Origin of the sequence: Pseudomonas sp. PA27(2017) (assembly GCF_001945445.1) — a bacterium.
GTDB lineage: Bacteria > Pseudomonadota > Gammaproteobacteria > Pseudomonadales > Pseudomonadaceae > Aquipseudomonas.
On record NZ_MSXW01000061.1, the window covers coordinates 476,743 to 589,759 of the forward strand.

The 113,017-nt window shown below is 63.9% G+C and carries 100 protein-coding genes, 1 other RNA gene and 2 pseudogenes (1 of these 103 cut by a window edge); 40 read left to right on the plus strand and 63 right to left on the minus strand.

From position 1 onward, the window contains the following. The 15 genes in view from BVH06_RS23780 to BVH06_RS23850 are tightly spaced (at most 53 nt apart) and all read right to left on the minus strand, a layout consistent with a single transcriptional unit that may run on beyond the window. Positions 1–529: the 5' portion of a class I SAM-dependent methyltransferase gene (locus BVH06_RS23780; RefSeq protein WP_075928612.1), read on the minus strand. The gene continues 194 nt to the left of window position 1, outside the view; only the first 529 of its 723 coding nucleotides appear in the window; the start codon lies at positions 527–529; its stop codon lies beyond the left edge, outside the window. 10 nt (positions 530–539) lie between these two features. Next, complete coding sequence (locus BVH06_RS23785) at positions 540–1,784, minus strand: NAD(P)/FAD-dependent oxidoreductase (RefSeq protein WP_075935683.1); 1,245 nt, start codon at positions 1,782–1,784, stop codon at positions 540–542. Then, the gene (locus BVH06_RS23790) at positions 1,771–2,919 is read right to left on the minus strand and encodes a sodium:proton antiporter (RefSeq protein WP_075928614.1); all 1,149 of its coding nucleotides are present in this window, start codon (positions 2,917–2,919) and stop codon (positions 1,771–1,773) included. The genes BVH06_RS23785 and BVH06_RS23790 overlap by 14 nt, the downstream gene beginning before the upstream one ends. Beyond that, positions 2,916–5,249 carry an MMPL family transporter gene (locus BVH06_RS23795; RefSeq protein WP_075935684.1) on the minus strand — a complete coding sequence of 778 codons (2,334 nt, stop codon included), beginning with the start codon at positions 5,247–5,249 and terminating at the stop codon, positions 2,916–2,918. Before BVH06_RS23795 ends, BVH06_RS23790 begins: the two co-directional genes overlap by 4 nt. After that, a complete protein-coding gene (locus BVH06_RS23800; protein ID WP_075935685.1) occupies positions 5,239–5,847 on the minus strand; it encodes an outer membrane lipoprotein carrier protein LolA in 609 nt (202 codons plus the stop codon). Before BVH06_RS23800 ends, BVH06_RS23795 begins: the two co-directional genes overlap by 11 nt. Further along, positions 5,844–6,269 (minus strand): thioesterase family protein, encoded by a 426-nt coding sequence (locus BVH06_RS23805; RefSeq protein WP_075928617.1) that lies wholly within the window; start codon positions 6,267–6,269, stop codon positions 5,844–5,846. The genes BVH06_RS23800 and BVH06_RS23805 overlap by 4 nt, the downstream gene beginning before the upstream one ends. Before the next feature lie 53 nt (positions 6,270–6,322). Beyond that, a complete protein-coding gene (gene hutH, locus BVH06_RS23810; RefSeq protein WP_075928618.1) occupies positions 6,323–7,864 on the minus strand; it encodes a histidine ammonia-lyase in 1,542 nt (513 codons plus the stop codon). Next, positions 7,845–8,780: a glycosyl transferase gene (locus BVH06_RS23815; RefSeq protein WP_075928619.1), complete on the minus strand. Its 936-nt coding sequence runs from the start codon at positions 8,778–8,780 to the stop codon at positions 7,845–7,847. Before BVH06_RS23815 ends, hutH begins: the two co-directional genes overlap by 20 nt. Beyond that, positions 8,780–9,523 (minus strand): glycosyltransferase family 2 protein, encoded by a 744-nt coding sequence (locus BVH06_RS23820; protein ID WP_075935686.1) that lies wholly within the window; start codon positions 9,521–9,523, stop codon positions 8,780–8,782. The genes BVH06_RS23815 and BVH06_RS23820 overlap by 1 nt, the downstream gene beginning before the upstream one ends. Then, the gene (locus tag BVH06_RS23825) at positions 9,520–11,178 is read right to left on the minus strand and encodes an acyl-CoA synthetase family protein (RefSeq protein WP_075935687.1); all 1,659 of its coding nucleotides are present in this window, start codon (positions 11,176–11,178) and stop codon (positions 9,520–9,522) included. The genes BVH06_RS23820 and BVH06_RS23825 overlap by 4 nt, the downstream gene beginning before the upstream one ends. Beyond that, positions 11,175–11,720 carry a hypothetical protein gene (locus BVH06_RS23830; protein ID WP_075935688.1) on the minus strand — a complete coding sequence of 182 codons (546 nt, stop codon included), beginning with the start codon at positions 11,718–11,720 and terminating at the stop codon, positions 11,175–11,177. Before BVH06_RS23830 ends, BVH06_RS23825 begins: the two co-directional genes overlap by 4 nt. Beyond that, complete coding sequence (locus tag BVH06_RS23835) at positions 11,717–11,974, minus strand: acyl carrier protein (protein ID WP_075929110.1); 258 nt, start codon at positions 11,972–11,974, stop codon at positions 11,717–11,719. The genes BVH06_RS23830 and BVH06_RS23835 overlap by 4 nt, the downstream gene beginning before the upstream one ends. A gap of 11 nt (positions 11,975–11,985) precedes the next feature. After that, positions 11,986–12,246 carry a phosphopantetheine-binding protein gene (locus BVH06_RS23840; RefSeq protein ID WP_075928623.1) on the minus strand — a complete coding sequence of 87 codons (261 nt, stop codon included), beginning with the start codon at positions 12,244–12,246 and terminating at the stop codon, positions 11,986–11,988. Continuing rightward, positions 12,227–13,036: a 1-acyl-sn-glycerol-3-phosphate acyltransferase gene (locus BVH06_RS23845; protein ID WP_177345404.1), complete on the minus strand. Its 810-nt coding sequence runs from the start codon at positions 13,034–13,036 to the stop codon at positions 12,227–12,229. Before BVH06_RS23845 ends, BVH06_RS23840 begins: the two co-directional genes overlap by 20 nt. Further along, the gene (locus BVH06_RS23850; RefSeq protein WP_075928624.1) at positions 13,009–13,722 is read right to left on the minus strand and encodes a beta-ketoacyl synthase chain length factor; all 714 of its coding nucleotides are present in this window, start codon (positions 13,720–13,722) and stop codon (positions 13,009–13,011) included. Before BVH06_RS23850 ends, BVH06_RS23845 begins: the two co-directional genes overlap by 28 nt. A 235-nt stretch (positions 13,723–13,957) precedes the next feature. On the opposite strand from BVH06_RS23850, the gene BVH06_RS23855 reads away from it, so the two are divergent. Then, on the plus strand, positions 13,958–14,728 hold the full coding sequence (locus BVH06_RS23855; RefSeq protein ID WP_075935689.1) for a ParA family protein: 771 nt from the start codon (positions 13,958–13,960) through the stop codon (positions 14,726–14,728). Between the two features lie 96 nt (positions 14,729–14,824). Here BVH06_RS23855 and BVH06_RS23860 read toward each other — a convergent pair whose 3' ends face one another. Next, on the minus strand, positions 14,825–15,622 hold the full coding sequence (locus BVH06_RS23860) for a universal stress protein (protein WP_075935690.1): 798 nt from the start codon (positions 15,620–15,622) through the stop codon (positions 14,825–14,827). Between the two features lie 113 nt (positions 15,623–15,735). After that, positions 15,736–16,170: a thioredoxin TrxC gene (trxC, locus tag BVH06_RS23865; protein ID WP_075935691.1), complete on the minus strand. Its 435-nt coding sequence runs from the start codon at positions 16,168–16,170 to the stop codon at positions 15,736–15,738. 144 nt (positions 16,171–16,314) lie between these two features. Between trxC and BVH06_RS23870 the strand changes: the two genes are divergently transcribed. Continuing rightward, positions 16,315–17,769, plus strand: a complete 1,455-nt coding sequence (locus BVH06_RS23870) for a carboxylesterase (protein WP_075935692.1) — start codon at positions 16,315–16,317, stop codon at positions 17,767–17,769. A gap of 88 nt (positions 17,770–17,857) precedes the next feature. Here BVH06_RS23870 and BVH06_RS23875 read toward each other — a convergent pair whose 3' ends face one another. Beyond that, complete coding sequence (locus tag BVH06_RS23875) at positions 17,858–19,594, minus strand: BCCT family transporter (RefSeq protein ID WP_075935693.1); 1,737 nt, start codon at positions 19,592–19,594, stop codon at positions 17,858–17,860. 231 nt (positions 19,595–19,825) lie between these two features. Continuing rightward, the gene (locus tag BVH06_RS23880; RefSeq protein ID WP_075935694.1) at positions 19,826–22,027 is read right to left on the minus strand and encodes an OsmC domain/YcaO domain-containing protein; all 2,202 of its coding nucleotides are present in this window, start codon (positions 22,025–22,027) and stop codon (positions 19,826–19,828) included. Positions 22,028–22,206: 179 nt separating this feature from the next. Here BVH06_RS23880 and BVH06_RS23885 point away from each other — a divergent pair, with 179 nt between their 5' ends. After that, positions 22,207–22,452 carry a type II toxin-antitoxin system CcdA family antitoxin gene (locus tag BVH06_RS23885; protein WP_075935695.1) on the plus strand — a complete coding sequence of 82 codons (246 nt, stop codon included), beginning with the start codon at positions 22,207–22,209 and terminating at the stop codon, positions 22,450–22,452. After that, on the plus strand, positions 22,452–22,769 hold the full coding sequence (locus tag BVH06_RS23890) for a CcdB family protein (protein ID WP_075935696.1): 318 nt from the start codon (positions 22,452–22,454) through the stop codon (positions 22,767–22,769). Before BVH06_RS23885 ends, BVH06_RS23890 begins: the two co-directional genes overlap by 1 nt. Positions 22,770–22,877: 108 nt before the next feature. Here the strand turns inward: BVH06_RS23890 and BVH06_RS23895 are convergent, their stop codons facing one another. From BVH06_RS23895 to BVH06_RS23950, 15 genes are all read right to left on the minus strand, one after another. Continuing rightward, entirely contained in the window at positions 22,878–23,336 is a 459-nt protein-coding gene (locus BVH06_RS23895; RefSeq protein ID WP_075935697.1) for a hypothetical protein, read from the minus strand. Positions 23,337–23,396: 60 nt separating this feature from the next. Continuing rightward, positions 23,397–23,810 carry a GFA family protein gene (locus tag BVH06_RS23900; protein ID WP_075935698.1) on the minus strand — a complete coding sequence of 138 codons (414 nt, stop codon included), beginning with the start codon at positions 23,808–23,810 and terminating at the stop codon, positions 23,397–23,399. A 226-nt stretch (positions 23,811–24,036) separates the two neighbouring features. Then, entirely contained in the window at positions 24,037–24,363 is a 327-nt protein-coding gene (locus BVH06_RS23905) for a barstar family protein (RefSeq protein ID WP_075935699.1), read from the minus strand. A gap of 105 nt (positions 24,364–24,468) precedes the next feature. Next, a complete protein-coding gene (locus BVH06_RS26410) occupies positions 24,469–24,825 on the minus strand; it encodes a nucleotidyltransferase domain-containing protein (RefSeq protein WP_371915316.1) in 357 nt (118 codons plus the stop codon). After that, positions 24,770–25,072 carry a hypothetical protein gene (locus BVH06_RS23910; RefSeq protein WP_075935700.1) on the minus strand — a complete coding sequence of 101 codons (303 nt, stop codon included), beginning with the start codon at positions 25,070–25,072 and terminating at the stop codon, positions 24,770–24,772. Before BVH06_RS23910 ends, BVH06_RS26410 begins: the two co-directional genes overlap by 56 nt. Before the next feature lie 696 nt (positions 25,073–25,768). Continuing rightward, positions 25,769–26,035 (minus strand): DUF4337 domain-containing protein, encoded by a 267-nt coding sequence (locus BVH06_RS25605; protein WP_139315719.1) that lies wholly within the window; start codon positions 26,033–26,035, stop codon positions 25,769–25,771. An 86-nt stretch (positions 26,036–26,121) separates the two neighbouring features. Next, the gene (locus tag BVH06_RS25610) at positions 26,122–26,961 is read right to left on the minus strand and encodes a hypothetical protein (protein WP_139315720.1); all 840 of its coding nucleotides are present in this window, start codon (positions 26,959–26,961) and stop codon (positions 26,122–26,124) included. A gap of 99 nt (positions 26,962–27,060) precedes the next feature. After that, on the minus strand, positions 27,061–27,777 hold the full coding sequence (locus BVH06_RS25615; RefSeq protein ID WP_139315721.1) for a hypothetical protein: 717 nt from the start codon (positions 27,775–27,777) through the stop codon (positions 27,061–27,063). A gap of 75 nt (positions 27,778–27,852) precedes the next feature. Then, complete coding sequence (locus BVH06_RS25620; protein WP_139315722.1) at positions 27,853–28,260, minus strand: hypothetical protein; 408 nt, start codon at positions 28,258–28,260, stop codon at positions 27,853–27,855. A gap of 360 nt (positions 28,261–28,620) precedes the next feature. Then, a complete protein-coding gene (locus BVH06_RS23925) occupies positions 28,621–29,232 on the minus strand; it encodes a hypothetical protein (protein WP_139315723.1) in 612 nt (203 codons plus the stop codon). A 433-nt stretch (positions 29,233–29,665) separates the two neighbouring features. After that, a complete protein-coding gene (locus BVH06_RS23930) occupies positions 29,666–30,175 on the minus strand; it encodes a CbrC family protein (RefSeq protein ID WP_075935704.1) in 510 nt (169 codons plus the stop codon). 10 nt (positions 30,176–30,185) lie between these two features. Then, positions 30,186–31,649 (minus strand): protein adenylyltransferase SelO, encoded by a 1,464-nt coding sequence (selO, locus tag BVH06_RS23935; protein ID WP_075935705.1) that lies wholly within the window; start codon positions 31,647–31,649, stop codon positions 30,186–30,188. Further along, positions 31,646–34,993, minus strand: coding sequence for a mechanosensitive channel MscK (gene mscK / locus BVH06_RS23940; RefSeq protein WP_371915317.1), 3,348 nt, complete (start codon positions 34,991–34,993; stop codon positions 31,646–31,648). Before mscK ends, selO begins: the two co-directional genes overlap by 4 nt. 136 nt (positions 34,994–35,129) lie before the next feature. Then, complete coding sequence (locus BVH06_RS23945) at positions 35,130–36,872, minus strand: potassium/proton antiporter (protein ID WP_075928640.1); 1,743 nt, start codon at positions 36,870–36,872, stop codon at positions 35,130–35,132. Between the two features lie 152 nt (positions 36,873–37,024). Further along, complete coding sequence (locus tag BVH06_RS23950) at positions 37,025–37,996, minus strand: AraC family transcriptional regulator (protein WP_075935707.1); 972 nt, start codon at positions 37,994–37,996, stop codon at positions 37,025–37,027. A gap of 349 nt (positions 37,997–38,345) precedes the next feature. Between BVH06_RS23950 and BVH06_RS23955 the strand changes: the two genes are divergently transcribed. After that, positions 38,346–40,571, plus strand: coding sequence for a TonB-dependent siderophore receptor (locus BVH06_RS23955; protein ID WP_075928642.1), 2,226 nt, complete (start codon positions 38,346–38,348; stop codon positions 40,569–40,571). Between the two features lie 75 nt (positions 40,572–40,646). Next, on the plus strand, positions 40,647–40,937 hold the full coding sequence (locus BVH06_RS23960) for a DUF2218 domain-containing protein (RefSeq protein WP_075935708.1): 291 nt from the start codon (positions 40,647–40,649) through the stop codon (positions 40,935–40,937). 14 nt (positions 40,938–40,951) lie between these two features. Here the strand turns inward: BVH06_RS23960 and ppx are convergent, their stop codons facing one another. Beyond that, on the minus strand, positions 40,952–42,457 hold the full coding sequence (gene ppx / locus BVH06_RS23965) for an exopolyphosphatase (protein WP_075928644.1): 1,506 nt from the start codon (positions 42,455–42,457) through the stop codon (positions 40,952–40,954). Positions 42,458–42,711: 254 nt separating this feature from the next. Between ppx and trxA the strand changes: the two genes are divergently transcribed. From trxA to BVH06_RS23985, 4 genes are all read left to right on the plus strand, one after another. Next, positions 42,712–43,038 carry a thioredoxin TrxA gene (trxA, locus tag BVH06_RS23970; protein WP_013789608.1) on the plus strand — a complete coding sequence of 109 codons (327 nt, stop codon included), beginning with the start codon at positions 42,712–42,714 and terminating at the stop codon, positions 43,036–43,038. 240 nt (positions 43,039–43,278) lie between these two features. Next, positions 43,279–44,538, plus strand: coding sequence for a transcription termination factor Rho (rho, locus tag BVH06_RS23975; protein WP_075928645.1), 1,260 nt, complete (start codon positions 43,279–43,281; stop codon positions 44,536–44,538). Positions 44,539–44,794: 256 nt separating this feature from the next. Next, the gene (gene ubiD, locus BVH06_RS23980; RefSeq protein ID WP_075935709.1) at positions 44,795–46,261 is read left to right on the plus strand and encodes a 4-hydroxy-3-polyprenylbenzoate decarboxylase; all 1,467 of its coding nucleotides are present in this window, start codon (positions 44,795–44,797) and stop codon (positions 46,259–46,261) included. Continuing rightward, complete coding sequence (locus BVH06_RS23985) at positions 46,261–47,229, plus strand: CDP-6-deoxy-delta-3,4-glucoseen reductase (RefSeq protein WP_075935711.1); 969 nt, start codon at positions 46,261–46,263, stop codon at positions 47,227–47,229. The genes ubiD and BVH06_RS23985 overlap by 1 nt, the downstream gene beginning before the upstream one ends. 45 nt (positions 47,230–47,274) lie before the next feature. Here BVH06_RS23985 and BVH06_RS23990 read toward each other — a convergent pair whose 3' ends face one another. After that, positions 47,275–48,255 (minus strand): NADPH:quinone oxidoreductase family protein, encoded by a 981-nt coding sequence (locus BVH06_RS23990; protein ID WP_075935712.1) that lies wholly within the window; start codon positions 48,253–48,255, stop codon positions 47,275–47,277. A gap of 149 nt (positions 48,256–48,404) precedes the next feature. On the opposite strand from BVH06_RS23990, the gene BVH06_RS23995 reads away from it, so the two are divergent. Further along, entirely contained in the window at positions 48,405–48,824 is a 420-nt protein-coding gene (locus BVH06_RS23995) for a flagellar basal body-associated protein FliL (protein WP_075935713.1), read from the plus strand. Here BVH06_RS23995 and BVH06_RS24000 read toward each other — a convergent pair whose 3' ends face one another. Further along, complete coding sequence (locus BVH06_RS24000) at positions 48,825–49,274, minus strand: EVE domain-containing protein (protein ID WP_075935714.1); 450 nt, start codon at positions 49,272–49,274, stop codon at positions 48,825–48,827. A gap of 68 nt (positions 49,275–49,342) precedes the next feature. Between BVH06_RS24000 and BVH06_RS26115 the strand changes: the two genes are divergently transcribed. After that, positions 49,343–49,474 carry a hypothetical protein gene (locus BVH06_RS26115; protein ID WP_256575261.1) on the plus strand — a complete coding sequence of 44 codons (132 nt, stop codon included), beginning with the start codon at positions 49,343–49,345 and terminating at the stop codon, positions 49,472–49,474. A 10-nt stretch (positions 49,475–49,484) separates the two neighbouring features. On the opposite strand, the gene BVH06_RS24005 is transcribed toward BVH06_RS26115, so the two are convergent. The 4 genes from BVH06_RS24005 to BVH06_RS24020 all read right to left on the minus strand — a co-directional run bounded on the left by BVH06_RS24005 (position 49,485) and on the right by BVH06_RS24020 (position 50,915). After that, entirely contained in the window at positions 49,485–50,081 is a 597-nt protein-coding gene (locus BVH06_RS24005; RefSeq protein ID WP_075935715.1) for a 5-formyltetrahydrofolate cyclo-ligase, read from the minus strand. A gap of 103 nt (positions 50,082–50,184) precedes the next feature. Further along, positions 50,185–50,364, minus strand: a non-coding RNA gene (ssrS, locus tag BVH06_RS24010) — 6S RNA. A 33-nt stretch (positions 50,365–50,397) separates the two neighbouring features. After that, on the minus strand, positions 50,398–50,709 hold the full coding sequence (locus BVH06_RS24015; RefSeq protein WP_075928651.1) for a cell division protein ZapA: 312 nt from the start codon (positions 50,707–50,709) through the stop codon (positions 50,398–50,400). Next, positions 50,706–50,915: a TIGR02449 family protein gene (locus BVH06_RS24020; RefSeq protein WP_075935716.1), complete on the minus strand. Its 210-nt coding sequence runs from the start codon at positions 50,913–50,915 to the stop codon at positions 50,706–50,708. The genes BVH06_RS24015 and BVH06_RS24020 overlap by 4 nt, the downstream gene beginning before the upstream one ends. A gap of 144 nt (positions 50,916–51,059) precedes the next feature. Here BVH06_RS24020 and BVH06_RS24025 point away from each other — a divergent pair, with 144 nt between their 5' ends. The 9 genes from BVH06_RS24025 to gcvH all read left to right on the plus strand — a co-directional run bounded on the left by BVH06_RS24025 (position 51,060) and on the right by gcvH (position 60,474). Further along, positions 51,060–51,614, plus strand: a complete 555-nt coding sequence (locus BVH06_RS24025; RefSeq protein WP_075935717.1) for a YecA family protein — start codon at positions 51,060–51,062, stop codon at positions 51,612–51,614. 34 nt (positions 51,615–51,648) lie between these two features. Beyond that, positions 51,649–52,983, plus strand: coding sequence for a Xaa-Pro aminopeptidase (pepP, locus tag BVH06_RS24030; protein ID WP_075935718.1), 1,335 nt, complete (start codon positions 51,649–51,651; stop codon positions 52,981–52,983). A 4-nt stretch (positions 52,984–52,987) separates the two neighbouring features. Then, positions 52,988–54,178 (plus strand): 2-octaprenyl-6-methoxyphenyl hydroxylase, encoded by a 1,191-nt coding sequence (gene ubiH, locus BVH06_RS24035; RefSeq protein WP_075935719.1) that lies wholly within the window; start codon positions 52,988–52,990, stop codon positions 54,176–54,178. After that, entirely contained in the window at positions 54,175–54,657 is a 483-nt protein-coding gene (locus BVH06_RS24040) for a DUF4442 domain-containing protein (RefSeq protein WP_075928655.1), read from the plus strand. The genes ubiH and BVH06_RS24040 overlap by 4 nt, the downstream gene beginning before the upstream one ends. 13 nt (positions 54,658–54,670) lie before the next feature. Continuing rightward, on the plus strand, positions 54,671–55,888 hold the full coding sequence (locus tag BVH06_RS24045) for a 2-octaprenyl-3-methyl-6-methoxy-1,4-benzoquinol hydroxylase (RefSeq protein ID WP_075935792.1): 1,218 nt from the start codon (positions 54,671–54,673) through the stop codon (positions 55,886–55,888). 94 nt (positions 55,889–55,982) lie between these two features. Next, positions 55,983–56,984, plus strand: a complete 1,002-nt coding sequence (locus tag BVH06_RS24050; protein WP_075928656.1) for an extracellular solute-binding protein — start codon at positions 55,983–55,985, stop codon at positions 56,982–56,984. 169 nt (positions 56,985–57,153) lie between these two features. Beyond that, the gene (locus BVH06_RS24055) at positions 57,154–58,707 is read left to right on the plus strand and encodes an ABC transporter permease (protein ID WP_371915318.1); all 1,554 of its coding nucleotides are present in this window, start codon (positions 57,154–57,156) and stop codon (positions 58,705–58,707) included. Positions 58,708–58,914: 207 nt separating this feature from the next. Beyond that, positions 58,915–60,009, plus strand: coding sequence for a glycine cleavage system aminomethyltransferase GcvT (gene gcvT / locus BVH06_RS24060; RefSeq protein ID WP_075928658.1), 1,095 nt, complete (start codon positions 58,915–58,917; stop codon positions 60,007–60,009). An 81-nt stretch (positions 60,010–60,090) separates the two neighbouring features. After that, positions 60,091–60,474 (plus strand): glycine cleavage system protein GcvH, encoded by a 384-nt coding sequence (gcvH, locus tag BVH06_RS24065; protein WP_075928659.1) that lies wholly within the window; start codon positions 60,091–60,093, stop codon positions 60,472–60,474. Positions 60,475–60,706: 232 nt separating this feature from the next. Here gcvH and BVH06_RS24070 read toward each other — a convergent pair whose 3' ends face one another. The 6 genes and pseudogenes from BVH06_RS24070 to BVH06_RS24090 form a co-directional block, all read right to left on the minus strand. Next, positions 60,707–61,009, minus strand: a complete 303-nt coding sequence (locus BVH06_RS24070; protein WP_013789627.1) for a DUF2388 domain-containing protein — start codon at positions 61,007–61,009, stop codon at positions 60,707–60,709. 86 nt (positions 61,010–61,095) lie between these two features. After that, a complete protein-coding gene (locus BVH06_RS26415) occupies positions 61,096–61,959 on the minus strand; it encodes a methyl-accepting chemotaxis protein (RefSeq protein ID WP_371915319.1) in 864 nt (287 codons plus the stop codon). Beyond that, positions 61,951–62,703 (minus strand): annotated as a pseudogene (locus tag BVH06_RS26420) (HAMP domain-containing protein); the annotation flags it as partial. The gene BVH06_RS26415 and the pseudogene BVH06_RS26420, both read right to left, overlap by 9 nt. A gap of 51 nt (positions 62,704–62,754) precedes the next feature. Beyond that, entirely contained in the window at positions 62,755–64,539 is a 1,785-nt protein-coding gene (locus tag BVH06_RS24080; protein ID WP_075935721.1) for a GspE/PulE family protein, read from the minus strand. A gap of 100 nt (positions 64,540–64,639) precedes the next feature. Beyond that, positions 64,640–65,371, minus strand: coding sequence for a DUF502 domain-containing protein (locus BVH06_RS24085; protein WP_075928663.1), 732 nt, complete (start codon positions 65,369–65,371; stop codon positions 64,640–64,642). Positions 65,372–65,426: 55 nt separating this feature from the next. After that, positions 65,427–66,797 (minus strand): inorganic triphosphatase, encoded by a 1,371-nt coding sequence (locus BVH06_RS24090; RefSeq protein WP_075935722.1) that lies wholly within the window; start codon positions 66,795–66,797, stop codon positions 65,427–65,429. Between the two features lie 299 nt (positions 66,798–67,096). Here BVH06_RS24090 and BVH06_RS24095 point away from each other — a divergent pair, with 299 nt between their 5' ends. The 5 genes from BVH06_RS24095 (at position 67,097) to BVH06_RS24115 (ending at position 73,273) form a co-directional block, all read left to right on the plus strand. Next, on the plus strand, positions 67,097–67,777 hold the full coding sequence (locus tag BVH06_RS24095; RefSeq protein ID WP_075935723.1) for a TIGR00153 family protein: 681 nt from the start codon (positions 67,097–67,099) through the stop codon (positions 67,775–67,777). Positions 67,778–67,815: 38 nt separating this feature from the next. Further along, a complete protein-coding gene (locus tag BVH06_RS24100) occupies positions 67,816–69,081 on the plus strand; it encodes an inorganic phosphate transporter (protein ID WP_075928666.1) in 1,266 nt (421 codons plus the stop codon). Positions 69,082–69,307: 226 nt separating this feature from the next. Beyond that, the gene (gene argE / locus BVH06_RS24105; protein WP_075928667.1) at positions 69,308–70,456 is read left to right on the plus strand and encodes an acetylornithine deacetylase; all 1,149 of its coding nucleotides are present in this window, start codon (positions 69,308–69,310) and stop codon (positions 70,454–70,456) included. 118 nt (positions 70,457–70,574) lie between these two features. After that, positions 70,575–71,873 carry an amino-acid N-acetyltransferase gene (gene argA, locus BVH06_RS24110; protein WP_075935724.1) on the plus strand — a complete coding sequence of 433 codons (1,299 nt, stop codon included), beginning with the start codon at positions 70,575–70,577 and terminating at the stop codon, positions 71,871–71,873. Between the two features lie 164 nt (positions 71,874–72,037). Further along, a complete protein-coding gene (locus BVH06_RS24115) occupies positions 72,038–73,273 on the plus strand; it encodes a M20/M25/M40 family metallo-hydrolase (protein WP_075935725.1) in 1,236 nt (411 codons plus the stop codon). 200 nt (positions 73,274–73,473) lie between these two features. On the opposite strand, the gene trmA is transcribed toward BVH06_RS24115, so the two are convergent. Together trmA and BVH06_RS24125 are read right to left on the minus strand one after the other, a co-directional pair. Further along, positions 73,474–74,568: a tRNA (uridine(54)-C5)-methyltransferase TrmA gene (trmA, locus tag BVH06_RS24120; RefSeq protein WP_075935726.1), complete on the minus strand. Its 1,095-nt coding sequence runs from the start codon at positions 74,566–74,568 to the stop codon at positions 73,474–73,476. A gap of 235 nt (positions 74,569–74,803) precedes the next feature. After that, positions 74,804–76,093: an NCS2 family permease gene (locus BVH06_RS24125; RefSeq protein WP_075935727.1), complete on the minus strand. Its 1,290-nt coding sequence runs from the start codon at positions 76,091–76,093 to the stop codon at positions 74,804–74,806. Between the two features lie 258 nt (positions 76,094–76,351). Between BVH06_RS24125 and BVH06_RS24130 the strand changes: the two genes are divergently transcribed. The 3 genes from BVH06_RS24130 to BVH06_RS24140 are packed head-to-tail and all read left to right on the plus strand — an operon-like array spanning position 76,352 to position 81,314. After that, positions 76,352–78,043, plus strand: coding sequence for a molecular chaperone HscC (locus tag BVH06_RS24130; RefSeq protein WP_075935728.1), 1,692 nt, complete (start codon positions 76,352–76,354; stop codon positions 78,041–78,043). A 5-nt stretch (positions 78,044–78,048) separates the two neighbouring features. After that, positions 78,049–79,572 carry a J domain-containing protein gene (locus BVH06_RS25855; RefSeq protein WP_177345405.1) on the plus strand — a complete coding sequence of 508 codons (1,524 nt, stop codon included), beginning with the start codon at positions 78,049–78,051 and terminating at the stop codon, positions 79,570–79,572. After that, positions 79,569–81,314, plus strand: a complete 1,746-nt coding sequence (locus BVH06_RS24140; RefSeq protein WP_139315724.1) for a J domain-containing protein — start codon at positions 79,569–79,571, stop codon at positions 81,312–81,314. The genes BVH06_RS25855 and BVH06_RS24140 overlap by 4 nt, the downstream gene beginning before the upstream one ends. A gap of 3 nt (positions 81,315–81,317) precedes the next feature. On the opposite strand, the gene BVH06_RS24145 is transcribed toward BVH06_RS24140, so the two are convergent. The 6 genes from BVH06_RS24145 to BVH06_RS24170 form a co-directional block, all read right to left on the minus strand. Next, entirely contained in the window at positions 81,318–82,556 is a 1,239-nt protein-coding gene (locus tag BVH06_RS24145) for an MFS transporter (RefSeq protein ID WP_075935733.1), read from the minus strand. 360 nt (positions 82,557–82,916) lie between these two features. Continuing rightward, on the minus strand, positions 82,917–83,210 hold the full coding sequence (locus BVH06_RS24150) for a hypothetical protein (protein ID WP_073262661.1): 294 nt from the start codon (positions 83,208–83,210) through the stop codon (positions 82,917–82,919). Positions 83,211–83,320: 110 nt separating this feature from the next. After that, the gene (locus BVH06_RS24155; protein WP_083652176.1) at positions 83,321–85,450 is read right to left on the minus strand and encodes an ATP-binding protein; all 2,130 of its coding nucleotides are present in this window, start codon (positions 85,448–85,450) and stop codon (positions 83,321–83,323) included. 68 nt (positions 85,451–85,518) lie between these two features. Further along, on the minus strand, positions 85,519–87,909 hold the full coding sequence (locus tag BVH06_RS24160; protein ID WP_075935735.1) for a response regulator: 2,391 nt from the start codon (positions 87,907–87,909) through the stop codon (positions 85,519–85,521). Positions 87,910–87,970: 61 nt separating this feature from the next. Further along, positions 87,971–88,453, minus strand: coding sequence for a response regulator (locus BVH06_RS24165; protein WP_075928677.1), 483 nt, complete (start codon positions 88,451–88,453; stop codon positions 87,971–87,973). A gap of 16 nt (positions 88,454–88,469) precedes the next feature. Continuing rightward, a complete protein-coding gene (locus BVH06_RS24170) occupies positions 88,470–90,728 on the minus strand; it encodes an ATP-binding protein (RefSeq protein ID WP_075935794.1) in 2,259 nt (752 codons plus the stop codon). Positions 90,729–91,021: 293 nt separating this feature from the next. On the opposite strand from BVH06_RS24170, the gene BVH06_RS24175 reads away from it, so the two are divergent. Further along, positions 91,022–91,957 carry an SdiA-regulated domain-containing protein gene (locus BVH06_RS24175; protein WP_075935736.1) on the plus strand — a complete coding sequence of 312 codons (936 nt, stop codon included), beginning with the start codon at positions 91,022–91,024 and terminating at the stop codon, positions 91,955–91,957. Between the two features lie 253 nt (positions 91,958–92,210). Here BVH06_RS24175 and BVH06_RS24180 read toward each other — a convergent pair whose 3' ends face one another. From BVH06_RS24180 to BVH06_RS24200, 5 genes are all read right to left on the minus strand, one after another. Then, entirely contained in the window at positions 92,211–92,774 is a 564-nt protein-coding gene (locus BVH06_RS24180; protein ID WP_075935737.1) for a DUF4136 domain-containing protein, read from the minus strand. A gap of 32 nt (positions 92,775–92,806) precedes the next feature. Then, positions 92,807–93,424 carry a DUF4136 domain-containing protein gene (locus BVH06_RS24185; RefSeq protein ID WP_075935738.1) on the minus strand — a complete coding sequence of 206 codons (618 nt, stop codon included), beginning with the start codon at positions 93,422–93,424 and terminating at the stop codon, positions 92,807–92,809. 25 nt (positions 93,425–93,449) lie between these two features. Beyond that, positions 93,450–94,199, minus strand: coding sequence for a methyltransferase domain-containing protein (locus BVH06_RS24190; protein WP_075928681.1), 750 nt, complete (start codon positions 94,197–94,199; stop codon positions 93,450–93,452). Continuing rightward, a complete protein-coding gene (locus BVH06_RS24195; RefSeq protein WP_075935739.1) occupies positions 94,199–94,501 on the minus strand; it encodes a MazG-like family protein in 303 nt (100 codons plus the stop codon). The genes BVH06_RS24190 and BVH06_RS24195 overlap by 1 nt, the downstream gene beginning before the upstream one ends. Positions 94,502–94,569: 68 nt before the next feature. Continuing rightward, positions 94,570–95,421, minus strand: a complete 852-nt coding sequence (locus BVH06_RS24200; protein ID WP_075928683.1) for a MaoC family dehydratase — start codon at positions 95,419–95,421, stop codon at positions 94,570–94,572. A 277-nt stretch (positions 95,422–95,698) separates the two neighbouring features. Between BVH06_RS24200 and BVH06_RS24205 the strand changes: the two are divergent. Further along, positions 95,699–96,028: pseudogene (locus tag BVH06_RS24205) on the plus strand (helix-turn-helix transcriptional regulator); the annotation flags it as partial. Here BVH06_RS24205 and BVH06_RS24210 read toward each other — a convergent pair. Then, positions 96,029–97,381 carry a 3-oxoacyl-ACP reductase gene (locus BVH06_RS24210; protein WP_075935740.1) on the minus strand — a complete coding sequence of 451 codons (1,353 nt, stop codon included), beginning with the start codon at positions 97,379–97,381 and terminating at the stop codon, positions 96,029–96,031. 148 nt (positions 97,382–97,529) lie between these two features. Here BVH06_RS24210 and BVH06_RS24215 point away from each other — a divergent pair, with 148 nt between their 5' ends. Then, positions 97,530–98,807: an acetyl-CoA C-acetyltransferase gene (locus BVH06_RS24215; protein ID WP_075935741.1), complete on the plus strand. Its 1,278-nt coding sequence runs from the start codon at positions 97,530–97,532 to the stop codon at positions 98,805–98,807. Positions 98,808–98,901: 94 nt separating this feature from the next. Here BVH06_RS24215 and ada read toward each other — a convergent pair whose 3' ends face one another. After that, positions 98,902–99,942, minus strand: a complete 1,041-nt coding sequence (gene ada / locus BVH06_RS24220) for a bifunctional DNA-binding transcriptional regulator/O6-methylguanine-DNA methyltransferase Ada (RefSeq protein WP_075935742.1) — start codon at positions 99,940–99,942, stop codon at positions 98,902–98,904. A gap of 172 nt (positions 99,943–100,114) precedes the next feature. Here ada and BVH06_RS24225 point away from each other — a divergent pair, with 172 nt between their 5' ends. From BVH06_RS24225 to BVH06_RS24265, 8 genes are all read left to right on the plus strand, one after another. Next, positions 100,115–101,002, plus strand: coding sequence for a PA4780 family RIO1-like protein kinase (locus BVH06_RS24225; RefSeq protein ID WP_075928687.1), 888 nt, complete (start codon positions 100,115–100,117; stop codon positions 101,000–101,002). Positions 101,003–101,979: 977 nt separating this feature from the next. After that, entirely contained in the window at positions 101,980–104,538 is a 2,559-nt protein-coding gene (nirB, locus tag BVH06_RS24235) for a nitrite reductase large subunit NirB (RefSeq protein ID WP_075935744.1), read from the plus strand. Then, the gene (gene nirD / locus BVH06_RS24240) at positions 104,538–104,918 is read left to right on the plus strand and encodes a nitrite reductase small subunit NirD (RefSeq protein WP_027908788.1); all 381 of its coding nucleotides are present in this window, start codon (positions 104,538–104,540) and stop codon (positions 104,916–104,918) included. Before nirB ends, nirD begins: the two co-directional genes overlap by 1 nt. 58 nt (positions 104,919–104,976) lie before the next feature. Beyond that, positions 104,977–105,789: a formate/nitrite transporter family protein gene (locus tag BVH06_RS24245; RefSeq protein ID WP_075928690.1), complete on the plus strand. Its 813-nt coding sequence runs from the start codon at positions 104,977–104,979 to the stop codon at positions 105,787–105,789. A 1-nt stretch (position 105,790) separates the two neighbouring features. Continuing rightward, entirely contained in the window at positions 105,791–107,542 is a 1,752-nt protein-coding gene (locus BVH06_RS24250; RefSeq protein ID WP_075935745.1) for a bifunctional protein-serine/threonine kinase/phosphatase, read from the plus strand. A gap of 214 nt (positions 107,543–107,756) precedes the next feature. After that, positions 107,757–108,515, plus strand: a complete 759-nt coding sequence (locus tag BVH06_RS24255) for a TerC family protein (RefSeq protein WP_075935795.1) — start codon at positions 107,757–107,759, stop codon at positions 108,513–108,515. A 276-nt stretch (positions 108,516–108,791) separates the two neighbouring features. Beyond that, entirely contained in the window at positions 108,792–110,882 is a 2,091-nt protein-coding gene (locus BVH06_RS24260; RefSeq protein WP_075935746.1) for a bifunctional diguanylate cyclase/phosphodiesterase, read from the plus strand. A gap of 223 nt (positions 110,883–111,105) precedes the next feature. Further along, the gene (locus BVH06_RS24265) at positions 111,106–111,864 is read left to right on the plus strand and encodes a type IV pili methyl-accepting chemotaxis transducer N-terminal domain-containing protein (protein ID WP_256562682.1); all 759 of its coding nucleotides are present in this window, start codon (positions 111,106–111,108) and stop codon (positions 111,862–111,864) included. A gap of 47 nt (positions 111,865–111,911) precedes the next feature. On the opposite strand, the gene BVH06_RS24270 is transcribed toward BVH06_RS24265, so the two are convergent. Further along, entirely contained in the window at positions 111,912–112,859 is a 948-nt protein-coding gene (locus BVH06_RS24270; RefSeq protein ID WP_075928693.1) for an AraC family transcriptional regulator, read from the minus strand. Positions 112,860–113,017 lie beyond the last annotated feature (158 nt).

Below are 113,017 nucleotides of genomic sequence, written 5' to 3' on the forward strand. Positions count from 1 at the left end.
CAGCGGCGCTCTTCTGCACCTCCATGGGGTGGCGGAACAGCCAGCGGATCACCCAGGTGTCGATGTAGTACTTGGTCGACTCGGCGAACAGCAGCAGGCCGCCGGGCTTGAGCACGCGCCAGAACTCGGCCAGCGCCTGCTCCTGCTCGACCAGATGATGAAAGGTCTGATGGCAGAAGAGCATGTCCACGCTGGCATCGGGCAACTGGATCGCCGCGCAGTCGCTGGCGATCAGTTGCACGTCGAGGCCCAGGCGCTGAGCTTCGGCGCGCGAGCAGTCGAGGCTGTGCGGGTCGGCGTCCAGGCCGATGATCCGCGCCGGCGCGAAGGCACGTTGCAGCAGCGAGAACGACTTGCCCTGGCCGCAGCCGGCATCCAGCACCACCGGTGCGACGGGCAGCGGGCCGTCGATCAGCCCGCGCAGGTCGTCGACGGCCACGCGCAGCACATGGTGCTGCCACACGTGGCTGCGCAGGAACCAGAAACCGAAACCGGTCTCCTCGACGTAGGTGGACGCGGCGCGATCCATCGCAATCTCCTTAGGCACTGGCGCACAACTCGGCAAGCACCCGCAGGCGACGGCGAGGTTCGGCCACATAGGGGTTGCGCGCGTCCCACGCATAACCGGCGAGGATGGAGCTGATCATGGCGCGGATCTCGGGCGAGGCATTGGGGTAGTAGATGACGTCCTGGAAGCTGCCGTCGTACCAGCCCTCGACATACACGCGGAAGGTGTCGACGCCGCGTTTGAGCGGAATCGCGAAGTCTTGTTCCCAATCCACGGTTTCGCCGCTCAGCTGGCGATGCAGCAGGTTGGCGGCCATGCTCGCCGAACGCATGGCGATGGTCACGCCCGAGCTGAATACCGGGTCGAGGAACTCGGCAGCGTTGCCCAGCAGCGCGAAGCCCTTGCCGTGCAGGGCCTTGACGTTGGCCGAGTAGCCCTTGATCTCGCGCACCGGGGTGTCCCACACGGCATTGCCCAGCACCTTGGCCAGGCTTGGCGTTTCGGCGACGAACTGCTTGAGCGCGGCGTCCATGTCCTCGGGGTAGCCGTCGAAGCGCTCGGCCAGGCCGACCACGCCGAGGGAGCAACGGCCATTGCTGAACGGAATGGTCCAGAACCACACGTCGCGCAGGCTGGCGTGGGTGGTGATGAGGATCTTCTCGCGGTCGAAGCCTGGGTGGTCGATGCGGTCTTCGATATGGGTGAACAGCGCCTTGCGCATCGGCAGGTTGGACGGCAGTTCGAGGTCGAGCAGGCGCGGCAGCAAGCGGCCGTAGCCGCTGGCGTCGAGCACGAAGGTGCAGCGCACCTGGTACTCGTGGCCGTCGGTCAGGCGGCGTACCGACAGCAACGGCTGCTCGCCGCTGAAGTCCACGGCGACGATTTCCTCTTCGTAGCGGATGGTCACGCCCTGGCGCTCGGCTTCGTCGGCCAGCACCTTGTCGAAATCGGCGCGCTGCACCTGGTAGGTCGAGCCGAAGCTTTTGGTGAAGGTCTCGCGGAAATCGAAGTCGGTGTAGCGATCACCCCAGGCGAAGGCGGCGCCGTGCTTGGTCTGGAAGCCCGCCGCCCGCACCGCGTCGATCATCCCGGCTTCCTCGACGAAGTCCAGGCAGTGCGACAGCAGGCTCTCGCCGATCGAGAAGCGCGGGAAGCGCTGGCGTTCGAGGATCAGCACCTCGTGGCCCTTGCGCTTGAGGATGGCGGCGGCAATCGCGCCGGCCGGGCCGGCACCGGCTACGACGATCTGATGCTGTTGGACTTCAGGAGACTTCATAGCGGCTCTTTGCCTCGAGTTTGGTTGATCTGCGCAGGGTCGCCGGCAGCAAGGTGCACAGCAGCCCCATGAGCATCAGGGCGAAATACAGTTGGGTGCTGATGATCTGCTGATGTAGCAGCAGGTTGAGAAAGACGATCTCCGTCAGGCCGCGAGTATTGAGCAGAATGCTCTCGCGCCATTTGCTCTGGCTCAGCTCCAGGCCACCTGCCGCCCACGAAAGCCCCAGCCAGCTACCGGCGAGTTTGCTGATCGCTGGCAATGCAAGCAGCGCGATGAATTGCGTGGCAGTGAAACCGAAGTCTGCGGCCAGGCCGTGCCAGTCGATCTGCAGCAGGCCGTAGGCAAGAATCAGCGGCACGGCGAGCCAGGTCTGCAGCGCCGTGAAGGCCTTGGCCGGCAGCGGCAAGCGCAGCGGTAAACGCAGAGCGGCAGCCAGCAGCAGGTAGGCGATACCGAACACCAGCACGTTGTAGCCCAGTTGCTGGAGGAGCAGCAGCAGGCCAAGAAACAGACTGCCGTTGAGCACGGCGTGGCGCAGACCGAGCAAGCGCAGCACCAGCGGGCTGGCCGCTGCCAGCAGCGGCCACAGCAGGCTGCTGGGGTCGCGGCTGCCCTGGGCGAGGGCGAAGATCGACCAGCACAGCAAGTCCATGAGAATCGCCGCCTGCATCAGCGTGCGGGTGCGCGCAGCGGGGTAGGCGAGATCCTGCAGATACAGAAACAGCACCGGAATCGCCGTCAGCGCGAACAGCAGGCCGATGGCGATGGATGTCAGGCTGTCCAGCGGTGGCAGCAGCCACAGCGCGCAGACCAGGCCGCAGAAGAACGGTACGAAGAAGCTCGGCAGGGCGATCTTCAGGCTGGCCGCCTGTAGGTCGAGGTCGATCACGTCGCTGAGAATATGCGCCAGCAGCAGGCTGAAGGCGATGCCATAGAGCGGCTTGAGCCAAGCCGGGGCGAGCAGTTGCTCGGCGCCGACGCCCAGCGGCGTGCTCCAGTACAGCAGCAACGGCAGGGCGAAGGTACCCAGCAGCAATTGACTGACGATGGCGATCAGACCCAGGCGTTTGCCCAACCAGGTGGTCAGGGCGAACAGGCCGATCAGCGCGAGCCAGCAAAGGGCGATCGTCATCCCTTCACCTCATGCTGTTGCGTGCCGGCCCACGGCGAGAGCAGGAAGCAGAACATCAGGCCCAGGCTGATGGCCAGGCCGAAGTTGGCGATGGCGGGCGTCTGGCTGATCAGCAGCAGGCCGAACGACAGCCAGCTGGAGACCGCCGATAGCAGCGTGCCGAGTAGGCTGACCGCCGGCCCGCCGATGTTCTCGCGCATCAGGATGGCGTAATCGACGCCGATGGCGGTGATCAGCAGCAAACCGAACAGGCTGAACAGCGTCAGCGGCTGTCCCAGCCAACCCAGGCAGGCCAAAGCCGCCAGCGCAGCCAGCAGCGGCAGGCAGACCACCCGCAAGGCGCCGCCGAGGCCGAACGGAATGCACAACAGCAGCACGATGGCCAGGCAGGAGATCAGCTTGAGTTCGGCGGCGCTGACCTGGGTGGCGGCGAACAGGCCGTTCAGCTCGCCCAGACGGTCGACCAGTTGCACACCGTCCAGGCCATCGGCGGCGCCTTGCAGCACGGCGCTGTCGGTCTGCCCCTGCAGGCTGACGATGGCGGCCACACCCTGTTCGTCACGGCCCAGCCACAGCGCCCGCCAGGGCTCGGCCAGCGGGCTCGCCAGGGCCTGCTCCAGGCTTGCCTGAGGTTGTGCCAGTAATTGCTGCAGCTCGGCCTGTAAGGTTTCGGCGGGAATGCCCAGCGCCAGGAGCGGCTGCCAGTGGGCGGGCAGCGCACGCAGCGCTTCGCGGGATGCCTGCAATTGGTCGGCGGGGGCGAGCAGTTGATTAAGAGACAGGTAGCTGCGCAGTTGGCCGCTGCTGGCGAGCGCGTCGAGCCGCGCGCCGAGCGTCTGCTGGCGCTGCAGCAACTGTGCTTCGTCGTTGGCGCGCACCAGGAAGAACTGGCTGGTGGGCTGCTGCCCGGTGAGTTCGACGATGCGTTGCGACTGGGCGAACAGCGCGGGGTCCTTGCCCAGCCACTGACGCAGGTCGTTCTGGCTGTGCAACTGCCAGATGCCGGCGGCGCAGAACGCCAGGAACAGCGCCAGCAGCCAGTAGGTGCCGCTGCCCTGGCGCAGGCGACCGTGCCAGCTGATCGCCTGGGTCGCGACGGCCAGCAGGCGTGGCGCCGGGCGCAGGCGCATGCCGTTCAGCCAGGCAGGCAACAGGCACACGGAGCACAGGTAGGCGCCGATCAGTCCGGCTGCGGAGAACGCGGCGATCTGGGTGAGCGCCGGAAACGGCGTGAAAGCCAGCGCCAGGTAGCCGATCAGGTTGGTGCCCAGGCTCAGGCTCAGGCCCGGCAGGGTGCTGCGTAGCGCGCTCCAGCTGCGCCATTCGGCGTGGCCCCAGCTCTTGCTCAGGTAGTGCAGCGGGTAGTCGGCGGCCACCCCGATCAGGCTGGCGCCGAGCACCAGGGTCAGGGCGTTGATCTGCCCGAAGATCAGCACGCAGGCGGCGCAACCGGCCACCAGCGCCACGCCGATGGGCAGCAGGCTGAGCAGCACCCGCGGGCGGCGGAAGCCGATCAGCAACAGCAACAGGGTGCCGAGGCTGGCCGCGCCGCCGATCAGGGTCATCTCGCTCATGGCCTTGTTCTGGCCGGCGGCGGCATACAGCGCGCCGCCAGTGGCGAGCAGCTGGCCGCCATCGGCCTCGACGGTCTGGCGGGCCGCGTCGATGCCCTGGGCGATGACCAGTGGCGCCTGCATGTCGAAGGCGTCGCCACGGCTGCGCAGGTGCAGCACGGCCCAGCTCATGCCGGGCTCGTTGACCAGCAAGGTGCCGCTGGCCAGGTCCGGCTGCACCCGGCCGCCGAAATTGAGTGCCTGCTGGGCGCGGGCGCCCAGGCCGAGCCAGTCCTGCTCCGGCGGCAGCAGGCTGAACGAGGCGAAGGGGTCGAACAGCGCTGCGGCGCGTTGCTCGATGAAGGCGTCCGGTCGCTCGATCAGCAACTGGCGGTCGACGGCAGGCAGCAGGTTCAGGCGGCTTTCGCGCAGGTGCTGGCGCAGGGCATCGAGGTCGCTGTCGAGCTGCCAGCGCACTTGCTCGAAATGGCCGCTGGCCTGCCATTGGCGACCCAGTTCGGCCGCCAGGGCAACCGCGCGCTCGCGCTGCGGGTGGCCGACCAGCACCAGCAGGTCGTGCTGAATCGGCTCCTGCATGCGTGCCTCGGCCTGTTGCAGGCGTGCGTCGCCGGCGCCGCTGGGCAGCAGGGCGAGCATGCTGGCCGCTACCGGCGGGCCGTTGCGCCATTGCCAGGCGGTCAGCGCCAATAGCGCCACCAGCAGCACGGCGAACAGCCGCGGCAGGCTGCGTTCGATCAGGGTGTGCTCAGCGCGCAAAATCGCTGCGCTCCTGTTCGCTCAGGGCGTCGCCGGCAATGCTGGCGGGCATGCGCAGCAAGGTGCGGTCACCCTGGGTTTCGTGCAGTTCGATGCGCTCGACCAGTTCGCCACCGCCGATGTCGATACGGCTGAACACCTGCTTGAGCAGCAGCGAGGTCGGCGTCAGGGTCAGGGTCCAGGCCTTGGCGTCGCCACTGAGCTGCAGCTCGAAATTGCGCGCCAGGCCGCTGTGGTTGCCCTTGAGCACGTCGAGAAACAGCTTGCTCTGCTGGGCCGCCACGTCACGCCCGGGTTGCATCTGCCAACCGTCGGCGGTGCGCTTGGCGATGCCGTTGGCGTCGATGCGGTAATCCTGCTTGAGCGGTTTTTCCAGCTTCCACAACAGGCCGGCGTCGGCGGCCAGCACGAAGGTGCCGCTGCTGGTCAGCGGTTGCGGCAGGGCGCGCAGGTGCTTTTCCTGCACGAACGGGCCGCGCACCACGGGGTGTTGCGACAGTTGCTGGCTCAGTTGATCCAGGGTCAGTGGTTCGGCCTGGCTGTTCAACGCGGTGAGCAGCAGGCCGAATAGTAGGTAGAAACGCGCCAGGGCTTTCATCCAATCACCCGCTGCACGGCATCGATGAAGACCTTGGGCGAGGCCAGCTGCATTTCGCGGCTGGCGATCTCCACCGCGACCTGCACGCTGCTGCCGCGGGTCATGCGTTCGCCGGTGGCGGTGTCGCTGATCAGGTAGTGGATCTTCAGGCGGTTCTCCCATTCCACCAGATCGGCGCACACGCTGATGCGCTGGCCGAAGGTGGCACCGCGGATGTAACGCAATTGCAGGTCGATCACTGGCCAGGCGTAGCCGCTGTCGCGCATCTGCGGGTAGCCGTGGTCGAGCTTGTCGAGCAGGGCGCAGCGGGCCTGCTCGAAGTATTTGACGTAGTGGCCGTGCCAGACGATTTCCATCATGTCCACGTCGAAGAACGGCACGAGGATTTCCACCTCGGCCTGCAGAACGCCTTTAGCGCGCATGGAGAGCGTCCTCGAGAGCGATGGCTATCTCTGTGGGAGCGGCACGAAGCGAATTACGCATACAGGCTCCAGTGCTGTGCACGGATACGTTGCAGGCACAGGCGCAGTTCGCCTTCCAGGGCGCGATCCTCGATCAGCGGCGCGAAGTCCTCGCTCAGCTGCCCGTGCATATCGGCCAGGGCCGCGGGCAGTACGGTGGCTTCGGCGCGCTGGCGCAGCCAGACGCCCTGGTTGGCGGCGATCAGTGTGGCGGCCGCGACCTGCTCGGCCAGCTCCAGGCTGCGCAGGGCGTCGCGAGCGGCGATGGTGCCCATGCTCACCTTGTCCTGGTTGTGGCATTCGGTGGAGCGCGAGAACACGCTGGCCGGCAGTGTGTTCTTCAGGGCTTCGGCAGTCCAGGCGCTGGCGCCGATCTGCACGGCCTTGAAGCCGTGGTTGATCATCGCGGTTTCCACGGGGGCGCCGGACAGGTTGCTCGGCAGGCCGTGGTTGTAGCGGGTGTCGACCAGCAGGGCGAGTTGGCGGTCGAGCAGGTCGGCGAGGTTGCCGATGAGGTTCTTCAGGCTGTCCATGGCGAAGGCGATATGCCCGCCGTAGAAGTGCCCGCCGTGCAGGACGCGTTCCTCATCGGGGTCGATGAGCGGGTTGTCGTTGGCGCTGTTCAGTTCGTTCTCGATGAACTGGCGCAGCAGCCCCAGGCTGTCGGCCAGCACGCCGAGCACGTGGGGCGCGCAGCGGATCGAGTAGCGATCCTGCAGGCGATGCAGCGGCGCGGTCGGAGCGTCGATGGCCAGGTCCTGACGGATCCACGCGGCGACTTGGTTCTGGCCCGGGTGCGGCTTGGCGGCGAACAGGCGCTCGTCGAAGTGCTCCGGGTTGCCCTGCAGGGCGATCACGTTCAGCGCGGTGATGCGCGTGGCCAGCTTGAGCAGGTAATCGGCACGGGAATAGGCCTGGCAGGCCAGGGCGGTCATCACCGCGGTGCCGTTCATCAGCGCCAGGGCTTCCTTGGGGCGCAGCACCAGCGGCGTCCAGCCCAGTTCGGCGTGTACGTCAGCGGCGCTGCGGCGCTCGCCGCGATACATGACTTCACGCTCGCCACACAGGGTCGCGGCGATGTAGGACAGCGGCGTCAGGTCGCCGCTGGCGCCCACCGAACCTTCTTCCGGGATCAGCGGCAGCACATCGAATTCGATGAATGCCTGCAGGCGCTCGAGCAGTTCCAGGCGCACGCCGGACATGCCCTGGCACAGCGACTGCAAACGCGCGGCCAGTACCGCGCGGGTGGCCGGCGCGTCGAGCAGCTTGCCCAGGCCGCAGCCATGGAAAGTGTACAGATGGCGCGGCAAGGCCTCGACCTGATGCAGCGGCACGGCCACCACGCAGGAGTCGCCGTAGCCGGTGGTGATGCCGTAGATCATGCCTTCACGGTCTAGCAGGCTGTCGACGAAACGCGCACCGCGGGCGATGCGGTCGCGCCATGCGGGGCTCTCGTCCAGCGCGCCGCGCGCGGTGCGCTGGGCCAGGCTGACGATCTGTTCGAGACGCAGTGGCTGCGCGCCGAAGGTCACGGTTTCAGGCTGCTGTGTTGTCATGGTCGTTCCAGAACGGATAGAAGTTGAACCACTGCTGCGGGGCTTGCAGGCAGCGTCCGGCTAGGTGATCGGCATAGCGTTGCGCCCAACCCTGGATCACCGCTTCGCGCTCGCTGCGTTTCCAGCGCACGGCATCGGTGAAGGGTTGCAGCATGACCTGATAGCGGCCGTCGATCTTCAGGCAGTCGATCAGGTTGACCGGGCATTGCAGCAGCCCGGCCAGTAACCAGGGGCCTTGGGGCAGGGGCGCCGAGTGGCCGAGAAAATTCACGTCGACGGTGCGTTCACCGTGGAGCGGCACGCGGTCGCCGGCGATCGCCAGCCACTCACCGCGCTCCAGATATTCGGCCAGGCGCATCATCACTGCCGGGTCCAGCTCGCTGACCTGAATCAGCCGCAGGTTGTTGGCGCCACTTTCCTTGAGCAGGCGATTGAACTGCTCGGCATGACGGGTATGCACCAGCACGTTCATGCGCACCTGGGCGCTCAACTCGGCCAGGGCGCGGCACACTTCGAGATTGCCGAGGTGGGCGCCGACCAGCAGTTGCCCGCGGGTGCCGCTCATCTGCCCGTGCAGGCCGTGTGGGTCGATTAGGTCGACGTCGCTCAGGTGCAGGCGGCCGCTCCACACGTCGAGCTTGTCGAGCAGGCTGTCGGCAAAGGCCATGAACTGGGCGAACACCGAGCGGCGGGTCGGGCGCAGCCCAGGCCGCCCGCTCCAGCTCGCCAGGTTCTGCTGGTACTGGCCGATGGCACGCCGCGCCTTGGCGCCGAACAGAAAGAAGTAGGCGACGATCAGGTACAGCAACGGGCTCAGCGCCCGGCGGCCCAGGTAACGGGATGCCAGGGCGGTGAATTTCATCGCCGCGAAGCTGCCACGCTCGCGCTGGCCGGCCCAGTGCCTGCTCTGATCCATCAGCGCCACCGCCGGTAGAGCAGCACGGGCGCACGGCAGAGCATGCCGAAGAACAGTCTGGCGTGCATTTTCGAGATCAGCACGTTGTCCTGCCAGAGCCGGAAGTGCGAGACGCCGTCCTCAGGGTAGTGCACCCGGGTCGGCAGCCAACGCATCGGTTGCCCGCGCCATGACAGGCGCACGAGGATCTCCGAGTCGAAATCCATGCGCTTGCCCAGTTTCGCCGAGTCGATCAGCGCCACGCTGGCGGCCAGTGGGTAGACCCGAAAGCCGCACATGGAGTCGCGAATCTCCAGCGACAGGCTGTTGATCCACACCCACACGTGGGTCAGGTAGCGGGCGTACAAGCGGCCTTTGGGGACGCTGGCGTCGTACTGCGGGTAGCCGCAGACGATGGCGTCGGGGTGGGCGCGGGATTCGTCGAGAAAGGCGTGTACCGACTGCAGATCGTGCTGGCCGTCGGCGTCCACCTGCAGGGCATGGGTGAAACCCAGGCGCTGGGCTTCACGCAGGCCGGCCATCACCGCGCCGCCCTTGCCCTGGTTCTCCGCCAGGCGCAGCAGGTGGGTGTCGGTCTCGCCGGCCAGGCGGTCGATCACCGCGGCGCAACTCGGGCCGGAGGCGTCGTCGACCAGCAGGCATGGCAAGCCGGCGGCCAGTAAGCTGGCGACCACGCCGGGCAGCGGCCCTTCGTGGTTGTACACCGGGATCAGCGCACAGGGGCGGTGTTGCGCGGTAGTCATGGCGCCGCCTTGAGCAGGATGCGCCCGGACGAGCAGTTGGCTTCGCCGCTGCGGAAGGTGAAGTACAGTTTGTCGCGTTCGGCATCGAAGCGCAGGGTCAGTTGCAGGCGGTCGCCGGGGCGCACCAACTGCTGGAACTTGAGCACTTCCATGCCGCCGAACAGCGGCGGCAGTTCGGTAATCAGCTCGCGAGCCAGTTGCTGGGCCCAGTCGATCTGCACCACACCGGGCAGCACGGGAGTGCCGGGAAAGTGCCCGCTGAAGTGGGCCAGATCCAGCGGCACGTCCAGCTCCAGATGCCACTCGCCGTTTTCTTCACGGGCGCTGGCCGGCTCTACGCGGGTCGGGCGGGCGGCTGCCAGCAGCTCATTGACCTGTGCCTGGCCGAGCTTGCCCTGGCTGCTGTACGGCAGATGCGCCATCAAGCGCCAGCGGCGTGGCAGGGCGATGGCTTCGCAGTGGCCGGCCAGGTGACGGCGCAGGCCTTCGGTGAGGTGGCGGCGGCCCTGGTTGCGCAGTACGTGCAAGCCTTCGGGTGACAGGGCCACCAGAGCGCCGAGAAAGGCGCGGCCCTGCTGCAGCACGCCCAGGCGCGCCTCGCTGACCCAGTTGTGCTGGGCCAGGGCCTGTTCGAGCAGGGGCAGGGAGATACGTTTTTCTTCGAGTTTGACGATACGGTCCAGACGCGCGCCGAGGGTGAAGCGCCCGTCAGCGTCGATCTGCACAGCGTCGGCCATCTGCTCCCAGTGCCCGAGCGGTAGATAGGGCGAACTCAGGCGCAGAGCGCCTTCTTCGTTGACGTCGAGCTGCACATCGGCGAACGGCTGCCAGTGCTCACCGCCCTGGCGCCAGGCGATGCCGCCAGTTTCCGAGCTGCCATAGATTTCCGTCGGCCACTGGCCCAGGCGCTGCTGTACCGAGGCGGCGGCCTCGGCCGGCAGTGCGCCGCCGGAGGAAAACACCTGGCGCACGCGGCTCAGTGCCGGCCAGTCCAGGTTGTCGCCCATGCGCTTGAGCAGCGCCGGGCTGGTGATCCAGGCGAAGGCCGGGTAGGGCAGGCTGGCCAGTTGCAGGTCTTCAGGGAACGGCAGTGCTTTGGGCAGAAATACCCGTCCGGCGCACAGTGGCCAAAGCACGCGGAACAGCAGGCCGTAGATGTGCTGGGCAGCCACGCTGCCGATGATCAGCGCATCGCCGAGGCGCTCGCCCCACAGCGCTTCCAGCGCCTGCACTTCGTTGGCCAGTTGGCCGAGGCTCTTGTCGATCAGCTTGGGTTCACCGCTGGAGCCGGAGGTGCACAGGGTCAGGCGACAGCGCTCGCGATCCAGCGCTCTGGCCTCGCGCGGCGTTGCGATCATCGAATCGTCGAGCTGCTCGACCCACAGGTCGACCTGGGCGCCCAGGCGCTGGCGGGTCTGCGGCTGCGCATCGGCGGGCAGCAGCACGTGGATGTCGGCTTGCCAGGCGGCGAACAGGGCGATGGCCAGCTCGGAAGCATCCTGCAGGTGCAGGGCGACGCGCTGCACGCCGGCCGCCTGCCAGTGAGCGGCCAGGCTCAGGGCGCGCAGGCAGAGCTCGGCATGGTCGAACTCGGGCGTCACCTGGCGGCTGGCATCGGGGGCCAGCAGCAGGTCTTCGAGGTTCAGCCAGCTCATGCGGTTCTCCTTACACGTTGACGTACCAACCATTCGCCGGCGAATAGCAGGCCCATCAGGAGGTAGGAAATCAGCCCGGTGTACAGCGTCCACCAGGACAGCGGTGCCCACACGTTCAGCGCCACCACCAGCAAGCCGTTGGTGAGCATGAACGCGGCCCACACTTCGGTGACGCGGCGGGTATAACGCACCGCCACCGGTGGCAGCTCGGGTTCGCGCAGGCGGGCCAGGCGCTCGGCCATCGGCATGCCGATCTTCAGGCTGCTGGCGAACAGCAGGCCGAGCAGCACGCTGACCAGCACCGGATACCAGCGCAGCAGTGCCGGCTCATCGGCCAGTACCAGCAACAGGCAGAACACCAGCACCGCACCGGTCATGCGCCGGCTGTTGCGGTCACCCGAGTTGCTGAGCAACCGCGCCAGCCACAGGCCGCCGAGCAGGGCGGCGAATAGCGTTGGCGACAGGTGGCCGGCGCCGAAATACACGGCGAACGGGTAGGCCACGCTGACCAGCGCGACCAGCAGGCCGAGCAGACGGCTCATAGCGGTTGCGCGTTGACCATCTGATACACCGCCTCGACCACGTCGCCGACGGTGCGCACCGATTTGAACGCTTCGGCGGCAATCTTCTTGCCGGTCTGGCGCTTGATGTGATCGATCAGGTCGACGGCGTCGATGCTGTCGATTTCCAGGTCTTCGTACAGGTTGGCGTCCAGGCTGATGCGCTCGGGGCTCAGTTCGAACAGCTCCACCAGGGCGTCGCGCAAGGTGTCGAAGATTTCCTCACGGGTTTGCATGCTCATCGTCCTCAGGCTGCCTGGCGGCTGGCAACGAAGGCTGCCAGGCTGGCCACGTTGGCGAAATGGGTGCGGGTGTCCTTGGCTTCGGCGTCGATCTTGATGCCGAAACGCTTCTGGATGGCCAGGCCGAGCTCCAGGGCATCGACCGAGTCCAGGCCCAGGCCTTCACCGAACAGGGTCATGTCGTCGTCGATGTCCTGCGCGGTGACGTCCTCGAGGCCGAGGGAGTCGATGATCAGGTTTTTGATCTCAAGCTGTAGAGCGCTCATCTTTGGCGAGCTCCTGTATGAAATGCTGATGCAGATGATCGTTGAGTTTGCGCGACGCGACCGGCGCCGCGCCCATGGCGGCGAAGTGCGCCGGGTCGATGTCTTCGCCGACGCGCAGGCGGATGTGGAAGCGCCGCGCGGGAATGCGGTACCAGGGCTCGGCCTTGGTCAGAGTGGTGGGCGATACGCTGATTACCACTGGAGTGATGATTCGCGCGCCGCGCAGGGCGATGGCCGCGGCGCCACGGTGAAACTCCGGTGCATGGCCGGGCGTGGTGCGCGTGCCTTCCGGGAAGATCACCAGGGTCTGGCCCTGCTGCAGTGCGCCGGCGGCTTCGTCGAGCATGTCCATGCTGCCGCTGTTGCTGATGTAGCCGGCCGAACGGATCGGCCCGCGCATGCAGGGGTTGTCCCACAGGCTTTGCTTGACCACGCAGTTGGTGTCGCGGGTGAAGGCGATGGTCACCACCACATCGATCAGCGAGGGATGGTTGGCGATGATCATCTGCCCCGGGCGGCCCAGGCGCTCGGCACCCTCGACCTCATAGGTGAGCACGCCGCTGCGATACATGAATTCGACGAAGGTGCGAAAGGTCAGGCTGACCACGCGCCGTGCGCGGCGCTGGTGGGCGGCGGCATCGCCAGGCAGCAGCGACAGCACCGGGAACACCAGAATGCGCAGCAGCACGCCGCCGATGCCGAACAGCGTGAAGCTGGCCGCCGTGGCGATCAGCCGCCACCAGTAGGGCGGGCTGTAGGGTTTCACAGGCTTTTGCGTGACCAGGTCCATTGGCGCTCTTTCCAGGTGTGTTGGAGGGCTGCGCTGTGCAGGCACAGGCCCTGGATCAGGCTCAGCGGGTGCGGCCAGGCGCTGCGCGAGCCTGGCGCGTTGTTCAGCTCCAAACTCCAGTCGTCACCGGGCTTGAGCAGCAGAGCCAGCGCATAGGGGAACGGCACGTCATCGATGAACGGCGCGTAGGGCTCTGGCTGGGCTTCCTCGCCGATCACCAGCAGCACGGCCGGCGCACCCTCGTCCAGAAAGCTCAGGGCCTCGAGCATGGCCATTTCCAGGCCGTCGCCTTCGCCGGCCAGAGCGGTCATCTCGCTAGTGTCGCCACGCATGATCGACCATTGGCCGATGATCGCGTTGTGCACGGAAAGGCTGAACTGTGTCGGCGACAGCGGTTCTTTAACTGCAAGGTCCTTTAGGATCGCCAGGTTGCGCGGCGTTTCGCCATGCCGCGAAACGAACACGAGGGGCAGCGCCGAGTGGCCTTCGGCCAATGGCCAGGCAACCTGGAACACCATGCGTGCCAGGCGGCTCAGACGGCGGCGTTGCAGGGCAGGCAGAAAGCCGACGTCGGGCTGCTGTCCGCCATCGGGCAGGCGTTCGGGCGCCTTGCTCCAGGCGAGCCAGTCATCCGTACTGTCCAGGCCAGGAGCCCAGGCACGCCATTGATCTATCCTGAAATGCATTTCTAGATGAAACTCTGCTTGGCCCGCCGGGCATTTCCTTGTCTGTACGACTGTCCTGTGCGACAAGAGCCTTGTCGATGGGGGAGCGATGCTGCGCGGGCATTATCCGGGGGATGGCAAGACCCCGCAAACATTAAGTAGCGATTTTCTGATGGATGACGCGTTTCGCTTGTCACGTATGACTGTCACGAGGTTTTGCCTAGTATCAATGTACTAGTGGAGAAGGGAGATTCGAATGAGGCGCGTGGTATTCAACCAGAAAGGTGGCGTGGGCAAATCCAGCATTGCCTGCAATCTCGCTGCGGTCAGTGCATCGCAAGGGTACCGAACGCTGCTGGTCGATCTCGATGCTCAGGCCAATTCATCCCATTACCTGACCGGGCTGACGGGTGATGACATTCCCATGGGCATCGCCGATTTCTTCAAGCAGACGCTGTCCAGCGGGCCGTTCGCCAAGAAGGGCAAGGTGGATATCTACGAGACGCCCTTCGAGAACCTGCACGTAATCACCGCCACGCCCGAGCTGGCCGAGCTGCAACCCAAGCTCGAGCAGAAACACAAGATCAACAAGCTACGCAAACTGCTCGAGGAATTGTCCGAGGACTATGAGCAGATCTACCTGGATACGCCGCCTGCGCTGAATTTCTATACGGTATCTGCATTGATCGCAGCTGATCGCGTACTGATTCCCTTCGATTGCGACACCTTTTCGCGCAATGCCCTGTACGGTCTGCTGCGCGAGATCGACGAGTTGAAGGAAGACCACAACGAAGCGCTGCAGGTCGAGGGCATCGTGGTCAATCAGTTCCAGCCCCGCGCCTCGCTGCCGCAGCAACTGCTCGACGAGCTGGTGGGCGAAGGCCTGCCGGTGCTGCCGGTGAACCTGATGAGTTCGGTGAAGATGCGCGAATCCCACCAGGCCTGCATGCCGCTGATCTACCTCGACCCGCGCCACAAGCTGACCCAACAGTACGTCGAGTTGCACAACCTGCTGCAGCGCAGCTGATCCAAGCATCCCTGGGTATCGCTGCGCTCAACCGCAGGCTAGGGCCTTATCCCTTCCGTAGCCCGGTGTTGAGCGCAGCGATACCCGGGTTCGTGACTAGCGCACCACGAACACGTCGCACGGCGCCTTGTGCAGGAAGTGCTGGGCCAGGCTGCCGAGTAGCGCCTGGCTCAGCGCGCCGCGACCATGGCTGCCAAGTACCAGCAGGTCGCTGCAGCGGGCCCTGAGCTGCTCCTGCAGGCAGCGCAGGATGCCGCCCTGATGCACGGCGTGGCTGATCGTCGGGCCGGCCGCCGGCAGTTTCTGCGCTTCGTCCGTCAACAGTTGGTCGATCAGTGCCTGCTGAATCTGCAACTGGTTGTCGACCTGTTCGCGGCTGCCCTTGTCCGGCTCGAACACGTGAACGGCGTGCAGCTCGGCGCTTTGCGGGAGTAGCTCGTGGGCGCCGGCCAGGGCGCTGCAGGCGCACAGCGAGAAGTCTATGGCCGCCACCGCCTGCCGATAGGGGCCTGAACTCGGGTGGGCGACCAGTAACAGTGGCACTGGGCAGTTGCGGGCAATGCGATCCAGGCTGGTGCCGGAAAAGAACTCGTGGCGTTCCAGATGCCCGCCCAGCACCAGCAGGTCGTAGTCGCTTTCCTGCAAATGCTGCAGCACCACTTCCGAAGGCTTGCCACTGCGCAAGTGCAGGGCGCTGCCCGGTGGCGCGTATTGGCTGATGCTGGCGTCCAGCACCTGTCGCGACTGGTCGTGGGCCTGCTCGCTCGCGGCGGGGTCGAGTACGTGCAACACGCTCAGACGCGCGCCGTGCTGCTGCGCCAGTTGCGCCGCCCGGCGCAACGCCAGGTCGGCCGTGCCCCGCAGGTCATGGGCGATCAGAATGTGCTTGAACATGGCGCCTCCTGCCGTGTTGTTACCGGGCTTTACGCCACGATCATCCTTCCTTGGATTAGTCGGCTTTTTGACCGGTGGCAAGGTCAGGTGTCAGCCGGCTCGCTGCGGCTCACTCAAACGCCCTGGGCGTTCAGCCAGGCGAGCAGTTGCGGCAGGGGCAGGGCGCCGCTTTGCCTGGCGACTTCCCGGCCGTCGCGAAACAGGATCAGGCTGGGAATCGAGCGGATGCCCAGCTGCGCAGACAACTGCGGATTGGCTTCGCTGTCCAGCTTGCCCAGGCGGCAGCGGGTACGCAGTTCGCCAGCCGCCTGGGTGAAGGTCGGCGCGAAGCTGCGGCACGGGCCGCACCAAGCGGCCCAGACATCGACCAGCAGCGGCAGGTCGCCCTTGAGCTGGCTGGCGAAGTTGCCCTGGTCGAGTTCGAACGGTGCGCCCGGCAAAACCTCGGTTTTGCAGTGGCCGCAGCGCGGTGCTTCGCCCAGGCGCGCCACGGGAATGCGGTTGAGGCTGCTGCAACTGGGGCAGGGGATGATCGCTGAGTCACTCATGACGGGCTCCGAATGCAAGGATGTCGGCCCGAAGCCTATGGACTATGGCGCGCCATCGCAAGGTACGCACAATGGCGGACGGTGCCGGCGTTTTTGCCGGGCGGGGGTTATGATGAGTCGTTTGCGGCGGCCCGGGAGGCGAGCATGAAGGCGGTGAAAAGAGGGCTGCGCCTGGGCGGCCTGGTGGTGGCGGTGATCGCGCTGACGTTCTTCGGTCTGCGTATCTACGACGCCCACAACAAACCGGATCTAGGCGCCTGGCACACCTTCGTGCCGCGGGAGCTGAGCGCCGACGAGCTCGATGCCGCCAGCTGGCAGGATTATCTACTCGCCGAACAGGCCCTGTTCGCAGCACTACCCGGCAATGTCTACCAGCGCCTGGACGATGCCGAGCGAGTGCCGGACAACCGCTATTTCGCCGACAGCCCGCTCAACGCCTCGCGTTTCGAGTGGGACTGGAACCGTTCCTACGTGCTCGAGCCCGAGGGCAAGCCCAAAGGTGCTGCGGTGATGTTGCACGGGCTGACCGACTCGCCCTACAGTCTGCGGCACATCGCCCGGCTGTATCGCGATGCCGGTTTCGTGGTGGTCGGGCTGCGCCTGCCCGGGCATGGCACCACGCCCGGGGCGCTGACCCGCGTGACCTGGCAGGACTGGCTCGCTGCGACCCGCCTGGCAGTACGCGAAGCGGCACGACTGACCGCGCCGGGCGACGAGTTGCAACTGGTCGGCTATTCGGCCGGAGGCGGCCTGGCGCTCAAGTACGCCCTCGATGCCCTGGGCAACGAGGAGCTGGCCCGCCCGACACGCCTGACGCTGATTTCGCCGATGATCGGTGTGGCCGGCTACGCCCGTTTCGCCGGGCTGGCCGGCTTGCCGGCGGTGTTCCCGGCATTCGCCAAGGCGGCCTGGCTGGATGTGCTGCCCGAGTACAACCCATTCAAATACAACTCCTTCGCCCTCAATGCGGCGCGGCAGTCGTACCTGTTCACCGCCGCGCTGCAGGAACAGATCGCCGTGCTCGCCGGGCGCAATGCCCTGAGCGAGCTGGCGCCGGTGCTCACTTTCCAGTCGCTGGTCGATTACACCGTGAGCACCCCGGCCGTGGTCGATTCTCTGTATGCACAGCTGCCAGCCAACGGCAGCGAGCTGGTGCTGTTCGACCTCAACCGTTTCGTCGATTTCGGGCCGCTGCTGGGCGCCCATGCCAAGTCGCCAGAGGACCTGCTGCCGGCTGCGCCGCGGCGCTATCGCACCACGCTGATCGGCAATGTGTCACCCGACACCCTGGATGCTGCCGCGCGGACCCTCGAGGCTGGCGCCACCGAGGAGCAGCTCAGGCCCATCGGCCTGGCCTTCCCGCGTGAGGTGTTCTCGCTGTCACACGTCGCCCTGCCATTTCCGCTGAGCGATTCGCTGTATGGGCTGCAGCCTGACGAGCCGGAGGATTACGGCGTGCACCTCGGCGCGCTGTCGGTGCGTGGCGAGCGCGGTGTGCTGCTGGTGAGCATGGAGGCGCTGCAGCGGGTGACCTCGAACCCGTTCTATCCCTACATGATCGAGCGGCTGCGCGAGCATGGGGGATTGCGGGCGTATTAGCTGATTTATGGAGAAATGCGCTCCCACAATTACAGCGTTAACCTCGTCTCCCGCATTCAGCCATTTATCTGTGTCCTAGAGCGGGGTATCAGGCGTTCGGCTGCTCCTCGGCCGCATCACCCTTGTCCTTCTTTTCCTTGACCACGAAATAGAACTCTTCGCCGTGCTTCACCGCGCCGTAGAGCACGGCCTTTTCGATCAGCTCGCTGCCGCGCAGGTCGCGCAGCATCATCGGGTCCTTGCGCAGGTCGCGGTACAGGGCGATGCAGAGCAGGGCCATCACCACCACGAAGGGCAGCGCCACCACGATGGTCAGGTTCTGCAGGCCGGTGAGGGCCGCGCCCGGATCGCTCGGGTCGCCGATGGCCAGCATGATCGCGGCCACCGCGCCGGTCAGCGCACCCCAGAAGATCATGGTGCCGCGCGAGGGCTCGGTGGTGCCGTGTTCGGACAGCGTGCCCATCACCAGCGACGCCGCGTCGGCGCCGGAGACGAAGAAGATGCCCACCAGGATCATCACCAGCACCGAGCTGATGGAGATGAACGGGTAGCTTTCCAGCAGCTCGTACAGGGCTATGTTGCTGTCTACCGCGCCGTTGGTCAGGGTGAACACGCCTTCGCGCAGCGCGTCGATGCCGGCGCCGCCGAAGATCACGAACCACACCAGGCTGACCAGGCTCGGCACCAGCAGCACGCCGGTTACGAACTGGCGAATGGTGCGGCCGCGGCTGATGCGGGCGATGAACATGCCCACGAACGGCGTCCAGGAAATCCACCAGGCCCAGTAGAACACGGTCCAGCTGGACAGCCAGCTGTCCATGCTGTCGCCGCCGCTGGCGTTGGTGCGCGCCATCATTTCCGGAAGCATGTTGATGTAGTCGCCCAGGGAGGTCGGCAGCAGGTTGAGCATCAGCAGGGTCGGGCCGGCGACGAACACGAAAGCGGCCAGCAGCAGGGCCAGCACCATGTTGGTGTTGGACAGCCACTGGATGCCCTTGTCGATGCCCGACACCGCCGAAGCCACGAAGGCGACGGTCAGCAGGGTGATCAGGCCGATGTAGAACAGCTTGCCGGGTTCCTCGACCCAGCCGTTGTACTCCAGCCCACCGGCGATCTGCAGGGCACCAAGGCCCAGCGAAGCGGCCGAGCCGAACAGCGTGGCGAAGATCGCCATCATGTCGATGGCGCGGCCGATCGGGCCGTTGGCGTGCTCGCCCATCAGCGGCCTGAAGGCTGCCGAGATCAGCTGCGAGCGGCCGCGGCGAAAGGTGCCGTAGGCGATCGCCAGGCCGACGATGGCGTACATCGCCCAGGGATGCAGGCTCCAGTGGAACAGCGTGGTCGCCATGGCCACCTGCATGGCGGCGTTGGTCTGCGCCTCGGCGGTGCCCGGCGGCGGGCTGACGTAATGGGACAGCGGCTCGGCCACGCCAAAGAACATCAGGCCGATGCCCATGCCGGCGCTGAACATCATGGCGATCCATGAGGTGGTGCGAAATTCCGGCTCTTCGCCGTCTTTGCCGAGGGGGATCTTGCCGTAGCGACTGGCCGCCAGCCACAGTACGAAGACCACGAAGATGGTCGAGGTGAGCACGAAGAACCAGCCGAAATTGACGATGACCCAGCTCTGCGCCGTGGCGGCGCTCTTCGCCAGGCTGGCCTGGTTGAGAAAGCCCCAGGCCACGAAGGCCAGGGCCAGCAGGCTGGTGAAACCGAACACGATCCAGTCCAGCTTGCCTTCCAGGTAACGGTCTCGCCTGGCTTCCTCCGTCTGTGACGGGTCGGTGATACCAAGCTCCGGTGTTTCATCGCCTTGGGTTGCCATGGCTGCTGAGTGCCCTCTATGGGTTCTTGTTGGTCTCGTCACGCAAGTTGAGGCATGCCCTGGCCTGTCGCGCTTGCACGGTGCGCGCGAGTTCGCGTGGACGATGATGCGTACCCACCACTCGCCGCCCCTGTCTGTTAACGCCCCGCGCCGTTCTTGTAACGACCTTTTGCTGTCGCAAAAACGAAGAAAGCACCCGAAGGTGCTTTCCCGTTGACGCTTGTGGCTGGCTTATCGACTGGCCAGGCCGGCGGCTCTGGCGCGGGCGGCGTGCAGTTTCTTGTAGCTGTCGATCAGGCGCAGGTGCTTGTCCAGGCCCTCCAGCTGCATGCTGGTCGGTGTCAGGCCATGGAAGCGCACGCTGCCGTCTACCGAGCCGATCACCGCGTCCATGCGCTCGTTGCCGAACATGCGCCGCAGGTTGTGCTCGAAGTTGGCCAGCTCCAGCTCGTCGTCCAGCTGGATCTCCAGCACGGCATTCACTGCCTGATAGAACAGGCCGCGTTCGACGGTGTTGTCGTTGTATTGCAGGAAGGCTTCGACCAGTTCCTTGGCGTCGTCGTACTTGCTCAGCGCCAGGTTGATCAACAGCTTCAGCTCGAGAATGGTCAACTGGCCCCACACCGTGTTGTCGTCGAATTCGACGCCGATCAACGTGGTGATGTCGGTGTAGTCGTCGACCTCGGTGTTGTTCAGGTTACGCAGCAGCGACTTCAGTTCGCGGTCGCTCAGGGCGTGCAGATTGAGGATGTCCTTGCGGAACAGCAGGGCCTTGTTGGTGTTGTCCCAGACCAGGTCCTCGACCGGGTAGATCTCCGAGTAGCCCGGCACCAGGATGCGGCAGGCGTTGGCGCCGAGCTCATCGAAGGTGGCCACGTAGACTTCCTTGCCCATGTCTTCGAAGATGCCGAACAGGGTCGCGGCTTCCTGTTCATTGGAATCTGCACCCTGGCCGGAGAAATCCCACTCGACGAATTCGAAGTCCGGCGTGGCGCCGAAGAAGCGCCACGACACCACGCCGCTGGAATCGATGAAATGTTCGACGAAGTTGTTCGGCTCGGTCAGCGCCAGGCTGTCGAAGGTCGGTTGCGGCAGGTCGTTGAGGCCCTCGAAGCTGCGGCCCTGGAGCAGTTCGGTGAGGCTGCGCTCCAGCGCCACTTCCAGGCTCGGATGGGCGCCGAAGGAAGCGAACACGCCGCCGGTGCGCGGGTTCATCAGGGTCACGCACATCACCGGAAATTCACCGCCGAGAGAGGCATCCTTGACCAGCACCGGGAAGCCTTGCTCCTCCAAGCCCTGAATGCCGGCAACGATGCTCGGGTACTTGGCCAGCACGTCCTGCGGCACGTCCGGCAGGCACAGCTCGCCTTCGAGAATCTCGCGTTTCACCGCCCGCTCGAAAATCTCCGACAGACACTGCACCTGGGCTTCGGCCAGGGTATTGCCAGCGCTCATGCCGTTGGACAGGTACAGGTTCTCGATCAGGTTGGACGGGAAATACACCGTCTCGCCATCGCGCTGGCGCACGAAGGGCAGCGAGCAGATGCCGCGCAGGGTGTTGCCCGAGTTGGTGTCGTACAGGTGCGAGCCGCGCAGCTCGCCATCCGGGTTGTAGATCGCCAGGCAGTGCTCGTCGAGAATCTCCTCGGGCAGCGCGTCTTTCGGGCCCGGCTTGAACCAGCGCTCGTTGGGGTAGTGGACGAACTCGGCAGTGGCGATGTCCTCGCCCCAGAACTGGTCGTTGTAGAAGAAGTTGCAGTTCAGCCGCTCGATGAACTCGCCCAGCGCCGAGGCCAGGGCGCTTTCCTTGGTCGCGCCCTTGCCGTTGGTGAAACACAGGTTCGACTGGGCATCGCGAATGTGCAGGGACCAGACGTTGGGCACGATATTGCGCCAGGAGGCGATCTCGATCTTCATGCCCAGGTCCGCGAGCAGGCCCGACATATTGGCGATGGTCTGCTCCAGCGGCAGATCCTTGCCCGGGATATGGGTGGTGGTATCGGTCACCGGCATCAGCAGCGCCTGGGCATCGGCGTCGAGGTTTTCCACCTCCTCGATGATGAACTCGGGGCCCTGCTGCACCACCTTTTTCACGGTGCAGCGGTCGATGGAGCGCAGAATCCCCAGGCGATCCTTCTCGGAAATGTCCGCCGGCAGCTCGACCTGGATCTTGAAGATCTGTGCGTAGCGGTTTTCCGGGTCGACGATGTTGTTCTGCGACAGGCGGATGTTCTCGGTGGGGATGTCCCGCGTCTGGCAGTACAGCTTTACGAAGTACGCCGCGCACAGCGCCGAGGAGGACAGGAAATAGTCGAACGGCCCCGGCGCCGAGCCGTCGCCCTTGTAGCGGATCGGCTGATCGGCGATCACCGTGAAGTCATCGAACTTGGCTTCGAGGCGAAGGTTGTCGAGAAAATTGACCTTGATTTCCATGGGGCGGCACCGGCAAGCAAAACGAATGGCCGGCATTATCCGGGTTTTGGCCAGGAAGTCTCGTGCGGGGCCTGGATGGCGGCTGAGTGGTGGCCGCTTGGCCGAATGCCTTGAAAAGCCGCTTTACCGAGAATGTTTGTGCGCATAGATTATGCGCATTGCTCGGCAAGGAAATTCTCATGCTGCCTTCATACGATCTCAATGCCCCGAAACGAGCGGCCAACCTTCGCATCAATGAAGATCTGCTCAACAAAGCCAAGTCCCTCGATATCAACCTCTCCGCCACGCTGGAGAAAGCATTGGCCCAGGCGCTGAAGGAAAAGCAACGTGAGCAATGGCTGGCAGACAACCGTCAGGCCATCACTGCTTACAATGAGCATGTAGAGTCCAATGGCGTGTTCAGTGACGAATTGCGGAGCTTCTGATGGCGCAGTTTGCCGTTTATGAAAACACCAATCCTGCCACCAGCGCCGCCGTGCCCTTGCTGCTCGATGTACAGAGCAACCTGCTCGCCGAACTCGGCACGCGGGTCGTGGTGCCGCTCTACGCGGCGAGCACTCTGCAGGGAAAACTGCTGAAAACCCTCACGCCACGATTTGAAATCGAGGGTGAGCCCTACGTGATGATGACGCCGCAAATGGCCGGTATTGCCAACAAACAGCTGGGGCCCATGGTGGTGGATTTAACTGCGCGGCGTGACGAAATCATCGCGGCGCTCGATCTGCTCATCACTGGCATCTGAGCGAAGTGCGCGATGTAGAAGCCGTGTGGGCTGAGGCCTCGATCCGCGTGACCAGGTGGTTCACGGTGAACCACGGATTACGCCACCGGCCAATCCATCGGCTGATCGTCAGCCCTGCTTGAGTACCGCCGGCTCGGCCAACGGTGCCTGCCATAGCTGCACAAGGTAGTGATCCTCTCCCTCGAGCCCGTCCTCGGAAAGCGTATCGGCGCCGGAAATGGACAGCCGCACCCGGTAAGTGCCCGGAGCCAGGGCGAAGCGCGCCGCGTCCGGGAAATAATCCGTACAGCCAGCGACCACCAGGGTGCCGCTGCGTGCGTCGAGCGATCCCTCGACGACATGATCGAAGCCGGCAGTATCCGAGGCCGGCGGCTCCTCCAGCATTTCAAGCGTCACGCCAACCTGCATATTGCGCAGCGTACCGAAGCCCACCACGCCATCGGCCACGGTTAGCATCCGTTCGACGGCTTCGGGGCTCCAGGCTTGGGACAGGTCGCCAGAGGCCGTTTTGTCCTGCAGATAGAACTGGTAGTAGTCGGCGAACAGGGTGAGTTGATGGCAGTGCATGGCATTGACCTACTGGGCGATGGATGAAACAGCTGGGTGGACAGGTGTTCGGGCGCGGACTCAGCGCTGACGATCGTTGCGCGGCGCCTTCTCCAGCGCTGACAGGTCCTGCACCCAAGGCAGCGCCGCTTCGCACCACTTCTGCCAGGTAGGGCGCAACTGCCGCGACTCGGCCAGCACGCCTACGCGCAAGCCATAGGTGGTCGGGTTGTCGGCGTCATAAGTGAACAACTGCGAACCACAGTCGCCGCAAAACGCCTGCGCCCGCCGCGAACCGCTCTCTGCCACCTTCACATACACCTTGGGCGTGCCCCGCAGCAGCGAAAACGTACCGGGCAGCGCCGGCGTCGACACCCGAAACGCCGTGCCGGTGAGCTTCTGGCAATCATGGCAATGGCACACGCTGGTGAGTTGCGGGTCCGTTTCCGCGACGAAGGCAATGGCATCGCAGTGGCAGCTACCGTGGACTTTCATGGTGGTTACCTGGGCTGGGCAAAAGTGTTGATTGAGTCGGTATTATCAGATTGATTGCTTCCGGGAAGCGCAATCAATGACTCTGACCCTATCGATTTTGACCCTATCGATTTTTCATACAGAGCTGTGCGGATCATTTTCGAGCTCTTGTATTTTGGTCGTTCCGGTATACCAGCGGGAGATAGCTTTAAGCGTGGGGATGGCTCTAATGCCTGAGTTAGGCGGTTTACGCGTATAAAGCAAGCGCCAATACAGGCTCCTCACCAGCTTCGATACGTCGCCAGTTTACAAACGCCGCGCACTCAACGAGCGCTTCGAGCAACTCCGGGCACCGCGACTTTAGCCCTGCTGCATGGTCAACGACCAAGGGAAGGCATTGCCCTGGAGCAACGTGCACCATTGTCATTCCTGAATCCGGATCATCCAAATAGGTCAAACAGTCAATCCACGCATCCATGTTGCGCCCGTAAAACTCAGGGAAGCCAAATGCCGAAGCAAACACTGCGTGGAATGAGTTCTTGTCTGTGATCTCGTTGGCATCAATTCGCAACATGGCTCTTACGTCACCTAGCGTTTGGTTAAGGGGCGGGCTTTAGCCAGTCCCAGTGAGCGCAGCGAACGGTTTGAACCACTAGTTAGAGCTGCGCAGGTGTTCATGCTAAATAAAACGTATGCCACGTAGCGTGGCTCTTGAGTAGAAATCACTGTTATTTGATTTCTCGGTGGCACTTATTGTTAAGAAGTGTGTAGGTTTATCGAGAGACTTTATAGATTCTGCCTCGATCGATTGTCGCAGCTCCAGCATTGCTTGTGACTCACTATTAATGTAGACAACTAAAATATCTATGTCATTTGCATTCGTAGGATTGTGTACGTACGAGCCGTACAGCCATGCCTCAAGCACGAAGGGCCTTGATATTCTTATAGCAAGCCATTGTAGTAATGTGTCATGACTCGAATTACATCTCATCAAGTTTATGCCCGAATGCTCCGAATTTATGTACTTCAACTTCATTTCTACGTGCGTGGTCAATTGCGCTTTGGGCTATATTGTCCCAATTGTTATATATAATAAAATTTGCTTTTGGTGCTTGAATTGCTTCTTGGATTTCCGTCTCGCCAATTATGTATTGGTCGGACATGTAAATGAGAAATGATGAACCGTTGGGGAGGAGTATCTCTGCTTTTTTTGCGGTAATCATGTTGAATGAAGAAATTCTTTTCTCCATTTTGTAGCGCATGAGTGAATTGATTAGTGCCATTATTTACTTCTCTTTTGGATAAGTCCATATACGGATGATAGGTCGTCGCGTATCGATGTCCTTGAACGCCTCACGCTTGAAAGAATATCTCGGGGGAATGGGAAGAGAGAGTATGCTTCGTAGGCACCTTGTTTGAAAACGTTATAAGCATGCGCGTGCGTTATGAATTCAAGGTATAGCGACTCATCATCATCGCTCGTAAGAAAGTGAAGGTTTTCTTGAATTATTTCACATGCGCGCAAGTTGTTTGGCACAACTACTTCATTAGATAGTTTCTGCCAGACCTCAGCTGTTTCCTCGTCATTGAATTTGCCACTTCTTCGTGCTTTTGACAGAGGGCCTATTCGCTCGAAAATGTTTTTGTTTGCGGAGAGTAGTGTGTACAAAGGGTCGTAAAAATTAGTCAGTTGCTTTAGTTTGTATTCTCGGCTTTCCTTACCAATGTTTGTTGTTTCTGTTAGTCTGCTTGATAGTTTTGACTGTGAGCGTGAAGATATTACTGAGACAATCAGACTAACAATAGAAACTAATGCAGCCAATGTCGCTGCGACCAAAGTGGCCCATCCCTTGTCCATATTTGCGGCTAATACTGATATTCCCATTTTGGTCATGGCTCTAACGTTTGGTTAAGGGGCGCGCTTTAGCCCGTCCCAGTGAGCGAAGCGAACGGTTTGAACCAGTTGTTAGGGGCGCTGGTTAATCACCCTTGCTCTTTAGGTAAGCCTCTTTTGCCTTGTTTCGTATTTGTTCTTTTTCAGATTCTGCTTGGGGTTGATATTTTTGAATTTTCTTGGCTTCTCTGATTGTTATTTCCGGATTTCGCTTTAGTGCTTGAGACCAGCCGCGCTCAAAAACATCATGCTCTAGGGAGCCAGGAGGATAAGGATTCTCATACTTTCCTTTGTTTATGAAGTAATCTTTCTTTCCTTCTTGGTATGCAGGATGGTCATGAGTGCTGTTCATGATTTTCACCTAACGATTGGTTAAGGGGCGGGCTTTAGCCCGTACCAGCGAGTGGAGCGAGCGATTTGAACTAATTGTTATGTGTGTTACCCGATCGCCCATATGTCAATGTCGCTTTTGGTGATTCTTGGGTTTCTATATAAATATTCGCCAGGTATTGAGTGTTCAGTCTCGTTATATTTGAATAGAAAATTTGTATTCCCTATTAATTTTCCTTCCTCATTTACAAAGCGATTAAGGAGGTGGTCTTTTAAATCTTCGAAGCTGGTGATTTCTTTTGATCGCATATCTACCGTATATCTCATAATGGACGCATGAATATCAATTGCGCCCTCTGAGTCTGCAGATTCTATAATGGATTGATTAGGCTCGGGGAAAGCTGATTTATATGAAGATAAAATTAGTGACTTCTCATATAGGCATAGCTGTTTTTTATTTTTTAAATTTTTGCTTAGCAGTGCGGCTAGGCTGTTTATATGATGCATCGAGCTTAGATCGAGAGATAATTCATTTTCGATAATTACTATTTTCTTTCCGCACTCAGATATTGATCCTTTTTGGTGCAGTAGCTTGTTTCTTATTTTTGATAGGTTTTCATATATTGCTACTGTGAGTCGTGAAATTAGATCGTTGCCTGATTTTTCGTCAAGTATCTTTAGTTTTGTTTTAAAAGGCTCGTCACTTAGTCCGAGATTTAATGATATTGTCACGTCTAGATAGTCAAAAACCAAGGGCATTATTGTTAGATGCTCTAGGGGAGAAAGAGCTATGGGTTCGGGCATTCCAGTAATAAGTGAGTGTCTTGATTCAGCTCCGTTGTTCGTCCATGTTTGAAGTTGGTGCGGAGTCAAGTAATGCCAAAAGCCATATCGAGCGAGGAGATTCCCAATAAATTTTTGTTTGACCAATAAAAAATCTTTATCCATGCGCATATTCCTTCAATAGTCAACATAGCGTTTGGTTAAGGGGCGGGCTTTAGCCCGTCCCAGCGAGCGGAGTGAGCGATTTAAACCAGTTGTTAGGTTCTACCATAAACGCCACCATTGCTTTTTTTTGCAAGTTGCTTTGTTCTGCGTTGGAGGCTCGGGCGGGGGATGCTTCTGTTCAATTGCCCGATGCCAGTACCAATTGTTCTTTCCCAAATATGCCGCATCTAAAGCTCTGGATGATCCTAGGCGGGCTTGATGATTTAGCTCGCCGAAGGGTAAAGAATAAAAGTCATGTGCAGGGTATGCCGGAAAGTATTCATTAAAAAACGATAAATGCTTAATTAGCTCTATTGAGCCAGAAGGATCGCGTAAACATTTTGCGAATTTTTCAGCTTCTTCCAATGGATCATTCATAAAGAAAACATCTATCGGGTTAAGCACTAAGTATGGCAGGGGAAGGTCTACGAGACCTCTACAGGCATAATCCCAATAGCCTTCTCCTAGGAGCAAGTCGCCAGTTAGCTCTTGAAATATGTGAAGGCTTTCCTGAAGATTTTTTTGCGCAGTAGAAACTTCAATCCATGGAAGTTCGAAAATCAATGGTTCAGGTTGGAAGCCATTGTCATGAGGTTCAAGTGGAATACTGACTTTGTTCAGCTCTGCCCTTCTAAAACAACAAAGCCAAGGAACAGGAATTCTATTAGATGCATCAGCAATTTCAACGAATTCAATGCCCCGCTTTAAACTATTCAAATGATTCCAAGGATTGGCGTCTGGTGTTGCTGTGTTCCAGATATAAGATCGATTTGCCATTTGCAACCTAACGTTTGGTTAAGGGGCGGGCTTTAGCCCGTCCCAGAGAGCGAAGCGAATGGTTTGAACCGTTTGTTAGGGAATAGGCCATATTTGACTATTGCTAGTAATAACAGTGGCACCACTCTGGCTTTCTTCCAATATGTTCGATGGTATGTCGGAGATTCTGTGAGTCGTAACGTAAATATCTTCTAGGGCGTCATCAAAGAATATAAGGTTAAATCTTTGCATTGTTTCGAAGGCAAATATTCGGAAAGAATTACCATAAACAGGCCGTTCAATGCCTATGCAGAAAATCCCCTCCTGCTCAGTTCCTACAAGATTAGCTACATCAGCTATTTCGTCAGGAGGGAACGTGACCTCATACCCGCCATCCCCTTTGCCGATCACTCCATAATTAGAAAGGAAATTTATAACTTTTTCAAATGGAAGTGGTATTTCCGCGCCTTGTTCAAATTTCTGAAGAAACACAGTGGTACTCATGTGTTTTCCCTAACGATTAAGCTAAGGGGCCGGCTTCGCCGGCCCCAGCGAACGGAGTGGGCGCTTTGAGCGCATTGTTAGGTATGATTAACACTCATCTCTGAGCCTGTCTTGCGCAGCACGCAAAGTTTCGGCGTAGTTAGCATCAAATGGGACTGATAAGTGCTTTTCGAAAAGGCAGCATAGGTTCCAAAGCGCTCGCTGCTCCGATTGATCTTCGATAGTTAATTCATCGGTACTGCTGAATCGCTGCAAGAATTCAAATAGGACAAGTGCTTCGTCAGCTGTGAGAGGAATTAGCACGCTGTCAGATTGCTGGTGGCTCATGATGAATGCCTAACGTTTGGTTAAGGGGCGGCTTTAGCCCATCCCAGTGAGCGAAGCGAACGATTTGAACCAGTTGTATATGGCACCGGCATGGAAGCGACTGTGCAGACGACATATCTCATCGACAATTGGCTGCGCTTCAAATTTATGGCCGAGTATTTCGAATATTGCTGTGTCAACGTAGAAGGCTCTAAATAGGTGTACTGGCACGCCTTGGCTATTGATGGAGCCGCCCACGTATGCCGGTATAACATGGCCAACAATTGGCTTGCTATTTAGGTATGTATCGAGATTCTCATCGAAATGCTCTAGTTTGTTTCTTAGATTTCTATCGCGCAGAGGGCTTTCATCGGAAAGCTCTAGGAGCTTCTTTAACTCTAGCCCCCGATTGGCGTGCAAGTTTTCTTTACCTGCTTTAGATGGCCAAGCATATCTAGATATAGCGGCTGCGTGTACGAATATATTTTGAAGATGGTTCAAAATTGCGTCTTGTAGCTCCCCACCTATTTCGTAATTTCCATCTGCCTCGTTTGTCATTGAAGCAAAGTCAGCGAGAAAATCAATGGAGAGCATGGCGGCTTCGCAATGAAACCTGATGCATTGCATATAAAACGCTATCGCTGGTGGCCAAATTCCTTCTGGCATGAAGGATTTCCTCATCTTTTCTGTGACATATAACAGTGATTAGATGGAGTTCTTCATTAATGCGTTATGGCGGAATTCCGCATAACGCCCCTGCCTCATTAACGATGCAGGCTGAATTTCCATAAAAACAATAAGTTGATATGTGCATATGCAGTGCCCGCGTATTCGCGCGACTTGTGTTCTGTGCAGTATTTTTGCCCAGCGGTTTAGGATGCGAAATCGGTGCGGTGGGGCGAAGAGGGGCGAGGTGCACTGCAAGTTCCTTTTGGCAATGGTTTACGCGTACGGGTATCCACCCGCAGAGGGTTTTGACGATAAGAGGTTGCCCGACAAACGGCAAGTGCTTGCCGAGCAATATGCTGCACGTTGCGTTGCGGGACGGTGCAGGCATGCTGGCGGATTACGACTTCGGCTAATACGCTCTATGTAGCTGTCAGTTGGCGTCCCAGGTGCAGTGTTTGGTGCCGTTGCTGGTGAACAGGTAGACAGTCACGTCGCCGCCCTGGCGGTGATGGGTCAGGCGCTTCGTCGGGAGAGTTTCCCAGAGCCAGTCCAGGTCGGAGCCTGGGTAGCGGTCGCCGAAGGATGCGATGAATTCGGCCTTGTCGATGAAGTCTTCCCGGGAAGCGAAGCGCTCGAAGACGCAGAAACGGCCGTCGATCCGTGGCCAGACACGGTCTTGCCAGGTCGGTAGTGCCGGTGTGGCGTAGACGATGATGTCTATCTCTTCCTGCGAACCTTCCATGGCGTCATTGGTTTCGATCCCCAGTGCCTTGAGTTTGCCGGCAGCCAGGCAGGTGTCGCAGATACAGTCGATCGTCTCGCGGCCGTAGAAGCCTCCAGCCGAGAACCACAGCCCAGGCGCGCTGCACAGCGAGCAGGGCGCGGCTTCGGCGAGGCGATAGGCGAAGTTGTCGGGGTCTCTGAAGTAGGGAAAGAGCATTAGCACGACCTCACGATGAACAGCTGATCTCCAGATGCTTGCCCCAATCCGGCGGACGCTGTGCGTAGCGTTCTTTGCCGGCTTGCTCCTCGAAAGGGCGGCTCAGCACTTCGTGCAGTTCCCGTACGGGCCCATAGTCGCCCTGTTCGGCAGCAGCGATGGCTTCCTGGGCCAGGTAGTTGCGTAGCACGTAGAGCGGGTTGACCGCGTTCATGCGCGCCTGTCGTTCGGCTGGTTCGAAGCCTTCGCGCTCCACGCGGGCCCGGTAATCGGCGGCCCAGGCGTCGAAGCCGTTGAGGTCGACGAAGTCGTTGCGCACCACTTTTAGCGCCTCGGCTGGCGCCTGGTCACCCAGGTGGCGGAAGAACAGCGAGTAGTCGGTGGCCTTGCCGGCCTGCATCTGGGTCAGCAGGCGCTGGATCAGCTCGTCGTCGCCATCTTCAGCGCTGGTGAAGCCCAGGCGTTTGCGCATCAGGTCGTGATAATGGGCCTGGTAAATCGGCAGGAACAGATCGAGGGTTTCGCGCAGGGTGTCGACCTCCACCAGGGGCGTCAGCGCCTGGGCGAGGGCCGAGAGGTTCCAGTGGGCGATGGGCACCTGGTTGCTGAAGCTGTAGCGGCCGGTGTCGTCGGAGTGGTTGCAGATGTGCTTGGCGTCGAAGTCGTCGAGAAAGGCGTAGGGGCCGAAGTCGAAGGTGATGCCGAGAATCGACATGTTGTCGGTGTTCATCACCCCGTGGCAGAAACCATAGGCTTGCCACCAGGCGACCATTTCCGCGGTGCGTTTCAGCACGGCGTTGAGCAGGGCCGCATAAGGCTGCGGCTGCTCGAGGCATGCCGGGTAATGATGTTCGATCACGTAATCGGCAAGCTGCTTGAGCTGCTCGTGCTGGCGCGTGTAGTAGAAGTATTCGAAGTGGCCGAAGCGCACGTGGCTGCGCGCCAGGCGCACCAGCATGGCGGCGGTTTCCTGCTTCTCGCGCCACACCGGTGTGTTCGATCCCGTCACGCACAGGGCTCGCGAGCTGGGAATGCCGAGGGCATGCAGCGCTTCGCTGGCGAGAAACTCGCGAATCGACGAGCGCAGTACGGCGCGGCCATCGCCCATGCGCGAGTAGGGCGTCATGCCGGCGCCCTTGAGGTGCAGGTCCCAGTGTTCGCCGGCATCGTTGAGCACTTCGCCGAGCAGCAGGCCGCGGCCATCGCCGAGGCGCGGCGAGTAGCCGCCGAACTGGTGACCGGAATAGACCATGGCGCGCGGCTCGGCGTCGCTCCACAGCTGGTTGCCGGAGAACAGTTCGGCGAACACCTCGCGCTGCGCCTCGCGCGGGTCAAGGTCGAGCAGGGCCAGGGCGCTTTCGCTGGCTACCACCAGGCGCGGCTCGGCGATGGGCTCGGGCAGTATGTGCGTTGAAAACCCGTCACCCAGGCCGGCGAAGCGATTGTCGAAGGTCAGGGTGTCGAGGGTTTTCACGGTTTGGCCTCGTCTTTTTTCTCGGCGTGCTCGGCGCTCGCCAGTTGCTCGTCGTCGAGCTTGAGCGTGTCGTGGGGCGCGGCGGCGCGGCTGAGCACGATGTCCATCTTCGGTGTGCTGGACAGGTTGATGTCATTGTCGGCGAACAACTGGTCGATGCGGCGGTTGAGCTCATCGGTCGCGGTACCGCGGTCGCCCAATTCCTTGACGTAGAACTTCAGCTCGTGGGTCAGGCCATCCGGTGCGTACAGGCTGAGCTGGGCCGTCGGTGCCGGGTCGCGCATCACTCGGGAGTTTTCCTGGGCTGCCTGCAGCAGCAAGGTGCGCACCTTCTCCAGGTCGGCGCCGCGGTTGACCTTGAAGGTCAGCACGATGCGGGTCACGGTATCGGTCAGGGTCCAGTTGATCAACTGGCTGGTGACGAAGGTCTTGTTCGGCACGATCACTTCCTTGCGATCACTGTCGATGATGTGCGTGGCGCGAATATGGATACGCTTCACCGTGCCGGTCACGCCGCCGATGGTCACCAAGTCGCCGATGCGTACCGGGCGCTCGAACAGGATGATCAGGCCGGAGATGAAGTTGGCGAAGATCTCCTGCATGCCGAAACCGATACCCACCGACAGGGCGGCGACCAGCCATTGCAGTTTGTTCCAGCTCACCCCCAGGGTCGACAGGGTGACCACGATGCCGGTGCCGAAGATCACGTACGACAGCAGCGTGGTGGTGGCGTAGGCGCTGCCTTGGGCCAGGCGCAGGCGTGACAACACCAGCACTTCCAGCAGGCCCGGCAGGTTGCGCCCGAGGGCCATGGTGATGGCGGCGATGATCAGCGCGTACAGGGCGTCGAGCAGGCTGATCGGGATCAGCGACGCGGCGCTGCCCGCCACGGTGCTGCTGTTGTATTCGTACAGGGTGATGTTGTCGAGGTAGGCGAACACCGAGATCAGGTCGGCCCACACCCAGTACATCGCTGCGATGAAGCTGCCTAAAAGGGTCAGGCGGATCAGGCGCAGGGACTGCTGGTTGACCTGCTCGATGTCCAGGCGGGGGGTTTCCAGCTGGATTTCGGTACCTTCACCGTCCTCGGTGGTCTGCGCTTCGCGCTTGGCAGTGGCGCGCTGGTAGGCCAGGCGCCGCGCGGCGACCGCCAGGCCGCGCACGAACACCGCTTCGACCACCAGCCAGATCAGCAGCAGGTAAAGAGTGTCGATAAGCCGGTCGCTGAGCTTCAGGGCGGTGTAGTAGTAGCCGAAGCACACTGCCAGGAACAGGCCCAGCGGCAGCATGCTGAACAGCACGCCGATGAACATGCGGAAAGTCGAGGCGTTCTCCCGGGCCGGGCCGCGCAGCAGCAGTTTCTGCAGCAGCCAGATCATCAGGCCGTAGCAGGTCAGTACCACGGCGATGCCGATGACGTCGTCGGACAGGCTCGATGGCTGGTGCTCGGCGACGGTGACCACTGCCACCAGCGCCATCACCACCACGCCCAGCCAGCGGATCTGCCGGTGCAGGTAGGCGACGTGGGCGCGCGCCCAGTGGAAGTGCAACTCGGCCACGCCGCCCGGCGTGAAGATGCGGTACACGGTGTAGAACACCAGCCAGGCCTGGGCCATGCCGAGGAAGGCCGAGCCGAGGTTGACGTTCAGGCCGCGGGCGTCCATCTGCAGGGCGAAGCCGCACAGCGCCAGCAGCAGCGTGCCGGGCAGGGCGAGCAGCACGTTGAGGAGAATCGCCACCGGCGTGTGCAGCTGGCTGTCGCGCTTGAAGTGGCCGATGTCCTTGTGCAGGTCGGTGAGCTTCTGGCTCAGGTAGCGGCGCTTGTAGAGCAGCAGGCCCATCACCAGCAGCAACGGCAGGAACAAAAGCGGCCGCTCGATCAGGCCGGCACCGAGCTGGCTGATGTTGTCGAGCCAGGGCAGGTCGGATATCTGCCGCTGCAGCTGGGCTGGCGCGGTCTTGAACCAGTCGAGGTTGAGCGGGTTGTTGCTGGGGATCCAGAACATCTGCTCATCGAGGGTCGCGCGCAAGGCGGTGGCGGTGTCCTGCAACTGCTTCTGGTTGAGCTGCAGGGTGATCGATTCGTTGAGCAGTGCATTGAGTTCACGGTTCAGCCGGTCGTGCAGAGCACGACGGGTGTCGATCAGGTCCAGCAGCGATTCGCGCAGCTCCGGCGTCACGCTTTCCGGCGGCTGGGTGGCCAACTGTTTATCGACGTAGGCGCCTGGGTTGGAAATCTGCTCGCGCTGCTGGTTGAGCTCGAACTGATAGAGGCGGATGTCGGCGATCTCGTCGGCCAGCCCGCTGTCGAGCTTGAGCTTGGGCAGCGACTGCTTCTGCTTGTAGAGGATCTTGGACAGCAGCAGGCTGCCCTGCAGCACGCTGATCTGCTCGTCGAGGGCCTGGTCGGTCTGGTTCAGGGTGTCGAGCTGCTGCTGGGTGCGCAGGTTCAGCTGGGTCAGCTCGTTGAGACGATCGGTGCCGCGCAGCAGGTAGTCGGACAGCTTGAGGTTCAGCGCACTCTCGCGTGACAGCAGGGTGTCGGAGCCGCCGACCTTCTGCGCCTCCATGGATTGTTCGGCGACGGTGCGTTCGGACTGGTCGCGGCGCTTTTCATTGATCAGGTTCTGCAGGTCCTGCAGCTCGACGTCCAGGCGCTTGATGCGCTCGTCGAGCAGGTCGCGCTGGGCGCTGCCCAGATCCTGCAGCACGCTGTTGCCGGCCATTTCCTGGCGGCGCAGTTGCGTCAGGGTGCCTAGCTGGCCCAGTTCGGCCTTGAGCTGGTTGACGCGCTCGGCGCTCAGCGCCTTGCCGTCCTCGCGGCCGTTCTTGAGCAGGGTGTTGATCTGCTGGGCACGGGTCTGGTTGCCGCTGATCTCGGCCTGGGCTCGCTCCGGGCGCGTCTGTGCGGTGATGATCAGGGTGTTGGCGTCGTTGATCTGCTTCTGCCAATCGCTGAGCTGGGCGCTGCGCTCGCTGAGAATCTGCTCCAGCTGGGCCACGCCAGTGTTGGCGTAGCGTTGGGCGACGGGCACCACATTGCTGGCCTTGAGCTTCTCCAGTTCGCGGTGGGCGTCCTGGGTCTGGCGTGGCGCCAGGGTCAGCTGTTTCTCCAGGGCGGCGAGCTTCTGCTGGCTATCGGCCTGGGCATTGAGCGCATCCAGGGTCTTTTCCAGCGTCTGGCGCACCTGGGTCTGCTCCGGCTCGACCAGTTTGCGGTCGGCCAGGGTGTCCAGGCTGCGCTGCACGTCGGCGGCGGTCGGGTTGGCGTCGGCCCAGGCGGGCGAATTGGCCAGGCACAGGCCTAGCAGGAAAACGGCAAGCAAACGACGGAAAGAGTGCATGGTCATGATCGCGGGGGTGGAGTCCTGCTGAGTCTACAGACTGGTGAGAAGACCTGCGCGGCGATCTGTCACGAGCTGCCGCGCATCAGCCCCACCGGCTCGGTAGGGCGCTGCAAGGCGCGCTATTGGGCGGCTGTCAGAACGACAGGCCAGGGCCCGGGCGGACGCCTTCGGGGAATCTGACGCCGACCTTGCGGATCTTGTTCCCGTCCATCTCGGCAACCGTCCAGGTCAGGCCCTGCCACTCGACCTGATCGCCAACCACCGGCCCGCCGCCGATCTGCTGGTTGATGAAGCGGCCCAGGGTCAGCGCAGGGTCCACGTCGTTGGTGGCCAGGCCGTAGAGTGCGGCGATAGCACCCAATTGGGCATCGCCTTCGAGCACGAAGTCACCGAAGAAGCGCAGGTCCATGCCACGTTGCGGCGCCTGGCTGAACAGCTTGCCGAGGGCCGGCAGGTCATGCTCGTGGCCGATCACGCAGAGCATGTCGCCGGCCTCCAGCACCGTGCTGCCGGAAGGGTGCAACAACTGATGATTGCGAAACAACGCGGCGACGCGGGTGGAATCCGGCATCTTCAGGTCGCGCAGCGGCGCGCCGATGCACCACTTTTCCGCGCCCAGGCGATAGACGAACAGCTCCCACTGGCTGGTCGGGTGCACTTCCAGGCCGGCGCGGGAGATCGGCACGGGGTCGGGTGGTACCGTTACCTTGAGCACCTTGGCGACCCACGGCAGGCTGGCGCCCTGCAGCAGCAGTGATACCAGCACGATGAAGAACGCCAGGTTGAAATACAGCTGGGCATGGGGCAGCCCGGCCATCATCGGGAACACGGCGAGAATGATCGGTACCGCGCCGCGCAGGCCGACCCAGGCGATGAACACCTTCTCCTTGGTATGGAAGGCGCGAAACGGAATCAGCCCGACCAGCACCGACAGCGGCCGCGCGAAGAGGATCATCCACAGCGCCAGGCCCAGTGCAGGCAAGGCGATGGGCAGCAGGTCGTGGGGTGTGACCAGCAGGCCGAGTACCAGGAACATGCCGATCTGCGCCAGCCAGGCCATGCCGTCGAGCATGTGCAGGATGCCGTGGCGCGAGCGAATCGGCCGGTTGCCCAGCACCAGGCCGCACAGATAAACGGCCAGGAAACCGCTGCCATGCAGGGCGTTGGTCAGGGCGAACACCAGCAGACCGCCACTGACCACCAGCAGCGGGTACAGGCCATGGGCCAGGTGCAGGCGGTTGATGATCTTCAACAGCAGCCAGCCGCCGCCCAGGCCCAGTACCGAACCGATGCCGAATTCCTGCACCAGATGGCCGAGGAAACTCAGGTGGAATTCGCCCTGGCCCTTGGCGAGCATGTCGATCAACGTGACGGTGAGAAACACCGCCATCGGGTCGTTGCTACCGGATTCGATCTCCAGAGTGGCGCTGACACGCTCGTTGAGGCCCTTGCCGCCGAGCAGCGAGAACACTGCAGCCGCATCGGTGGAACCGACGATGGCGCCGATCAAAAGACCCTGCATCAGGCTCAGGCCGAACAGCCAGGCGGCGGCCATACCGGTGAGCACCGTAGTGATCAATACGCCGACCGTGGCGAGCGACAGGGCCGGCCACAACGCCACCCGGAAACTGCCGACCCGGGTGCGCACGCCGCCGTCGAGCAGGATCACCGCCAACGCCAGGTTGCCCACCAGGTAGGCGGTCGGGTAGTTGTTGAAGATGATGCCGCCGCCATCGACGCCTGCGACCATGCCGACGGCGAGAATGATGACCAGAATCGGGATGCCGAGGCGCGAGGACAGCGAGCTGACCATGATGCTCGCGCCGACCATGAGGGCGCCGACGAGCAGGAGGCTGTTGATGGTGCTGGCATCCAAGGCGGCAAGACTCCACGGGCAAAAAAAGCGAGCCCGATTCTAGCCTGCACGTCTGCGCCGCTGTCAAAAATAGTTACAAAGCCCGTCAGGTCCGCGCAGTGCGCGGCTTGGCGGGCCGCCACCGGCCTCGCTCGAGGTACCGAAACGGGTTTTCAGAGCTTGGTGCGCACCTGCCTGGGCGTCAGGCCGAACTGGCGCTTGAATGCCGTGGCGAAGTTGGCGGCGCTGCCATAGCCCGCTCGCCAGGCGGCCTCGGTGACACTGATGCCCTCGCGTTCGAGGGCTTCGCGGGCCTGTTTGAGCTTGCGCACGCGCTGGTACTCGAACAGCGTCATGCCCTGGCTGGCCTGGAACTGGCGTTGCAGGCTGTTGATGTTGATACCGGCCTCGCGGGCGATGGCATCGGTATTCCAGTCATCGGCCTGGCCGCTGTCGAGCAGTTCCAGCACGCGGCGGATGCGCTGGTGTTCATGGGGGCGCAGGCCCTGCAGTGGCTGCGTGCCCTGCTGGCTGATCATCGCCAGGGCTTCGCTGGCGATCTCCAGGCTGCGGCTTTCCAGGTATAGGTTCTCCAGCAGCGGGTTGTAGCCCGGCGGGTTGAGGATCTGCTCGGCCAGGGTGCGCAGTCGCGCCGAGGGTTGCCAGCGCAGCATGGCCAGGTGCTGGCGGCTGAAGCGATCGATCGCCGCGCATTCGTTCTGGCCATCCAGGCCGCCGGCCTCCAGCCACTGCGGGGAGAGGCTGATCACCAGCTTGCGGATGTGGCTGCCGCGCCGTGCCTGGCGCGAGAACAGCACCGGTTCGGCCAGCGACATCGCGATGCCTTCACCGCGCCCGTGCTCGCCGCCGAAGCGCACTGCGCGGTCGTCGTAGCGCACGTCGCTGTGGCCGTCGAGAAACAGCACGAAGTTCAGCCGCGGCTCGATCTGCAATTGCGTGCTGAAGGTGCTCAGCTCAAGGCAGTCGCTGCAATGCAGCGACAGGCCTGAGCGCAAGTGCAGCCAGCGCAGCTTGCCGCGAAACAGATTGGCTTTTGAGGACTCATTGTCGATCAGGCGCAAGTGCGGGCCCAGGTCAGGGCCGATCTGCCGGATCAGTTCCTGAGGATGAAGGACGGTGTTCATGATCGAGGCCTCGCGGCTGGCGTGACGGCTGAGGTGGGCGTGGGTTCGGCGAGCGGTAACAGCAGCACGAAGAAGGGCTGGCGCGAGTCCGAGTACCCGCTTGTGGCGGGCCAGGTGCCGATCACGAACCATGGATGGATTCGACTGCACCCTGATCGGAAACGCCTGGGAAGCCTAACGCTGGCCACCGTCTAAATGCAAATCATTCCTAAGCGTAAGTGCCTGGCGGTTTGATCTGGCGCAAACATCTTCATTGTTTGCGCAAACCTTTCGGTCGCACTGACATGGAAAAATCCGCTTATGCAAATACGAATCGATTGCGTATTTATTTTTGGGGAGGAAGCAGTTCATGAATGCAGGTCACGGGGTTTGGGCGCTCAATCGGCTGGCACTGGCCGTTTTGCTGGCGGGCAGCGCGGTTGCGGGGGTTCAGGCCGAGCAGCTCGATCAGGCTGTGGAGCTCGAGGAAACGCGGGTCATGGCCACGGCCCAGGAAGAGCTCAAGCAGGCGCCCGGGGTTTCGGTCATCAGTGCCGAGGACATCCGCAAGGCGCCGCCGGCCAATGACCTGGCCGACATCATTCGCAAGCAGCCCGGCGTCAACCTGACCGGTAACAGCGGATCTGGTGCACGCGGCAACAACCGGCAGATCGATATCCGCGGCATGGGACCGGAGAACACCCTGATTCTGGTGGACGGCAAGCCGATCAGCTCGCGCAACGCGGTACGCTATGGCTGGCGCGGCGACCGTGACACCCGCGGCGATACCAACTGGGTGCCGGCCGAGCAGGTCGAGCGCATCGAGGTGCTGCGCGGCCCGGCGGCGGCGCGCTATGGCAGCGGCGCAGCGGGCGGGGTGATCAACATCATCACCAGGAAGGCCGACCTGGAGCACCACGGTAACCTCAGCCTGTATGCCAATGCGCCGCAACACAGCGAGGAGGGTGCCACGCGGCGCTTCAATTTCGGCCTCAGCGGGCCGCTGGCCGAGAACCTGTCGTACCGCCTCTACGGCAACCTGAACAAGACCGACGCCGACGACGAGGACATCAACAGCGGCCATACCATCGACCCCACCGCGCGCGCCACCGCGGGTCGCGAAGGCGTGCGCAACAAGGACGTCAACGGCCTCTTGTCCTGGCGCCTGAACGACGAACAGAGCCTCGACTTCGAGGCTGGCTTCAGCCGCCAGGGCAACATCTACGCCGGCGACAGCATGAACAACAGTGCCTCGGCGGCGCTGGCCGGTTTTCGTTCGCCCTGGCTGGGCCGCGAAACCAATGTGGTCTACCGCGAGAACTACGCCGTCACCCACCACGGCGACTGGGAATTCGGCACCACCCTGAACTACCTGCAGTACGAAAAGACCCGCAATCGCCGCTTGCAGGAAGGCCTGGCCGGCGGGCCGGAAGGCAATATCAACGGCAGTCTGTTCGGCACCATCGAGCTGCAGAGCACCACGGCCCACAGCGAGATCAACTTGCCGCTTTCCGGCGCGCTGGAGCAGGTGCTGACGCTCGGCGCCGAGTGGAGCGAGCAGCGCATGGACGATCCGTTCTCCAATACCCAGACCACCACCGAGGCGGGCTCGGTGCCCGGCATCGGCGGCAGTTCGCGGCCCACCGATTCGTCGGCGCGCATCGCCTCGGTATTCATCGAGGACAACATCGAGCTGCGGCCCGGCACCACCCTGACGCCGGGCCTGCGCTTCGACCGCCACAGCGTGGTGGGCGGCAACTGGAGCCCATCGCTCAACCTGTCCCACGAACTCACCAGAGAACTGGTGCTCAAGGCCGGCATCGCCCGTGCCTACAAGGCGCCCAACCTGTTCCAACTCAACCCCAATTACCTGCTCTACAGCCGCGGGCAGGGCTGCTGGGGCGCCGGTGGCAGCTGCTACCTGCAGGGCAACGACGGCCTGGACGCCGAAACCAGCATCAACAAGGAGCTGGGCATCGAGTTCAAACGTGATGGCTGGGTGGCCGGCATCACCTGGTTCCGCAACGACTACCGCAACAAGATCGAGGCCGGCAGAACCGCGGTCGGCAGCGCCACCGGTGGCAGCAATGCTGGCTATGCCAACGCCGACATCTTCCGCTGGGAGAACGTGCCCAGGGCGGTCGTCGAAGGCCTGGAAGGCACCCTCAACGTGCCGCTCAGTCCGGCGTTGGACTGGAGCACCAACTTCACCTACATGCTGCAGTCGACCAACAAGCAGACCGGCGAGCCGCTGTCGATCATCCCCGAGTTCACCGTTAACTCGACGCTCGATTGGCAGGTCAGCGAGCCCCTCGCACTGCAGGCGACAGTGACCTGGTACGGCCGGCAGACGCCTGGCAAGTACGACTATCAGGGCAACCTGCTGAGCGGCGATGCGCGCCGGGAAATATCACCCTACGCTCTGGCCGGCTTGAGCGGTACCTACCGGCTGGGCGACGGCTGGAGTGTCGGGGCGGGCATCAACAACCTGTTCGACAAGCGCCTGTATCGCGAAGGCAATGCCGTGCAGGCCGGCGCCTACACCTACAACGAGCCGGGGCGCACTTTCTACACCAGCCTGAGCTACGACTTCTGAGCCGCGCGGCGCGGGCCACGCGTTGCCCGCGCCGTTCCCGCGACACCCATAAGAAATGAACCGTGAGAGCCCTGCATGATCCGTTTTCAAGGCGCCGTGGCCACCGCCTCGGCCACGCTGTACATGACCAAGCTGTGCAAGCATTTTCGCCACAAGATCGCTGTCGAGTTCGACGAGCACCAGGCCTGGGCGGATTTTCCGTTCGGGTCGTGCCGGATGTATGCCGATGCCCAGGGCCTGCGCTTCGCCTGCGAAGCGCCGCATGAACACGCCGCGGCACGCATCCGCGCGGTACTCGACGATCACCTGCCGCGGTTCGCTCGCCAGGAGGGGCTGGTTATCGAATGGCAGCCCTCAGGCGCCTGATCCAGGCACCGCCGTCAGCTGACGGTCAGGGTCATGTCGATGCGCTTGAGCCACTCGGCTTCGCTTTCGAAATCCGCCTGGGTCAGCGGGTTGGCGGCCAGCCAGCCCCGGGGGAACTCGATGGCCAGGCTGGAGGGGCCGACCTTCAGGTGCACGCTGGGCATGTTCTGACTGCCACGAATGTGGTGGAACAGGATGGCAAAGCGCAGCAACACGCACAGGCGCACCAACTTGACGCCCTCGGCGCCGAATTCGGTGAGCTTTTCCTTGGGAATGTTGCGGCGGTGGCCGCGCACCAGCAGGGCGAGCATCTGCTGATCCTGGCGCGAAAAGCCAGCCAGGTCGGAGTGTTCGATCAGGTAGGCGCCGTGCTTGTGGTACTGATAGTGGGCGATGTCCAGGCCGACTTCGTGAACCTTGGCGGCCCAGCTGAGCAGTTCGCGGTGCCAGTCGTCGGTCAGCTCCCAGTCCTTGGCGACCTTGTCCAAGGCCGACAACGCCTTGGCTTCAACCCGGGCGGCCTGCTCCTGATCGACGTGATAACGCTCCATGAATGCCGAGAGGGTGCGTTCGCGCACGTCTTCATGCTGATGACGGCCGAGCAGGTCGTAGAGCACGCCTTCGCGCAGTGCGCCTTCGGAATGGCTCATGCGATTCAGCTCGCAAGCATCGAAGATGGCTTCGAGAATCGCCAGGCCGGCCGGGAAGATCGGCCGGCGATCGGGCTTCACGCCCTCCAGGTCCAGGCGCTCGACATCGCCGAACTTGAACACCTTGCGCTTGAGCCAGGCCAGGCCTTCGGCGGTGACTTCACCGTTGTTGCTCAGCCCCGCGGACTGGATCGCCAGGCCGATGGCCTTGATGGTGCCCGAGGCGCCGACCGCATCTTGCCAGCCGAGGCGGGTCAGGCCGTGCTCGATGCCCATTATCTCCAGGCGCGCGGCGGTGTAGGCCTGGGCATAGCGGGCGGGGGTGATCTTGCCGTCCTTGAAATAGCGCTGGGTGTAGCTGACGCAGCCCATCTGCAGGCTTTCGCGCAGCAGCGGCTCGAAGCGCTGGCCGATGATGAATTCGGTACTGCCACCGCCGATATCGGCGACCAGGCGCTTGCCCGGCGTGTCGGCGATCGAATGGGACACGCCCAGGTAGATGAGGCGCGCTTCTTCGCGACCGGAGATCACTTCCACCTGATGGCCCAGCAGCGCTTCGGCCCGGCGGATGAACTCGGCGCGGTTGCGCGCCTCGCGCAGAGCGTTGGTGCCGACGATGCGCACCGCGCCCTGGGGCAGGCTGTTGGTCAGTTGGGCGAAGCGGCTCAGGCAATCGAGGCCGCGTTGCATGGCCTCTTCGCTGAGCTGGCGCTGTTCGTCGATGCCCGCCGCCAGCTGTACCTTGTCACCGAGCCGTTCGAGGATACGGATCTCGCCATGGTCGGCCTTGGCCAGCACCATGTGAAAGCTGTTGGAACCCAGGTCGATGGCGGCGACCAGCGGGAAGGACTCGGAATGGGTTTGCGGCATGATCAGTCAATCTCGATGCAGAACCCCGCCATCGTGCCACGATAGGCCGCGCACGCCAACGGATACGCACGTTGCAGGCATTGCGCCAGCTGCCTGCGGCGGTCGCGCGCGCGCGTCATCGGCGGGCTCGCCCATTGGCCGTGTCGATAGCCTCTATGGCTACGCTCAATGGCGGGCGCCTTCCTGTGTCACGCGAGCCGGGCTATCATGGCCGCCACTTTTATCGTTATTGCGTGCCAACACGGAGACTTCCCATGAGTGAATTCATCACCAATGTAAGCGATGCCAGCTTCGATCAGGACGTCATCCAGGCAGACGGGCCGGTGCTGGTCGACTATTGGGCCGAGTGGTGTGGTCCGTGCAAGATGATCGCTCCGGTGCTGGACGAGATCTCCAAGGAGTACCAGGGCAAGCTGAAGGTCTGCAAACTGAACATCGACGAGAACCAGGACACTCCGCCAAAGTACGGCGTGCGTGGCATCCCGACCCTGATGCTGTTCAAGAACGGCAGCGTCGAAGCCACCAAGGTCGGCGCCCTGTCCAAGTCGCAACTGGCTGCCTTCATCGACGCCAACCTGTAAGCGTCGCCGAAAAGCCCCGTAGACAACGGGGCTTTTTTCTGCCTGGAGGCTAGACGCCTTCGCAAAGCCGATGTTACATTCGGGGCCGTCGCTTTTCCTAAGTGACCCCCTGCACGCCGCTGCCGACGCATTCCTAATCGAACATTCGACAATAAAGCGGGCGCCTGTCGCCTCCTCGCGGTGCGGCCTCTCAAGCTCAATGCTTACCATTCCCTCCTCTTATAAATACGTCATTCCTATATGAATCTGACTGAACTCAAGCAAAAGCCGATTACCGAACTGCTGGAAATGGCCGAGCAGATGGGCATCGAGAACATGGCCCGCTCGCGCAAGCAGGACGTGATCTTCTCGTTGTTGAAGAAACATGCCAAAGGCGGTGAAGAAATTTCCGGTGACGGCGTGCTGGAGATTCTCCAGGACGGTTTCGGCTTTTTGCGCAGCGCAGACGCCTCCTATCTCGCCGGCCCCGATGACATCTACGTCTCGCCGAGCCAGATCCGCCGCTTCAACCTGCGTACCGGTGACACCATCGTCGGCAAGATCCGCCCGCCGAAAGAAGGCGAGCGTTATTTCGCCCTGCTCAAAGTCGACAGCATCAATTTCGACCGTCCGGAAAACGCCAAGAACAAGATTCTGTTCGAGAACCTGACGCCGCTGTTCCCCAACAAGCGCCTGACCATGGAAGCCGGCAACGGCTCCACCGAGGACATCACCGGCCGCGTGATCGACCTCTGCGCGCCGATCGGCAAGGGCCAGCGCGGCCTGATCGTCGCCCCGCCGAAAGCGGGCAAGACCATCATGTTGCAGAACATCGCCTCGAACATCACCCGTAACAACCCCGAGTGCCACCTGATCGTTCTGCTGATCGACGAGCGCCCGGAAGAAGTGACCGAAATGCAGCGCACCGTGCGCGGCGAAGTGGTCGCCTCCACCTTCGACGAGCCGCCGACCCGCCACGTGCAGGTTGCCGAGATGGTCATCGAGAAGGCCAAGCGCCTGGTCGAGCACAAGAAGGATGTGGTCATCCTGCTCGACTCCATCACCCGTCTGGCCCGCGCTTACAACACCGTGATCCCGAGCTCCGGCAAGGTGCTCACCGGTGGTGTCGACGCCCACGCTCTGGAGAAGCCGAAGCGTTTCTTCGGCGCCGCGCGTAACATCGAAGAAGGCGGCTCGCTGACCATCATCGCCACCGCGCTGGTCGAAACCGGCTCGAAGATGGACGAAGTGATCTACGAAGAATTCAAGGGTACCGGCAACATGGAGCTGCCCCTGGATCGTCGTATCGCCGAGAAGCGCGTATTCCCGGCCATCAACATCAACCGCGCCGGTACCCGCCGCGAAGAGTTGCTGACCGCAGAAGACGAGCTGCAGCGCATGTGGATCCTGCGCAAGCTGCTGCACCCGATGGATGAGATCGCCGCCATCGAGTTCCTGATCGACAAGCTCAAGGCCACAAAAACCAACGACGAGTTCTTCATGTCCATGAAGCGCAAGTAAGCGGATCTACTGCGCGAATGCCATGCTTCGTTGAAAACCGGCTCAAAATGCTCATGTACAAAAGTACACTCCGCTTTTTCGCCGGTTTTCGTGGGGGCGCCTAGCCCTCGCCTGACCTTCGCTCGCTACGATCCAGCATTTACTGGTGGCACAAAAAGCCGGGGAAACCCGGCTTTTGTCTGTCTGTAGTATCGACTGTTCTGCAAGTCCGACTTCGGCGCTAAACTTTGCGCCCCGATTCAAGTGAGGTTCCAGCATGCAGTATCGCGATCTGCGCGACTTTATCCGCGGCCTGGAAGCGCGCGGCGAGCTCAAGCGCATCAAGGCGCCGGTATCGCCTATCCTGGAGATGACCGAAGTGTGCGACCGCACTCTGCGCAAGGGCGGCCCGGCACTGCTGTTCGAGAACCCCACCGGCCACAGCGTTCCGGTACTCGGCAACCTGTTCGGCACGCCCAAGCGCGTGGCGCTGGGCATGGGCGCTGAAGACGTTTCCGAGCTGCGCGAAATTGGCAAGCTGCTGGCCTTTCTCAAGGAGCCCGAGCCGCCGAAGGGGCTCAAGGATGCCTGGAGCAAGCTGCCGATCTTCAAGAAGGTCATCAGCATGGCGCCCAAGGTGCTCAAGGACGCGCCGTGCCATGAAGTGATCGAGGAGGGCGACGACGTCGACCTGAGCAAGTTGCCCATTCAGCACTGCTGGCCCGGCGACGTGGCGCCGCTGATCACCTGGGGCCTGACCATCACCAAGGGGCCGAACAAGGAGCGTCAGAACCTCGGTATCTATCGCCAGCAGGTGATCGGCCGCAACAAGGTGATCATGCGCTGGCTCAGCCACCGCGGCGGCGCGCTGGATTACCGCGAGTGGTGCCAGAAGCATCCGGGCAAACCCTATCCGGTGTGCGTGGCCCTGGGTGCGGACCCGGCGACCATCCTAGGCGCCGTCACGCCAGTGCCCGACACCCTGTCCGAATACGCCTTCGCCGGCCTGCTGCGTGGTCATCGCACCGAGCTGGTCAAGGCCATCGGTAACGACCTGCAAGTTCCGGCCAGCGCCGAGATCGTTCTCGAGGGTGTGATCCATCCGGGCGAAACCGCGCCAGAAGGCCCGTACGGCGATCACACCGGTTATTACAACGAGGTCGACACCTTCCCGGTGTTCACCGTCGAGCGCATCACCCGTCGTCGTGATCCGATCTATCACAGCACCTACACCGGCCGGCCGCCAGACGAGCCAGCGATTCTTGGCGTGGCGCTGAACGAAGTGTTCGTGCCGATCCTGCAGAAGCAGTTCCCGGAGATCACCGACTTCTACCTGCCGCCGGAGGGTTGTTCCTACCGCATGGCGGTGGTGACCATGAAGAAGCAGTACCCAGGGCACGCCAAGCGCGTGATGCTGGGCGTGTGGTCGTTCCTGCGCCAGTTCATGTACACCAAGTTCGTGATCGTCACCGACGACGACATCAATGCCCGCGACTGGAACGACGTGATCTGGGCCATCACCACGCGCATGGACCCCAAGCGCGATACGGTGATGATCGAGAATACGCCGATCGACTATCTGGATTTCGCCTCGCCGATCTCCGGCCTGGGTTCGAAGATGGGCCTGGATGCCACTCACAAGTGGCCGGGTGAAACCAATCGTGAGTGGGGCCGCGCCATCGTCAAGGACGAGGCGGTCACCAAGCGGGTCGATGAAATGTGGAGCCAGTTGGGAATCGATTGATGAAGGTCACCCTGCAACCCTCCGGCGCAGTGCTCGAAGTCGAAGCCGGCGAAGCCATCCTCGATGCAGCTCGGCGCCTGGGCTACACCTGCCCGCAAAGCTGCCGCAACGGCAATTGTCATGTGTGCGCCGCGCTGCTGATCGAAGGTCGCGTTCGCCAGAACGGCGCCGAACTGGACCATGGCGAGCTGTACGCCTGCATCGCCGAGCCGCTGGAAGACTGCGTGCTGCACTGGGACGGCGTGCTGCTGCCCGGCGAACTGCCGGTACGCAGCCTGGGTTGCCAGGTGGTGGACTGCATCGAGGCTGGCGGCGATGTGTGGCGCGTGCTGCTGCGGGCGCCGGCCGGCAAGCCGCCGCGCTACCACGCCGGCCAGTACCTGTTGATCGAACGCCAGGATGGCGAGAAGTCGGCTTTTTCCCTGGCCTCGGCGCCGCAGCAGGGCCGTGACCTGGAGCTGCATATTCTAGGGCGCGAAGCGAGTGCATTGAACCTGCTGCAGCAGCTGCGCGAGCAGGGCACGGCGCGGGTGCAGTTGCCATTCGGCGACGCCCACCTGGCCGAGCTGCCAGACGGGCCGCTGCTGCTGATCGCCGCGGGTACCGGGATGGCGCAGATGCACAGCCTGATCGAAGAGTGCCGCTCGCGTGGCTTCCAGCACCCGGTGCACCTGTACTGGGGCGCGCGGCGTCCCGAAGATTTTTATCAACTGCCCCATTGGGACGAGTGGCAGGCATTGCCCAACCTGTCTCTGCATCAGGTGGTCAGCGACCAGTGCGCCTGGCAGGGCCGCTGCGGCCTGTTGCACGAGGCGGTTCGAGAGGACTTCACGGATCTGCGTGCGCTGCACGTCTACGCCAGCGGTTCGCCGAGCATGGTCTACGCCACCCTCGACGCCTTGGTCGAGTCCGGCATGGATGCCCATCAGATGCGCGCCGACGTATTCGCCTACGCGCCGCGGGACTGAACGAAGCAAGCCGCCCTCGGGCGGCTTGCTGTTTTCAGTGCCCCGTCAGCGAACGGTCACCACCAGCTTGCCGACGGCCTTGCGCTGGCCGAGGGCGTCGATCGCCTCGCCGCCGCGCTCCAGCGGGAAGGTCTGCGACACCAGCGGCTTGAGTTTGCCCTCGGCATGCCAGGCGAACAGCTGCCGGAAGTTGTCGGCGTTGTCCGCCGGCTGGCGCTGGGCAAAGGAGCCCCAGAACACGCCGACCAGGGCAGCGCCCTTGAGTAGCGGCAGGTTGGCTGGCAGCGTCGGGATGCCACCGCCGGCGGCGAAGCCGACGACCAGGAAGCGGCCATTCCAGGCCATACAGCGAAACGCCTCCTCGAACAGCGGTCCACCGACTGGATCGTAGATCACGTCGACGCCCTGGCCGTTGGTGAGCTTTTTCACTTCGTCCTTGAGGCTCTGCTCGCTGTAGTCGATCAGCTCGTCGGCGCCAGCGTTGCGCGCCACTTCCAGCTTCTCTGCACTACTGGCTGCGGCGATCACCCGTGCGCCCATGGCCTTGCCGATTTCCACCGCCGCCAGGCCGACACCGCCGGCGGCGCCCAGCACCAGCAGGGTTTCACCCGGCTTGAGGCCTGCGCGCTGCCTGAGTGCGTGCATCGAAGTGCCGTAGGTCATGCCGAAGGCGGCCGCCGTGGTCAGGTCCATGCTCGCGGGCACCGGCAGCACGTTGTAAGCGGGAGCGGCTACCTGTTCGGCAAAGCCGCCCCAGCCGGTCAGGGCCATCACCCGGTCGCCTGCCTTCAGGTTCGCGACCTTGTCGCCCACCGTGCTGACTACGCCGGCTACTTCGCCACCGGGCGAGAACGGGAAGGGTGGCTTGAACTGGTATTTGCCCTCGATGATCAGCGTATCCGGGAAATTCACGCCAGCGGCCTGCACCTCGATCAATACCTCGTTGCCTTTCGGGCTTGGGCTGTCGACGGCCTCCAGTACCAGCGTCTCGGCAGGGCCGAAGGCTTTGCAGAGCAGTGCTTTCATGGTGGTTTACCTCGAGGGGAGTCGCCCTGCAGTTTAGGTAAGCGGGCCTTACGGTCAACGAGCATGGCCTCGTCTGATAACCCGCCATAAGCATTGGGGTCTGCGCCAGGCGTTGCTATGCTTGCGGGCAACCCAACGGAGATCGCCCTGTGAAAACCCTCATCACGCTTCTGCTTGCCTGCGCACTGTCGATCCCGGCGTTCGCCAATGAAGAAAAGAAGGAAGGCGAGGGCGAGGGCGCCGCACCGCAGGTGATCTATCACAGCCTGACGCCGGCGCTGGTCGGCAACTTCGGTGTCGGGCCCAAGCTCAAGTACTACAAGGCCGACGTGGCGCTGCGCGTCACCGGCGCCGATGCCGAAGCCAAGGTCACCCACCACGAGCCGCTGATTCGCAACCAACTGGTGATGCTGTTCTCCCAGCAGACCGAAGAGAACCTGGCCACCCCCGATGCCAAGGAAAAGCTGCGCCAGGAAGCCCTCAAGCAGGTCCAGCAGGTGCTCACCGACGAGGAAGGCCAGCCGCTGGTCGAGGATCTGCTGTTCAACAACCTGATCCTGCAGGGCTGATCACTTCAGCAACAGAATTGCCGTCCACTGCGCCTCGGTGACGGGCATCACTGACAGGCGGCTGCCTTTTTGCACCAGCGCGAGTTCCGCCAGCGCCGCCTGCGCCTTCAGTTCGGCGAGCGGGATGACCTGCTTGAACGCCTCCACGAAACTCACGTCGATGGCCGTCCACGGATTCTTCTCGGTGCTGGCTTTGGCGTCGAAGTAATGGCTCTGCGGATCCAGCGCAGCGGGATCCGGGTAGGGTGCCCCGTCGATCCGGGCGATGCCGGCAACTCCCGGTTGCGGGCAACTGGAGTGATAGAACAGGAATTGATCGCCCGCCTGCATGCTGCGGATGAAGTTGCGCGCCTGGTAGTTGCGCACGCCATCCCAACGCGTCTTGGCCAGGCGCTGCAGGTCATGGATGGACAATTCGTCGGGTTCGGATTTCATCAGCCAATAGGGCATGAACTTTGCTCTCTGAGTCGGTGCGCTGCAGGTGCTGCGTGACGGGGGATTCGGTAGGGAGTGGTGATATGCGGCGCAAGCCTGATCTGTTGTGGATGCTGGTACTGGTATTCGGCCTTGGCATGGTGACCACGGGCTACACGCAAAGCCAGTGGCAGCAGGGTAAACCGGTTACTGAGGCGGTTCGAGCCGAGCGTTAAGCGCGGCGTGTTAATACCAGCCGCCATCGGTCACGGTGGCATCCAGTGGTACGTCCCAGTTGGCCATGCTCAGCCGATCCACCTGCTGGCAGCCGTGGGCCAGCCCGAGCAGGGTCGGTTTGTGCCAATTTTTGCGCCGTGCGCGATACGCCAGGCTGCGATCGTAGAAGCCGCCGCCCATGCCGAGGCGACCGCCGTGCTGGTCGAAGCCCACCAGGGGCAGCAGGATCAGATCGAGCGTCCAGATCTTGCGCTGGCGCTTGCCGTTGCGGCGGGGTTCGGGGATGCCGAAGCGATTGGCAGCGAGCTTTTCGTGCGCGTCCAGGCGCTGGAACACCATGCTGGTGCGTGGCCAGGATTTCAGCACCGGCAGGAACACCTGCTTACCGCGCGCATGGGCGGCTCTGATCAGCAGGTGCGGGTCGATTTCCCCGTCATTGGCCAGGTACAGGGCGACGCTGCGCGTGCGGCGAAAGATCGGATGCTGGGCCAGCTGGCGATACAGCGCCGCCGCCGCCTTGCGTTGCGCAGCCCTTGGCAGCTCGCGCCGCGTCTTGCGCAGCGTGCGGCGCAGCTGGGCGCGGGTCAGGTTGCTGGCTTCGATCATGGGCCGGTCCCCTTGTTGTTACCACTGCGCCTCGCATCCATCAGCGCTCGCCACCAACAAAAAGCCCGCTGCTGGCCTGGGCCAGCAGCGGGCTGCAAATTTGTGACTCCCCAGCATGCCGCTGTCGGTTTAGCCCTTGAACCCGAAAGTTCAAGGTGGAGGTTGCAGGAAACCTTAAGGCTTTCCGTCAAGCGGACATGCACACCGGCCTCAACTGACAACCCCCGGGGTTGTGCGTATCGGCTCAGGGACATCAACCAACTGGCGCACACTCCAGGGAGCTGTGGCCAGTATAACGCAAAAGGACGACCGTTGGTCAGGCGCCACGGCCATCGGTTTCGTCGAGTGCGTTGTCGACACGGCCGAGCAGGTCGCGCACGTGGTCGCGGGTGACGGTGGCCTGCTTGTCGAGGTTCTGCTGCTTGTGCAGCAGATCATGGGTGATGTTCAGGGCTGCCATCACCGCGACGCGGTCTGCGCCGATGACTTTGCCGCCGCTGCGGATCTCCCGCATCTTGCCGTCTAGGTAGCGGGCGGCGCTTTGCAGGTTGCTACGCTCATCGGCGGGGCAGGCGATGCAATATTCTTTGTCCAGAATCTGAACGGTGACGGTATTCGATTGGGTCATGAGTCCTGCTCCAGGGCTTTGAGGCGCGAAATCATCGATTCGACCTTGTGCCGAGCCATTTCGTTCTTTTCGATCAGATGAGCGCGTTCTTCGCGCCATGCCTGCTCGCTTTCCAGCAAGAGACGGTTTTGTGCCTTGAGTCGCTCGACGCGCTGGATCAGCAGTTCCAGCTTTGCCGTCAGGGCGTTTAGATCGGCGTCTTCCATTGGCTCTCGCTTTGGCAGGGTGTGCGCAGTGTATAGATCCAGCGGCTCGCCGGTGCAAACCGGCCGATGGTTTTGGCGCGTGCGCCAGTGCTAGGATAGAAAGCCTCCATTCTAGTGATTGCGCCCCTTGGCGCCTAGTGATCGATGCCGACTTCCAGTTCTCCCTACGCTGCATTCGCTGCCCTGCTCGCCAGTGGTGGTTCCTCCGTTTCACCTGCCGAATTGCACGGCCTGCTGCTGGGTCGCAGTTGCGCTGGCGCGGGCTTCGAGGCCGGCCCCTGGCTGGTCGACGCCACCGAACTGCTCGGTGTCGAGCCGCCGGAAAACGTACGCCAGGCGTTGATTGGCCTGCAGGAAATGGTGCGCGGCGAGCTGACCGGTGACGACGTCACCGTGGTTCTGCTGCTGCCCTCCGACGAAGCCCCCCTGGCCGAGCGTGCTGCGGCGCTGGGCCAGTGGTGTCAGGGCTTTCTCGGTGGCTTCGGGCTGACAGTCGGCGACGCTGCGTTGAGCGCCGAGGCCATGGAAGTGCTGCAGGATTTGTCCGCCATCGCCCAGGTGCAGAATGCGCTGGACGAGTCCGAGGACGGCGAGAACGATTACATGGAAGTCATGGAGTACCTGCGCGTCGCGCCGCTGCTGCTGTTCAGCGAGTGCGCCAAGCCGGCTGCCCAGGCGCCCAAGCCTTCGCTGCACTGATCGCGCCCTTCACCGACCGGAATCGAGCCTGCCCATGACCAGCATCTCCAAAGCGGAATACGCCCGCCGTCGCAAGGCGCTGATGGCGCAGATGGAACCGAACAGCATCGCCATCCTGCCGGCGGCGCCGGTGTTCATTCGCAACCGCGACGTCGAGCACATCTACCGCCAGGACAGCGATTTCCAGTACCTGTCCGGCTTTCCCGAGCCCGAGGCGGTGATCGCCCTGATTCCCGGCCGTGAGCATGGCGAGTACGTGTTGTTCTGCCGTGAGCGCGATCCCGACCGCGAGTTGTGGGACGGTTTGCGCGCCGGTCAGGAAGGGGCGATCAGCCGCTATGGCGCGGACGATGCCTTTCCCATCGGTGATATCGACGACATCCTGCCAGGCCTGATCGAGGGCCGTGAGCGCGTCTATTACGCGGTGGGCACCAACCCGGAGTTCGACCGGCACCTGATGGAGTGGGTCAACGTGATCCGCTCCAAGGCGCGCCAGGGCGCGTCGCCGCCCAAGGAGTTCGTCGCCCTCAACCACTTCCTCCACGACCTGCGCCTGTACAAGTCGGCCGGCGAGGTGAAGGTGATGCGCGAAGCGGCGCAGATTTCCGCCCGCGCCCATATCAAGGCCATGCAGGCCAGCCGTGCCGGGCTCTACGAATATCACCTGGAAGCGGAGCTCGATTACGAATTCCGCAAGGGCGGTTCGAAGATGCCGGCCTACGGCTCCATCGTCGCGGCGGGCAAGAATGCCTGCATCCTGCACTACCGCGAGAACGACGCCCTGCTCAAGGACGGCGATCTGGTGCTGATCGATGCCGGTTGCGAGATCGACTGCTACGCCAGTGACATTACCCGCACCTTCCCGGTCAGCGGTACGTTCACGCCCGAGCAGAAGGCCATCTACGAGATCGTGCTGGCCGCCAATATGGAAGCCTTCAGGTTCATCGCTCCCGGCCGCCATTGGAACGAGGCCCACGAGGCCACGGTGCGGGTCATCACCAGAGGTCTGGTCGATCTCGGTTTGCTGGACGGCGACGTCGACGAGTTGATCGCGGCCGAGGCCTACAAGCCGTTCTACATGCACCGCGCCGGCCACTGGCTGGGCATGGACGTGCACGATGTCGGCGAATACAAGGTCGGCGGCGAATGGCGCGTGCTCGAAGTCGGCATGGCGATGACCGTCGAGCCGGGCATCTACATCGCTGTGGACAACCAGAACGTCGCCAAGAAATGGCGCGGCATTGGTGTGCGCATCGAGGATGACGTGGTGGTGACCAAGACCGGTTGCGAGATCCTCACCAACGACGTGCCCAAGGCCGTCGACGAGATCGAAGCACTGATGGCCGCCGCCCGTGCGCAGGTAGCCTGAGGCCATGTTGCGAGTCGACGTGGCGATCATTGGTGGCGGCCTGGTTGGCGCCAGCCTGGCGCTGGCGCTGCAGGGCGAGGCGTGCAAGCGCGGCTGGCGTATCGCGCTGATCGAACCGTTCGCCCCAGGCGACGGCTACCAGCCCAGTTACGATGCCCGCTCCACCGCGCTGTCCTACGGCTCGCGACTGATCTACGAAGGCCTCGGCCTGTGGCCGGCGATTGCCGAACAGGGCACCGCCATCGAGCGCATTCACGTCTCCGATCGGGGGCGTTTCGCGGCAGCCCGGCTCAGCGCCGATCAGGAAAACGTGCCGGCCCTGGGCTACGTGGTGGAAAACGCTTGGCTCGGCCACTGCCTGTGGCAGGCACTGGACGCCGAGGTGATCCAATGGCGCTGCCCGGCCCAGGTCGAGCGCATGGAGCCCACCGCCGAAGGCTATCGCCTGACCCTGGACGACGAAACCCTGATCGACTGCTCGCTGGCCATCCTCGCCGATGGCGGGCGTTCGTCGTTGCGTGAGCAATTGGGTATCGCCGTCAATCTGCGACCGTACGATCAGACTGCCTTGATCGCCAACATCACGCCATCACAGGCCCATGGCGGCGAGGCCTTCGAGCGTTTCACCGAATCCGGCCCGCTGGCGCTGCTGCCGCTTTCCGATAATCGCTGTGCGTTGGTGTGGACGCACCCGAGCCGCGAGGTCGAACGGCTGCTCAAGCTCGATGAGCGCGCCTTTCTCGCCGAGCTGCAGCAGGCCTTCGGTTACCGCCTCGGTGCCCTGCGCCAGGTTGGCGCACGGGTGCCGTACCCGCTGGTGCTGATCGAAGCCGCCGAGCAGGTGCGCGCCAACCTGGTGGTGCTCGGCAATGCAGCCCACAGCCTGCACCCGATCGCTGGGCAAGGCTTCAACCTGTCGCTGCGTGACGTGCGTGCGCTGGCCGATACGCTGCTGGCGAGCGCGGCGCCGCTGGGTGATCTGACCACCCTGCAGCGCTACGCCGCCACCCAGGCCGGTGACCAGGCGCGCACCGTGGCGTTTTCCGATCAGGTCACCCGGCTGTTCAGCACCGACCAGCCGCTGCTCGCCGCCGGCCGCAATCTGGGCCTGCTCGGGCTGGAGTTGCTGCCGCCGGCCAAGCGCTGGTTCGCGCGTCAGGCCATGGGCATGGGTACTCGCGGTAACCCGCAATGAATGCCCGCCGGCTGGCGCGCAAGGCCCGTGTGCTGCGCTGGATCATGAACGCCTACCCGCCTTACCTGGGCGCCGGTGTGTGGATCCGCCGTATCGCTCCGGATTTCCGTCAGGTCGAGGTTAAAATGCGTTTGGGCTGGTACAACCGCAATTACGTGGGTACCCAGTTCGGCGGCAGCCTGTATTCGATGACCGATCCCTTCTACATGCTGATGCTGATGGAGAACCTGGGCCGCGATTACGTGGTCTGGGACAAGGCCGCCAGCATCGATTTCATCGCGCCGGGCCGCGGGCCGGTGTTCGCCTCGTTCGCCATCGACCAGGCCTTCATCGACGAGGTGCGCGAGCGCACCGCCGATGGCGACAAGTACCTGCCCGAATTGCCGGTCGAGGTGCGCGATGGCAGCGGCACCCTGGTGGCGCGGGTCAACAAGACGCTTTACGTGCGGCTCAAGCCGCGCGTGCGACAGGCAGCCTGAGGATATGAACGAGATGCGTGCAGACCTGATCATCGTGGGCGCCGGCATGGTCGGCAGCGCCCTGGCACTGGCCTTGCGCGGGCATGGCCTGGAATGCCTGGTGCTCGATGGCGGCCCGATGCGGGTCGAACCGTTCGACGCCAGCGCAGGCTACGAGCCGCGGGTCAGCGCCTTGTCGATGGCCAGCCAGCGCATTCTCGAACGCCTTGGCGCCTGGCCCGGCGTGCTGGCGCGGCGCAGTTGCCCCTATCGCGACATGCATGTCTGGGACGGCAGCGGCACCGGCCATATCCATTTCAGCGCCGGCAGCGTGCATGCCATGACCCTTGGCCATATCGTCGAGAACCGCGTGGTCCAGGACGCCCTGCTCGAGCGCCTGCATGACAGCGACGTGGGTCTGTTGGCCGATGCGCGCCTGGAGCGCCTGCGCCACTCTGGTGATGACTGGCTGCTGACCCTGGCCGACGGACGCGAGCTGCGTACGCCGCTGATTATCGCGGCGGATGGCGCCAATTCCGCGGTGCGCCGCCTGGCCGGCTGCGAAACCCGCGAATGGGATTACCTGCACCACGCCATCGTCACCAGCGTGCGTTGTGCCGAGGCTCATCAGGCCACGGCCTGGCAGCGCTTCACCGACGAAGGTCCGCTGGCCTTCCTGCCGCTGGGCGAGCGCGACGGCGAGCACTGGTGCTCGATCGTCTGGTCGACTACGCCGGATCAGGCCACCGGGCTGATGGCACTGGACGACGACGCGTTTTCTACAGAGCTGGGGCAGGCGTTCGAGTACCGCCTCGGCCAGGTGCTGCAGGTGGATCGCCGCCTGTGCATTCCGCTGCGCCAGCGGCACGCCAAGCGTTACGTCGAACCGGGGCTGGCACTGATCGGCGACGCCGCCCACACCATCCACCCGCTGGCTGGGCAGGGCGTCAACCTCGGCTTCCTCGACGCCGCGGTGCTCGCTGAAGTGCTGGCGCAGGCCACGGCACGCGGCGAGCGTCTGGCCGATGAGCGCGTGCTGAGTCGTTACGAGCGCCGGCGCATGCCGCACAACCTGGCGATGATGGCGGCGATGGAAGGCTTCCAGCGTCTGTTCCAGAGCGACTCTCTGGCGCTGCGTCTGGCGCGCAACGCCGGCCTGGATCTGGTCGACGGCCTGGAAGACGCCAAGGCGCTGTTCGTGCGCCAGGCCCTGGGCCTGAGCGGCGACCTGCCGGAGATGGCGAAGGCCTGATGGCGCTGTAATATCTGGCAACGAGCTCCCGGTGTGCGGTGCAGATGCGAGTCACTATCATCCTCGCTCTCTCATCTTCCACAAGGTCTCTGTCATGTCGGTACGTCGTGCGCTTCTCGCCGTTTTCACCCTCAGTACGCTGGCCAGCGCGGTGCAGGCCGCCGATGAAGTCGTGGTCTATTCCTCGCGTATCGACGAGCTGATCAAACCGGTGTTCGACGCCTATACCGCCAAGAGCGGCGTCGCGGTGAAGTTCATCACCGACAAGGAAGCGCCGCTGATGGAGCGCATCAAGGCAGAGGGCGAGAACACCCCGGCAGATCTGCTGATCACCGTCGACGCCGGCAACCTCTGGCAGGCCGAGCAGATGGGTATTCTGCAGCCGATGAAGTCCAGCGTCGTCGACGCCAACATTCCTGCTCAGTACCGCGCCGCCAGCGGTGCCTGGACCGGCCTGTCGCTGCGCGCGCGCACCATCGTCTACTCGCCGGAACGGGTGAAGGACGGCGAGCTGACCACCTACGAAGCGCTGGCCGACAAGAACTGGGAGGGCCGCCTGTGCCTGCGCACCAGCAAGAAGGTCTACAACCAGTCGCTCACCGCCACCCTGATCGAGACTCACGGTGAAGCCAAGACCGAAGAGATCATCAAGGGCTGGGTCAACAACCTGGCGACCGACGTGTTCCCGGACGACAACTCGGTCATCAACGCCGTGGCTGCGGGCCAGTGCGACGTGGGCATCGTCAACACTTACTACTTCGGCCGTCTGCACGAGCAGAAGCCCGACCTGAAAGCCAAGCTGTTCTGGCCGAACCAGAAAGACCGCGGCGTGCACGTCAACCTGTCCGGTGTCGGCCTGACCAAGCATGCGCCGAACCCCGAGGCGGCGCAGAAGCTGGTCGAGTGGATGACCAGTGCCGAAGCGCAGAACATCTTCGCCGACGCCAACAAGGAGTTCCCGGCCAACCCGAAGGTGAAGCCTTCAGCGGAAGTCGCCTCCTGGGGTGAGTTCAAGGCAGACAGCATCGCCGTGGAAGTGGCCGGCAAGCGTCAGGCCGAGGCCATTCGCCTGATGGATCGCGCTGGCTGGAACTGATCACTGACCGCGGCGCCCGAGCGAGCCGCTAGCGGCCAGTCAGGCGCCTGCAAGCGACGCCCCGGCATTGTCCGGGGCGTCGTGCTTTACGCGTTTTGGAGTTTGCGTGGCCTATTCGACCCAGCGTCGCTGGTACCCCATCGCCTTTGCCGTCGCCCTGTTGGTGCTTATGCCGCTGCTGGTGTTGCTGGCGAGCTGGCACGAGGTGGATCGGCAGATCTGGTCGCACCTCTGGCAGACCCAGCTGCCGCGGCTGATCGGCAACACGGTGACGCTGGTGCTCGGCGTTGGGCTAGGCGTGACGCTGCTCGGCGTGAGCCTGGCCTGGCTGACCAGCCTCTGCGAGTTTCCCGGCCGGCGCTGGCTGGACTGGGCGCTGATGCTGCCGTTCGCCATTCCTGCCTACGTGTTGGCCTTCGTGTTCGTCGGCCTGCTGGACTTCTCCGGCCCGGTGCAAACGGCGCTGCGTGAATGGCTGGGCAGCGGCATACGGTTTCCCCGGGTACGCTCGACGGCCGGCGTGATCATCGTGTTGGTGCTGGTTTTCTACCCCTATGTCTACCTGCTGGCGCGTAACGCCTTCCTGGCTCAGGGCAAGGGCCTGATGGAGGCTTCGCGTACCCTGGGCCATTCGCCCTGGCTGGCGTTCTGGCGGGTGGCGCTGCCGGTGGCGCGGCCAGCTATCGGCGCCGGGCTGGCCTTGGCATTGATGGAGACCCTGGCCGATTTCGGCGCCGTTTCGGTATTCAACTTCGATACCTTCACCACTGCTATTTACAAGACCTGGTATGGCTTTTACAGCCTGGGCAGCGCGGCGCAACTGGCCTGCCTGCTGCTGTTCGCGGTGATGCTGGTGCTCCATGGCGAGCGCCGCACCCGTGGTGCCGTAAGGCCTGCGGTCGAGCGGCCGCGAAGCGGCGCGCTGTATCGGCTGACCGGCCTGCGCGCGCTGGCGGCCAGTGGCTGGTGCCTGCTGGTATTCGCCTGCGCTTTCGTGATCCCGATGCTGCAGCTCCTGGTGTGGTTCTGGCAGCGGGGGCGTTTCGATCTCGATGAGCGTTATCTGGCGCTGATCCTCCACACCTTGTACCTGGGTGCAATGGCGGCGTTGATCACCGTTTCGGTCGCACTGTTGCTGGCCTTCGCACGGCGCCAGGCACCGACCCGCCTGATGGGTGCCACCGTTGGCCTGGCCAACCTCGGCTACGCACTGCCGGGTTCGATGCTGGCGGTGGCGATCATGCTGGCCTTCAGCAGCCTGGACAACGGTGTGGTCATTCCCCTGTCGAAATGGCTTGGTGGCGCCGGCAAGGCGCTGTTGCTGGGCAGCCTGGGCGCGTTGCTGCTCGCCTACCTGATCCGCTTTCTGGCGGTAGCCTTCGGGCCGTTGGAAACCAGCCTGGCGCGCATTCGCCCGTCACTGGCCCAGGCGTCGCGCAGCCTGGGTGTCGGCGGCTTGCCGTTGTTCATGCGTGTTTATCTGCCGTTGCTGATGCCTGGTGTGCTGTCGGCGGCCCTGCTGGTGTTCGTCGATGTGCTCAAGGAAATGCCGGCCACGCTGCTGATGCGCCCCTTCGGCTGGGACACCCTGGCCGTGCGCATCTTCGAGATGACCAGCGAAGGTGAATGGGCGCGCGCCGCATTGCCCGCGCTGACCCTGGTGCTGGTCGGGGTGCTGCCGGTGATCCTGCTGATTCGCCGCTCGGCACAGCGAATCGGATAGACGGTTGCCAGGCGAGCGCAAGGCCGCGCGTCGACGGTTATCGGTCCATTTGTAACACCGTCTGCCAATGTCCAAGATGACCCGCCCCGACCATGCGGCTACAATGCGCGCCATTCGCTGCGGCCCGCCATGCAGCCATGTCCAAATTCATCTGGAATGGCCCACTTCACGCGCGCCCCAGCTTCGCAACGCCCGGAAGGAGATCCCATGGGACAGCGCACACCTCTTTACGACCTGCACCTGGCGCTCGGCGCCAAGATGGTCGACTTCGGCGGCTGGGACATGCCGCTGCACTATGGCTCCCAGGTCGAGGAGCATCACCAGGTACGCCGCGATTGCGGGGTCTTCGACGTTTCCCACATGACCGTGGTCGACGTGCAGGGCAGCGATGCCCAGCGCTACCTGCAACGCCTGCTGGCCAACGATGTGAGTCGTCTGCAAACCGCGGGCAAGGCCCTGTACAGCGCCATGCTCAACGAACAGGGCGGGGTGATCGACGACCTGATCGTCTACCGGCTCGATATGGCAGAGGCGCCGGCCTACCGCCTGGTGGTCAATGCGGCCACACGCGACAAGGATCTGGCCTGGATGCGTGCGCAGAGCAGCGACTTTGCCGTCGAATTGCGCGAGCGCAGCGACTTCGCCATGTTCGCTGTGCAGGGGCCCAAGGCCCGTGCCCGCACAGCCGAGCTGGTCAGTCAGGCCCGCGCCAGCCTGATCCACGAGCTCAAGCCGTTCCAGGGCCTGCCCGATGGCGACTGGTTCATCGCCCGCACCGGCTACACCGGCGAGGACGGCCTGGAGATCATGTTGCCGGCCGGCGAAGCCGTGGCGTTCTTCAACGACCTTGTCGGCGCTGGTATTTCTCCCATCGGCCTGGGCGCACGCGATACGCTGCGCCTGGAGGCTGGCCTGAATCTATACGGCCAGGACATGGACGAGCAGTCCTCGCCGCTGGCTTGCAACCTGGCCTGGACGGTGGCCTGGGAGCCCGCCGAGCGCGTGTTCATCGGCCGTGAAGCGCTGCAGCGTCAGCATGCTGAGGGCACGCATTCACGCCTGGTCGGCGTGGTGCTGGAGGAGCGCGGCGTGCTGCGCGCCCATCAGGTGGTACGCGTCGACGGCGTTGGCGAAGGCGAGATCACCAGCGGCAGCTTCTCGCCGACCCTGGGCAAGTCCATCGCCCTGGCCCGGGTGCCGGCGAAAACCGGTGACCGCGCCGAGGTGGAGATTCGCGGCAAGTGGTACCCGCTTCGCGTGGTGCAGCCCAGCTTCGTACGCCATGGCAAAGTGCTGATCTGAAAGACTCTTACACGGCCCCTACGCACCTGCTAAATTCCCCGGACGGCGCGGTCGCCGTCCTGTCAGATGAGGAACGACAACATGAGCTCTATCCCCGCCGATCTGCGTTACGCCACCAGCCACGAATGGGCCCGCCTGGAAGCCGATGGCAGCGTGACCGTGGGCATCTCCGATCATGCTCAGCAAGCGCTGGGTGATGTGGTGTTCATCGAGCTGCCGGAAATCGGCAAGGTGCTCGACGCGGGCCAGGAAGCGGGTGTGGTCGAGTCGGTGAAGGCCGCTTCCGACATCTACGCGCCGGTTGGCGGTGAAGTGATCGCCATCAACGAGGCCCTGGCCGACAGCCCGGAAAGCGTCAACAACGACCCATACGGCAGCTGGTTCTTCAAGCTCCAGCCCAGCGATGCGTCGCAGCTGCAAAAGCTGCTGGACAGCGCAGGCTACGAGGCGAGCATCGACGGCTGAGCCGTAATGATGCATGAAAAAGCCGGCCCCTGGCAGGCCGTGTGAAAACTACTGCGCTCGGTCATGCGGCGTTGAAAACCGGCTCGGATGCGAGTCCAATCAAAATGCTCATTTACAGCTCGTAAACTGCGCTTTCTCGCCGGTTTTTGCCCTGCCTGACCTTCGCTCGCTACGTTTTCACACGGCCTGCAGGGCCGGCTTTTTCGTCACTGCGGGGCAGTGAAGCGCTCGATCACTGCTGGGCAGTGAGAATCGCGGTGGCCAGCTCCATGTCGCTGGCTTGCAGATCCGGGTTGTCGGTGCGGATCTTCTGCAGCGCCGCTTCCAGGTACGGGCCGCGGATTTCGCCGTTGCTGGCGATGTAGCTGCTGGCATCGTCCTGGGCTGGGACGATCATCTTGTTGTCCTTGAACGTCAGGTAGGTCGACGCGGTGGTCGCACCCGACGACAGCACGTCACGCAGGTTGACGGCATGGGCTTGGGTGGCGGCGGCCAGAAACAGGCCGGCGATCAACAGCGAACTAGAACGGCGCATGGCAATGACTCCTTGTGGGTTTCCTCTGCTTGAGAGTCGGGCCACGCGCTACTGGTTCCACCGTCTTACAGAGCTGTCGCCGGGCACTAGAGCTCGAAGCGCCGGACCGAGGCCTGCATGGCCTGGGCGGAGTTGTCCATCTGCACCAGCATGTGCGCCAGGTCCTGCATGGCCCTGTTGTTGCGCTGGGCCACCTCGCTGATCATTTCCACCCGCTCAGCGACTTCGTTGCTGGCCTTGGATTGCTCGGTGATGGTGTGGGCGATCTCGTCGACCATCTGCGCCGAGCGCTGCACACCCTGGCGAATCTCGGTGATCGAGGCATTGGCCTGCTGGGCCATGCCGACGCCGTCGCTCACCCGGCTGACCCCGGCATCCATGCTTTTCACCGCCTGGGCGGTGGATTCGCGAATGCGCTGAATCATGCCGGTGATTTCCTGGGTGGATTGCGCGGTACGCGCCGCCAGCCCGCGGACCTCGTCGGCCACGACGGCGAAGCCGCGGCCGGCCTCCCCAGCGCGCGCGGCCTCGATGGCGGCGTTGAGCGCCAGCAGGTTGGTCTGCTCGGCGATACCGCGAATCACCTGAATGATCGAGTCGATTTCCTCGGATGACTGGCCCAGCACGGTGACCGTCTGCGAGGACCGATTGACCGCATCGGCGATGTGGTTCATGCCATCGACCACGCCGACGATCACCTGCCCGCCAGTGGTGGTCAGCTGTTCGGACTGCTCGGAAATGTCACGGGCGCTGCGCGTGTGTTCGGCGATCTGAGCGATGTTGCCGATCATCTGCTCCATGGCCGCCGCCATGCTGGTGGCGCCTTCGGCCTGCTCGCTGGCGCCACGCGCCACCTCGCCGGAGGTCTGGCTCAGGTGCTGGGAGGCGCGACGCAGCTCCTCGCTTTCGGTACGGATGGTCTCGATCATCTGCCGCAGGCTGGCCTGCATGTCGGCGAGGCTCTGTTGCAACTGGCCGGCTTCGTCACGGCTGTCGACACTGATTGGCGAGCGCAGGTTGCCCTGAGCCATGCTGCGCGCGGCGTTGATGATCTTCGCCAGGGGCCGCAGCACCGAGTTCAGCAGTTGCCGGGTGATCGCCAGGATCAGCACGCAGGCCAGGCCCAGGCTGCCCCATTGCCACCAGGACGCCTGCTGCACCGTGGCCTCGGTTTGCGCGCGGGTCTGGGCGACGGCGGCCTCGATCTGCTCGCTGATCGCTTCGTTGCGCACTTCCAGTTCACCGAAGCTGCGCGAGAAGTCGGCCATCAGCGCGCGCGCCGCCACCGGGTCGGCAAGGGCCTGTTCGACGATACGGGTCGCTGCCTGGATATAGGCCTCCAGCACCGGGCCAACGCCATCGATGGCCTGACGAATGTCCGTGGCCAGCGGCAATGCCGCGTTCTGCGCCATGGCCTGGCGGAAGCGCTCGCTGTGCTCCTTGAGATCGTCGCGTACCTGAGCGGCGGCGGTGGCGTCACCAGGGGCGGTGAGAAAGGCGCCGAGTACGTCGGCGCGCAGAGCGTCGTGCATCATGTCGCCATCCATGTGGTGGCGCAGGGCGTTGGCGTTGATCTCATTGGCGGCCAGGGCGTCGCCCAGCTGCGCCTGGCCCCAGAGGCCGATGCCTCCGACCAGAAGCGTGGCAACGATACTGACGGCCCCACAGGCGAGCATCTTCTGGCGGATATTCATGGCGCCGCTCCTGGCATTTGCGAGCTGCTCCCGAGCCCGCGTTCGCGCAGATTAGCGCTGCTCGCTTTGCGGTGTCACGCGCAATACTTCTTCGATCGTGGTCTGCCCGGCAGCGATTTTTTGCGCACCAGAAAGGCGCAGGCTGCGCATGCCATCCTTGAAGGCCTGGCGGCGTAGCGGCGTGAGGTCGGTATCGGCGCTGATCAGCGGTTTCAGGCTGTCGTTCAGCAACATGATCTCGTACACCCCGGCGCGGCCCCGGTAGCCGGTTTCCCGGCATTCGGCACAGCCCACGGCGCGGTGCGCGCCGCTCGGCAGCGGGGCGTTCCAGGGGCGGGTGAGCTCTTGCCAGTCCGCTTCGTCGAACTCCACCGGTGCCTTGCAGTGCGGGCACAGGGTGCGCACCAGGCGCTGGGCCATGACGCCCAGCAAGGTCGCCTTGAGCAGGTAATGCGGCACGCCCAGTTCGAGCAGGCGGGTGATGGCGCTCGGGGCGTCGTTGGTGTGCAGGGTGGAAAGCACCAGGTGACCGGTCAGCGCCGCCTGGATGGCCATTTCGGCGGTTTCCAGGTCGCGGATTTCGCCGACCATGATGATGTCCGGGTCCTGGCGCATCAGGGCGCGCACGCCACTGGCGAAGGTCAGGTCGATGTTGTGCTGCACCTGCATCTGGTTGAAGGCGCCCTCGATCATCTCGATGGGGTCTTCGATGGTGCACACGTTCACTTCCTCGGTGGCCAACTGCTTGAGGGTGGTGTACAGCGTGGTGGTCTTGCCCGAGCCGGTGGGGCCGGTGACCAGAATGATGCCGTTGGGTTGGCGGGTCATGCTTTCCCAGCGCTTGAGATCGTCAGGGCTGAAGCCCAGCTGATCGAAGCCGCGCAACAGCACATCGGGGTCGAAGATACGCATCACCATCTTCTCGCCAAAGGCGGTGGGCAGGGTCGAAAGGCGCAGCTCCACCTCGTTGCCGGCTGGCGTCTTGGTCTTCACCCGACCGTCCTGGGGTTTGCGCTTTTCGGCGACGTTCATGCGGCCCAGGGTCTTCAGGCGGCTGACGATGGCCATGGTGACCTGGGCAGGGAACTGGTAAACGGTGTGCAGCACGCCATCGATGCGAAAACGTACGCTGCCCTGTTCACGGCGCGGCTCGATGTGGATGTCACTGGCGCGCTGCTGGAAGGCGTACTGGAACAGCCAGTCGACGATGTTCACAACGTGGGCGTCGTTGGCGTCCGGTTCCTGGTCCTGGGCGCCGAGGTTGAGCAGTTGCTCGAAGTTGCCGACGTTGCTGATCTTGGCATCGGTGTTGGTGGCGCCGCTGACCGAGCGGGCCAGGCGGTAGAACTCAACGGTGAAGCGCTGGATGTCCGCCGGGTTGGCCACCACGCGCTTGATCGGGCGTTTGAGCACGTGGGTGAGGTTGGCTTCCCAGCCGTGCATGAACGGCTGGGCGCTGGCGATGGTCACCGCCTCGGCGCTGACCGCCACGGCGAGGATCTTGTGGCGCTGGGCGAAGGCGTAGGACATCAGCGGGGTGACCGCCGCGGCGTCGATCTTCAGCGGGTCGATGCGCAGGTAGGGCTGGCCGGCCAGCTGTGCCAGCCACTGGGTCAGGCTTTCCAGATCCAGAATGCGGCCAGGTCGTGCCAGATCCTGCAGCTGCTGGGCGGCCAGGAACTCCAACGGGTGCAGGTCGTTATTGGTGCCGCTGCGGCGGATCGCCAAACACTGCTCGGCGCTTTCCTGGGCGATGCGGCCCTGGCCGACCAGCTCACGCAACAGCTCGTTGAGGTCCAACTGGCGGTCGGCGGCGGCAGGCGAGAGGCTGGACATGCGGGCTCCTGGTTACGGCTGTCGGGTTGGCATCCTGTAGAGGTCGTCAGCATGCCTGATTGCGCCGTCGCCGACTAAGCGCCGGTTCATGGTTCGCGGATCAGGGCTGCGCCTTGGGCGGCCCTTCGCCTGTGGGTGGCAGCGGTTCCGGTGCTGCCGGCAACTCCGCTTCGCGGCCATCTTCCAGGCTCTGCGGCGGCAGGGCGGGTGGCGGTGTCAGCCCCATGGACACATAGATACTGGTCAGCGCATCGACGCCCATGTTGGCCGGCTTCACCCATTCCGCCGGCACGTAGAGCAGGCCGCCACCGACCGGGATCGGTGCGGTAGGCACCAGGATCGCGAGGTGCGGGCGGCCTTCCAGTTCCACGGTTTCCGAGGTCGGCTGCAAGGCCAGCACCGCCACGCCATCGCCGCCGCCAAAGAAGCACCATACCGGGCGCATGCTGGTGATGTCGGTGTTCTTCTTGTCGAGCAGGCCGACGAAACGGTCGGCCAAATTGTAGAAGTTGCCGATCAGCGGCGTGCGCCGCAGGGTCACGTCGATCAGCCAGCCGAGTGGGCGGCGCAGGCCCAGCTTCACCGCCAGGCCCAGGGGATAGAGGCTGATCAGCAACAACAGAGTGCCGAGCACATAGGCCAGGTACGGATTGCTGGCGAACGGCGTGCCGAGCGCGGCGAACAGCCGGCCGATGGCCGTGGATGGGCCGATCAGGTTGTTGAGCAGGCTGACCAGCCACGCCAGTACCACCATGGTCAGAGCCAGCGGCAGCAGTGCCAGCAAGCCGGTCAGCCAGGTGGCGGCGATGGATTTCAGGCTGAGTTTGAACATCGATGGGCGTCCTGTCGTCGAGCGGGGCAGGTGGGCGAGCCACCTGCCGGGGTCATCAGCCGTGCTTGAGCAGCGCTTTCCAGGGCTTGAGGCTCATGATGATCTGCGCCTGGGTCATACGCGCCTCCAGTTCCTCTTGACTGATCGGGTGCTTGGCCAGTTCAGCCAGTTTGTTGAGTTCGCCGAACAGGCGGTCGGTCTCGGCGATGTCGAGCGTGCCGCGGGCCAGGTGCAGCCAGAGCAGCAGGCGCTCGATGCGCGGCAGCTGTTCGGCGAGATCCTCGGGCTGCTGCTGGTAGCGTTTGAGTTGCAGGTCGCGGCCTTCTTCGGTGAAGAAGGTCGGCAGCCAGCTTTGCAGCGCGGCCGCACCCTGGCGGTCGCCGCGCTTGTTGCGGGCGCTGGTCCAGGCGCGGGTCAGCAGCCAGCGCGAGGTATTTAGCGAGAACAACCCCCAGCGGGTCTGCTGCAGTTCGGCGGCGAACTGGGCAGGCGCCTCCTGGCGCGCGGCTTCATCCTGCTGGCCGGCCTGCACCCGTGGGCGCCAGTCTTCGAGCAGAGCGTCGAGCACCTGGCGCAGTTCGCTGGTACTGGCCCGCGGTGCGGCCTGGCCGAGGCTGCCGAACAGGGCGCGCAGCTCCACCAGGCAGTTCAGCCAGTCGACCAGCAGGCGCCAGTGGCCGTTGTGGCGGTATTGTTCGGCCAGGCGCTGGCTGCTGCCGAGCAGGAACCAGCCGATGGCGGCCACGGCGTCATCCAGGCTCTGTTCGGCCTCGAGTTGTGGCGTGGGCAGTTGCAGGCTGTAGCTGGCTTCGTCGAACAGCCGGTAACCGCGCTCGGCCTTGCTGATGTCGCAGGGCATCAGCGGTAGGTCGGCGGCCAACTCGGCGGCCAGCTCCAGCAGCGCCTCGGGTTCGCCCTGGCGCAGCTCCAGTTCCAGCTCGCAGATTTCTTCCTGCTGCTTGCCGGCGATCACCTTGCCCAGGTCCAGCGCCGCCTCGATGACCACCCGTGCCTTGCCGCGGCCCCAGGCGATCTCGGTGCGCTGGCGCACGAAGTCGGTGGTGAAGATCGGCTTGAGCTGCTTCTTGTCGAGCTCGGCCAGAGCAGCCGGCCAGCAGCTGTCATCGAGCTTCTTGAGGTCCAGTTTGGCCTTGCTCAGGTACCAGTCCCACTCGTTGCGCTCGGACAGCCCGGCCACGCTCTGGCCACGGCTCTTGAGGGTCTGGATGATCTGCTCGCCATCCTTGCGCAGGCGCAGGGCAACGCGGGCGGCGGCGAGGTCGCGGGCGTCGGTGTCGAAATACTGGTTGAACAGCTCGCTCGTCTCCCAGCCGGCCTTGCTACGCTTCTTCAGCAGGGGATGGGTTTGCAGGGCGGCCAGGGTTTCGCGGCTGGCGCGCAGTTTGATTTCGGTTTCTTTATTCATTGCGAGGGCTCGGTGAAGCGGCGACGGCGGCGGGGGTTGCACGGTGCGAGGCGTTGCTTCGCACGTTAGGCCGTACAGGGTAGAGGAAAAGCGCGGCGGATGCAGGTCGGCGAGTGTCGCGAACGCTTGCGTGTAAGATGATTGAAATATTCATGTCGCTATTTTCCTCGAAGTTAATCGTCTTTTCGTGGGAAATGAGTGACGAAATACAACTTTATGACCAATAGATGACACGCGCTGGCTTGGCCCGGATGTCATCCGTATACTTGCCGCCTCTTTGACAGACAGGGGTCACCCCCATGCCAAGCAATCCGTTCATCAGCAGCCTGTTCGGCCGCTCACCGATCGGGCCGATGCAACAGCATATCGCCAAGGCTCACGAATGCGCCTCCAATCTGGTGCCATTCTTCGAGGCGGTGATGGCCGAAGACTGGGCGCGTGTCGAGCAGGTTCAACAGGCCATGGTGCGTCTGGAGAACGAGGCCGACAAGCTCAAGAAGAACGTGCGTATGCACCTGCCCAAGAGCCTGTTCCTGCCGGTGCCACGTTCCGATCTGCTTGAACTGCTGAGCACCCAGGACAAGGTCGCCAACCGGGCCAAGGATATCGCCGGGTTGATGCTGGGCCGTTCCATGACCATCCCTACCGACCTACAGCCGCTGATGCTGGCTTACGTGCAGCGGTGCGTGGACGCCAGTGCCCAGGCACTCAAGGCGATGAAGGAGCTGGATTCGCTGCTCGAGGCCGGTTTCGCCGGTCGTGAGGCCACCCTGGTCGAGCGTATGGTCGAAGAACTCGAGGAAATCGAGCGCGAAACCGACCGCCAGCAGATCGAGGTGCGCCGCACCTTGTTCAAACTGGAAAAGGATCTTCCCGCAGTCGATGTGATGTTCCTCTATCGGATCATCGACTGGGTCGGAGACATTGCCGATCGCGCCGAGCGCGTGGGCAACCGACTGGAACAACTGCTGGCGCGCTGAGCCGCCAGCATCCTTTCTGGGTTTACAGGTAATTCTCTATGTCTCTTGTCGCGGACTACGGTTTCGTACTCCTCGTGATGGCCTGCTGCTTTGGTTTGTTCATGGCGTGGGGCGTTGGTGCCAACGATGTTTCCAATGCCATGGGCACTTCGGTCGGTGCCAAGGCGCTGACCATCAAGCAGGCGATCCTGATCGCCATGGTCTTCGAATTCTGCGGTGCCTATCTGGCCGGTGGCCAGGTTACCGAAACCATCAAGAACGGCATCGTCGATGCCTCGGTGATTCCCGCCGACATGTTCGTGCTGGGCATGATGGCCTCGTTGCTGTCGGCCGGTACCTGGCTGCTGATCGCCTCGATCCGCGGCTGGCCGGTGTCGACCACGCACTCGATCGTCGGTGCGATCATCGGCTTCGCGTCGGTCAGCGTGTCGGTCGATGCGGTGAACTGGGGCGGCCTGGTGCCGATCGTCTCGAGCTGGGTGGTGACCCCGTTCATTTCCGGTCTGCTGGCCTTCGGTCTGTTCATGAGCGTGCAATGGCTGATCTTCGACACCGAAGACCCATTCCGTAACGCCAAGCGCTGGGTGCCGGTTTACATGTTCCTGACCGGCTTCATGCTGGCGCTGATGACCTTCACCAAGGGCCTCAAGCACGTCGGCCTGAACTTCACCACTGGCCAGAGCATCATGCTGTCGGCCGGTGTCGGCCTGCTGGTCGCTGGCCTGGGCATCCTGCTGCTGCGCCGCATCAAGCTGGACGAGGAAGCCGACAAGGACTTCCACTTCGCCAGTGTCGAGAAAGTCTTCGCCGTACTGATGATCTTCACTGCCTGTTCCATGGCCTTCGCCCACGGCGCCAGTGACGTCTCCAACGCCGTTGGCCCGCTGGCCGCGGTGGTCGGGGTGATCGAAGCCGGTGGCGACATGACCATCGGCGGGCAGTCTTCGGTGCCCGGCTGGGTGCTGCTGATGGGCGCCGTGGGTATCGTCATCGGCCTGGCCACCTACGGCTGGAAAGTGATCGCCACCATTGGCAAGAAAATCACCGAGCTGACCCCGAGTCGCGGTTTCGCCGCCGAGCTGGCCACCGCAGCCACCGTGGTCGCCGCTTCTGGCATCGGCCTGCCGATCTCTACCACCCATACGCTGGTCGGTGCGGTACTGGGCATCGGCATGGCGCGGGGCATCGGCGCGCTCAACCTGGCGGTGGTCGGGCGGATCTTCACCTCCTGGGTGGTGACCCTGCCAATTGGCGCAGCGCTGGCGATCATTTATCTCGAAATCTTCATGCTGATCTTCCTGTGACCGTCTGACGGTCTGCTGCGCGGCCGTCGATGAGCAGAGGCCTCTGGTAGGAGGGGCCGGGGCGGCGATCCGCTTTAGCCCCGAGCTTTTTGTAACCCGATGAAAAGCTCGTGGCTAAAGCCGCTCCTACCCGATTGTCGGCCCTGAAAAACAGCGATTCTCTATTGGCGGTTCTCGCGGGCAACGCTTCACTCTATGATGAGGCGACCGACCCGAGAGAGCCGCCATGTCATTTCTCCCCCTCAAGGATCGCTTCGCGGCGCTGATCGCCGTGCCATCGGTCAGTTGCACCCAGCCCGCCCTGGATCAATCCAACCAGCCGGTCATCGACCTCCTGGCCAACTGGCTGGGCGAGCTGGGTTTCGCCTGTGAAAAACAGCAGGTCGAGCCGGGCAAGTTCAACCTGATCGCCACCTACGGCAGCGGCCCTGGCGGCCTGGTGCTGGCTGGGCACAGCGACACCGTGCCGTTCGACGAGGCCCTGTGGCAGAGCGACCCGCTCAAACTCACCGACACCGGTGATCGCTGGGTCGGCCTGGGCGTGTGCGACATGAAGGGGTTCTTCGCGCTGATCATCGAGGCGGTGCAGACGCTGCTCGACCAGCCGTTCAAGCAACCGCTGATCATCCTCGCCACCTGCGACGAGGAAAGCTCGATGTCCGGAGCCCGGGCGCTGGCCGAGGCCGGGCGGCCGTTGGGGCGCGCCGCGGTGATCGGCGAGCCCACCGGGCTCAAGCCGATTCGCCTGCACAAGGGCGTGATGATGGAGCGTATCGACATCCTCGGGCAAAGCGGCCACTCCTCCAATCCGGCCCTGGGCCGCAGCGCTCTGGATGCCATGCACGAGGTGATGGGCGAGCTGATGCAACTGCGCCGTCAGTGGCAGCAGGAGTACCGCAACCCGCAGTTCAGCGTGCCGCAGCCGACCCTCAACTTCGGTTGCATCCATGGCGGCGACAACCCCAACCGCATCTGTGGCCAATGCTCCCTGGAGTTCGACCTGCGCCCGTTGCCGGGCATGCAGCCCGAAGCGCTGCGTGCAGCGATTCGCCAGAAGCTGCAGCCGCTGGCCGAGCGCCACGAAGTGAGCATCGACTTCGCGCCGCTGTTTCCCGCCGTGCCGCCCTACGAACAGCCCGCCGACGCCGAACTGGTGCGCCTGGCCGAACGGCTGACCGGGCATACCGCCCAGGCGGTGGCCTTCGGCACCGAAGCGCCGTATTTGCAGCAGCTGGGCTGCGAAACCCTGGTGCTCGGCCCTGGTGACATCGACTGCGCTCACCAGCCGGGCGAGTACCTGGACACCGACCGCCTGATCCCCACGGTGCAGCTGCTGCGTCAACTGATTCAGCATTACTGCCTGAGCCCGCGCTGACATGAGGAGCATTTCGCTGATGCCATTGCGACGACGATAACGCACCGCCTCTGCCTGCGAGGCCAGCTGCCTTGCACCCATCGTTGCTTCTTTCGTTCTCCCAAGGGTTTCGCTGCACATGTACGACTACGTTAACTGGCTTCGCCACGCCTCGCCTTACATCAACGCCCACCGGGATTGCACCTTCGTGGTCATGCTGCCGGGCGAGGGCGTGGCCCATCCGAATTTCGGCAATATCGTCCACGACCTGGTGCTCCTGCACAGCCTCGGCGTGCGCCTGGTGCTGGTACACGGCTCGCGCCCGCAGATCGAGGCGCGCCTGGAAAGTCGCGGGCAAACGCCGGTCTACCACCGCGGCCTGCGGGTGACCGACAGCGCCACCCTGGAGTGCGTGATCGACGCCGTCGGCCAGCTGCGCATCGCCATCGAGGCGCGGCTGTCGATGGATATCGCCGCCTCGCCGATGCAGGGCTCGCGGCTGCGGGTCAGTAGCGGTAATTACGTCACCGCACGGCCGATCGGCGTGCTCGATGGCGTCGACTACCACCACACCGGCGAAGTACGGCGCATCGACCGCAAGGGCATCAACCGCCAGCTCGACGAGCGCAATATCGTGCTGCTCTCGCCGCTCGGTTATTCGCCCACCGGCGAGATCTTCAACCTGGCCTGCGAAGACGTGGCCATGCGCGCGGCCACCGACCTTGCCGCCGACAAGCTGATCCTGTTCAGCAGCCAGCAGGGCCTGCTCGACGAGGATGGCAAGCTGATTCGCGAGCTGCGCCCGCAGCAGGTGCCGGCCCACGTGCAGCGCCTGGGCAACGATTACCAGGGCGAGCTGCTGGATGCCGCTGCCCAGGCGTGTCGCGGTGGCGTCAAGCGCAGCCATATCGTCAGCTACACCGGCGACGGTTCGCTGCTCACCGAACTGTTCACCCGCGACGGTGGCGGCACCCTGGTCGACCCCGAACAGTTCGAGTCGCTGCGCGAAGCCGATATCAACGATGTCGGCGGGCTGATCGACTTGATTACGCCGTTGGAGGAGCAAGGCATCCTGGTGCGCCGTTCGCGGGAAGTGCTGGAGCGCGAGATCGGCCAGTTCAGCATCGTCGAGCGCGACGGCATGATCATCGCCTGTGCGGCGCTCTACCCGATCGCCGATTCGACTTCTGGCGAACTGGCGTGCCTGGCGGTCAATCCGGAATATCGCCATGGCGGCCGTGGTGACGAGTTGCTCGAGCGCATCGAAGAACGCGCCCGCGCCAAGGGCATCAATACCCTGTTCGTGCTCACCACGCGCACCGCCCACTGGTTCCGCGAGCGCGGCTTCGAGCCCAGCAGCGTCGACCGTCTGCCGGCGGCGCGTGCCTCGCTGTACAACTTCCAGCGCAATTCGAAGATCTTCGAGAAGAGCATCTGATCCTCAGCCAGCCTCGAGCGCGGCGCCACCCGGGATGGCCCCATCCAGAGTGGCGCCGAGTGCGGCAATCCAGCGGCGCAGTGACGTTGATCGATGCCATCGGGTGGCGCGGCGGCCCATCTTGGTCAAGGCTGCAAGGACACCCTCTCGATAAAGGACTACGCATGCCCATCCGACGCTCACCGATCACCGCCGCACTCGCGCTCTCGTTCCTGTCGTTTTCCGTCCTCGCTGCCGACCTGGCGCCCGAGGCGCTACTCAAGAAAGCCCAGGCCGAACAGAAGCCTTACCTGGCCACCGTCGAACAGCTGGTCAACGTCGATACCGGCACCGGTCAGGAGCCGGGCCTTAAGACCGTCAGCGCCCTGCTGGTCGAACGACTCGAGGCGCTCGGCGCCGAGGTCAAGACCAGCCCGGCCAGCCCGTCTGCGGGCGACAACATCGTCGGTACGTTCAAGGGCACCGGCAGTAAATCCTTCCTGCTGATGGTTCACTACGACACCGTGTTCCTGCCGGGCACCGCCGCCAAACGGCCGTTCAAGGTCGAGGGCGAGCGCGCCTATGGCCCCGGTGTGGCGGATGCCAAGGGTGGTGTGGCGATGATCCTGCACTCGCTGAAGCTCCTGCAGGACGACAAGTTCGATGGCTTCGGTACGCTCACCGTGCTGTTCAACCCGGACGAGGAAACCGGCTCCGCCGGCTCGAAGACCATCATCGCCGAACTGGCCCGTAAGCATGACTACGTGTTCTCGTACGAGCCGCCAGACAAGGACGCCGTGACCGTCGCCACCAACGGCATCAACGGCGTGATGCTCGAGGTCAAGGGCAAGTCCTCCCATGCGGGCTCGGCGCCAGAGGCCGGGCGCAACGCCGCCATGGAACTGGCGCACCAGATGTTGCAGCTCAAGGACCTAGGCGATCCGGCCAAGGGCACCACGGTCAACTGGACGATGGTCAAGGCCGGTGAAAAGCGCAACATCATTCCCTCAAGTGCCTCGGCCGAGGCCGACATGCGCTACTCGGACCTGAGCGAGAGTGACCGCGTGCTGGCCGATGCGCAGCGCCTGGTGCAGAAAAAGCTGATCGACGATACCGAGGTCACGGTGCGTCTCGAGAAGGGGCGCCCGCCGCTGGCCAGGAATGCCGCGTCCGAGCGACTGGCCAAACAGGCCCAGGGGCTTTACGCCAGGATCGATCGCACCATCGAGCCGATCGCCATGCGCTTCGGCACCGATGCCGGCTACGCCTACGTCCCAGGCAGCGACAAGCCGGCGGTGCTGGAGACCATGGGCGTGGTGGGCGCCGGCCTGCATGCCGATGACGAGTACATCGAGCTGTCGAGCATCGCGCCGCGGCTCTACCTCACGGTGGCGTTGATTCGCCAGCTATCGGCGCAGTAGCGTGGCGGCAGCGCGAGCCTGGCTCGCGCTGCATCTTGAGCCGTAGGGTCGGTACGAAAAGTTTCCGAGCGAAGGTCAGGCGAGGCAAAAATCGGTGAGGCACGGACTGGGCTCGCGTTCGAGTTTACGAGCTGTAAATGAGCAGGCCGACGCGATTTTTAACGAAGCAACACCGAGCGCAGGTACTTTTCCTGCAGAGCCTAGCGGCGCACCAGCAGCACGCCCGACTCCATGTGATGGGTATAGGGGAACTGGTCGAACAGCGCACAGCGCTCGATACGGTGGGTGTCGTGCAACTGGGCGATGTTCTGCGCCAGGGTTTCCGGGTTGCAGGAAATGTACAGGATGCGCTCGAAGCGGCGGGTCAGCTCGCAGGTGTCCGGGTCCATGCCGGCGCGCGGCGGGTCGACGAATACGCTGCCAAAGTCGTAACTCTTCAGGTCGACATCGGCCAGGCGACGGAACGGGCGCACATCATTGAGCGCTTCGGTCAGCTCCTCGGCGGACAGACGCACCAGGGTGACGTTGTCGATCTCGTTGTCGGCCAGGTTGGCCAGGGCGGCGTTGACCGAGGTCTTGCTGATCTCGGTGGCCAGCACCTTGCGCACGCGAGTGGCCAGCGGCAGGGTGAAGTTGCCGTTACCGCAATACAGCTCCAGCAGGTCGTCGTCGCGCTGGCCTAGTACGTCGTAGGCCCAACCGAGCATCTTCTGGCACACCTCGCCATTGGGCTGGGTGAAGGCGCCCTCCGGCTGGCGATAGCGGAAGCGGCGACCGGCGACCTGCAGCTCCTCTTCCACGTAAGGGCGGCCGACCACGATGCGCTTGCCCTTCGAGCGGCCGACCAGGCTCACCTGCAACTCCTCGGCGAGCAGCGTGGCGGCGGCTTCCCAGGCGTCATCGAGCGGACGGTGGTAGCACAGGGTAATCAGCGCATCGCCGGTTAGGGTAGTCAGGAACTCGACCTGGAACAGCTTGAAGCCCAGCGCCGGGCTGGCCTGCCAGGCGGCCTTGAGACGCGGCATCAGTTCGTTGATGCGCAGGCTGGCGATAGGGAAGTCTTCGAAAAAGATCGGGCTGTGTTTGTCGCCGGCCTCGAACATCGCGTAGTGACGGTTTTCGCTGCCGGCCTCGCGCCACAGGCGGAATTCGGTACGCAGGCGGTAGTACTCGCGCGGCGACTCGAACACCTCGGGCTCAGGCGCGGCGAACGGCGCGAGCAGTTCGACCAGGCGGGCCTTCTTCTCGGCGAGTTGGGCGTCGTAGGCGGCGGGGTCGAATGCGGGACGGCTCATCGGTCACTCGTGCGGCAGGAAAACGGGGCGCTATTGTAGCGATTCCGCTGCCGGCGTGCCGGTGTCGTCGATCATTGGTGGGGCGGGGAGCGACCAAGAGGGGGCTGGTGCAGATTGATCGTCAACACGACGTAGCCTGTGGTTGAGCGAAGCGATACCCAGGATTACCCATGGGCACACGCTGATCGAGGCCTACCCGGGTATCGCTTCGCTCAACCCGGGCTACCAAGAGCGTTTAGAACAACGCCAGCTTGATCACACAGAAAATGGCCAGCGCGACCAGCATGCCATTGAGTTCGCGGAACCGCCCGGCCAGGGTCTTGGCGGCGACCCAGGTGATGAAGCCGAAGGCGATGCCAGTGGCGATGGAGTAGGTCAGCGGCATGGCCAGGGCGGTGACCACCACTGGCGCGGCGACGGTGATGTCGCTCCACTCGATCTCGGCCATGCCCGAGGCCATCAGCACGGCCACGAACAGCAGCGCCGGGGCGGTGGCGAAGGCTGGAACGCTGCCGGCCAGCGGCGCGAAGAACAGCGCGAACAGGAACAATACGGCGACCACGATGGCGGTCAGGCCAGTGCGCCCGCCGGCGCTGACGCCTGCCGCCGACTCGATGTAGCTGGTGGTGGTGCTGGTGCCCAGCAGCGAGCCGCCCAATGCCGCGGTGCTGTCGGCGATCAGCGCACGGCCCATCTTCGGCAGGTGGCCGTCCTTGCGCATCAGGCCGGCTTTCTTGGCCACGGCGATCAGGGTGCCGGAGTTGTCGAACAGGTCGACGAACAGAAACGCGAAGATCACGCTGATCAGGCCCACATCCAGTGCGCCGGCGATATCCAGCTGCATGAAGGTCGGTGCCAGGGAAGGCGGCATCGACACCACGCCGCCGAACTCGCTAATCCCGAGCAGAATGCTCAGGCCGGTGACCACCAGGATGCTGATCAGCACGGCGCCGGTGATGCGCAGCGCCTCCATGCCGATGATCAGGAAGAAGCCAAGGATCGCCAGCAACGCGGCGGGCGAGCTCAGATCGCCGAGGCCGACCATGGTCGCCGGGTTGGCGGCGACGATGCCGGCGTTCTGCAGGGCGATCAGCGCCAGGAACAGGCCGATGCCGGCGGCGATCGCCGAGCGCAGCTCCAGCGGAATGCTGTTGATGATCCATTCGCGGATCTTGAAGATCGACAGCAGGAAGAACAGGCACGCCGACAGGAACACCGCACCCAGCGCGACCTGCCAGGTGTGGCCCATGCCCATCACCACGGTGTAGGTGAAGAAAGCGTTGAGGCCCATGCCCGGCGCCAGAGCGATCGGGTAATTGGCGATCAGGCCCATCACTGCGGAACCGAAGGCGGCCGCCAGGCAGGTGGCGACGAATACCGCGCCCTTGTCCATGCCGGTTTCGCCGAGGATGCTCGGGTTCACGAACAGGATGTAGGCCATGGTCAGGAAGGTGGTGACCCCCGCGAGTATTTCGGTGCGCACATTGGTGTTGTGTGCGTTGAGTTGGAACAGTCTTTCCAGCATGCGGAGCTCCGATGGCAGCGAACGCGCGTTTGAAGTATGCAGAGCGCAAGCAAAGCACTTCACGTGCCATATCGCGTTGCCGATCCACGAAAGCGCGGCATCATAGCAGCCCGCCCCAGGCCTCGGCAGCCGTCTCTGTCGGCAAGTTGGCAAAGCGCGGGAAACCTCCTTTACCCAGGCTTGTCAGAGCGCTCTAATATCGCCCGCCCGGCGCATCACGCGCCGCTGGCCGGCACGCACAGGGAGGCTGCAACGCACATGATCATCGGCATCGACCTCGGCACTACCAACAGTCTGGTATCGGTATGGGACGGCGAGGCGGCGCGGCTGGTGCCCAATGCCCTGGGCCGCCTGCTGACGCCCAGCGTGGTCGGCCTCGACGACCATGACCAACTGGTGGTCGGCGACATCGCCCGCGAGCGCCTGCAGACCCACCCGCACCTTACCGCCGCCCTGTTCAAACGGCACATGGGCAGCGCCCAGAGCACCCGCCTGGGGTCGCGTTCATTTCGCCCGGAAGAACTGTCCGCGCTGGTGCTGCGCAGCCTCAAGGAGGACGTCGAGCGCGCCTACGGGCAGCCTGTCAGTGAGGCGGTGATCAGCGTGCCGGCGTATTTCAGCGACGCCCAGCGCAAGGCCACGCGCATCGCTGGCGAACTGGCGGGGCTGAAAGTCGAAAAGCTGATCAACGAACCCACCGCTGCAGCCCTGGCCTACGGCCTGCACCACAAGGGCGAGGCGACCTTTCTGGTCTTCGACCTGGGCGGCGGCACCTTCGACGTGTCGGTGCTGGAGCTGTTCGACGGCATCATGGAAGTGCGCGCCAGTGCCGGCGACAACTTCCTCGGTGGCGAGGACTTCGATGATGTTCTGGTCGCCCACTTCCTCGCTGCCATGGGTGGCCAGGGCTTGCCCGATCACCAGCAGCCAGCGATTCATCAGCGCCTGCGCCGCGAGGCTCAGCGCGTGCGTCACGCCCTTGGGCAACAGCCCGAAGCGGTGTTTCAGCTGCGCGAAGAGGGTCGCGAATGGACGCTGCCGCTGAGCCAGGACAAGCTGCTGAGCATCAGCGAACCGCTGCTCGAACGCCTGCGCGCGCCCATCGAACGGGCCCTGCGCGATGCGCGCATCAAGGTCGCCGACCTCGACGAAGTGCTGCTGGTCGGCGGTACCACGCGCATGCCGCTGGTGCGCAAGCTGGTGGCCAGCCTGTTCGGGCGCTTCCCGGCCATGCACCTGAACCCCGACGAAGTGATCGCCCAGGGCGCCGCCATCCAGGCCGCGCTCAAGGCCCGCGATGCCACGCTCGAAGAAGTGGTGCTCACCGACGTCTGCCCCTACAGCCTGGGCGTGGAGATTTCCAAGCAGGTGGGCACCCAGCAGCAGAGCGGCCATTACCTGCCGATCATCGAGCGCAACTGCGTAGTGCCGGTCAGCCGGGTGCAGAGCGTGTATACCCTGCATGACGGGCAGAAGCAGGTCAGCGTGCGCATCTTCCAGGGCGAAAGCCGGCTGGTGGCCAACAACATCTTTCTCGGTGAGCTGGACGTGGCCGTGCCGGCGCGGCCCGCTGGCGAAGTCTCGCTGGACATCCGCTTCACCTACGACATCAACGGCCTGCTCGAAGCCCAGGTGGACACGCCGCTGACCGGCGAAAGCCATCGTCTGGTGATCGAGAACAACCCCGGTGTGCTCAGCCCCGAGGAAATCGCCGAGCGCTTCGCCGCCCTGCAGGCGCTCAAGGTCCACCCGCGCGATCAGCAGGTCAACAGCGCCCTGATGGCGCGCATGGAGCGCTTGTATCAGGAGTGCCTGGGTGACCTGCGTGAGCACGTCGGGCAACTGGCCGCGCACTTCGCCAGCATTCTGGAGCGCCAGGACGAGCGGGAAATCCGCGAGGCCCGTGGTGAAGTGGCCGCGCGCCTGGATGCTATCGAACAAGGGTATTGATCACCATGAATGCCTGGACGCTGCTTGGCCTGGACGCCGACGCCGATACCCGCAGCATCAAGCGCCGCTATGCGCAGTTGCTCAAACAGCACCGCCCTGACGAGGACGCCGACGCCTTCCAGCGCCTGCGCGAAGCCTACGAGCAGGCCTTGGCCCATGCCGCCGCTCAGGATCGGTCGCGGGAGGACGGCACCGACCAATGGCAGGCGCTCGCGTCGGTAGTGCAGGACGAACCTGCTGTGGTGGCCGCCACCGAAGAGCCACCGCATGCGCGCATCGAACATTTACTGCAAGCCAGCGCATCACTGGATGCCGCCCTGCAGCAGGCCCGTGAGCAGGGGCTGGAAACCGATCTGCAGCGTCATCTGCTGGCCCGCTGCGCCACGCTTGACGAAGAGGGGCTGAACATCCTGCGCTGGGGCATGCAGCGCTTGCAGTGGCTCTCGCCCTGGCAAGCCGACTACCTGCCGCGCAGCCACTCGGACGCCCTGGCCGAGCGCCTGTTGGCGCTGGAGCTGGAAACCCTGCAGCAGCGCTTGCAGGCCGGCGAGGAGCGCGCCGTCGTGGACGCCGCCACCGCTCTGCTGGCCAGCGACTGGCTGCAGTCGTTCGACCGCCGCCAGCAGTTGCAGGACGGCATGCTCTGGATGCTCGAGGTCACCGATCACTGGTCGGGTGGGTTGTTCGAACGCCTGTGCCGGCTGTTCGGCTGGAACGAGGACACCGGTGAGCTGCCGTGCTCCGTCGAGCGCTGGAACTGGCTGTGCTGGCGCTGCGAGCGTCACGCCGTGGGCCAGCGCCTGTTGCAGCAGCTGAAACTGGACTGGCCGTTACGCACCGAGGAGCGCGCCGCCTGGCTGCTGCTCAAGTCCATGGGCGAGCGTGAGGCGCGGCAGCTGGTCGACCGCTTCGACGCTGAAGACTGGCAGGCCTGCGACGCGCTGGAGCACCTGCTCACCGAGCGCTACCCCGAGTTGCCGGAGCAGCTCGGCCTGCAGATCGACGAGGACTGGCGGCGCTGGCAACCGCGCCAGTGGACGGTGTCGGCCACCGTCTACGCCTGGCTCCTGCTGTTCATCGCCATGTTCGCTACCTCGCTGCAGGATGCGCAAATGTCGGTGTACCTGGAGCGTTCGGGCGGTTATCTCGGCCTGGGACTCAAGGACCTGCTGATCAGCGTCGGGGTGGTCGCCTGGATGGTGATGCTCGCGCGTGGCTGGAGTCGGCTGGCCCGTTACCTGACGCGCCTCGACGTGCCCTTGAGCCGGCTGCTGTTGCCCGCCGCCTGGCGTGACCGTGGCGCCGGCATGCTGGTGCTGCGCCACGGCCTGCCGGCTGCGTTCTTCGCGATGATCGTCGCTGCGTTCGCGCCGAATCTGGCTTCCGGCTGGGTCGCCTTCGGCATTGCCTGGGCGCTCGAGGTGCTGTTCCTCGGCCTGGTGGGTGGCCGTCGCTCGCCCTGGCCGCGCTGGTCGATGTGGCGCACCGGCGCCTTCAAGGTCGACTACAGCAAGAAGGCCGAGTGGTGAACCCCTGGGAACTGCTCGGCCTGGACACCGAGGCCGATACCCGCACCATCAAGCGTCGCTACGCGCAGTTGCTCAAACAGACCCGCCCCGATGAGGATCCCGAAGCGTTCCAGCGGCTGCGTGAGGCCTATGAGTGGGCGATGGATTGGGCTCAGCGTACCCAGAACGTGGACGAGCCACCTGTGGTTCACGAAAGCGCCACGCCACCGCCATTCGGCGACGGGCAACGTGCCTTCGCGCCGTTGACCGAAACCCAGTCGCGGGACAGCGATGAAAACGCCTGGATATGCAGCCTGCCGGACCGTTGTGCTTCGCTGGACGATGCCTTGTTCCAGGCACGCGAGGCTGGCCTGGAACAGGTTCTTGAGCTGGAGCTGCTGCGCCGCAGTCAGCTGCCTGGCGAGCAGGCCATCGAGATCGTGCGCTGGGCTATGGCGCGTCTGGACTGGCTGACACCCTGGCAGGCCGATTATCTGTCGCCGCAGGTCATGGCCCAGTTGGCCGAGCGCCTGCTGGATTGCGAGTTGGCTACCCTGCAGGCCGACTTCGGGCAGATGAGCGAAACCGAATTCATCACCCGAATCCGTGCGCTGGGCAGGCAGAAATGGCTGCGGCCGCTCGAACTCAGTCGCCGCCTTCAGCTAGCCGTGATGGCGTTGCTGGAGGCACGCGATGACTGGTCGCTATCGGCGCTCGAGTCGGCCACCGAGGTGTTTGGCTGGAGCGAGATGCTCGGCAACATGCCGTTCTCGGCAGATCGCTGGGCAGGGCTCTCCGAGCGTGCCTTCGAGTACAGCGTACTGCAGCGCCTGCGCGAGCAGCTGAATGTCGACGTACCGGAGAGTCCCGAGCAGGCGGCCACCTGGTTCCTCCTCAAACCGCTGGAAGACGATGTGCGGCGGCGCATGGCCGAGCGATTTGGCGAGCCGGAATGGCGGGCCTGTGAGCAACTGGATCAGCAATTGCGGAACAGCTCGACTCTGGCCCGCTCATTCGGTGGCTACCAAGAGGACTGGCGCGACTGGAAGACGCTGTCCTGGGGGCGGTGGGCGACGATCTACGTGTGGTTGCTGACAGCCGTGGTGTTGTTTGCCAGTCAGCTTTACCTCAGTGCCAACAAGCCTGAGCCAACCCTGGCCCGCGACGGCATTGCCGCGCTGGCCGCCAGCGTACTGGTTAGTGCGCTTCTCAGCGTATTCCGGCGTGTCTGGGGCCGATTAGCCAAGTTGCTTGACGCCCAGGATCGCTGGCTGAGCAGGCGCCTGGTTCCTCTGGGGTTGGCCAGTGGGCGCCACGGGCTGTTGCTCATACGGCATCTGGCGCCGCTGGCCTTTCTCAGCCTGCTGGTCAGCGGTTGGGCTCGCCAGTTGCCTGGCTGGTGGGGCCCCGGGCTGGGCCTGGCCACGGCAGTCGGTGGCTGCTGGTTTCTGGCGCGTGTTACCCAAGGCGTGCCAGCCAACGCCTGGGTGCTGAGAATCGGTGGGCTGTTCAATCGGCATACCTGGGTGATGATGCTGGTGTGGCTGGCGCTGATCATTGGCGGCAGCATTCTGGGCGCCACCTTGGGGCCGAAGGGGCAGCGCGCCACGTCACCTGACTACAGCCATGGGTTAGAGAACCCCTGCGCTCACCCCACCGATGCCGAGCAGCAACGGTTTTGCGACGAAGCTGCGCAAATGGTCAGGAAGGCGATGGGCGATTTCGAGCGGCAGCGATCCGGTGAATCAAAGCCTCAGGGCTGAAGCCTAGCGCGGCTCATCCCCCACCAGCGGATCCCGAATCCGGTCGCGGCTCGATAGCGCCGGGAACAGCTTGATCCACAGCAGGCTGATGCCGATGGCGCCGAAACCGCCGATCAGCACGGCCGGTACGGTGCCGAACCAGGCGGCGCTGACGCCGGCGCGGAAGTCGCCGAGCTGGTTGGAGGCGCCGATGAACAGGCTGTTCACTGCACCGACCCGGCCGCGCATGTCATCGGGCGTCTGCAACTGCACGAAGGCGCCGCGGATCACCATGCTGACCATGTCGGCGGCGCCGAGCAGCACCAGGGTCGCCAGGCTGAACCACAGCGAGGTGGACAGGCCGAAGCCGATGGTCGCCACACCGAAGATCGCCACCGAGCCGAGAATCACCGGGCCGACGCGCCGCTCGATGGGGTGGCGCGCCAGGTAGATCGACATCAGCAACGCGCCCACCGCCGGCGCCGAGCGCAGCAGGCCCAGGCCCCAGGGGCCGGTGAGCAGGATGTCCTTGGCGAACACCGGCAGCAGCGCGGTGGCACCGCCGAGCAGTACGGCGAACATGTCCATGGAGATGGCGCCGAACACTTCCGGGCGGCTGCGGATGAAGCGGAAGCCGGCCAGCAGCGATTCCACCGAGATCTTCTGCTTCAGCGGCTTCTGCTGCGACGGCAGGCTGAGCATCATGCCCACGGCGATCAGGTACAGCACCAGCGCCGGGCCATACACCCAGGCCGGCGCCACGGCGTAGAGCACGCCGCCCAGAGCGGGAGAGACGATGGTCGCGGTCTGCATCGCCGAGCTGGAGGCCGCCACGGCGGCGGGGAACAGGCCCGGCGGCACGATGTTGGGGAGCAGGGCCTGGGTGGTGGGCATCTCGAAAGCCCGCGCGGTGCCCATCATGAAGGCGATGACGAAGATCATCTCGCGGGTCAGGCTGCTCGTGCTGCTGCCGATCAACAGGGTGATGGCGACCATGGCCTGGCCGCACTGGCACAGCGCAGCGACCTTGCGGCGGTCGAAGCGGTCGGCGACGTGACCGGTCAGTAGGATGAAAAGGATCTTGGGCAGAAATTCGACGAGGCCGACCAGGCCCAGGTCGAGCACGTTGCCGGTGAGGCTGTACATCTGCCAGCCAATGGCCACGGTGAGCATCTGGAAACCGCTGGCGGTGAACACCCGTGCCAGCCAGAAGCGGATGAAAGGCGTGTGATGACGCAGTAGCAACTGACCATGGACGGACATTGGAGTACTTAGGCGGCTAACGACGGCCGCTCAGCCTAGCACGTCCGCTGTAACATTTGGATGCAAGATGTCTGATGACTTCAGATCAGCAGCGCTGCACGTGCCGTGGTGCTTAGAAGCTGTTCATGCTCCTTCAGCCCAGGTTCGTCGACTTTGGCGGTTAAGTGGCGGGAGCCGTCGTTATCCGATCCATTGTGGGAGCCGCGACCTCGCGGCGAATCGCTCAGCCACCGCCGAAATAGGCAGTCAGGCTGCAATCGTTTCGCCCCGAGGTCGGGGCTCCCACAGGTTGGTTTGAGTGTCTGCTCCTGCCTTGCAGCAGCCTCTTTGATGTCGCCTAAAAAGATCGTGAGCAGGTTCTTAGTGGATCAGCCCGCTAAGCAGCCACAGGCCCAGCAATAGCCAGATCAGGCCACCGATCACCGAGCCGCGCATGAACGAGCGCACCGCGCTGTAGAGCAGAATCAGCCCCAGCAGCAACACAGCGATGCTGAGCAGCGATGGGGTAACCCCCAGAGCGCCGGACAGACCGTCGATAAAGCTGGCGACCGCGCCGCCGAGCATGCCGAAAACGCCGCTAAGGGCGTCGACGATAAAGCGGATGAACGAGCCAAACGCCTCGCCCAGGGATTCGAAAAAGCCTTCTACGCGCATGTAGGGATTCCTGAGAAACGGAAAGGGCGACAAGCGCCAGGGTGCTGACTATTGAGCCGCGGCCTCGATGCGGAGTTCCCGGCTTCTGCGCCGCAGGCGCTTGCGGCCGGTCAATCGTCGAGCATGGCCTTGAGCTTGCCGGCCAGCGCCTCGAAGGAGAACGGTTTGGCGATCATGTCCATATCCTTGCCCAGGTAGCCGTCGCGTATTTCGGCGCCCTCGGCATAGCCAGTGGCGAACAGCACTTTGAGGCCCGGCTGGCGCTGCCGGGCGGCGTCGGCGAGCTGGCGGCCGTTCATGCCGGGCAGGCCGACATCGGTGAGCAGCAGGTCGAGCGGCGCGTACTGTTCCAGCAGGCCCAGGGCGCTTTGCGCGTCGCTGGCCTGGATCAGGCTGTAGCCGAGTTCTTCGAGCACCTCGACCATCAGCATGCGCACCACCTTGTCGTCTTCCACCACCAGGATGCGCTCGCCGGTACCGCGCGGCGCTTCGGGCGTGGTGCTGTGGGGCAGCTCGGCTGGCGCCACGGGCAGGCGCGGCAGGTAGAGGTTCAGGGTGGTGCCGCGGCCGACCTGGCTTTCCAGATGCAGGTAGCCGCCGGTCTGCTTGACGAAGCCGTAGACCATGGAAAGCCCCAGGCCGGTGCCCTGGCCGATGGGTTTGGTGGTGAAGAACGGCTCGAAGGCGTGGCGGATGATTTCCACGGGCATGCCGCAACCGCTATCGCTGACCGACAGCAACAGGTAGTCGCCGGCTGGTACCTGGTGGTTCTGCGCCTCCAGTTCGCCGAGCTGGGTGTTGCGGGTTTCGATGTGCAGCGTGCCGCCGTTAGGCATGGCGTCGCGCGCGTTGATGGCCAGGTTGATCAGCGCGTTTTCCAGCTGGTGACCATCGCTGCGGGTTGGCCACAGGTCGTCGGCCAACCGGGTTTCCAGGCTGATCTGTTCGCCCAGGGTACGTACCAGCAACTCCTCTAGGGCGCACACCAGCTCGTTGACAAGGACCGGGCGCATGTCCAGCGACTGGCGGCGGGCAAACGCCAGCAGGCGGTGAGTCAGCGAGGCGCCGCGCTTGGCCGAGGCGATGGCGGCGTCGACGAAGCGCGCCAACTGCGGGTGTTCGTCGCCCGGCAGCTTGCGCTGGATCAGCTCCAGGCTGCCGAGAATGCCGGCCAGCAGGTTGTTGAAGTCATGGGCGATGCCGCCGGTTAGCTGGCCGATGGCTTCCATTTTCTGCGCCTGGCGCAGCTGCTCCTCGGCCTGCACCCGCTGCAGTACGGCTTCGCTGACCCGCTCTTCGAGGGTCTGGGTCAGCTGGCGCAGTGCCAGTTCGGTGCGTTTGCGCTCGTCGATGTCCATCAACACGCCGGGAAAGCGCAGCGGCGTGCCATCGGGCGCCATCTCGCAGCGGCCGTTGGCCTCGATCCAGCGATAGCTGCCATCGGCCTGCAGCACCCGGTATTCGGCGCGGTAGCTGCCGCCGGTCGCGATGGTGTGCTCGATCATCGCGCGTACCCGTGGCCGATCCTGCGGGTGGATGGCCAGGGTGACGCGATCCAGCGCCATGCCGCTGGCGGCCTGCTGCGGGTCGGCGGCGAAGGCGCGGGCGAAGCGTTCGTCGCCGGTCACTCGATCATTGGGGATGTCCCACACCCAGGTGCCGAGCACGGCACCGGCGTTGAGCGCCAGCTCGATGCGTTCGTTGGCGCTGCGCAGCTCCGCTTCGGCCTTGCTGCGTTGCTCGATAGCGACGATCTGATTGGTGGTCTCGACCACGATGCACATCATGCCGTGGGAATGCCCGGTGTTGTCGAGCAGCGGGTTGTAGTAGAGGTTCATCCAGGCATCTTCCTGCTGGCCGGGGCGGCGCAACGGCAGGTAGAGGTTCTCCTGGCACATCGAGCGGCCATTCAGGCCCATGCTGATCACGTGGCGGTTCCACTCGGCGATCTCCGGCCAGGCGTCCTCGGCCGGCAGGCCGAAGATGCCCGGATGACGCTGGCCGGCGAACGCTGCGTAGGCGTCGTTGTAGATCAGCACGCCACGGGCGCCGCACAGCAGCACGATGGGCGTCGGTGAGGAGAGGATCAGCCGCGTGGTGCTGATCAGTACTTCCGGCCACCCTTCGATGGGGCCAAGGGGCGTGGCTGCCCAGTCAAAGCGGCGGATGAGCTCGACCGTGTCGCCGGATTGGCCGGCGAACAGGCAGGGTTGCGGTGGCGTGTTCTGCGTCACGGACATCGATCGGGTGCCTATCCTGCGGTCTGGCCGCGACTGCAGCCCGCTGGCGGGCTGCAGAGTGAGTGGGGTCAGGTGGGTTTGCCGCTGGCGAAGGCGTGCTGCAGTTTTTCCGCCAGTTCGTCGCTGCGATAGGGCTTCTGCACGATGAAGGCTTCGTCGGCATCCAGCCCGCCCAGCTCCGCGTAACCGGTGACGAACACCACCGGCAGTTCCGGGTAGCGGCGGCGCACTGCCTGGGCCAGTTCGGCGCCATTCATGCCGGGCATGGCGAAATCGGCGAGCAGCAGGTCGATGTCGTCATCGAGCTTGGCCAGGGCATCGGGGCCGCTATGGGCCTCGCGCACCTGATAGCCGAGTGCGTCCAGCGTCAGGGCGGTGACCTCGCGTACCCGCGGGTCATCGTCGACCAGAAGAATGGTGCGCTGGTCGCCGGGCTCGGCGATCGGCAGCGGCTGGCTGGGCATCTGTACCTCGGCCTGCACCACGTTGCGCAGGCCTGGCAGATAGACCTTGACCGTGGTGCCGACGCCCATCTTGGTGAGAATGCGCGCGCCGCCACCGGACTGCTTGGCGAACCCGAATACCTGAGCCAGGCCGAGGCCCGAGCCTTTGCCGATTTCCTTGGTGGTGAAGAACGGCTCGAAGGCCTTGGCCAGCACCGCCTCGCTCATGCCGCTACCGGAGTCCCGTACCGCAAGCACGACATAATCGCCGGGCTCCGGGTCCTCGGGGCGCCGCGGGATTTCGCTGATCACCTCGTTGCTGGTGCTCAGGTGCAAGGTACCACCCACGCCCATGGCGTCGCGGGCATTGATCGCCAGGTTGAGGATGATCAGTTCGATCTGCGTCGGGTCGACCCGGGCATGCCACAGATCCGGCTCGGTGGCGGTCTCGATCAGCACGCTGCCGCCCAGGGTGCTTTTCAGCAGTTCGAGCATGCCCTGCACGGTTTCACCAAGGTTGACCGCCTCCGGCACCAGGCGCTGGCGCCGCGAGAAGGCCAGCAGCTGGCCGGTCAGCTTGGCACCACGCTCGCCGGCATCGGTGATGTTCTGCAGGCGGCCGCGGGCCTTGTCCAGGTTGCCCTTTTCCAGGTCGCGGATCAGGAAGCTGGTACTGGTCAGCACCACGGTCAGCAGGTTGTTGAAGTCGTGGGCGACGCCGGCGGTGAGCTGACCGACTGCTTCCAGGCGCTGCATCTGCTGCAGGGTCGCTTCGACGCGTTCGCGCTCGGCGATCTGCTCGCGCAACTGCTGGTTGGTGGCGGCCAGTTCTTCGACAACTGCGCGCTCGTGGGTGATGTCACGCACCGTGGCGTAGAGCAGGTCGTCGTCGCGCACCACGATCCACGACAGCCAGTGGTAGTCGCCACTGGCGTGGCGCATGCGGTTGACGAAGCGTACCGAGACGTTGTCCGAGGTCACACGCTCGATGTGCGAGCGGGTGTCCTGCTGATCGTCGCTGTGCACCAGTTCCCAGAGCGGGCCCTGGGTGAGCTGCTGGCGCGTCCAGCCAAGGGTCTGCTCCCAGGCCGGGTTGAGGGCGCTGGGGCGCATGTCGAAACGCAGCACGGCGAGCAGGTCGCGGGACAGCTCCCAGTTGCGATCGCGCTCGCGGGTGCGTTTCTCGACGCGCTCGCCGAGCACGTCGTTGAGGCGCAGCAAGGCTTCGTTGGCCTGTTTCTGTTCGGTGATGTCGTGCAGTACACCGAGGAAACGGGTGCACTGCCCATCGTCGAAGAACGCCTGGCCGCGCGCGGAAATCCAGCGTTTGCTGCCATTGCTCAGGGGCAGGCGGAATTCGGCCTGGAACTCGTTGCCACTGTCGGTGGCCAGTGCCTCGTTGACCCGCTGACGCAGCTGCGCGCGATCATCGGGGTGGCAGCGGCCGAGAAACAGGGCCATGTCGACGTCGGCGCCCGTCTCCAGTTCGTACAGCGCGCGGCAGCGTTCGTCCCAGATCAGCGTATCGGTGGCCGGCACGTAATCCCACATGCCCATGCGCGCCGCACCGATGGCCAGCCGCGCACGGGCTTCGACGGCCTGCAGGGTGTCTTCCACGCGGCGCCGTTCTTCTCGCTCGTTGACCTCGGCCATGGCGCGGTCGATGGCCTTGGGCAGGAACGGTAGGTTCTGCTTGAGCACATAGTCGACGGCGCCCAGGCGCATCATCTCCACCGCATGCTCTTCGCCGAACATGCCGGACAAGAAGATGAACGGCGTCTGCGGGGCCAGGCGGCGGGCCACCTCCAGCGCCTGGGCGCCGGAGGAGCCGGGCAACAGGTAATCGGAGAGGATCAGGTCGAAGCGCTCTTTCTCCAGCGCGCGTTCGGCGGCCTCGTGGTCATAGACCAGGGTACTGTCGACCGCCAGACCATTGCGTTCCAGTGCGAGCAGGGCCAGTTCCGCGTCATGCGGGCTGTCTTCGATGAACAGGAGTTTGATAGGCACAAGCGGCATGGAAAGGTCGTCGATTACGGTCTGTGGTTAGGCCAGGGAATCACGCATGGGGTGCGGGCGATCAGTTTTCATCGGCTTGCTCGTCATCCTTGGCACGTCGCTGCAGGCGCAAGGAACCGGGAGGCGGCTCGTTGAGCACTGCCCAGAACACGCCCAGATCGGAAATGGCCGAGACGAAGGCCTTGAATTCGACTGGTTTGACCACGTAGGCGTTCACGTTCAATTCGTAGGCGCGCTGCAGATCCGGGCCTTCGCGCGACGAGGTCAGCATGACGATCGGAATACTGCGCAATTCGGGCGAGTCGCGCACCACCTTGAGTACTTCCAGGCCGTCGACCTTGGGTAACTTGAGGTCGAGCATCATGATCGCCGGGTTACCGGGCAGGCGATCTGCATGGGCGCCACGGCGAAACAGATAATCCAGCGCTTCGGCACCGTCGCGCATGACGATCACGTCGTTGGCCAGCTGACTACGCTCCAGAGCGATCAGGGTCAGCTCCAGATCGTGGGGATTATCTTCGACCAGCAGTATCGGTTTTAGCATTCATGTCCTCGACCCGTTACGCTAGAACGGGGTGGTGGCGTTTAGGTAGCGCGAAATAAAAAGTGGCGCCTTGATCGATCTTGCCCTCGGCCCAGACTCGCCCATCGTGACGCTCGATTATACGTCGTACGCTGGCCAAGCCGATGCCGGTACCTTCGAATTCCTCCATGCGGTGCAGACGCTGGAATACGCCGAACAGTTTGTCGACGTATTCCATATTGAAGCCCACACCATTGTCGCGCACAAAGACGACCACTTCGTCGTCATGTTCCTGGGCGCCGACCACGATGATTGCCGGATCACGCTCGCGGCTGTATTTGATGGCATTGGCCAGCAGATTGCGCAGGGCAAGGTGCAGGAAAGCAGCGTCAGCGACCACCCGCGGCAGCGGCTGGATGTGCCATTCCAGGTTTCGACTCTGGTAATCGGGTTTCATTTCCTCGCGAATCGCTTCGACCAGCGCATGCAGATTCACGTCGGTGAAACGCAGCGCAGAGCGGCCCATCTGCGAAAAGCTCAGCAGGTTGTCCACCAGGGTACCGGCGAAGCGCGCCGACTCGGTGATGTGCTCGAGAAAGCGCACCCCGCGCTCGGACAGCTTGGTGCCTTCGAAGTCCGCCAGCAACTCGGCGTAGCCGGCGATATGCCGCAGCGGTGCACGCAGGTCGTGGGACACGCTATAGGAGAAGGCCTCCAGCTCCTTGTTGCTCTTTTTCAGGTCGCTGGCCAGTTGGGCCATTTCTTCGGCCTTGCGCAGCACGATGCCGAGCACCGCGTTGCGCAGCTCCAGGGCGCTTTCCGGTTCCTGGGGATGCCATGGCGTGGAAAAACCGCTGATCTCCTCCTGCCAGCGCGCGAAGCTGTTGCGCGGGCTGAGGGCGCCGCTGGCGCTGACTGCCTTCTCGGGCTTGCCGGCCCATTGCACGATGCGTTTCTGCTCGGGTTTGAACCAGATCAGGTAATGCGAGTGCAGCTCGGAAATGGCCACGGCCAGCAGGCCACCCACATGGTTGGCCAGCTCGGGCAGCTCAGGGATGTCTCGGCTGACGTTATCGGTCTGGAACAGATCCTCGCCCGGCCGGGCACCCAGCCACTGCACCAGGGCATTGACCCGATCACGCGGTGGCGTCTGCCCGATCAAGTCGCAGTGCGAGGCGGAGATGATCGCCGCGCCGCTGGCCTTGGCGAAGTCGAGAAAGGTATCGGGCAGTGACAACAGGCCTTCGCTGACGCTGTCACGGTCGGCCATCGCCGAGAGCATCTGCACGATATGGCGGCGCAACTGCAGCAAATGCTGGGTGCGCGAGTGGGAGATCTTCGCCTCGATCTGCAGCGACAGCATGCGGCCCAGCAGCTCGCAGGCGGTGCGTGTCTGGAAGCCGACCGAGCGGGCACTGGCGTGGTGGCAGGAAATCAGCCCCCACAGTTGGCCCTCGACCACGATGGAGATCGACATCGAGGCGATGGTCTGCATGTTGCGCATGTACTGCAGGTGCACCGGCGACACGCTGCGAAGCGTCGCGTAGCTGAGATCCAGCGGTTTGCCGGTCAGCGGGTTGCAGGCCGGGCGCAGCGGCGAGGGCTGGTAATTGGCGTCCTCGATCACACGGATACGGTTGGCCACGTACAACTGGCGGGCCTGGGGCGGGATGTCCGAAGCCGGGAAGCTGAGGCCCAGGTAGCTGGGGTAGCCCTCGTCGAGGTTCTCGGCGAGCACCAGGCCATTGCCTTCGGGGTCGAAGCTGTAGATTTTCACGCGGCCGAAACCGGTAACGCGCTTGACCTCGGCCACCGATAACGCGCACAGCTCGTCGATGTCCTCGGCGCCCTGCAGGTGGCCGATGAAGGTGCGCACCATCGGATACAGGGTGTTGTAGGCGGTGACCACGTTGCTGGTGGTCTCGAATTCGGCGATCAGCACCTGATCGAAGCGGTGGGCGACCATCGCCGTCATCTCGCCACGGCGGCTGCCTTTGCGAAAGCGCACGTCACCGATATGAAAGGGCGTGGTGTCGTCGTCTGATAATTGCGCCAGGCGCTCGGCTAGCACGGTGCCATCCTCGAGCAACTCGTCCAGATGACAGCCCAGCAGCTGGTCCGGCTCGAGACCCAGCCAGTCGGCAACGTTCTCGCTCACTTGCAGCACCGTCAGCGCCTGCTCGTCGAACACCATCAGGAATCCCTGAGGCTGAATGCTGCCGGGGATATGGATGGGTTCCTTGGCGCAGTTCGCGATGGCGGTACTCAAAGAGGTGCTGGTTTCACTGGCCGCCAAGATGATCTCCTTCAGTTCCAAGCCGATCGCAAGGATGGTGTCGTAGGCTGCGGGCAGCCGAGGCTGGCCGCCATCGCCTCTGCGATGCGCACTGTCTTGCGGCAGTCTGCACGGTCTTTCGGGCTGGGTAAACCATCATCGGCAGGAGCTGCCGGGCGGCAATGGCGTGCAGGTCGCGACCTGGCCGTGAGGAACTTCCCTGGCAGGTGGCTCTCTCAATGCGGTCGCGCATGCCGCGTAATTGCAACATTGCTCAGGCACGCTGCCCCGCACCTTCCACGTCGAGATTCCCCATGCTATCTGTCGCCAAGCGGGCTTTTTCCCGCCTGCCTGTTCTGCGCCCATGGATGTGGTTGCTGTTCGTCGTTCTGTTCGCCGCTGCCTATCAGGTGCGCGCGCTGCATCTGGATGATCGCCTCTATTACTGGCTGACCACGCCGGCGGTGTCGCAATGGGCGCCGGGCAGCCTGCTGGGTCGCGACTACAAGGTGCAGGTGGACGCCAAGGCAGTCGGCGGCGTGAAGAACAACCTGTCCGGCCTCAGCTACGACGAGCAGCGGGACCAGCTGTGGGCAGTGCTCAACAACCCCGAAGAACTGCTGGCCATGAGCAAGGACGGCGAGGTGTTGGCGCGCTATCCGCTGAGCGGCTTCAGTGATGTCGAGGGCGTCACCTACCTGGGCGATGGTCTGCTTTTGCTGGCCGAGGAGCGCGAGCACGGCCTGGTGGTGGTGCCGGTGCCGGAGCGTGCCGGCGCCTTGTTCCGCGAGGACTATCGGGCCCTGACCCTAGGCATTCAGCGCGACGGCAACCAGGGGTTCGAGGGGGTCGGCTACGATCGGGCGCGTGATCGGCTATTCGTCGCCAAGGAACACTCGCCGATGAAGCTCTACGAAATCCGCGGCCTGAAAAGCAGTGTAAAAGGGGATTTCGGTTTGGAGATCATCGATCACGAGGATTGGATCCGCGATTCTGTGTTCGCCACCGACCTGTCGTCGGTGCATTTCGATGAGCGTACCGGCCACCTGGCGCTGCTCAGTGACGAGTCGAAGCGGATCATGGAGCTCGATGGCGACAGCGGCAAACTGATCGGTTTCCGCACCCTGAACAGCGACTTCGCCGGCCTTGGTAAAGCCGTTCCCCAGGGCGAGGGCATGACCTTCGACGACGACGGCAACCTTTACATCGTCAGCGAGCCGAACCTGTTCTATCGTTTTGGCCGCGGTTAGAGCGGCGGGATAACCAGAGACTGTACGCGTGTAGGCCCCTGCGCCTTGCGATTGTGGCCTTGGCGCGGAATCGGCGCTGCTCTTGCCATTCGCCCCGGGTCGGGGCTCCCACACTGAATCGAGGCAGCGCCAGTGATCATGTGGGAGCGTCGACCTCGGCGCGAAGCGGTTGTGGCCTTGGCGCGGTATTGGCGTTGGCATTGCCACCCGCCCCGGTCGGAGTTCCTACCTTGGATCTAGGTATCGCCAATGCTTACCGCGGCGGATACTGGCTGAGCACCCGGCCAACGGTTTCGCGGATTTCCGCTTCCCGCTCGGTCGGATTGCCGGCGGCATTGCGCACGATTCGCTCGTCGCTGGCGCGCCACACCAGCTTGCCATCCTTGCCATCGAACAGGTCGACCTGCACGGTCGCCACCTTGTAGTCGATGGTGCGGGTTTCGTTGTAGGCCGGCCCCCCCCAATACGGGCCCCAGTAACCGCCGAAACCACCGCCGAAGCCGGTGCTGACCTGCTGCTGGCGATCATCGACGACCAGCCACACCTGAACCTTCAGATCGCCCTTGGCGCCCGCTGCCGCTGGGCGCAGGCCGCGCTGGTCGAGCTGATCGGCGACGGCGCTGCGCAGGCGCTGCTCGGTGAGGTCGCTGCGGATGCGCGGGTCGTCGGGCTTGTACTGCACCGCGGGCTCTTGCCAGCTCCAACTACGATACGCGGCGAAATCGCGACTGGCGTCGAAGTCGCGGTTGATCTGCTGGCTCTGGCAGGCGCCGAGCAACAGCAGCACGGGAATCAGTAGCAGAGACAGACGGCGCATCGGTTTTCTCCTGAATCCATCGATGGGGTGGTTCATGCTGGCGGGTATTCGCCAAGAGCGTCACTGACGGCCTTGCGCAAGGCGTCGGCGCGCTCGGCCTGGCTGCCGCTGCTGCGCATTTCGGCTTGGCCGCTCCACACTTGCTCGCCGCTGCGGCCGTCGAAGAAATCGATGCGCACCACCACGACTTCCTCTTCATAGGTGCGGGTCAGCGGTACGCGGGCCCCCACGCCGACGCCATTGCCGTAGTAGCCACGGTTGCCGAAACTGCTATAACCGCCTCCGTAGTAGGGATCGTAGCTGTCGGCCACCTGGCGTACGCGGCGCTCCAGGCGGGTGTCGGTGCGTATCTTGAGGTCGGCGGCGGCACTGCCTTGGGCAGGGCGCAGGCCGCGTTGATCCAAGGCGTTGTTGAGGGCGTCCTGCACCAGGTCGGCGCTGGCCCAGGCGCTGCCAGCCGGGCGCTGTTGCCAGGCCCAGCTGCGATAGGCTGCGTAGTCGCGCGGGGCGGCGGGGTAGGCACTGCGATCGAAATGATTGGCTGCGCCCGGTGGCGCGGGGGGCAGGGGCACCGATTCGGTGGTGTACGGATTGTGGCTCTGGCAGGCGACCAGGGCAGTGGTGAACAGCAGCAGCGCAAAGCGTTTCATGGCGTCTCTCCTGGCAGAGCAGGGTTCAGCGTGGCCGGCAGATCCAGTGCAGGTAGCGTCCAAGACCGGCGAAGGCCGGGTGGCGACGGTGCGCCAGCTCCATTTCCAGCAGGTCGGCGAGCTGCGCCTTGGCCTGGAAATCCCGCGGCATGTAGTCGTGGAAAACCCGTACGCCGCTCCTGTGTTCGACCTGCCAATGGGTGGCAAGTTGCGATTCGAGTTCCCGCGGGTCTAGGGGGCGCTGGGGGGTCAGGCTTTGCTTTTCACCGGCGAATTCGTCCTTGCGCAGTTTGCGCAGGTGGCCCTTGAGCAGGTTGCGGTAGATCAGCGCGTCCTTGTTGTAGAACGCCAGTGACAACCAGCCATCGGCGGCGGTCAGGCCGTGCAGGGCCGGGAGGATGGCGGCCGGCTCGGCCAGCCATTCGAGCACCGCGTGGCAGATGACCAGGTCGAAGGGCGCCTCGAAACGGCCCGGCAGATCCTGCCAGGGGGCGTGTATGAACGTGGCAGCCACGCCAGCCTGGGCGAAGCGCTCACGGGCGCCAGCGAGCATGGGTTCGGCGGGCTCGGCCAGAGTGACATGATGACCGCGTTCGGCCAGCCACAGCGCCATATGGCCCAGGCCGGCACCGACATCGAGCACCCGCAGTGGGCGCTCGGGCAAGGCTTCGGCGAGGTCGGCCTGCAACACGGCGAGGCGGATCGCGCCCTTGGCGCCGCCGTAGATCTTCTCGGCGAAGCGGGTCGCCAGTTCATCGAAGTGCCGGTCGCTCATCAGGCGAACCGCCGTTCGCTATCGGCCAGCTTGGCGCGCACCACCTGCTCCATGTCCAGGCCCAGCTCGCTGCACAGGAGCAGCAGGTAGAGCACCACGTCACCGATTTCCTGGCCGGCATGCTCGAGCTTGTCTGCCTGCAGGGTGCGCGACTGGTCTTCGCTGAGCCACTGGAAGATTTCCACCAGTTCGGCCATTTCCACGCTGGCGGCCATGGCCAGGTTCTTTGGGGCATGGAACTGGCGCCAGTCGTTGCGATCACGAATGGCGTGCAGGCGGGAGGTGAGTTCGGCGATGTTCATGCGGCGTCTCGGAGGCAGAGGCCGCCTATTCTTTCATGGGCGCCGAGCGCCGTCCAAAGGCTCGCGAGCTAGATGACCTGCCAGTAGCCGGCCAAATGCGGCACATCGTCCTTGCCCTGCAGATCGAACTGGCCTTCCGCCGCCGGCAGGCTGGCACGCATGCGCAGGGTGCTCGGGAGCAAAACCGGCTTCTGGAAGCGCACTTCGACGCTGTAGCCCGAGGCTGGCAGATGGGCGTGCAACGCGGCCAGGGCGCGGGCTTTATTCCATAGGCCGTGAGCGATGGCGTGGGGGAAGCCGAACGGCTTGGCGCTCAGGGTCGATAGATGAATAGGGTTGTAGTCCCCCGAGACTCGCGCATAGCGGCGGCCGATATTCGACGGCGCCTGCCAGCTATCCAGCGCGTCCATCGGCAGGCTGGGCGGTTCGCTGCGGCCAATGGTCGGCCCGTCGAGCTTGATGCCGCGACACAGGATGCGGCTGTCACCTTCCCAGAGCAGGCCCAATTGATCCTCTAGGCGGGTGATCACGCTGAACACCGCGCCCTTGTCGTGGGGCGCCAGGTTGCTGGCTTCCACGCTCAGGGTAAAGGGGCCCAGGCCGGCCAGCTGGCGCACCACGCGGATGCGGTTTTCCAGGTGCACCAGGCCAAGCGCAGGAAAGGGGAAGTCAGGCTCGGTGAGCAGCTTCATCTGCAGGGTGAAGGCCAGTACGTGCGGATAGGTGGCGGGCAGGCGAGCATCGTCGGTGAAGCCACACAGCTGGCGATAGCGGGCCAGGTGCCCGGCGTCCACGCTCACCGGGCAACGCAGCCCGCGGTGGGGCAGGATCTTGCCGGTGACTCCGCGCCGAGTCGCGGCGCGCAGGAGCATGCCGGGCAATGCCGGCGGGGTGTGCAAATCGAGCCATTCGGTTGCCATCGTGCGCTCCGCTGCAAGGTGGTTTGTGCGTACTCTCGTCGAGATTTAGGACATTAGCCAGCGCCTATTGGTGCCAAGTGCGCAAACGATTGCCGGTTACCCGAGCATTAGTGGCGAAAGCTGCCTACGCTGGTGGGTAAATTGGCCCAGCCACTACCCATGCAAGGAATGCAGCATGCCCAACCTGGACAAGCACAGGGCCATCACGCTCCCGCCAGCCCTGATGCCGAGTTTCCTGTGCCTGCGCACCTCGCTTCCCGCGGGCGCCGGTCAAGCGCGCCCCGAGCTGGTCGGCGAGGTCAGCCGGCTGATCGACGAGTTGCTGAGCGAAGGCGCGACCCTCGAGCAGGTCGCCGCCCGTCTGGGTATGCCGGTGCGGCGGTTACGGGAACGGCTGGCCCAGGCCGATGTGCGTTTCAATGAACTGCTCAACGATTCTCGCTGCAACCTGGCCAAACGCTTGCTGATGGACACCGATGAGCGCATCGAGCGGATCGCCGAGCGCACCGGCTTTTCCGAGCCCAGCACCTTCTGTCGCGCGTTCAAGCGCTGGGTCGGCGCGACGCCGGTGGAGTTCCGGCGTCGCGGTCGTGCGGCAATCTCGTGATCAGGCGCCCAGCAAGCTCTGCCCGCACACTCTCAGCACCTGCCCGCTGACCGCGCCCGAGCCGGGTTGCGCGAACCAGGCCACCGCTTCGGCGACATCCTGGGGCAGGCCACCCTGGTTCATCGAGTTCATGCGCCGGCCTGCTTCGCGAATCGTGAAGGGAATGGCGGCGGTCATGCTCGTCTCGATAAAGCCTGGCGCCACGGCATTGATGCTGATGCCGCGCTGCGCCAGGGTCGGCGCCCAGCTCTGGGCCAGGCCGATCAGCCCGGCCTTGCTGGTCGCGTAGTTGGTTTGCCCGACGTTGCCGGCGATGCCGCTGAGCGAGGCGATCAGCACCACGCGGCCGTCGTCGCGCAGGGTGCCGGCTTCCAGCAGCGCTGCGGTGAGCTGATGCGGGGCACGCAGGTTGACGTCGATCACCGACTCCCACAGGCCTTCGCTCATCTTCGCCAGGGTCTTGTCGCGGGTGATGCCGGCGTTGTGCACGACGATATCGACGCCATCGGGCAACGCTTCTACCAGCTTGGCCGGTGCGTCTTCGGCGCAGATGTCCAGCGCCAGGCTGCGGCCACCCAGGCGCGCGGCGAGGGCATCGAGGGCGTCCTTGGCGGGCGGCACGTCCAGCAGCAGCACCGTGGCGCCGTCGCGGGCCAGGGTTTCGGCAATGGCGGCGCCGATGCCGCGGCTGGCGCCGGTGACCAGGGCGGTCTTGCCGGCCAGCGGGCGCGTCCAGTCGGCGACCTGCTGCGCGCAGGGCTGCAGGCGCAGCACCTGGGCCGAGATGTAGGCGCTCTTGGGCGACAGCAGAAAGCGCAGCGCGCCTTCGAGTTGGTCTTCCGCGCCGGGGTCGACATGCAGCAGTTGCACGGTGCCGCCGCGGCGGATCTCCTTGGCCAGTGAGCGAGTGAAGCCTTCCAGTGCGCGTTGCACGCTCGAGGCCTGCGGATCGGTCAGCGTCTCAGGCGCGCGACCGAGCACCACCACGTGAGGGCAGCGATCGAGATTCTTCAGTGCGGGCTGAAAGAACTGGCGCAGGGCGTCGAGATCCTCGAAGCGCTGCAGGCTGCTGGCATCGAACACTAGCCCCTTGAGTTTGGGGCCGTGTTCGGCGGTCCAGCGGGGCAGGGACTGCTCGTCACGGGGCGCGAACAGTTCGTCGGTCAGGCGCTTGGCGAAGCCCGCCACCGCGGCACTCAGGTCGCCCACGCCACCGATCAGCAGCGCACCTTCCAATGGCCGATTGCGACCCGCCACCCAGCGCTCCAGTGGCAGTGGCGCCGGCAGCCCGAACGCACCGACCAGGCGGCGGCCGGCCGGCGTATTGGCGAAGTTGAGGTAGCGATCGGACATGGAACAGACTCCAGGGCTGAAACTCAAAGTGGTTGACCACTGTACGCGATCACTCGTTTCATGCATCGACAGCAGCCCAATGACCGGCGACCGTGTCGGTAAAACGGCACCCTAAAATGCCGCAAAATATTACTGCAAGGAGCCGCACATGAGCCTGCCGCGCCGGGTCGCCATCGTTGGTGGCAACCGTATCCCCTTCGCCCGCTCCAACAGCGCCTACGCCACCGCTAGCAACCAGGCCATGCTCACCAGCGCCCTGGAAGGCCTGGTCGAACGCTACAACCTGCATGGCGAGCGCCTCGGCGAGGTGGTGGCCGGTGCCGTGCTCAAGCACTCGCGGGATTTCAACCTGACCCGTGAGTGCGTACTCGGCTCGCGCCTGGCGCCGGAAACCCCCGCCTACGATCTGCAGCAGGCCTGCGGCACCGGCCTGGAGGCCACCCTGCTGGTGGCCAACAAGATCGCCCTCGGGCAGATCGAGTGCGGTATCGCTGGCGGCGTGGATACCACTTCGGATGCGCCGATTGGCGTCAACGAAGGTTTGCGCAAGATCCTGTTACAAGCCAATCGTGCCAAGAGTACCGGCGACAAGCTCAAGACCCTGCTGCAGATCCGCCCTCGGCATCTGGCGCCGTCGCTGCCGCGCAATGGTGAGCCGCGCACGGGGCTCTCCATGGGCCAGCATTGCGAGCTGATGGCGCAGCACTGGGCCATCCCCCGTGACGAGCAGGACCAGTTGGCCGTGGAAAGCCATCGCAAGCTGGCTGCTGCCTACGCCGAAGGCTGGCAGGACGATCTGATGACGCCGTTCCTGGGCCTGACCCGCGACCAGAACCTGCGTCCCGATATCGACCTGGCCAAGCTGGCGACCCTCAAACCGGTATTCGAGAAAGGCCAGCGCGGCACCCTGACTGCCGCCAATTCCACGCCCCTGACCGATGGGGCTTCCCTGGTGCTGCTCGCCAGCGAGGAGTGGGCCAAGGCCCGCGACCTGCCGATTCTTGCCTACTGGCGCGACGGCGAGGCGGCTGCAGTGGATTTCGTCAAAGGCCACGAAGGGCTGCTGATGGCGCCGGTATACGCCGTACCCCGGTTGCTGGCGCGCAACGGCCTGACCCTGCAGGACTTCGACTATTACGAAATCCACGAGGCCTTCGCCGCCCAGGTGCTGTGCACGCTCAAGGCCTGGGAAGACGCCGACTACTGCCGAGAGCGCCTTTGTCTGGCGCAGCCGTTGGGCAGCATCGACCGCGCCAAACTCAACGTCAAAGGCAGCTCCCTGGCGGCAGGCCACCCGTTCGCCGCCACCGGCGGGCGTATCGTCGGCAACTTGGCCAAGCTGCTGTCGGTTGCGGGTGAGGGGCGTGGCCTGATTTCCATCTGCGCTGCGGGCGGGCAGGGCGTGACGGCGATTCTGGAGCACTGAATCAGTCCGATCGTAGCCTGGGTCGAGCGTAGCGACACCCGAGAGCCGCTGTCCTGGGTATCGCTGCGCTCAACGCCAGGCTACGGATGCTCGGTCATTCTTCGCGGCTGAGCGTTTCGGCTTCGGCCTGCAGTAGCGCCGCCTTGCGTGCCACGCCCCAGCGATAGCCGCCCAGGCTGCCGTCGGCGGCGGTCACCCGGTGGCAGGGCACCAACAGGCCCAGCGGATTACTGGCACAGGCACGGGCGATGGCCCGTGGGTGGCTGGCGAGTTCGGCCGCCAGTTGCCCGTAGGTGCGCGTCTGGCCGACGGGAATGGCGCGCAGAGCCTGCCAGACGCGCTGTTGGAAGGCCGTGCCGCGCAGATCCAGCGGCAGCTTGGCGGCACGTTCAGGCTCGTGCAGTTGCTGCAGTACCTCGTTTAGCCAGCCTTCCAATTGCCCGTCATCGGCCTGCAGGCTGGCCGCCGGGAAGCGCTGGCGCAGCTCGGTTTCCAGCGTATCCGCCGCATCGCCGAACAATAGGGCGCACAGCCCTTTGGCGCTGCCGGCCAGCAGCAGGTAGCCGAGCGGGCAGGGCACCACGGTCACGCGCAGCGCCTCGCCCTTCGAGCCCAGGCGCCGCCTTGCCAGAGCTACGCCGTCGGTTTGCTCATAAAGACTGCGGGTGTTGCTGTAGCCGGTGGCCAGCGCCGCGTCGAGTACCGATCTGGCGCCCGGCAGGTTGGCGGCCAGGCGTTCGCGTTGGCGGGCGCTGGCCCAGGCCTTGGGTGTCAAGCCGGTGCGCGCCTTGAAGGCACGGGCCAGATGCGAGGGTGACAGGCCGATTCGTGCCGCCAGCGCGTCGAGGGTCGGTGCTTTATCGGCTTCGTCGAGCAGGTGGCAGGCTGCGGTCACCAACGCGTCGAGCTGTTCGGCGGTGCTTGCGCCCTGAGGCGTGCAACGCTTGCAGGGCCGGTATCCCGCCGCTTCGGCCTGCGCCGGGCCATCATGGAAACTGACGTTCTCGCGGCGTGGTCGACGCGCCGGGCAGCTGGGCCGGCAATAGATCCCGGTCGAGCGCACGGCGAAGACGAATTGACCATCCTGCGCGGCATCGCGCTCGCACACGGCCTGCCAGCGGCGTTCTTCGCACATGTCGATCTCCTGTAACGGTATCTGGATTGTCGGTATCCGCCGGCGCGGACGCCAGTGCCAATCACGCTTTCAAACCTCAATGGCCGGCGCATTTTCCCCATGGGCTGGGCGCTGCCCAAGGATTGCCGTATAAAAGGGCCGCATAGCCCACCGAGGACCCCGATAAAAGCTGATGAAGACGCCAAAACGCATTGAGCCCCTGGTCGAGGACGGCCTGGTGGACGAGGTGATTCGCCCTTTGATGAGCGGCAAGGAAGCAGCGGTCTACGTGGTGCGTTGCGGTTCCGAGTTGCGCTGCGCCAAGGTCTACAAGGAGGCCAACAAGCGCGGGTTCCGCCAGGCCGCCGAGTATCAGGAGGGCCGCAAGGTACGCAACAGCCGCGATGCCCGGGCCATGGCCAAGGGCTCCAAGTACGGGCGCAAGAACCAGGAAGACAACTGGCAGAACGCCGAAGTAGCCGCGCTGTTTCGCCTGGCCAGTGCCGGCGTGCGGGTGCCCAAACCCTACGACTTCCTCGACGGCGTGCTGTTGATGGAACTGGTCACCGATGGCGAGGGCGACGTGGCGCCACGCCTCAATGACGTCGACCTGCACCCCGAGGACGCCCGCGAATTCCACGCCTTCATGATCGAGGAAATCGTCAAGATGCTGTGTGCCGGCCTGGTGCACGGCGATCTGTCGGAGTTCAACGTGCTGCTCGGCCCGGACGGTCCGGTGATCATCGACCTGCCCCAGGCGGTGGACGCAGCGGGCAACAACCATGCCTTCAAGATGCTCGAACGCGACGTCGGCAACATGGCGGCCTACTTCGGCCAGTTCGCCCCAGAACTCAAGTACAGCAAGTACGCCAAGGAAATGTGGGCGCTCTATGAAGAAGGCAAGCTAACGCCACAAAGCGTGCTCACCGGCGAGTTCAAGGACCCGGAAGACGAAGCCGATGTCGACGCGGTGATGCGCGAGATCAAGGCCGCCTTGGCCGATGAAGCCCGCCGCCAGGCTGCGCTCAATGCCGAGGACGAGCCCAAGGATCGCGAGCCGCCACCGCCGTGGGAGCGTTGACAGGCGACATGCTGGTACCTGGCGCCTAGCCGGCATCCTGCGGCTTTGGCTTTTAGGTGGCGGAAGCGGCCGATCGTTCTCGTGGGATGGACTAGTGATTATCTGTGGGAGCGGGCCATGCCCGCGAAAAATCACGAGCATGGACTGGGCGTGCCCGCCCGCTCCCACAATGAGTCCGCCAGCATTACCGTGTTGTTCGCGCGCTCAGTTCCGCTCTGACGAGCGGGTTACTTTTGGCATTGCCCCAAAAGTAACCAAAAGGTCTAGCCCCGACATCCGGCCCCAGCTGCGCTGGGGTTCCCTCATTACATCGTCGTTCCGGGGGCCGGCCAGGAAGGGCCATCCATGGCCCATCAGGCCTCTCGCCGCATCCATGCGGCTCGTCCCCCTATACAACGATTCCATTCGGCCTCCTGAAGGGGCGATTGATGTCGTCTGCTACGGCCGTGCAGGAGAAACATCAAAAAGCAAAAGCGACGAGTGGCCACTTCTGCCTTGAAGTGACCATAGGCCTGGTGAGACACCTCCAGCGCTGACCCGCCTTGCTCCCGAGGTCATGGAGAATGGCGGAGCGCAGTGAGGGGCGCTCTGCTTGCCCTGAAATGGTGAGCTTGGGCGTCGGTCGCCTCATATTGGTTCGCCTCGCCCTCCAGCCTCTCCCCTCGTCAAAGGGCTGAAAGCCCCGGCCCTATAGTCCTTGCGGACATTCGCGAAATCCTGGCACACAACCTGCTATCAAGCCTGTGCACCCATCACCATGGGGCCGGTGAGCAGGCCGTGGCCTGACGCTCACCCCCACATAATCGAATCCAAGGCAAAGACGCCTGAAGCTGACAACAGCTCCAGGCGTCTTTTTTTTGTGGCCTGCCATCCCTGGCGGCCACCCTTCGGGTCGTCGCAAGCGACGCCAAAAATTTTTCCAGAAAATTTTTTGCGTTGCAGAAAACCGTGTTAGCGCAGCAGACAGAGGGCAGGCTATGAACTCCATCGTCACATCGATCAAGCGCGAGACCCTGATCGTCATCGGCAACGGCATGGTCGGCCACCACTGTATCGAGCAGTTGATCGCCAGCGGCGCGCTGCACCGTTATCAGGTGCACGTCTACGGCGAAGAGCCGCTGCGCGCCTATGACCGTGTGCACCTGTCCGAATACTTTTCCGGCAAGGATGCCGAAGCCCTGGCCCTCGGCGAGGCCGATCTCTATGCCCGCAACGGCGTGCATCTGCACCTCGGTGAGCCGGTGTTGGAGATCGACCGTGAGGCACGCGAGGTCGTCACCAGCCAGGGGCGTCGTGGCTACGACCGTCTGGTGCTGGCCACTGGGTCCTATCCGTTCGTGCCGCCGATCCCCGGCGCCGAAGGCAACTCGCGTCTGGTCTACCGCACCCTGATTGATCTCGACGGCATCCGCGCCGCCGCTATGGGCGCCCGCCGTGGTGTGGTGGTCGGTGGCGGCTTGCTCGGCCTGGAGGCGGCCAATGCGCTCAAGTCCCTCGGCCTGGAAGCCCACGTGGTGGAGTTCGCGCCGCGGCTGATGCCTGTACAGCTGGATGTTGACGGTGGCGACGCACTGCGGGCGCGTATCGAGGCGCTGGGCGTGGGCGTGCACCTGTCGCGGGCCACCCAGGAAATCGTCATCGGTGAGGAATACGCCTACCGCATGAATTTCAATGACGGTGAGTATCTGGAAACCGACCTGATCGTGTTCTCCGCCGGCATTCGCCCTCAGGACGCCCTGGGCCGTGCCGCCGGCCTGGACATCGCCCCGCGCGGCGGCGTGGTGGTCGACAACGACTGCCGCACCAGCGACCCGGCCATCCATGCCATCGGCGAATGCGCGTCCTGGAACGGCACGGTATTCGGCCTGGTGGCGCCCGGCTACAGCATGGCCCGCGCCGTGGCCGCGCAATTGGCCGATGAGCCCCATGAACCGTTCACCGGCGCTGACATGTCGACCAAGCTCAAGCTGCTCGGCGTCGATGTCGGCTCCATCGGCGATGCCCACGGGGCCACGCCGGGCGCCAAGAGCTACCGCTACATCGACGAAGCCAATGCCAGCTACCGCCGTCTGGTGGTCTCGGCGGATGGTCAGCATGTAATCGGCGCCGTGCTGGTCGGCGACAACAGCTATTACGACACCCTGCTGCAGTACGCCCAGAACGGCATCAAGCTGCCGGCCGATCCGTCCAGCTTGATCCTGCCGTTGTCCGACGGTGCGCCGACCCTGGGCGCCGATGCGCTGCCGGATACCGCGACCATCTGCTCCTGCCACAACGTCAGCAAGGGCGCGGTGTGCTGCCAGGTCGACGCCGGCATCACCGACCTCAGCGAGCTCAAGGCCATCACCAAGGCCGGCAGTGGCTGCGGCGGCTGCAGCGCGCTGCTCAAGCAGGTTTTCGAGCACGAGCTGAGCGCCCGCGGCGTGGCGGTCGACAAGAGCCTGTGCGAGCACTTCGCCCACACCCGCCAGGAGCTGTACGCCATCGTCCGGGTGGAAGGCGTGCTCAGTTTCGATGAGCTGTTGGCCAAGCATGGCCGCGGCCACACCGGCTGCGACATCTGCAAACCGGCGGTGGGTTCGATCCTCGCCTCGTGCTGGAACCAGCCAATCACCGATCCGGCGCTGATTCCGCTGCAGGACACCAACGACACCTTCATGGCCAACATGCAGAAGAACGGCACCTATTCGGTGGTGCCGCGCATTCCCGGCGGCGAGGTCACCCCGGACGGCCTGTTGGCCATCGGCGCCGTGGCGAAGAAATACGACCTCTACACCAAGATCACCGGCGGCCAGCGCATCGACTTGTTCGGCGCGCAGCTGCACGAGCTGCCGGACATCTGGGGCGAATTGATCGCCGCCGGCTTCGAGACCGGCCACGCCTACGGCAAGTCGCTGCGCACCGTGAAGTCCTGCGTGGGCAGCACCTGGTGCCGCTATGGCGTGCAGGACAGCGTCGGCATGGCGCTGCGCCTGGAGGATCGCTACAAGGGCCTGCGCGCGCCGCACAAGATCAAGTTCGCGGTCAGCGGCTGTACCCGCGAGTGCGCCGAAGCGCAGAGCAAGGACATCGGCGTGATCGCCACCGACAAGGGCTGGAACCTCTACGTGTGCGGCAACGGCGGCATGCGGCCGCGGCATGCCGAGCTGTTCGCCACCGACCTGGACGACGAGGCGCTGATCCGCACCATCGACCGCGTGCTGATGTTCTACATCCGCACTGCCGACAAGCTGCAGCGCACCTCGGTATGGCGCGAGTCGCTGGAGGGCGGCCTGGATTACCTCAAGGCGGTGATCCTCGACGACAGCCTGGGCCTTGGCACCGAGCTGGAGGCGCAGATGCAACTGGTGGTCGACCGCTACGAATGCGAGTGGGCGGGCGCCCTCAAGGACCCGGAGAAGCTCAAGCGCTTCCGCACCTTCGTCAACGACCGGCGCGCCGACCCGGACATCCATTTCGTCAAAGAGCGCGGTCAGCGCCGCCCCATTACCGCCAGTGAGTTACATCTGATTCCCGTTACCGAGGAGGTGCTCTGATGAGCCAGCCCAACGCCGTGCGTGCCCAATCGCTTCCCGCCACCGAATGGCAACCGCTGTGCCGCAGCGCCGACCTGGTCGCCAACTCCGGCGTGGTGGCCTGGCTCGACGGTGCGCAGATCGCCCTGTTCCATCTGCCCCACAGCGAAGTCGGCGAGCAGCTGTTCGCAGTGGAGAACCGCGACCCGAAATCCGGCGCCAACGTGATCGGCCGCGGCCTGATCGGCCAGATCAAGGGCGATCTGGTGATCGCCTCGCCGCTCTACAAGCAGCACTTCCGCCTGCGCGACGGCACTTGCCTGGAGTACCCGGAGCAGCGCCTGCGCGTGTGGCCGGTGCGCCTCAATGGCGACACCGTGGAAATCGGCCTGGCGGCCTGAGCGTGTTTGGCGGCGGGCTACCCGTCGTCGTGTCTGGTTCATTTGAGAGAGCGTCAGTATGTCCTACCTGGTTCCTGCCGAATTCGTCACCAAGATGGTGGATGCCGGTGAGTCGAAAATATTCATGTCGACCCGCGATACCCTGATCCGCGCCTTCATGGCCGGTGCCATCCTGTCCCTGGCGGCGGTATTCGCCATCGCCGTGAGCGTCGGCACCGGCTCGCCGTTACTCGGCGCCGTGCTGTTCCCGGTCGGCTTCGTGATGCTTTACCTGATGGGCTTCGACCTGCTCACCGGGGTGTTCATGCTCACCCCGCTGGCGCTGCTCGACCGTCGCCCGGGCGTCACCGTGGGCGGCATCCTGCGCAACTGGGGCCTGGTGTTTCTCGGCAACTTCGCCGGTGCCCTGACCGTGGCCTTCATGATGGCCTTCGTGTTCACCTACGGCTTTTCCAAGGACCCCGGGCTGATCGGCGAAAAGATCTCGCACATCGGCGAAGACCGCACCCTGGGCTATGCCGAATATGGCGCGGCGGGCTGGGCGACCATCTTCCTGCGTGGCGTGCTGTGCAACTGGATGGTGTCGATGGGCGTGGTCGGCGCGATGATCTCCACCACAGTCAGCGGCAAGACCATCGCCATGTGGATGCCCATCATGCTGTTCTTCTTCATGGGCTTCGAGCACTCGGTGGTGAACATGTTCTTGTTCCCCTCCGGCATCATCCTGGGCGGCGATTTCTCGGTGATGGACTACATGATCTGGAACGAGATCCCCACCGCGCTGGGCAACCTGGTCGGCGGCCTGGCCTTTACCGGCCTGACGCTCTACACCACCCACGTGAAGACCGGCGCCAAGCGCACCTACAACTGAGATGGCCGCTGCCGAGCACCTGTGGAAGGGCAGGAACAACCAACTGCAGGTCAGCGTCGGCCAGTATTCGGACAAGGGCCGCAAGCCGCGCAACCAGGATTTCAATGGCCTGTGCGTGCCCCTCGAGCCGCAACTGAGCAGCAAGGGTATCGCCATCGCCCTGGCCGACGGCATCAGCAGCAGCGACGTCAGCCATATCGCCAGTGAAACGGCGGTGGCGGCGTTTCTCTCCGACTACTTCAGCACCAGCGACGCCTGGTCGGTGAAGACCTCGGTGACCCGCGTGCTCAGCGCCACCAATGCCTGGTTGCATGCCCAGACGCGGCGCGGCCAGCACCGTTACGATATGGACCGCGGTTACGTGTGCACCTTCAGCGCCGTGGTGCTCAAGTCCACCACGGCGCACCTGTTCCACGTCGGCGATACGCGCATCTATCGCCTGCGTGGCGTCGAGCTGGAGCCGCTGACCCGCGATCATCGCCTGTGGGTCGGCGAGGGCAAGAGTTACCTGAGCCGCGCCCTGGGCATCGGGCCGCAACTGGAAATCGACTACCAGGCGTTGGCCGTGGAGGCCGGTGACCTGTTTCTGCTGGCCACCGACGGCGTCTATGAATTCGTCGAGGCGCGTGCCATGCAGCGCTGCATCGGCGAGCACGCCGGCGACCTGCAACAGGCCGCCCAGGCCATCGTCGAGCAGGCCCTGGCCAATGGCAGCGACGACAACCTGACCCTGCAACTGGTGCGCGTCGACGGCCTGCCGCGTGCAGGGGCCGACGAGTTGCAGCACAAGCTCGGCGAGCTACCGTGCCCGCCCGTGCTGGAAGCGCGCCAGTCGTTCGATGGCTACCGCATCGTCCGCCCGCTGCACGTCAGTGCCCGCAGCCACGTGTACCTGGCCACCGACGAAGGCAGCGGCGCCACCGTGGTGCTCAAGACCCCGGCGTTGGATCTGCAGCACGCTACCGGTTACCTCGAGCGCTTTCTCATGGAGGAGTGGATCGCCCGGCGCATCGATAGCCCCCATGTGCTCAAGGCTTGTGCACCGACACGCAAGCGCAACTATCTGTACGCGGTCAGCGAGTTCATCGAGGGCCAGACCCTGGCGCAATGGATGATCGACCACCCCACACCTGAGCTGGAAACCGTGCGCGGCATCGTCGAGCAGATCGCCCGCGGCCTGCGCGCCTTCCATCGCCTGGAAATGCTGCATCAGGACCTGCGCCCGGCCAACCTGATGATCGATGGCACCGGTACGGTGAAGATCATCGACTTCGGTGCCACCCGCGTGGCCGGGCTACAGGAAGTCGCCAGCCGCCAAAGCGACGAGCCGATCCTCGGCACCGCCCAATACAGCGCGCCCGAGTACTGGCTGGGCGAACCCGGTACGGTGCGCTCGGACGTATTCTCCCTGGCGGTGATCGCCTATCAGATGCTAAGTGGCCGGCTGCCCTACGGCGCCGGCATGGCGCGGGCGCGCACCCGCAGTGCCCAGGCCCGGTTACGCTACGCGCCCATCGCTCAGGGACGAGCGCTGCCGCTGTGGTTGGACGACGTGCTGCGCAAGGCTTGCCACCCGGACCCGCTGAAGCGCTACGCCGACCCCGACGAATTCGCCCATGCGCTGCGCCACCCCGGCCAGGCGTTGCTCAGCCGTGGCCGTGTGCCGCTGCTGGAGCGCAACCCGCTGCTGTTCTGGCAGCTCGGCTGCCTGGTATTGGGCTTGATGGTGGTGGTATTGCTGGCGCGCCAGTGAGGCCATGCGGAAGGGCACGGGGCGATCGCAGTGGATCGCCTTGTCGAAGCGCCGGTTCATCCGGAATTTCACTCGCCTGATTCGCCGCCAGCTCCCGATTTCAGGGCGCTTCAGGAATGTAACAGGGGTGAAATAATTTGTCGTAAATTGTCATATTCGCCGTCATGGCAAAAGCACAGAATGCGCTTTCTGTTCAGCCATAAAGTGCGTGATCGTGGACTATATCCTGCAATTGACGAGCGACCCCGCTGCCTGGATCGCCCTGGCCACTCTGGTGGTCATGGAAGTGGTACTGGGCATCGACAACCTGATTTTCATCTCCATCCTTACCAACAAGCTGCCCGAGCATCAGCGTGCCAAGGCGCGCCGCCTGGGTATCGGCGCGGCGCTGATCCTGCGCCTGGCGCTGCTAGGCACCGTGGCGTGGATCGTCAAGCTGGTCGACCCGGTGATCGAGCTGTTTGGCCAGGCGTTCTCCTGGAAGGACATCATCCTGATCGCTGGCGGTCTTTTCCTGCTGTGGAAGGCCACCAAGGAAATCCACCACGCCGTCGACCCCGAGCCCGAGGGCGACATGTTCGTCGGTCGCGCCGCCACTGTCGGTTTCGGTGCGGTGATCGTGCAGATCCTGCTGCTCGACCTGGTGTTCTCGGTGGACAGCATCATCACCGCGGTGGGCATGACGCCCCATGTACCGATCATGGTCGTCGCCGTGGTCGCTGCCGTGACCGTGATGCTGCTGGCGGCCGACCCACTGGCGCGCTTCATCAACAACAACCCGACCGTGGTGATGCTGGCGCTGGGCTTTTTGATCATGATCGGCATGACGCTGATCGCCGAAGGCTTCGGTGCCCATGTGCCGAAGGGTTACCTATACGCGGCGATGGCGTTCTCGGCGGTCATCGAGGGCCTGAACATGCTGTCCCGTCGGGCCAAGCGCAAGGCCAACGCTCAGGCCAACAAAGCCTCCTGAGCCGCTTGTGCGCCCACCTGCCGGGCAGGTGGGCGCATCGTTTCCCCGTCTCGATCGGCAAATGCTGACCGCTCGGTCATAAATTGCTGGCACCGTGCCATGTGGCGCGGCACACTCTCCTGTACGACGTTGCGAGTGGCAGGCTCAAGCCCGCCCGCTCGCAGTTGCCCAAGGCATTCAGCGCGCGCTTCGCCAAACAGACCGAATGCCCCGCCAGCGCATGACCCTCCGAGCCGGGACGCTCGCGAGCTGCGCGTGCACAGGACTCAGACTGCCATGCTGCCCACTCAGCCCAATGCCGACACCCTGTACCGCTTGCTGGTACAGAGCGTGGTCGACTACGCCATCTACCTGCTCAGCCCCGAAGGCATCGTCACCAACTGGAACGCCGGTGCCGAGCGTGCCAAGGGTTATCTGGCCGCGGAAATCGTCGGCCAGCATTTCTCGGTGTTCTACACCGCCGAGGATCGTGCCGCCGGCCTGCCTGGCAGAGGCCTGGAGACCGCTCGCAGCGAGGGCCGTTTCGAGGCCGAGGGCATGCGCGTGCGAAAGGACGGCACGCTGTTCTGGACCAGCGTGGTGATCGATGCCATCCACGATGACGACGGGCAACTGATTGGTTTCGCCAAGATCACCCGCGACATCACCGAGCGCCGCAAGAACGAGCTGGAGGTGCTCAAGGCCAAGGAACTGGCAGAGAACTACAGTGAGGAAATGGCCACGCTGTCGCGCTTTCTCGACTCGGTGATCGCCAACATCCCGGCCAGCGTGATCGTGCAGGACACCCAGAGTCGGCAGATCCTGCTGGCCAACCCGCAGGCCGAAAAACTGTTCGGCTGCCTGTCCCACGACATGATCGGCCGCCGTGCCGACCAATGCCTGACGCCGGCCATCGCCCAGTTCATCGCGCAGCAGGCCGACCAGTGCATTCGCAGCGACGCCCTGCATCTGTCCGAGAGCTGCCTGGACACGCCCCTGGGCCCGCGCATGCTGCGCACCCGCGTGATGCAGAGCAGCGGCTCCGAGGCACAGGCCAGCTACCTGTTGCTGATCGCCGAGGACGTGACCGACGAACTCGCCGCCCATGCACAAATCCAGCACATGGCGCACCACGATGCACTGACTGGGTTGCCCAATCGCACGCTGTTCGCCGAGCGCCTCGACGAAGCGCTGCAGGAAGGCGCCGACAATGGCCGGCTGACCGCCGTGCTGTGCCTGGACCTGGACAACTTCAAAAACATCAACGATGCCCTCGGCCACGCCTTTGGCGACCGCCTGCTGCGCGCCCTGGGCCTGCGCCTGAAGGCCGTGCTGCGCGAGCGCGACACCCTGGCCCGGCTCGGCGGCGATGAATTCGCCGTGGTGCTCAATGGCCTGGACAGCGCCGAGGATGCCAGGCGTACCGCCCAGCGGCTGATTTCTGCGGTAGCGCCAGTGTTTCTGATCGAGGGGCACAGTTTCTCGGTTGGCGTCAGCATCGGCATCGCCATCTGCCCGGACGATCACCAGCAGGCCGACCAGCTGATGCGCTATGCCGACATGGCGCTCTACGAAGCCAAGCGCAATGGCCGCAACCGCTACGACTACTTTCACCCCGAGCTGGACGCCGCGGCGCGCCGGCGCCGCACCATGGAAACGGACCTGCGCACGGCACTGCACATGGGCCAGCTGCAGCTCTACTACCAGCCGATCATCGAGCCGAGCAGCACGCGGGTGTCCGGCTACGAGGCACTGATGCGCTGGCAGCACCCCAGCAACGGCCTGATCATGCCGCTGGATTTCATCCCCATCGCCGAGGAAACCGGGCTGATCCACGAAGTCGGCGCCCGTGCCCTGAACCTCGCCTGCCAGGAAGCGGCGACCTGGCCTGGCAAGCAGACGGTGGCCGTCAACCTGTCGCCGGTGCAGTTCAAGAGCGGCGACCTGGTCAAGGTCGTCAGCCTGGCGCTGGCGGATTCGGGGCTCGAGCCCGAGCGCCTGGAGCTGGAGATCACCGAATCGGTACTGCTGGAAGACTGCGAGAGCAACATCCACACCCTCAAGGCGCTCAAGGCCCTTGGCCTGAACATCGCGCTGGACGATTTCGGCACCGGTTATTCATCCCTGGGCTACCTGCGCTCGTTCTCCTTCGATCGCATCAAGATCGACAAGTCCTTCGTCCAGGACATGGGCAAGAGCCGCGAGGCGCTGTCGATCGTGCGGGCCATCACCGGCATGAGCGGCAGCTTGCTGATCAAGACTACTGCCGAGGGTGTGGAAACCGACGAGCAATTCGAGCAGCTCAAGGCCGAAGGCTGTTCGCACTTTCAGGGCTACCTGTTCGGGCGGCCGCAGCCGGCCAGCGAGCGAGTCGAGAGGCTCGACTAGGCCGGTGGCGCAGATGGCAATGTGACACGCTTCACCAATCTTCATATCCGTCGACTGCCGGCGCCGCTAAAGATGGGCGACGGCAGGTCAAGGGCGGGTGTTTGGATTAGACTGGAGCGAATCGCTGGCGTCGGAATCCAGGCAGCACCTTCTGCCCTGGCACGCCGGCTTCACTTGCCCCGCTATCCGCATGGATGAGGACACCGAGTTGATCAAACGTTGCATGCAAACCCTTCTGCTGGGCCTCACGCTCGTCAGCGCTGCCAGCTGGGCGGAAATGGCGCCCCTGGAGGCCATGAACATGGCCGGCCTGCAGCGTAGCCTGGGGCAGATCATGGCCAAGGATTACATGATGATCGGCTCCGACGTGAAGGTCGATGAAGCCACCAAGCAGCTCAACACCAGCGTCGCGCTGTTCGAGGATCATCACGCCAAGCTCAAGGCTCACCCGACCAACAGCGAAGTGCAGGCCGGCCTGGCCCAGGTCGAGGTGATCTGGACGGCCTACCGCGCCATGGTCACCGCCAAGCCGGACAAGGCCCAGGCGCCGGCGGTGCTGGCCAAGGCCGAGGAGCTGGTCAAGCAAACCCAGCACGTCACCGATCTGTTCGAGAAGCACAACGGCGACGCCGCTTCCCATTCGATCAACCGCAGCGGCTGGAACCGCGTGCTCACCCAGCGCACCGCGATGTTCTACATGGCTCGCGCCTGGGGCGTGCAGGCGCCGAATCTGGATGCCAACTTCGAGGCATCGGTGAAGGAATTCGATGCCATCATGAAAGAGCTGCAGGCCGCCGGCGCGCCCAACGAGGAAATCGCCGCCGCCCTGCGCAAGACCGACGCGCGCTGGCAGTTCGCGACCAAGGCCTTCGCCTCCAAGGACTTCGTACCGACCATCGTGGCGGTGAACGCCGAATCGATGTTCCGCCAGCTCAACGAAATGACCCGCCTGTACGCCGGCCTCAAGGGCGACCAGCTCTGATCGCCTGGCTCGCCCCGCCGCTGCGGGGCGAGCCATCTCTCTTCTCTCTAGCGCTCCGCCCCCGGCGGGTGGCCGAAATGCGCCCGATACGCATGGCTGAAGTTCGCCGGACTGGTGTAGCCCAGGCGATAGGCGATCTGCGCCACCTGCCATTTGCGCTGGCGCAGTAGCGTGCGGGCCAGCTCCATGCGCTGCTGGCGTACGTACTGCAGCATCGATTGTCCAAACACCTGGCCGAAGGCGCGGCGCAGGGTGGTCTCGCCGACGCCCAGTTGCTGCGCCAGCGCCTGGCTGCCAGGCGGCTGCTCCAGGCTGGCATCGAGCAGGCGGCGCGCCTCGAAGGCCAAGTCGCGCTGGCCGCGCACCGGTTGTGGTGCCGAGCTCGCCCGGCCCTTGAAGTGCGCCGCCAGCTCCACCAGCACGGCCAGGCTCAGGCTTTCCTGGTGCAGGCGCTCCAGCGTGCCGTGATACGGCGACTGGTAGAGCCGCTGCAGCAGCCCGCCCAGGGCCTTGCAGCGCTGCAGCTCGGTAAAAAGGATGCCGTCGTCGAGCAGGCCGAGCAGCGGTTGCAGATCGGGATCTTCTTCGGCCAGTTCGTGCAGGTAGTCACCGGCGATGCGCAGGCCGGCCATGCGAGCGTGGCTGCCGGCCGGCAGCTGGTCGACGGCTTCCATGCATTCGCTCACCCCCAGCAGATGCGGTGTGCCGGGTGTGTAGCGATGCAGATGGCCATCGACGCGGTGCTCCCACCTGCCGTCGAGTACCTGCACGATGCACAGGCTGCCGGGTAGCACCTTGTGGATGCGCAGGGGTTCGGGAAACTGCAGGTCGCAATCGAAGTATTGCAGATGCGGGCGCACGGTGCGGGCACGGTAATGCCCGATGGCGCTGCCCATCACCCGCGGGGTGCTGGCGTCGAACACGCCCGCCTTGGCAAGGGCGGCCGGCTGCTCGAAGCAGAATTGCGTATCCAGGTAGGGGGTCCAGCGTTGCATCGGGAAGGGTGCATCCTCGGATGGTGGTGAAACACTTTGACATCATACTGGGATCGATCTTCGACCGGCAGTCGTTGTGGTCGAGCGCTTTATTGTTGTGCGCCGCGGCAGCGCGCCTAGGCACACCGCATCACGTTGATTTCAATGACCGATTTCAA

Bases quoted from the DNA above. Each gene is read 5' to 3' on its own strand.
- BVH06_RS23785 (WP_075935683.1), bottom strand. From the start codon at position 1,784: ATGAAGTCTCCTGAAGTCCAACAGCATCAGATCGTCGTAGCCGGTGCC.
- BVH06_RS23790 (WP_075928614.1), bottom strand. From the start codon at position 2,919: ATGACGATCGCCCTTTGCTGGCTCGCGCTGATCGGCCTGTTCGCCCTG.
- BVH06_RS23800 (WP_075935685.1), bottom strand. From the start codon at position 5,847: ATGAAAGCCCTGGCGCGTTTCTACCTACTATTCGGCCTGCTGCTCACC.
- BVH06_RS23805 (WP_075928617.1), bottom strand. From the start codon at position 6,269: ATGCGCGCTAAAGGCGTTCTGCAGGCCGAGGTGGAAATCCTCGTGCCG.
- hutH (WP_075928618.1), bottom strand. From the start codon at position 7,864: ATGACAACACAGCAGCCTGAAACCGTGACCTTCGGCGCGCAGCCACTG.
- BVH06_RS23815 (WP_075928619.1), bottom strand. From the start codon at position 8,780: ATGGATCAGAGCAGGCACTGGGCCGGCCAGCGCGAGCGTGGCAGCTTC.
- BVH06_RS23820 (WP_075935686.1), bottom strand. From the start codon at position 9,523: ATGACTACCGCGCAACACCGCCCCTGTGCGCTGATCCCGGTGTACAAC.
- BVH06_RS23825 (WP_075935687.1), bottom strand. From the start codon at position 11,178: ATGAGCTGGCTGAACCTCGAAGACCTGCTGCTGGCCCCCGATGCCAGC.
- BVH06_RS23830 (WP_075935688.1), bottom strand. From the start codon at position 11,720: ATGAGCCGTCTGCTCGGCCTGCTGGTCGCGCTGGTCAGCGTGGCCTAC.
- BVH06_RS23835 (WP_075929110.1), bottom strand. From the start codon at position 11,974: ATGCAAACCCGTGAGGAAATCTTCGACACCTTGCGCGACGCCCTGGTG.
- BVH06_RS23840 (WP_075928623.1), bottom strand. From the start codon at position 12,246: ATGAGCGCTCTACAGCTTGAGATCAAAAACCTGATCATCGACTCCCTC.
- BVH06_RS23845 (WP_177345404.1), bottom strand. From the start codon at position 13,036: ATGGACCTGGTCACGCAAAAGCCTGTGAAACCCTACAGCCCGCCCTAC.
- BVH06_RS23850 (WP_075928624.1), bottom strand. From the start codon at position 13,722: ATGCATTTCAGGATAGATCAATGGCGTGCCTGGGCTCCTGGCCTGGAC.
- BVH06_RS23855 (WP_075935689.1), top strand. From the start codon at position 13,958: ATGAGGCGCGTGGTATTCAACCAGAAAGGTGGCGTGGGCAAATCCAGC.
- BVH06_RS23860 (WP_075935690.1), bottom strand. From the start codon at position 15,622: ATGTTCAAGCACATTCTGATCGCCCATGACCTGCGGGGCACGGCCGAC.
- trxC (WP_075935691.1), bottom strand. From the start codon at position 16,170: ATGAGTGACTCAGCGATCATCCCCTGCCCCAGTTGCAGCAGCCTCAAC.
- BVH06_RS23870 (WP_075935692.1), top strand. From the start codon at position 16,315: ATGAAGGCGGTGAAAAGAGGGCTGCGCCTGGGCGGCCTGGTGGTGGCG.
- BVH06_RS23875 (WP_075935693.1), bottom strand. From the start codon at position 19,594: ATGGCAACCCAAGGCGATGAAACACCGGAGCTTGGTATCACCGACCCG.
- BVH06_RS23880 (WP_075935694.1), bottom strand. From the start codon at position 22,027: ATGGAAATCAAGGTCAATTTTCTCGACAACCTTCGCCTCGAAGCCAAG.
- BVH06_RS23885 (WP_075935695.1), top strand. From the start codon at position 22,207: ATGCTGCCTTCATACGATCTCAATGCCCCGAAACGAGCGGCCAACCTT.
- BVH06_RS23890 (WP_075935696.1), top strand. From the start codon at position 22,452: ATGGCGCAGTTTGCCGTTTATGAAAACACCAATCCTGCCACCAGCGCC.
- BVH06_RS23895 (WP_075935697.1), bottom strand. From the start codon at position 23,336: ATGCACTGCCATCAACTCACCCTGTTCGCCGACTACTACCAGTTCTAT.
- BVH06_RS23900 (WP_075935698.1), bottom strand. From the start codon at position 23,810: ATGAAAGTCCACGGTAGCTGCCACTGCGATGCCATTGCCTTCGTCGCG.
- BVH06_RS23905 (WP_075935699.1), bottom strand. From the start codon at position 24,363: ATGTTGCGAATTGATGCCAACGAGATCACAGACAAGAACTCATTCCAC.
- BVH06_RS26410 (WP_371915316.1), bottom strand. From the start codon at position 24,825: ATGAAGTTGAAGTACATAAATTCGGAGCATTCGGGCATAAACTTGATG.
- BVH06_RS23910 (WP_075935700.1), bottom strand. From the start codon at position 25,072: ATGGCACTAATCAATTCACTCATGCGCTACAAAATGGAGAAAAGAATT.
- BVH06_RS25605 (WP_139315719.1), bottom strand. From the start codon at position 26,035: ATGAACAGCACTCATGACCATCCTGCATACCAAGAAGGAAAGAAAGAT.
- BVH06_RS25610 (WP_139315720.1), bottom strand. From the start codon at position 26,961: ATGGATAAAGATTTTTTATTGGTCAAACAAAAATTTATTGGGAATCTC.
- BVH06_RS25615 (WP_139315721.1), bottom strand. From the start codon at position 27,777: ATGGCAAATCGATCTTATATCTGGAACACAGCAACACCAGACGCCAAT.
- BVH06_RS25620 (WP_139315722.1), bottom strand. From the start codon at position 28,260: ATGAGTACCACTGTGTTTCTTCAGAAATTTGAACAAGGCGCGGAAATA.
- BVH06_RS23925 (WP_139315723.1), bottom strand. From the start codon at position 29,232: ATGCCAGAAGGAATTTGGCCACCAGCGATAGCGTTTTATATGCAATGC.
- BVH06_RS23930 (WP_075935704.1), bottom strand. From the start codon at position 30,175: ATGCTCTTTCCCTACTTCAGAGACCCCGACAACTTCGCCTATCGCCTC.
- mscK (WP_371915317.1), bottom strand. From the start codon at position 34,993: ATGCACTCTTTCCGTCGTTTGCTTGCCGTTTTCCTGCTAGGCCTGTGC.
- BVH06_RS23950 (WP_075935707.1), bottom strand. From the start codon at position 37,996: ATGAACACCGTCCTTCATCCTCAGGAACTGATCCGGCAGATCGGCCCT.
- BVH06_RS23955 (WP_075928642.1), top strand. From the start codon at position 38,346: ATGAATGCAGGTCACGGGGTTTGGGCGCTCAATCGGCTGGCACTGGCC.
- BVH06_RS23960 (WP_075935708.1), top strand. From the start codon at position 40,647: ATGATCCGTTTTCAAGGCGCCGTGGCCACCGCCTCGGCCACGCTGTAC.
- ppx (WP_075928644.1), bottom strand. From the start codon at position 42,457: ATGCCGCAAACCCATTCCGAGTCCTTCCCGCTGGTCGCCGCCATCGAC.
- trxA (WP_013789608.1), top strand. From the start codon at position 42,712: ATGAGTGAATTCATCACCAATGTAAGCGATGCCAGCTTCGATCAGGAC.
- rho (WP_075928645.1), top strand. From the start codon at position 43,279: ATGAATCTGACTGAACTCAAGCAAAAGCCGATTACCGAACTGCTGGAA.
- ubiD (WP_075935709.1), top strand. From the start codon at position 44,795: ATGCAGTATCGCGATCTGCGCGACTTTATCCGCGGCCTGGAAGCGCGC.
- BVH06_RS23985 (WP_075935711.1), top strand. From the start codon at position 46,261: ATGAAGGTCACCCTGCAACCCTCCGGCGCAGTGCTCGAAGTCGAAGCC.
- BVH06_RS23990 (WP_075935712.1), bottom strand. From the start codon at position 48,255: ATGAAAGCACTGCTCTGCAAAGCCTTCGGCCCTGCCGAGACGCTGGTA.
- BVH06_RS24000 (WP_075935714.1), bottom strand. From the start codon at position 49,274: ATGCCCTATTGGCTGATGAAATCCGAACCCGACGAATTGTCCATCCAT.
- BVH06_RS26115 (WP_256575261.1), top strand. From the start codon at position 49,343: ATGCGGCGCAAGCCTGATCTGTTGTGGATGCTGGTACTGGTATTCGGC.
- BVH06_RS24005 (WP_075935715.1), bottom strand. From the start codon at position 50,081: ATGATCGAAGCCAGCAACCTGACCCGCGCCCAGCTGCGCCGCACGCTG.
- BVH06_RS24015 (WP_075928651.1), bottom strand. From the start codon at position 50,709: ATGACCCAATCGAATACCGTCACCGTTCAGATTCTGGACAAAGAATAT.
- BVH06_RS24020 (WP_075935716.1), bottom strand. From the start codon at position 50,915: ATGGAAGACGCCGATCTAAACGCCCTGACGGCAAAGCTGGAACTGCTG.
- BVH06_RS24025 (WP_075935717.1), top strand. From the start codon at position 51,060: ATGCCGACTTCCAGTTCTCCCTACGCTGCATTCGCTGCCCTGCTCGCC.
- pepP (WP_075935718.1), top strand. From the start codon at position 51,649: ATGACCAGCATCTCCAAAGCGGAATACGCCCGCCGTCGCAAGGCGCTG.
- ubiH (WP_075935719.1), top strand. From the start codon at position 52,988: ATGTTGCGAGTCGACGTGGCGATCATTGGTGGCGGCCTGGTTGGCGCC.
- BVH06_RS24040 (WP_075928655.1), top strand. From the start codon at position 54,175: ATGAATGCCCGCCGGCTGGCGCGCAAGGCCCGTGTGCTGCGCTGGATC.
- BVH06_RS24045 (WP_075935792.1), top strand. From the start codon at position 54,671: ATGCGTGCAGACCTGATCATCGTGGGCGCCGGCATGGTCGGCAGCGCC.
- BVH06_RS24050 (WP_075928656.1), top strand. From the start codon at position 55,983: ATGTCGGTACGTCGTGCGCTTCTCGCCGTTTTCACCCTCAGTACGCTG.
- BVH06_RS24055 (WP_371915318.1), top strand. From the start codon at position 57,154: ATGCCGCTGCTGGTGTTGCTGGCGAGCTGGCACGAGGTGGATCGGCAG.
- gcvT (WP_075928658.1), top strand. From the start codon at position 58,915: ATGGGACAGCGCACACCTCTTTACGACCTGCACCTGGCGCTCGGCGCC.
- gcvH (WP_075928659.1), top strand. From the start codon at position 60,091: ATGAGCTCTATCCCCGCCGATCTGCGTTACGCCACCAGCCACGAATGG.
- BVH06_RS24070 (WP_013789627.1), bottom strand. From the start codon at position 61,009: ATGCGCCGTTCTAGTTCGCTGTTGATCGCCGGCCTGTTTCTGGCCGCC.
- BVH06_RS26415 (WP_371915319.1), bottom strand. From the start codon at position 61,959: ATGCAGGCCAGCCTGCGGCAGATGATCGAGACCATCCGTACCGAAAGC.
- BVH06_RS24080 (WP_075935721.1), bottom strand. From the start codon at position 64,539: ATGTCCAGCCTCTCGCCTGCCGCCGCCGACCGCCAGTTGGACCTCAAC.
- BVH06_RS24085 (WP_075928663.1), bottom strand. From the start codon at position 65,371: ATGTTCAAACTCAGCCTGAAATCCATCGCCGCCACCTGGCTGACCGGC.
- BVH06_RS24090 (WP_075935722.1), bottom strand. From the start codon at position 66,797: ATGAATAAAGAAACCGAAATCAAACTGCGCGCCAGCCGCGAAACCCTG.
- BVH06_RS24095 (WP_075935723.1), top strand. From the start codon at position 67,097: ATGCCAAGCAATCCGTTCATCAGCAGCCTGTTCGGCCGCTCACCGATC.
- BVH06_RS24100 (WP_075928666.1), top strand. From the start codon at position 67,816: ATGTCTCTTGTCGCGGACTACGGTTTCGTACTCCTCGTGATGGCCTGC.
- argE (WP_075928667.1), top strand. From the start codon at position 69,308: ATGTCATTTCTCCCCCTCAAGGATCGCTTCGCGGCGCTGATCGCCGTG.
- argA (WP_075935724.1), top strand. From the start codon at position 70,575: ATGTACGACTACGTTAACTGGCTTCGCCACGCCTCGCCTTACATCAAC.
- BVH06_RS24115 (WP_075935725.1), top strand. From the start codon at position 72,038: ATGCCCATCCGACGCTCACCGATCACCGCCGCACTCGCGCTCTCGTTC.
- trmA (WP_075935726.1), bottom strand. From the start codon at position 74,568: ATGAGCCGTCCCGCATTCGACCCCGCCGCCTACGACGCCCAACTCGCC.
- BVH06_RS24125 (WP_075935727.1), bottom strand. From the start codon at position 76,093: ATGCTGGAAAGACTGTTCCAACTCAACGCACACAACACCAATGTGCGC.
- BVH06_RS24130 (WP_075935728.1), top strand. From the start codon at position 76,352: ATGATCATCGGCATCGACCTCGGCACTACCAACAGTCTGGTATCGGTA.
- BVH06_RS25855 (WP_177345405.1), top strand. From the start codon at position 78,049: ATGAATGCCTGGACGCTGCTTGGCCTGGACGCCGACGCCGATACCCGC.
- BVH06_RS24145 (WP_075935733.1), bottom strand. From the start codon at position 82,556: ATGTCCGTCCATGGTCAGTTGCTACTGCGTCATCACACGCCTTTCATC.
- BVH06_RS24150 (WP_073262661.1), bottom strand. From the start codon at position 83,210: ATGCGCGTAGAAGGCTTTTTCGAATCCCTGGGCGAGGCGTTTGGCTCG.
- BVH06_RS24155 (WP_083652176.1), bottom strand. From the start codon at position 85,450: ATGTCCGTGACGCAGAACACGCCACCGCAACCCTGCCTGTTCGCCGGC.
- BVH06_RS24160 (WP_075935735.1), bottom strand. From the start codon at position 87,909: ATGCCGCTTGTGCCTATCAAACTCCTGTTCATCGAAGACAGCCCGCAT.
- BVH06_RS24165 (WP_075928677.1), bottom strand. From the start codon at position 88,453: ATGCTAAAACCGATACTGCTGGTCGAAGATAATCCCCACGATCTGGAG.
- BVH06_RS24175 (WP_075935736.1), top strand. From the start codon at position 91,022: ATGCTATCTGTCGCCAAGCGGGCTTTTTCCCGCCTGCCTGTTCTGCGC.
- BVH06_RS24180 (WP_075935737.1), bottom strand. From the start codon at position 92,774: ATGCGCCGTCTGTCTCTGCTACTGATTCCCGTGCTGCTGTTGCTCGGC.
- BVH06_RS24185 (WP_075935738.1), bottom strand. From the start codon at position 93,424: ATGAAACGCTTTGCGCTGCTGCTGTTCACCACTGCCCTGGTCGCCTGC.
- BVH06_RS24190 (WP_075928681.1), bottom strand. From the start codon at position 94,199: ATGAGCGACCGGCACTTCGATGAACTGGCGACCCGCTTCGCCGAGAAG.
- BVH06_RS24195 (WP_075935739.1), bottom strand. From the start codon at position 94,501: ATGAACATCGCCGAACTCACCTCCCGCCTGCACGCCATTCGTGATCGC.
- BVH06_RS24200 (WP_075928683.1), bottom strand. From the start codon at position 95,421: ATGGCAACCGAATGGCTCGATTTGCACACCCCGCCGGCATTGCCCGGC.
- BVH06_RS24210 (WP_075935740.1), bottom strand. From the start codon at position 97,381: ATGTCCGATCGCTACCTCAACTTCGCCAATACGCCGGCCGGCCGCCGC.
- BVH06_RS24215 (WP_075935741.1), top strand. From the start codon at position 97,530: ATGAGCCTGCCGCGCCGGGTCGCCATCGTTGGTGGCAACCGTATCCCC.
- ada (WP_075935742.1), bottom strand. From the start codon at position 99,942: ATGTGCGAAGAACGCCGCTGGCAGGCCGTGTGCGAGCGCGATGCCGCG.
- BVH06_RS24225 (WP_075928687.1), top strand. From the start codon at position 100,115: ATGAAGACGCCAAAACGCATTGAGCCCCTGGTCGAGGACGGCCTGGTG.
- nirB (WP_075935744.1), top strand. From the start codon at position 101,980: ATGAACTCCATCGTCACATCGATCAAGCGCGAGACCCTGATCGTCATC.
- nirD (WP_027908788.1), top strand. From the start codon at position 104,538: ATGAGCCAGCCCAACGCCGTGCGTGCCCAATCGCTTCCCGCCACCGAA.
- BVH06_RS24245 (WP_075928690.1), top strand. From the start codon at position 104,977: ATGTCCTACCTGGTTCCTGCCGAATTCGTCACCAAGATGGTGGATGCC.
- BVH06_RS24250 (WP_075935745.1), top strand. From the start codon at position 105,791: ATGGCCGCTGCCGAGCACCTGTGGAAGGGCAGGAACAACCAACTGCAG.
- BVH06_RS24260 (WP_075935746.1), top strand. From the start codon at position 108,792: ATGCTGCCCACTCAGCCCAATGCCGACACCCTGTACCGCTTGCTGGTA.
- BVH06_RS24265 (WP_256562682.1), top strand. From the start codon at position 111,106: ATGCAAACCCTTCTGCTGGGCCTCACGCTCGTCAGCGCTGCCAGCTGG.
- BVH06_RS24270 (WP_075928693.1), bottom strand. From the start codon at position 112,859: ATGCAACGCTGGACCCCCTACCTGGATACGCAATTCTGCTTCGAGCAG.